This is a genomic window from Pseudonocardia sp. MH-G8 (assembly GCF_002262885.1).
Lineage (GTDB): Bacteria > Actinomycetota > Actinomycetes > Mycobacteriales > Pseudonocardiaceae > Pseudonocardia.
Genome location: NZ_NKYF01000009.1, coordinates 57150 through 168009 on the forward strand (window position 1 = coordinate 57150; position 110860 = coordinate 168009).

Sequence of the window (110860 nt, forward strand, 5' to 3'; positions counted from 1 at the left end):
CCGGGGTTGGAAGGGACGGTGCTGGTGTTCGAGGACCTGCTCGAGTTCGGGCTGGCCACGGTGGAGCTGCGCGGGGTGGACACACGGCTCGTCGCGCAGGTGGAGCCGGGCCACCCGCTCCGGGCGGGAGAGCGGGTCAGGATCGGCGCGCCACCGGAGCGCGTGCACGTGTTCGACCCGACGAGCGGGGAGCGGCTGCGATGAGCGAGTGGCAGCGAGCGAATCATCGACACAGCGCCCGCGAGGCCGTGCGATGAGTGCGATCGTGTGCGCGGGGGACGAGTTCATCTCGGCCGACCTGCTCGCCCGCGCCCTCGCGGAGGCCGGAGTCGATGCGGAGTTCCGCAGGATCGACTCGCGGTGGCCGACCGAGCCGTTCGCGGCGTTCGACGGGGTGCGCGAGGCGGCGGGCGACCCCGCACGACTCGCCGAGCTGGTGCGGGGTGCGGATGCGCTGGTCACCCACCTCGCCCCGCTGACCGCCGAGGTGCTGGCCGCCGGGCGCGGCAGCCTGCGGGTGGTGGGGGTGACCCGCGGCGGCCCGGTGAACGTGGACGTCGCCGCGGCGACCGCGGCGGGGGCGCTCGTCGTGCACCTGCCCGGGCGCAACCTGGGCGCGGTGGCCGAGTTCTGCATCGGCACGATGATCTGCGCGATGCGCGGGCTGCCGGCCGCGGCGAGCGAGCTCGCAGCCGGGCAGTGGGACGCCGCGGGCTTCCGCTACGAGCGCACCGGGCTGGAGCTGCGGGCCGCCACCGTCGGGCTCGTCGGGCTGGGCGCGGTGGGGCTGCGGGTGGCGGAGCTGCTGCGCGCCTTCGGCTCGACCGTGCTCGCGCACGACCCGTACGCGTCCGCGGAGGCCGCGCAGCGCGTGGGCGTCCGGCTGGTGGCGCTGCCCGAGCTGCTGAGCGGGTCCGACGTCGTCAGCGTGCACGCCCGGCTCACGCCGGAGACGAAGCAGATGATCGACGCGGGCGCCCTCGACGCGATGCGCCCCGGCGCGGTGCTCGTGAACACCGCCCGCGGGGAGCTGGTGGACACCCGCGCGGTCGACGCCGCGCTGGAGTCGGGGAAGCTGCGGGCGGCGGTGCTGGACGTGTTCGACCCCGAGCCCCCCGCCCCGGACGACCCCCTGCTGCGCCGCCCGAACGTCTTCGCCACCCCGCACCTGGCGGGCGCGTCCCGGCAGGTGGCGGAGGAGTCGGCGGCCCGGATCGCGGCGGAGGTGGCGACGGTGCTGTCCGGCGGCACGCCGGGGAACTGCGCGAACCCCGAGGTGACCGGGACCCGCACCGTGGAGCCTTGGTCCAGCTCCTGACAGCGTGGGGAGGCGGCGAGCGGCACGACCACCGCGCAGACCGGCAGCACACTCGCCGGTCACGTCCACCCCCCTGCTGTCGCGGGCGGGACGTCGCGGCGACATCGCGCCCGGCCCCTGGTGTCGGCCGTCCGGCCGACGGCGATGGCAGCGGGTCCGCGCAGCGCGACACCCGCACCCGCAGACCCCGACTCGCGGAGGCCGGGCGCCGGCCCCGTCCGCGAGTCGCGCACACAGGACCCGCGAGTCGCGCACGCAGACCCGCGAGTCGCGCACGCAGACCCGCGAGTCGCGTGCACAGACCCGCGAGTCGCGCTCTGGATGCGGGAGTGTCGCGGGCGGCGACGCCTTCGTCGCTGGTGCCCGCCCGCCCGCGTCGATCAGGCGGTGGTGATCAGTGTGAGTCGTACGCCAGGGCCTCGCGACCGCGCTCACGTACGCCTCGCAAGCGGGCTGGCTGTCATGATCGCCAGGAGTGGTGTGAGGGCGTCAGATCTGTCGCCTTCACACCACTTCTGCTGATCATGGTCGTCGCGTTCCGCTGAACGCGCCCGTCTCATGATCAGATAGACGGGAGAGGGCTTGAGGGAAGATCCAACCCCCCTCACGTCTATGTGGTCATGGAATCGCCTGTGGGCGGGCCGTCCCCGGCTCGCGACCACTGCCTCGCGCCCCGCCCTGGCCTTCGGCGAAGTCGGCCGGGTTCTCCTGACCCTGCCCGTCGGTGGGGTGGCCGGGTTGGCACAACTGCCGAATATCGGGGCCGGGTGGGCGGCCGTCCCCGGCGCGGGCCCAGGCCTGTTCCGGACGAGCCCGTCACCGCTGGGTGCGTGCGCACCTTGCGGTGGTCCTGATCCACCCCTCACCCGTGATCATCGGTCGGTCGGAGGCGTGCCCACCTCTCATGATCGGCGGGATCGGACATCAGCAGGGGGAGTGCCGAATCGGGCCTGCGGACGCGCGATGGTGATCGCTGCGAGACGTACCTGACGTCGCCGGGACAGCACCCACGTACTGCTCGGATCGATCACGCGGCTCTGATCGCGTCGACACGTGCGTCACTGTTGCAGCACGCGCGCTCAGGTACCGCTCGGATCGATCACCCGGCTCTGATCGCGTCGACACGTGCGTCACTGTTGCAACCCCCGCGCTCAGGTGCTGCTCGGATCGACCCCAAGGCGGAGGCCCGAGCATTGCGGAGCCGTACTTCTCGCACGAACAGCAGTGAGGCTCCGAGCCGGCGGCTAGGACAGGAGGGCGGTGAGCCACTCCTGCTCGCGCTCGGCGATGTACGCGGTGTCCCTGCGCCAGACCTCGCCGTGCCCCAGCGCCCACAGCCGTGCCCACGGCTGCGTGCCCGTCACGTGCCCGTCGGCCAGCAGGCCGTACATGGCGCGGGAGCGGCGGGCGAGCATCGGGGCCAGGCGGCGGCGCTGCGCCTCGTCGAGGTCGTAGGCGTCGGCGACGAGCCGCACGCGGGCAGCCGCATCGCGGCGCTGCCAGGCAGGGTCGGCCGAGAGCGGGACGAAGGCGCGCACCGCGTAGGCGAGGTCCCACAGCCGTGAGCCCGGGCCCGCGACGTCCCAGTCGATGAACGTCCAGGTGTCGCCGTCGGTGACGAGGTTCCAGGGCGCGAGGTCGTGGTGGGCGATGATCGCGTCACCGCCGTCGTCCTCGGGAGGGATCACCACCCGCCACGCCGCGTCGGGTGGCGGGGCGAACCCGGCGACGGCGTCGTGGAACCGGCGGATCGTGCGCGTGACCCGCGCCAACCGGTCTGCGGGGCCGACCTCGTCGAAGTGGTCGGGCCAGACCGTGCGGCCCGGCACGAACTCGAGCACCTCGCGGCCGCGCTCGTCGAGGCCGAGGGGGCGCGGTGCCCCGTCGAACCCGACGTCGTGCAGGTGGGTGAGCAGGGCGTGCACGGCGGGGGTCCAGGGGCCCGCCGGGCGTCGGACGGTGTCACCGACCCGGACGACGCCCTCGCTGACGTTGCCCCCGGCGAGCGGGATCTCCTGCGACACGCTGCCATCCTGCTCCCGACGGCCCCGCGACACCCGCGAGTTCCGCGATCACCGGCGCTGCGTCAGAGTTCCGCCAGCGGGACAGCCGGGTCGGCAAGCCGGGCGGGGTCCACGTCGGCCTGCGATCGGACGAGCCGCCCGATGTCCTCGGCGACGTCCCAGGTGTTGACGTTCATGCCCGCGAGGACGCGCCCGCCGGACAGCCAGAAGGCGATGAACTCGCGGGCCTCGACGTCACCGCGCACGACGACCTCGTCGGTGACGTCGGGATGCGCGTATCCGGTGTACTCCATGCCGAGGTCGTACTGGTCGGTGAAGAAGTAGGGCAGCCGGTCGTAGGTGGCGTCGCGCCCGAGCATGGTGCGGGCGGCCACGGCCGGCTGGTGCAGGGCGGTGGCCCAGTGCTCGATGCGCAGCTGGCGGCACAGCAGCGGGTGGTAGGCGTTGGCGACGTCGCCCGCGGCGAGGATGTCGGCGTCGGAGGTGCTCAGGTGCCGGTCGACGAGGACGCCGTTGTCGACGTTGAGCCCGCACGACTGCGCGAGCTCGACGTTCGGGGTGACGCCGACACCGACGACGACGACGTCGGCGTCCAGCCGGGTGCCGTCGGCGAGCAGCACGGCGGAGGCGCCGGCGGAGGCGCGGATCTCGCTGATGGTGGCACCGCATCGCAGGTCGACGCCGTGGGCGGTGTGCAGGTCGGCGAAGACCGCCGCCATCCGTGGGCCGAGGACCGGCAGCAGCGGGAGCCGGGCGTGCTCGAGCACGGTGACCTCGGCGCCCGCGGTGCGGGCGGCGGCGGCGGTCTCGAGCCCGATCCAGCCGGCCCCGATGACCACGACCCGCGCGCCGGGGCGGAACGCGGACCTGAGGCGGTCGCTGTCGTCGAGGCTGCGCAGGTAGTGCAGGCCGGCGAGGTCCGAGCCCGCGACCGCGAGCCTGCGCGGGGTCGCACCCGTGGTGAGGAGCAGCTTGTCGTAGCGCTCCCGGTGCCCGGTGCGGGTCAGGATCTCGTGGGCGCCACGGTCGATGCCGGTGACCGCGGTGTCGACCCGGAGGTCGACCTCGTGGTCGGCGTACCAGCCCTCGGGATGCACGAACACGGTCTCCCGCTCGGCGCTGCCCTGCAGGTACTCCTTGGACAGCGGTGGCCGCTCGTACGGGCGGTGCGGCTCGGCGCCGAACAGGACGACGCGCCCGTCGAAGCCCTCGGCGCGCAGCGCCTCGGCGGCCTTGGCGCCGGCCAGCCCCGCTCCGACGACGACGAAGGTGGGTGATCCGCTCATGTCCGCTCCTGTCCTCGTGCGCCGCGTCCTAGAGGTGTCGTCCTAGAGGTGTCGATGCGTGCGGCCGGACGCGTCGCCTGCCGTGGTGAGGGCGAGGAACTCCGCGCGCGAGCGGGGGTCCTCGCGCAGCGTCCCGAGCAGGGTCGAGGTGACCGTGCTGGCGCCGCCCGCGCGGACGCCGCGGACGGTCATGCACATGTGCTCGGCCTCGATGACCACCCCGACGCCGCGGGGCTGCAGGTGCGACTGCAGCCAGTCGGCGACCTGCTTGGTGAGCCGTTCCTGCACCTGGGGCCGGCGGGCGAACAGCTCGACCACCCGCGCGAGCTTGGACAGCCCGAGGATCCGTTCCCCCGGCAGGTAGCCGACGTGCGCCGTGCCCAGGAACGGGAGCATGTGGTGCTCGCAGACGGACTGGACGGGGATCCCGCGGGCGAGCACCAGCTCGTCGTAGTCCTCGTCGTTCGCGAACGTGGTGAGGTCGAACGAGCGCGGCGTGAGCATCTCGGCGTAGGCGCGCGCCATCCGTGCGGGGGTGTCGGCCGTCGCGTCGGAGTCGGTGGGGACCCCGAGCGCGGCCAGGAAGGCGGCCGCGGCACGCTGCGCCGCCCCGAGGTCGATCCCCTCGGACGGGCCCACCACGTGCAGCGGTGGGGTGTGCGTGCGCCCGACCGGGGCGAGCGAGGTCATGATGGCGCATCCTCCACGTTCTAAAGGATAATATGCTTGACGTTAGAACGCGGAGGATGCGTCGTCAACGGGCGGCGTCCCGGAGAAGGTGGTGGACCCGTTGGACGACTTCGTCGCGCAGGTCAGCGGCGTGGGCGCGCTGGTCGAGCCTGCCCGCCGCGCGCTGTACCTCCACGTGATCGCGCAGCCGGAGCCGGTGAGCCGCGACCAGGCCGCCGCAGGCGTCGGGGTGCCGCGGCACACGGCGAAGTTCCACCTGGACAAGCTGGTGGCCGACGGGTTGCTCGACGTCGAGTTCCGGCGGCTGTCCGGGCGGCGCGGCCCGGGCGCCGGACGGCCGACGAAGCTGTACCGGCGCTCGGACCGCCAGCTCGCGGTCTCGCTGCCGCCGCGGCACTACGACCTGGCCGGCCGGATCCTGGCCGGAGCGGTGGACGAGTCGGCCCGGGACGGGGTGCCGGTGCGGGAGGCGGTGCAGCGCGCCGCCGCTTCGGCGGGGCGCCGGCTCGCCGGCGAGGACGTGCGGAGCCACGATCCCTCGGCGTCATCCCTGGAAGAGGTCGTCGGGGTGCTCGCGAGCCACGGGTACGAACCTCGCGTCGAGGGCGACGCGGTCGTGCTCGCGAACTGCCCCTTCCACGCGCTGGCGCGCGAGCACACGGAGCTCGTCTGCGGGATGAACCTGCACCTCGTCGCCGCCTTGCTCGACGAGCTCGGGCGCGCGGCGTCGCTGGAAGCCGCACTGCGGCCGGCGGCAGGGCGGTGTTGCGTGGTGCTGACGGGAGCCGGCCCGAGGAAGCCCTCGCGGTGAGTTCAGGAAAGCCACATTCATGAACGTGGAGGGCATGAATGTGGCTTTCCTGAACCATCGTGGCGTGTGGCTTGCGAGCGACGGTCCTGGGGGGCAGCCGGAGCGCTAGCCCTGGATCACGGGATTGGTCAGGACCCCGACGCCGGGGATGCGGCACTCGGCCGTGTCACCGGGTCGGATGTGGGCCGCCCCCGGCGTCCCGGTGGAGAGGATGTCGCCGGGCTGCAGTGGCATCACCGCGCTGTGGAAGCTCACCAGGAACGCGGGGGAGTAGCGCATCCGCGCCACCGTGTTCGTCCGGTGCTCCTGACCGTTGAGCACGGTGCTGACCTCGAGCTCGGCGAGGTCGGGGAGCTCGGCGAGCGGCACGATCTCGGGGCCGAAGGAGAAGAAGCCGGGGAAGTTCTTCGAGCGGGTGAGGAAGCGCGGGTTGCGCTCCAGGATGTCCTCGGCGGTCTGGTCGAGCACGGCCACCACGCCGGCGACGTGGTCGAGCGCGTCGGCCTCGGACACGTTGCGGCAGTGCCGGCCGATGACCAGCGCGACCTCGGCCTCCGCGGTGGTGCGCGAGCTCTGCGGCGGCACCGGGATCGGCTCGCCGGGGCCGATCACCGTGTGGTCGCCCTTCACGAAGGAGGCGGGCTCGTCCGGGACCTGCTCGGACAGGTCCGCGGCGTGGTCGACGTAGTTCAGCCCGATGCCCCAGATCAGCCGGGGGTGGCGGTAGGGCGCCCCGAACTCGACGGACTCGCGATCGGCGAACACGCGGTCCGGGGCGTCGGCGGCGAGCTTCTCCAGCTCGGCCCACCGGCCGTCGACGAGGATCGACAGCGCGTCGCCGGAGAACCCGGGCACGAGATCGGCGACGCGGACGACCCCGCGCCGGGCGTCGACGAGTGCGGGCACCTCGGTGCCGAGGTGGCGGACGCTGGCCAGACGCATGGATGATCCTCCCGGGGAGCGTGCTCGGTGGACGAACGGACCGATCGTAGGAACCTATGGGACCAGGGTGCCGTTCGTACGGTTGCGGGCGGCGACCGCGCGGCGCAGGCGCGGCAGGACGAGGGGGACCAGCAGGAGCACTGCGATCACGACGAGCAGGACGAGGCTCGTGGTGCGCTGCAGGAAGATCGACGGGTCGCCGCCCGAGATGATCATCGTCTGGCGCAGCGTCTCCTCGGCCAGCGGCCCGAGCACCAGCGCGATCACCAGCGCCGCGGGGGACATGCCGAACCTCCGCATGAAGAACCCGAGCACGCCGCAGGCCAGCATGATCCCGACCTCGACGATGCTGCCGTTGACCGTGTAGGTGCCGGCGACGCAGAGCGCGATGATGATCGGCGCGAGCACCCGGAACGGCACGCGCGCGATCGAGGCGAAGACCGGGATGCAGAACAGGTTGACCAGCAGCAGCATCACGTTGCCCAGGTACATGCTCGCGATGAGACCCCAGGCGAACTCGGGGTTCTGCTCCATCAGCAGCGGCCCCGGCTGCAGGCCCCACATGAGGAACCCGCCCATCAGCACGGCGGTGGACGCCGAGCCGGGGATGCCGAGCGTCAGCAGCGGCACCATCGCGCCCGCCGACGCACCGTTGTTGGCGGCCTCGGGTCCGGCGAGCCCGGCCATCGCGCCCTTCCCGAAGCGCTCCGGTGTGCGCGAGAGCGACTTCTCGAGGTTGTAGGACATCAGCGACGCCACCGTGGCCCCGGCGCCGGGCGCGGTGCCGACGAGGAACCCGAGGAACGAGCCGCGCACGATCGGGCCGCGTGACTCGCGGTAGTCCTCCCGGTTCGGCCAGAACCCGCGGGCGCGCCTGCTGACGTGCACGTAGCCGAGGCGTTCCAGGTGCCCGCCGCGCCACAGCGTGTGCAGGATCTCGCCGATGCCGAACAGGCCGATGGCCACCGGGATGAAGTCGATGCCGTTGATCAGCTCCGTCGAGCCGAACGTGTAGCGCTGCTCGCCACCGCCGACGTCGACACCGACCGTGGCCAGGCCGAACCCGATCAACGCGGACAGCGCCCCGAGCAGCCGGTGGCGCCCGATGACCACGATCAGCGTGAGGAGCCCGGCGACCACCACCAGGAACAGCTCGGGCGGCCCGAAGCTCGCGGCGACGGCGGCGGTGGCCGGCGCGGCCACGCTGATCAGGACGGCGCCGATCGTGCCGGCGACGAACGAGGCGACGGCCGCCATCACCAGCGCGGGCCCCGCCCGGCCCTTGCGGGCCAGCGGATAGCCGTCGAAGGTGCTGGCCACGGTGGCCGACTCGCCCGGTGTGTTGATCAGGACGGAAGTGATCGTGCCGCCGTACATCGCGCCGTAGTAGACGGCGGCCAGCATGATGATCGCGCCGGTGGGCTCGAGGGCGAAGGTCAGCGGCAGCAGGATCGCGAGGCCGGCCGACGGGCCGAGCCCCGGCATGACGCCGACGACCATCCCGAGCAGCACGCCCGCGCCCAGCAGCAGCACGTTCTGCACGGTGAGCAGGGCCAGGATGCCCTGGCCGAGGTCCGCGAAGACGTCCACGGTCGCCTCCTCGTCAGGGCAGCGGCAGGACGCCCGCGGGCAGCCCGGCGCCGAGCGCGGTCTCGAACAGCAGGTACAGCCCCAGCGCCAGACCGACGCTGACGAGCGTGTTCAGCACCGGACGCGGCCGGTTGAGCAGCCACAGGCAGCCGAACAGGAACAGCGCGCAGGCGAGCACCGCGCCCAGGGCCACGAACGTCGCGGCGAAGGCGGCGCTCGCGCCCACGACGATCGCCATCGTGCGCGGGTGGCGTCCGAGGTCGGCCTCGCCCGCCTCCTCGCCGTCGGCGTCGAGGTCGTCCTCGGCGGCCTGCGGGGAGCGCAGGCTCTGCACCAGCGCGACGAGCGTGAGCACCACGCCGAGCACGCCGATCACCCGGGGGAAGAACCCGGGCCCGATCCGGCCCGCCGCCGTGCGCCACTCCATGCCCAACGCGAGCTGCAGGTAGGCCGCCACCAGCACGAGCAGCAGGCCGAAGAAGACGGTGCGCGAGTCGATGCGGCCTCGGACCGCCGGGCGGGCGCGTTCGGCCTCCGCTGCGGTCACAGCGCCCCCTGCTCGGTGAGGATGCGCCGGAACTCGCCCTGCGTCTGGTCCAGGTAGGCGGTGAAGTCCGGACCCCAGCGCACGTCGACCGACAGGTGGTTCTCCGCGACGTAGGCCTGCCATTCCGGGGTTTCCACGACCTGCTGCATCGTCGCGATCCACCACTGCTGGGCGTACTCGGGCGCGCCCGGCGGGAGGATCAGCCCGCGCGGCATCGAGGGGATCCCCGTGAAGCCGAGGCTCGCGTCCGTGGGAACGTCGGGCAGCTCGGGCAACGGTTGCTCGGCCGTGCTGAGCAGGGCCCGCAGCTGGCCGGCCTGCACCTGGCCGAGCACCGTGCCCGGGTTGGAGACGGCGGCGTCGAGCGCGCCGGACAGCAGCGCCGTCTGCATCTGCCCCTCGTCGTTGAAGGGCACGTACTCGATGGGGTAGCCGGCCTTCTCGGCGAGCATGGAGTGCACGATGAAGTCGACGTTGACGGTGCCGATGCCGCCGACCACGGCACCGCCCTTCGCCTTCGCGAACTCCACCCAGCCCGCCCAGTCGGTGACCGGGCTCGTGCCCGGGAGCAGGAACAGCGCGTCGTCGGTGGCGAAGAGCCCGACCGGCGTGAAGTCCTGCGGCTGCCAGCCGGTGTCGGCCTGCAGCGGGGTGGTGATGAACGAGCCCGACGTCGTGGAGATGGCGTAGCCGCTGCCCTCCTCGGCGAAGACGTGGCCCCACCCGGTGGAGCCGCTGCCGCCTTCCCGGTTCTCGACGACGATGTCGTGCGGGTAGAGCTGGTGGCCCTGCAGGATCTCGACGATCTTGCGAGCCATGATGTCGTTGCCGCCGCCCGGGCCGAAGGCGATGGTCCACTCCAGCTCCTGGGACGGGTACTGCTCCGGCGGCTCGTCGGTCGCGCCGCCCGAGCAGGCGGTGACCGCTGCGGCCACGACGGCCGCCGCCGCGAGGGCGCAGGCCCTCCTGAGGATCGCGCTGGACATACCGTGCCTCCCTTCCCCGGCGGCGTTGCCGGGTCCGTGCGGGGCAGTTCAGGACGTGCGGTTCAGGACGGGCGGATCATGACCAGGTGAATCGCGGCGGGCGCTTCTCGAGGAACGCGCGCACGCCCTCCGCGTAGTCGGGGGTGTCGAAGGAGGAGTTGCGGATGCGCCGCGTCTCGTCGTCGTCGGTGAGCTGGCCGGCCACGACGCGGCGGACCATCTCCTTGCCGCCCCGCACGCTGTACTGCGCGCGCGTGCCCACCAGCTCGGCGAACCCGTAGGTGTGCTCGGCGAGCTCGTCGGTGGGCAGCACCTCGTCGAACAGTCCGAGCGCGCACGCCCGTTCGGCCGGGATCTGCTGGCCGGAGACGAGGATCCAGGTGGCCCGCGACGGGCCGACGAGGTCGACGACGCGCCTGGTGGACTCCAGGCTGTAGACGAGCCCGAGCTTGGACGGGGTGATCGCGAAGCGCGCCCGCTCGTCGGCGAAGCGCAGGTCGCAGGCCAGGGCGAGGCCTGCGCCGCCGCCGATGCAGTAGCCGTGCACCATCGCGACCGTCGGCTTGGTCATTGCGGCGAGCGCGCGCTCGGCCGCGGCGACGTGCTCGTTGTAGCCGCGGGCGCGCTCGGCGTCGCCGCGTTCGCGCTCGAACTCGCTGATGTCGGCACCGGAGGCGAACGCCTTCTGCCCGGCCCCGCGCAGCACGACGACCTTCACGCCGGGGTCGGCGCCCAGCCCGCCGAGGACGTCGGGGAGCGACCGGTACATGTCGATGGTGATCGCGTTGTGGCTCTGCGGCCGGTTCAGCACGACGGTGGCCACCGCGCCGACGCGCTCCACCACGATCTGGTCGGACACCGCTTCAGCCCCTTTCGTGGTCGGGATGGGCGTCGTAGGCGACGCCGCCGGCGAACAGCTGCGCCAGCTCCGCGTCGTCGACGCCGGACTCGCGCAGCAGCTGCGCGGTGTGCTGGCCCAGCCACGGCGCGGGGGAGCGGACGCGCTGGTCGAGCCCGGAGAACTTCGTGGGTGGTGCGATCGTGCGCATGGCCCCGATCAGCGGGTGTTCCAGGTCGACGACCATCTCCCGCGCGAGGATGTGGTGGTCGGCGAGGGCCTCGTCGTAGGTGAGGACCGGGCCGCCGGGGACGCCGGCCCGGTCCAGCAGCTTGATCCACTCGTGGGTGCCGCGGGTGGTGGTGAGGCGTTCGATCTCCACCTCGAGCTCGTCGATGTGCTCCATCCGGTCCGGCAGCGTGGCGAAGCGGGGATCGGTGAGCCACTCCGGGCGGTCCAGCACGCCGGTGACGAACCGCGTCCAGAGCCGGTCGTTGTTGGCGCCGACCGTGACGTAGCCGTCGGCGGTGCGGTAGGCCTGGTAGGGCGTCGAGCGCCGGTGCCGCGTGCCGGTGGGCTGGGGCACCTCGCCCGCGCCGAAGTAGGCACCCGACTCCCAGACCGTCCAGGCGAGCCCGGCGTCGACGAGGGAGATGTCCATGTACTGGCCCTCGCCGGTGCGGGAGCGCTGGATCTGCGCGGCGAGGATCGAGTAGATCGCGGTGGCGCCGGCCGCGATGTCGTTGATGGCGATGCCGACCTTCGCCGGGCGCCCGCCCGGCTCTCCGGTCATCCGCATGAGGCCCACGGCGCCCTGGGCCATGATGTCGAACCCCGGGCGGTCCCGGTACGGGCCGGTCTGGCCGAAGCCGCTGATCGCGCAGTACAGGACATCGGGCCGCACGGCGCGCACGGCCTCGTAGTCGATGCCGAGCCGGGCCACGACTCCCGGCCGGAAGTTCTCGATCACGAGGTCGGCCTCGCGGGCGAGGTGCAGGAACAGCTCGCGGCCGCGGTCGGTCTTGAGGTCCAGCGAGATGCTGCGCTTGCTGCGGTTGGGCATCGCGAACGGGTAGCTCTCCCCGTTGACCTTCGGTGCGAGCCGGCGCGAGTCGTCGCCGGTGTGCGGCTGCTCGACCTTGATCACGTCGGCGCCCAGTTCGGCCAGCACCATCGTGGCGTAGGGCCCGGAGAGGAAGCGGGTGAGATCGAGGACGCGGAAGCCGTCGAGAGGGAGCATCGCCTACCTTCCCGTGATACGGGATAACATCCCGTTGACCGGGAAGATTAGGATCCGATGTGACGCAGGTCAAGGGAACGAGAGATGTCGATCACACACGAAACGGGCGCCCGCACCGGGGTGCAGGCGGTCGACCGCGCGGTGGCGATCCTGCGCTGCTTCGATGCGCGGCGCCCTGACCTGGGGATAAGTGAGATCGCGCGGATGACCGGGCTGTCCACCAGCACCACCCACCGGCTGCTGGTGGCGATGCAGACCAACCGGCTCGTGCGGCAGACCGCCGACCGGCGCTACGGGCTCGGGCCCTTGCTGGTCCAGCTCGCGCGCAGCGGTGCGGTGCCCACCACGCTGCGCGACGCCGCCCTGCCGCTGATGCACGCCCTGCGCGACGAGATCGACGAGACGGTGGCCGTGCACGAGCTGCTGCCCAGCGGCGAGCGCGTCGTCCTCGACCAGGTGGAGAGCCGGCAGGTCCTGCGCCGCACCTACACCGACATCGGCGTGCCCATCGAGCTCCCGCTCGGTGCGCCGGGCAAGGCGATCCTCGCCCTGCTCCCGGTGGAGCGGCAGGAGTGGTGGCTGAGCCGACCGGTCACTCCGGTGGCTCCCGGCACCGTCACCGACCCCGGCGAGCTGCGCGCGCAGCTCGCCGTCATCCGGGCGCGCGGGTTCAGCGAGTCGCGCGCCGAACGCGTCGTGGGCATCCGCGCCGCGGCCGCGCCGCTGTTCGACCACACCGGCCGCGTGGTCGGGGCGTTGGGCACCTCCGTACCCGACGTGCGGATGGACGACCGGCGCGCCGCCCAGCTCGGCGAGCGCCTCCGCGAGGTGGCGTGGGAGGTGTCGGAGACGCTGGGCGCCACCGCCGAGGCCGTCGCGCGGACGGTGGAGGCGGCCCGCCGGCCGGGCGAGGCCGTGTCCGGGCAGCCGCCCGCCTGACGGCCCCGAGGCTCCATCCGCCGTTCACGCACCGATTGCTGCGCTCCCACACCGACTGCAGTCGGTGTGGGAGCCCCACTTTCGGTGTGTCAGTCGCCGACGTCGATGTAACAGTGCTTATGTAAGCGCTGTTAGGATTTGGTGGTGAACCTCCCCGACCCCACCGAGGACAGCCGCTGGCGACCGGTCCGCCTGCTGCTGGACGCCATGGACGCCGACATCGCGCGGCTCTACGAGGAGCGCGGCGTCACCGGCGTCCGCCCGCGGTTCGTCGGGCCGCTGATCCGGCTCGGGCGGCGGGGTGGGATGACGATCCGCCGGCTCGCCGAGTCCCTCGGCGTGACGCATTCCGCGACCAGTCAGACCGTGGCGGCGTTGCAGCGTGCGGGCCTGGTCGCCACCACCCCCGGCGCCGACGCACGTACCCGCGAGGTGGTGCTCACGGCGCAGGCACGGGCCCTGCTGCCGTTCCTCGAGGCGGAGTGGCGCGCCACCGAGCAGGTGGTCGCCGAGCTGGACGCCGAGATCCCGTACCCGCTGAGCCAGGTGGTCCGTGATCTCGAGGCGGCGCTGCAGCGGCGCTCGTTCCACGACCGGGTCGCCGACCGCATCGCCTCTGCGTGACGGCGCTCGTCCGAGTCGCCCGTCGACGTTGACATGCAGCTGATTGGCTGCCTATGGTGAGTCATGCAGCCGGACGGCTGCATGAAGGGGTGAGGGCCGGCGGATGGACGAGGTCTTCAAGGCGTTGGCCGACCCGAGCCGGCGGCGGCTGCTCGACAGTCTGGAGGGCCGCAACGGGCAGCGGCTGCGCGAGCTGTGCGCGGGTCTGGACATGGCCCGGCAGTCGGTCAGCAAGCACCTCGCCGTGCTCGAGGAGGCGAACCTCGTGACCACGGTGCGCCGTGGCCGGGAGAAGTTGCACTACCTCAACGCCGCCCCGATCCACGCGATCGCCGACCGCTGGATCCACCGGTACGACCGTCGGCGCGTGGATGCGCTCGCCGACCTCAAGCAGGCATTGGAGTCCGCACCGATGAACGAGCCCGCCTTCGTCTACACGACCTTCATCAAGACCACCCCGGAGCGGCTCTGGCAGGCCCTCACCGACCCGGCGTTCACTCGCCGCTACTGGGGCGTGGCCTTCGAGACCGACTGGCGGCCCGGCTCACCCATGGTCTGGGAGGAGAACGGGCATCGCACCGCAGACCCCGAGCAGGTCGTGCTGGAGGCCGACCCGCACCGCAGGCTCGCCTACACCTGGCACACACCGACGCCCGAGTGGGCGGCTGCCGCGGGCCTCGACGACGGGCTGCGCGCCACGCTCGCGGCCGAGACCCGCTCGAAGGTGACCTTCGAGATCGAGCCCCTCGGCGAGACGGTGAAACTCACGGTCGTGCACGACGACTTCCCCGTCGGGAGCACGATGCGCGAGATGGTCGGCAACGGCTGGCCGCACCTGCTCTCCGACCTCAAGACGCTGCTGGAGACCGGCGAGACGCTGCCGGTGCCGGCCTAGACATCGGGGGTGGGACGGCCCGGTGGGCGCGGCGGTAGCTGCCCGGAGGCATCCCGCAGGCCTGGGTGAACGCGGCGTAGAACCCGCTGTGCGAGCCGAAGCCCGCCGCCTGTGCGATCTGGCGCGTCGTGGCCGTGCCGGTGAGCAGCAGGCGCTGCGCCTCCGCGATCCGCCTGCCGGTGAGGTAGGCGTGCACGGTGGTGCCGAGCACCTGGCGGAACAGGGTCATCGCGTAGTTGGGGTGCAGGTGCGCGGCCGCGGCGACGTCGCCGGCGCGGATCGGCTCGCCGTAGTGCGCGGTGATGAACCGGGCCATCGTCACGACGTGCCCCACGGCGTCGGGGACGTCCGGCTCGGCCTGCGCCGGGGGCAGTGCCACCCGCAGCAGCCTGCGGACCGCGGCCTGGATCTCCAGCAGTGCGATCGCGTGCAGGTCGGGCGCGGTCCCGGCGAGGTCGTCGGCCCAGCGGCTGAACGCCGCGGCGTCCGGGTGATCGGGCCGGCGCGTGATCAGCGGGTTGCCGCGCAGCAGCTCGGCGACGGCGTGCTCGGGCAGGCCCCAGGCCAGCACCTGGCCCAGTGGCACGTGCAGCCAGCGCACGCGGGCGTTCCAGTTGTGCGGGGTGTCGATCAACCGGTGCGGCACCGCGGCCCAGAACAGCGCGGCGTGACCGGGCTCGATCGTCACGAGGGAGCCGCCGAACAGGTAGGTCAGCGGCTCGTCCTCGACGATGTTGACCTCGAGGTCGTCGTGGCGGTGCGCGCTGGGCATCGCGTGCCCGCGACCCTGCCAGCAGGCCAGCTCCGAGGGCAGGCGCTGGATCTGGCCGGCAGCGGACACGACAGCGGACATCTGAGTTTCCTGGAACTTCCTCGTAGGTTCGCGTACCGATCCTGGGCGGCTCAGGTCCTAGCGTGCCTTGTGAGCGATCACATCCCCCTACGTCAGGAGGCGGGCACGCCATGCCCAAGATCACCATCGTCGGTGCAGGAGGGTACGTCTTCCCGTTCCGCCTCATCGGGGACCTGCTGAGCTTCCCCGCACTGCGCGACAGCGTGTTCACGCTCATGGACATCGATGCCGACCGGCTGGAGCGCACGGCGTCGGCGGCGCGGGCACTCGTCGCGCACCACGGCTTCCCGACCACGGTGGAGAGCACCACCGACCGCCGCGCGGCGCTCGACGGCGCCGACTACGTGATCATCACCTTCCAGGTGGGCGGCATCGACGCCTTCCGCGACGACGTCGAGATCCCGCGGCGCTACGGGCTGGACCAGACCGTCGGCGACACGCTCGGCCCGGGCGGCGTGTTCCGCTTCCTGCGTTCGGTGGTGGCGTACCGCGAGATCGCCGCCGACCTGGCCGAGCTCGCCCCCGGCGCACAGGTGATCAACTACGCGAACCCGATGGCGATGGCCACCTGGTACCTCAACGCGATCGGGGCGCGCACGGTCGGGCTGTGCCACAGCGTCCAGGGCACTTCCCGGATGCTCGCCCGCGAGCTGGACGTGCCCTACGAGGAGGTGCGCTTCCGCGCGGGCGGGGTCAACCACCAGTCGTGGTTCACCGAGTTCCGCCGCGGCGACGAGGACCTCTACCCGCGGCTGCGCGAGGTCATGGGGGCCAAGCACCTGCACGGCCCGGTGGGGGAGCTGGCCGCCGACCACGGCGACCACAGCGGCGCCGACCGCGGCGCGTCGGTGTACGAGGGCGGCAACGAACGCGTCCGCACCGCGATCATGGAGGCGTTCGGCTACTTCCACACCGAGTCCAGCCACCACGCCTCGGAGTACCTGCCCTACTTCCGCAAGTCGCCCGGCCTGGTGCACGAGTTCCTGCCGGAGCGCTGGGACTACTACGACATCTGCCGTGCCCACGACGAGCAGGGGCAGACCGACAAGCTCCTCGGCGAGCTGAAGGCCGAGCTCGCCCCGTCCGTCGAGTACGGCGCGGCGATCGTCAACAGCATGGAGACCGGTGCGAAGAGCGTCATCCACGGCAACGTGCCCAACACCGGGCTCGTCACCAACCTGCCCGAGGGGTCCTGCGTCGAGGTCGCCTGCCTGGTCGACGGCAACGGGGTGCAGCCCACCGTCTTCGGCGCGCTGCCCCCGCAGTGCGCGGCGGTGAACCGCACCGGTGTCAACGTCCAGGAGTTGGCGGTCACCGCGGCGCTGACCGGGCGGCGCGAGCACGTCTACCACGCCGTGATGGCCGATCCGCTGTCCGGCGCCCTGCTGACCCTCGACCAGATCCACGCGATGGTCGACGAGCTGTTCCTGGCCCACAAGGCGTACCTGCCCGCCGAGCTGCAGGGTTGAGCACCGCAGACCTCACCGTGCTGTCGATGAGCGGCCCGCTGCCCGTAGGACCGCAACTCCGCGAACGCGTTCGTTACGATCCGGACATGGCGGTGGGACGAGAGCCGATCAGTCGCCGGGAGCGCCCGGCGAAGCCCGCCCTCTCCCGGCGGTGGATCGTGGACACCGCCGTGCGGCTCATGCGCGCCGAGGGGCTGGAGAAGGTCACCATGCGCCGCCTGGCCAGGGAGCTGGACACCGGCGCGGCCTCGCTGTACGTCTACGTGGCCAACACCGCCGAACTGCACGGGGCCGTGCTGGACGCCCTGCTGGGCGAGGTCGACCTGGCCGGCGGCGGAGCCGGGGACGGCTGGCGGGAGCGGCTCCGTGCCGTGCTGGCTTCCTACACCGCCGTGCTGTTCGCGCACCCGCAGCTCGCCCGGTCGGCACTCGTGGCGCGCCCCAGCGGCGAGAACTACCTGCGGCTGGTGGAGCGTGTCCTGGACCTGCTGTCCCGCAGCGGAGCCTCCCGCGCGCAGGTCGCCTGGGGTGTGGACAAGCTGCTCCAGGAGGCCACGGCCACGGCCGCCGAGCAGTCCACGCAGGAGCACGACCCCATGGCCGAGGACGACTGGAACGCCACCACACGGGCCCTGCGGTCGGTGGCCGAGACCACCCACCCGGCGATCGCGGCGCACATGTCCGACCTGGTCGGCGGCTCGGCCGCCGACCGCATGGACTGGAGCTTCGACGTCCTGATCAACGGCATCACGCACACGCCGGTTCCCGGCGCGGAGCGCTGAACCCGCCTCACCCGCGACCTGAGGTCACCCTTCGCGGGGTGGGTGAGCGTCGCCACGCGAACTTGTTCGCAACGAACGTGTTCGTTACGTTGTGGGTCATGGGCACCCACCACCCGCTCGCGATCATCGGCGGAGGTCTCGGCGGGCTCACCGCCGCCCGGGTCCTGCACCTCAACGGCATCTCGGCCGCCATCTTCGAACTGGAGGCGTCCGCCGCGGCCCGTGGCCAGGGCGGCATGCTCGACATCCACGAGGAGAGCGGGCAGAAGGCGCTGCACGCCGCGGGCCTCCACGAGGGCTTCTTGAAGATCGTCCACGAAGGCGGCCAGGCGATGCGCGTGGTCGGCACGGACGGCACCGTCCACGTCTGCGAAGGCGACGACGGCACCGGCGGCCGCCCGGAGCTGGACCGCGGCGACCTGCGTGACCTGCTGGTGAACTCCCTGCCCGACGGCACGGTCCACTGGGGCCGGAAGGTCACCGGCGCGCGGGCGCTGGGCGGCGGACGCCACGAGGTGACGTTCGCCGACGGCTCCGCCATCACCACCGACCTGCTGATCGGCGCCGACGGAACCTGGTCCCGCGTGCGGCCGCTGCTCTCCGACGCCACGCCCGCCTACACCGGCATCTCCTTCGCCGAGACCGACCTGTACGAGGCCGCCGCACGCCACCCGCGCAGCGCCGCCGTCATCGGGGACGGGTTCTTCCTCGGCCTGGGCGGCAGGGCCGGACTCCTCGCGCACCGCGAGACCGACGGCAGCCTCCACGTCTACGCCGCGCGGGTGGCCGACGAGGGGTGGCTCGACACGATCGACTTCACCGACCGCGCCGCCGCCACGACCGCCGTCCTCGCCCATTTCGAGGGCTGGCACGAGGATCTGCGCGCCCTGGTCGCCGACGCGGACACCATCGCCCCGCGGCGCATCCACGCCCTGCCGATCGGACACCGCTGGGAGCGGATCGCGGGCGTGACGCTCCTCGGTGACGCCGCCCACGTGATGTCGCCCTTCGCCGGAGAGGGCGCCAACCTGGCGATGCTCGACGGCGCCGAGCTCGCCGCGGCGATCGCCGCACACCCCGGCGACACCGAGGCCGCGCTGACCGCGTACGAACAGGCGCTGTTCCCGCGCAGCGCGGCGTCCGCCACCGAATCCGCCGCCAGCCTGGACGCGATGTTCGGCGACCGGGGGCTGGAGCGGATGGTCGAGTTCTTCGCCCCCCGACCGGCAGTCGGGTGATCCCCGCGGGCGACACGCAGGACCTGCCACCGACGCCCGAGCCCATGGAGTTCGAGATGACGAAGATCGCGATAGTGCTCGGCAGCACCCGCACCGGGCGGGCCGGCGCCGGCGTCGCCCAGTGGGTCCTCCACCAGGCACGAGCGCGAGGCGATGCCGAGTACACGCTCATCGATCTCGTCGACGTGGACCTGCCGCAGATCGACGAGCCCGTCCCGCCGGCCGCGGGCCGATACGCCCACCCCTACACCCGGCAGTGGGCGCAGACCATCGCCGGCCACGACGGCTACGTGATCGTCACGCCCGAGTACAACCGGTCCTTCCCCGGTGTCCTGAAGAACGCACTGGACCGCGTCTACGCCGAATGGAACAACAAGGCGGCAGGCATCGTCTCCTACGGCGTCGACGGTGGTGTCCGCGCGGCCGAAGCACTGCGACCCGTCCTGGGTGCGCTCCAACTCGCCGATGTCAGCCACGAGGTCACGCTCGACCTGCGCACCGACTTCCGTGAATTCGGCGCCACCTTCACGCCGGCGGAGCACCAGACGGCCTCGCTGGCCACCATGCTCGACCAACTGGTGTCCTGGAGCACCGCCCTCGCCACCGTCCGCCATGGTCCCGTCCACGCGCCGGGCGGCGTGACGGTGCAGCGCTGATCGGTCCGATCCCGGGGTCTCGGCTAGGTTCGGCGCCATGCCGGCGGACGACGGCGCCTCCGCGGCGTCCCAGAAGCCCCTGCTCGTGCTGGGGAAGATCACCGAGATCCTCGACGCGTTCTCGCTCGCCCGCCCCTCGCTCACGCTCGGCGAGATCCAGCAGGCCACCGGCCTGCCGACGTCCACGGTGCAGCGGCTGGTGACGAACATGGTGGCGCAGGGGCTGCTGGACCGCACCGGCGACCAGATCCGGGTCGGTCTGCGCATGGCCTACTGGGCGGCCGCGGCGCGCAAGGGCGTGGACGTGCTCACGATCGTCAACCCGGTGCTGCGCGAGGTGCGCGACGCCACCGGGGAGACCGCGTGCTTCTTCCGGGAGGAGCAGGGCTACCGCGTCTGCGTGGCGATGGCGGGCACGCGTCATGCCCTGCGACGCGACATGTACGTGGGCAAGCTCCTGCCGCTGCACGCGGGCTCGGCCGGGCGGGTGCTGCTGGCCTGGGACGACGAGCTGGCCGAGCGCACCCTGTCGCGCCCGCTGGAACCGATCACCGGCACGACGGTCACCGACCCGGAGGTGCTGCGCGAGCTGGTCGCGCAGACCCGCAAGGACGGCTACGCGATCACCACGGCCGAGCGCGAGGACGGGTCGTCGGGGCTCGCGGCGCCCGTCTTCGACTCCGCCACCGAGCTCGTCGGCGCCCTCGCACTCAGCGGGCCCACGATCCGGATGCCCCGGGCGCGCTGCGAGGAGTGGGTCGACCTGCTCGTCGGGGCCGCCGAAGGGCTCACGCGGACGCTGGGTGGCCGCTTCCCGCTGTAGCGATCGTCCACGGGAACGCCGTGGCCTTCGACCGCGCGCCCTGGGCGGCCTTCGACCGGTTCGGCTCGCCCAGCTCGGCCAGCAGGTCCTCGCCCAGCGCGACGAGCCCGGCCAGCCGGTCCGGGGTGAGCCAGTCCGGCCGGGTGCCGAACAGGAGGTCCTCGGTGGCGGTGTTGCCGCTCGCCCCGGGGGCGAACGGGCAGCCGCCGAGCCCGCCGAGGCAGCCGTCGACGACGTCGGCGCCGGCGGCCGCCGCGGCGAGGCCGTTGGCGACGCCCTGCCCCCAGGTGTCGTGACCGTGGAAGACGATGCGCCGCGGTGGGGTCTCGGCGCGGACGCGCGCGACCAGGTCGGCCACCTCGCCGGGCGCGGCCTGACCGAGGGTGTCGCAGACGACGACGTCCTCGGCGCCCGCGGTGCGCGGGTCGTTCGCGATCGCGAGCACCCGCTCCGGCGCCACCGGCCCGTCGAACGGGCAGGTGAACGAGGTGGCGATGCACAGCTGGATCCGCCCGCCGGCCGCGCGGGCCAGCTCGACGGCAGCGGGCATCGCGTCGAGGCTCGCCTCCGTGCTGCGGCCGATGTTGGCGCGGTTGTGCGCGTCGGAGGCGGAGAAGCAGTACTGCACGTTGCGGGCACCCGCCGCGATCGCCTTCTCCACGTGCCGGGGCGTGGCCACCCAGACCCAGCAGCGCTCGAGCTCCTCGGGCGTCAGCGCGGCGATCACCTCCAGCGTGCCGGTCATCGGCGGCACAAGGTCGGGACGGGCCATCGAGCCGATCTCCAGGCTCGGGACACCGAGGCGCAGCAGCGCGCGGGCCAGGCGCACCTTCCGCACCGTCGGCAGGACCTTCCCGGTGAGCTGCAGCCCGTCCCGCAGCGTGACGTCACGCAGTTCCACCGTCATTCCCGCACCCCACTCGCCCTCGTGATCGCTTCCTCGTCCATCCCCAGCAGCTCCCCGAGCACCTCGGCCGTGTGCTCGCCGAGGTCGGGGCCGACGCTGCGCACCGGCAGCGACGCGTCGCCGATCACCGGGACGATCCCCGGGAAGCCGACCTCGCGCGGCTCGCCGTCCCCGGTGTCGACCGGCAGGTACTGGATCATGTTGCGGGCCCGGTACTGCTCGTCCACCACGATGTCGGCCGCCGTGTAGACGGGGCCCGCCGGCACACCGGCCGCGTCGAGGGCGGCGAGCACCTCCGCGCGGGGCAGCGACCCGGTCCAGGCGCCGATCGCGTCGTCGAGCCGGTCGCGCTGGGCCCAGCGTCCCGCGTTGGTGGCGAGATCGGGGTCCTCGGCGAGCCCGGGCCGCCCGATCACGGCGGTCAGGCGGCGGAAGATGGCGTCCGCGTTGCCGGCGATGATCACGCTCGTGCCGTCCGCGCACGGGTAGGCGTTGGAGGGCGCGATCCCCTCCATCCGTCCGCCGGAGCGCGTGCGGTTGACGCCGTGGGCGAGGTGGTCGGGGACCAGCGACTCCATCATCGACAGGATCGCCTCGTTCAGCGCGACGTCGACGACCCGCTCGCTGAGTGCCGGCGCACCCGTGGTGCCGCCGCGGCGGGCCTCGCGCTGGAAGAGCCCCATCACGGCACCGAAGCCCGCGTAGAGGCCCGCGATCGAGTCGCCGATCGACACCCCCACCCGCGACGGCGGCCGGTCGGGGTCGCCGACGAGCTCGCGCAGCCCACCGACGGCCTCCGCGACCGCGGCGAACCCCGGCCGCTGCGCCAGCGGGCCGGTCTGGCCGAACGCCGACACCCGCACGATGACCAGCTCCGGGTTGGCGGCGTCGAGCACCTCGGGGCCGAGGCCCCACTTCTCCAGCGTGCCCGGGCGGAAGTTCTCCAGCAGGACGTCGCAGTGGCGCACGAGGTCGAGCGCCGCGTCGCGGCCCTCGGGGGAGCGCAGGTCGAGGGTGATGGACTTCTTCCCGCGGTTGATCGTGCGGTAGAGCATCGAGGTCGACCCGCTGTAGAGCCGCCAGCCGCGCAGCTCGTCACCGGTGCCGGGGCGCTCGACCTTGATCACCTCGGCACCGAAGTCGGCGAGCAGCCGCCCGGCCGTCGGTGCGGCGATGTAGTTGCCGAGTTCGAGCACCCGCACTCCCCGCAGGGGCTGGATCGGGCCTTCGTCCACTTGCGTCCTTCCTGGGATCTCCGACGTCGACGGGCGCTGCGGCTACACGACTGCGGCTACACGACGAGGCTCAGCGGCAGGATGAGCAGGATCGCGACCACCGACGCCACCGAGCAGGTCTTGAGGGTGCCACGGGTCGTCTGGCCCATGAGTGACTGGAGCAGCCTGGTGCGGCCCCGTCGCGGTCTCGGTCTCGGTCACGGTGGCGGTCTCGGTGGCGGTGGCGGGCCCGGTCGCGCCGGCCGGGGAGGCGGCTTCCGGCCGCGGGCCGTCGTGGCCGGAGGCGTCGCCGTCGTCGTCCGGCCCGGCGGCGTCCGCGCTGCCCTCGTCCTTGGCGGGGTCCCACCAGCCCTTCCGGAACACGAAGGACATGATCGCCACGGCGATGATCACCGTCGGCACCACGAGGAGCAGGCCGAAGACCAGCATCCGGCCGAGCGGGACGCCGAGGAGCCCGGCCAGCGCGAGCGTGCCGACGCCGGGGACCATCAGCACGATCCCGCATTCGAGCCCGATGGCCAGCGCGGTGGCCATGCGCGCGGTGCCGAGGCGGCCGATCCGCGGTGCGAGGTTGCGGGCGAGCGGTGCGGAGATGACGAGCAGCACGTCGAGGTAGATCGACTGGAGCGCGGTCGCGATCGTGACGGACATGGCGTAGGGCATCCGCTTCGGCCCGAACACCCGCAGGAGCATCGCGACCAGGCGCTCGATGGCGCCGATCTCCTGCAGGATCGCGCCGGTCAGCACGCCGAAGGCGATCAGGAGCCCGACCTCGGCCATGATGTCGCCGAAGCCGCCGGTGAACGCCTCGACGGTGCCGTCGACGCCGAGCCCGGTGCTGAGCCCCAGGTAGGCCGACCCCAGCACGAGCGCGACGACGGGGTTGAGCTTGAAGCGGACGATCAACAGGACCACCGCCAGCACGGCGACCCCGGTATTGATCAGTATCGCGGTGTCGGACAACGGCGCGTTCTCCTCTACGGGTGCTCGGCGGTGAGCGGAGCGAGGTGTCGACGGCTGCCGGCCGATGACCGGTCGAGCCCAGGCGGCTCACCATACGAACACGCATCCATGATGTGGGCAATGTGACCTGTGGGACGACGCCGGCGATGGCGTCCGCGAGCGCCACACCGAGCAGGGCTACGCGATCACGTTCCTGGCGCGCGACCGAGGAACTCGACGAACGTGATCCGCCCGCGCTCGCGGTGGGCCGCGAGGTTCGCACCGGATCGGAACCCGCGAACCACGGCCCCGGGGACCCGCACCCGCAGTACGGGGCGCCGCCTACCGCGCACCGCCAGCCAGACACCTGCGAGCTCGCCCATCGACAGCACCTCCGGACCCCCGAGATCGGGCGCCCGTCCCGCGGGCTTCCCGGCAGCCAGCGTGGCGAGCCGCTCCGCGAGGTCCCGCACGTCCACGGGTTGGAAGCGGACGTCCGCAGGCACCGGGAGTACCGGGAGCCACGACGTGTAGCAGAAGATCGTGTCGAGCAGGTCGTGGAACTGCGTGGCGCGCTGGATCGTCCACGGCAGCCCGGAGGAGGTGACCAGGTCCTCGACGGCCACCTTCTGCCGGTAGTAGCCCAACGAGATCCGGTCCGCGCCCACGATCGAGACGACGATCAGATGGGGGTGGGAACCGGTCCGGCGCACCGCCCGCAGGAGGTTCGCCGTGGCAGCGACGTCGTGCCCCGGGCGGGTGGCGGCGTGCAGGACCACCGACGCGCCGCGCACCGCGTCGTCGAGGCCGGCACCGGTGTCGAGATCACCGACGGTCCGCCCGGGTCCCGCCCGCCTGCTGAGCACCCGCGGTTCGCGGCCGGCGTCGCGCAGCCGTGCCACCACGGCCCGGCCCAGGGTGCCGGTCCCGCCGGTCACCACGATCGTGCCGTCCGTCGTCACGGCGCCGCGCGCACCGAGGCGTCCCGGAAGCGCTGGAGGGTGGTGCGCATGCCCTGCCGGTTGCGTGCGGCCCGCTGCTCGGGCGGTGTGCCGGTGAAGGCCCGGCCCAGCACCTCGACGACGCGGCCGCGCCATCCGCCGCCGCGGTGGTCGGCCCAGTACTCGGTGAGCAGGGTCGCGCCGTCGGCGGTGGTGAGGCGGTAGCCCCAGCGCGCAACCGGGAGCCCGAACGTCGTGACGTCGAACGCGAACTCCCGGCCGGGTACCGCGACGACGATCCGGCAGGTGGTGAACCAGAGGAAGGGCCCGCTCCGGTTGACGCCGACGAAGCGCTGCCCGAACCGCCAGACGGCGACGACCTCCGGGCTCCACTCCCGCATCCGCCGCACGTCGGAGATCGCCGCGTAGACGTCCTGCGGCGGCAGCGGCACCAGCAGGGACTCCTCGATGCTCCCGGTCGGGCCGCTGATCGGCTCGGGCGTCACGGGCGCGGGCATCGTCTCCTCCTCAGCCCAGGTGGTGCAGCTGCGTGAGCGGCAGGGTCGCGGCGTGGTGCAGCGGGATCTCCCGCCCGTCCACGCGCACGGGAACCGGCTCGGGCGCCACCTCGACCTGCGGGGTGGCGGTGTTGTGCAGCATGTCCGCGCAGCCCAGGCCGCGACTGCCCGAGATGGGGGAGTAGGTGCGCCCCGCGGGCAGCGCCGCACGGGCCTCGGCGTCGTCGAGGCAGGCACCGGCGACGAACACGTGCGCGAGTCGTCCCGGCGCCGCCCCGTGGCCGCCGTAGAACGCGCGCATCCGGCGGGGCTGGGTGAGCCGGGTGGAGCCCGAACCCGAGCCGGCGGCGCCCCAGGCCACGAAGCCGGACTTGATCACCAGCTCCGGTTGGGCGCCGAACCAGGCCGGGTTCCACAGCACGATGTCGGCCAGGCGTCCTGGCAGCAGCGAGCCGACGTGCCCCGCGATCCCGTGCGCGACGGCCGGGTTGGCGGTGAGCTTGGCCAGGTAGCGCAGGACGCGGGCGTTGTTCGCGACGTCCGGGCCGACCTCGCCGGCCAGCGTGGCCTGCACGGACGCGAGCTGCCAGGTGCGCCGCGCGCTCTCGGCGATGCGGCCCATGCCCAGCGCGTCGGAGTTGACGATGCTGATCGCACCCAGGTCGTGCAGGTGGTTCTCCGCGGAGATCGCGTGCTCGCGGATGCGGCTCTGCGCGATCTGCGTGTCGCTGGGCAGCAGGGCGTGGCCGCGGTGCACGGTGAGCGTCATCGGGCCCAGCTCCGCCACGGTGGACGTCGTGAGCGGCAGCGTCGGCGTGGTCGAGCTGGTGAGCACGTTCTCCCGCGAGACGATCGAGAGCAGGTCGGGGTGCCCGCCGCCGCCCTCCACGTGGTAGGCGTGCACGGTGCGCCCGCCCACGGCGTCGAGGGTGTCGGCCAGGTAGCCGGACTCGTTGAGCGTGTCGGTGTGCAGGGCCACCGGCAGGTCCGCGGCCTCGGCGACGCCGAGGCAGGTGTCGATGGCGGCCGGCGTGGCGCCCCAGTCCTCGTGCACCTTGAACCCGCCGCACCCGGCGAGCACGGACTGCTCCAGCAGCGCCGGTGACGTGGACGAGCCGCGGGCCAGGAACGCCGCGTTGATCGGCACGTCCGCCCACCCGGCGATGAGGTTGTGCAGGTTGTACTCCGGGTTCGCGCCGACGTCCCACACGCCGCCGATGCCCATCCCGACGATCGTCGTGACGCCCGCCGACAGCGCCGCGGCGGCGAGGTCGGCGTTGGACAGGTGCACGTGCGAGTCGACGATGCCGGGCGTGGCGATCAGGCCCTCGCCGGTGATCATCGCGGTGTGCGCGTCGACCTCGAGCTGCACGCCGTCGAGCACGTCGGGGTTGCCCGCGCGCCCGACGCCGACGACCCGGCCGTCCTTGATGCCGATGTTGGTCTTGCGGATCCCGAGCACCGGGTCCAGCAGCACCACGCCGAGCACCACCATGTCCAGGGCGCTCGCGCGGTCGGCGGAGCTGGAGACGAGCGCGCCGTGCCGGGCCGTCTTGCCGCAGCCGCCGAGCAGCTCCTCCCCGGGCTCGGTGTCGTCGGCCTCCACCTCGACCCACAGGTCGGTGTCGGCGAGCCGGATCCGGTCGCCCGTGGTCGGGCCGTAGACGCGGGCGTAGGTCCCGCGGTCGACGATCGTCATGCCCCTCCTCCGATCCGCACGACCTCCACCTGGAGCTCGGCGTCCGGCTCGATGCGCAGCGCCGTGCCCGCCGGGACGTCGAGCCGGAACCGTCCGTCGCCGGAGAGCTGCACCTGCACGGCCGGGTTGAGCTGGTCGAGCGGCACGTGCGAGGACACCCAGACCGGCAGCTCGCCGGTGTTGCGCAGCAGCGCGGTGGCCCGTTCGCGGCCGGGCGCCAGCTCGATCCCGCCCTCGCCGGTGCGTACCGAGCCCGGCCCTTCCAGGGGAGGTTCCCCGAACGGCGCGTCGACGTGCACGAGCACGCTGCCGTGCGGGAACAGGGCCTCCACCTGCAGCGCGGGTACGGCGGCGGGTACGCCCTCGACGAGCTGCCCGGGGGAGACCACCTTCCGGGACCGGGTGACGACCTCCTCGTAGGGCACGCCGTCCCAGGCCAGCTCGCAGATCTCGTCGCAGACCAGGGCGACGGCGTCGGGTGCGCCCAGCCGGGCGCCGCGCGCGAGCCGCCTGCGGGCCAGGTCAGCGCCCGCGGCGAGCACGAGCCGCTCGTGTTCGCGGGGGGTCAGGTGCATGGCCGCCAGCATGCGGGTTGGGGGAGCACCGGGAAAGCGGGGGGCCGGGCGTGCCGTTCCTGCCCAATGGGTGGGGATGTCGCCGAAGTGGGCACTTCCCTCCCGCGGTGATCCATATCACGCTGTGGTGCATCCCGTCGATGCATGGAGGGCCCACGATGACCCAGACCGAGACGCCGGGCGCCGCCCCCTTCGTCGGCCGCAGCGTGCCCCGCCGCGAGGACGCCGCCCTGATCACCGGGAACGCCACGTGGACCGATGACATCGTGCTGCCGGGCACGCTGCACATGGCGGTGTTGCGCAGCCCGCTCGCGCATGCCCGGATCGTCGGGATCGACGCCGGGCCGGCCCGCGCGCTGCCCGGCGTGGTCGCGGTGTTCACCGGCGAGGACCTGGCCGAGGAGTTCGCGATCGGGCTGCCCTGCGGCTGGCCGGTCACCGAGGACATCAAGATCCCCGACCACCCGCCGCTGGCGCGCGGCGAGGTCAACCACGTCGGTGACGGCGTGGCGGTCGTGCTCGCCACCGACCCGCGCACGGCGCAGGAGGCGCTCGGGCTCGTCGAGGTCGACTACGCGCCGCTGCCCGCCGTCGTGGACATCGAGGCGGCCCTGGACCCCGGCTCCCCGCTCGTGCACGAGGAGCTGGGCACGAACCACTGCTACACGTGGCCGCTCGCGGTCGGCGACGTCGACGCCGCGTTCGCGCAGGCCGACGTCGTCGTCCGGGGCAGGTACCGGCAGCAGCGGGTGCTGCCCTCGGCGATGGAGCCGCGCGCGGTCGTGGTGAACCCGGAACCGGTGGGCGGCGCCTTCACCGTCTACACCTCCACCCAGGTACCGCACTTCGTGCGCGACCTGCTCGCGCTGATCTGCGGGGTCCCCGACACCCGGATCCGCGTCGTCGCCCCGGACGTCGGCGGCGGGTTCGGCTCCAAGCTCAACGTCTACGCCGAGGAGGCGCTCGCACTCGCGTTGGCGCGCCGGTTGCGCAAGCCGGTGAAGTGGACCGAGACGCGCTCGGAGAACCACGTCGCGACCACGCACGGCCGCGGCCAGATCCAGGAGATCGCGGTCGCCGCCACCCGCGAGGGCAAGATCCTCGGGATGCGGGTGGAGCTGCTCGCGGACATGGGCGCCTACCTGCAGCTGCTCACCCCCGGGATCGCCGTGTTCGGTGCGTTCACCTACTGCGGCCTGTACGACTTCGGCGCCTACTCCTTCACGTGCAAGGGCGTGTTCACCAACCTCACGCCCACCGACGCCTACCGGGGCGCCGGCCGTTCCGAGGCCGCGTACGCCCACGAGCGGATCATGGACGACCTGGCCCGGGAGCTGGGGATGGATCCGGCGCAGGTCCGGCTGCGCAACCTGATGCCGCCGTTCTCGCAGCCGCGCACCGCGCCGTCGGGGGTCATGTACGACTCCGGCAACTACGAGGCCTGCATGCGCAAGGCCCTCGACCTCGCCGGGTACGAGGAGCTGCGGGCCGAGCAGCGCTCGCGCCGCGAGGCGGGCGACCCGGTGGCCCTGGGCATCGGCATCGGCAACTTCACCGAGAGCGGCGGGCTGTCGCCGTCGAAGGTCGCCGCCGGGGTGCGGCTGCAGAGCGGTGGCTGGGAGGCCGCCACCGTCCGGATGACGACGAGCGGGAAGGTCGAGGTCGTCACCGGCACCTCCCCGCACGGGCAGGGCCACGAGACCGTGTGGGCGCAGATCGCGGCGGACGCGCTCGGGGTGCACCCCGACGACGTCGAGGTGCTGCACGGCGACACCGCCGTGGCACCGTTCGGCCGCGACACCTACGGCTCGCGGAGCCTGCCCGTCGGCGGGGTGGCGGTGCACGTGGCGGCCGGCCGGGTGGCGGCCAAGGCCGCCGCGATCGCCGCGCACCTGCTGGAGGCGGCCGAGGACGACCTCGAGTTCCGTGGCGGCCGGTTCTCGGTGGCCGGCACGTCCGGGCCCGGGATCACGATCCAGGAGGTGGCGGCGGCCGCGTCGCTGGCGAACGACCTGCCCGAGGGCATGGAACCCAACCTCACCGCGGACCACCACTTCGACCCGCCGAACTTCACCTGGCCCTTCGGCACGCACATCTGCGTGGCCGAGGTCGACACGCAGACCGGGCGGGTCGCCATCCGCCGCTACGTCGCGGTGGACGACTGCGGGCCGATCGTCAACCCGGCCATCGTCGAGGGGCAGCTGCACGGCGGCATCGCCCAGGGCGTGGCCCAGGCGCTGTACGAGGAGGCGGGCCACGACGCCGCGGGCAACCCGACCACGGCCACGCTCGCGGACTACCGCATCCCTGCCGCCACGGACCTGCCCCACGTCACCCTGGACCAGACGGTGACCCCGTCGCCGACCAACCCGATGGGGGTGAAGGGGATCGGCGAGTCCGGGGCGATCGGCTCCTCGCCCGCCGTGGTGAACGCGGTGATCGACGCCGTCGCCCACCTGGGTGTGACCCACCTCGACATGCCGGTGACCCCCGAGCAGGTCTGGCGCGCGATCCGCGACGCGGGTCACACTGCCGGCACGCCTCGACACTGACGGGAGGGCACGCGATGGTGGCGATCAACTGTGACATGGGCGAGGCATTCAGCATCTACCGCTGCGGTGACGACGAGGGCCTGATGCCCCTGATCACCCTCGCCAACGTGGCCTGCGGGTTCCACGCCTCCGACCCGCGGGTGATGCGGCGGACGGTCGCGCTCGCGAAGGAGCACGGCGTGCGGGTGGGCGCGCACCCGTCGCTGCCCGACCGCGAGGGCTTCGGGCGCCGCGAGATGGCGATGGAACGCGACGAGCTGACCGCGGCCGTGATCTACCAGATCGGCGCGCTCACCGGGTTCCTGCGCGAGCAGGGCATGGAACTGCACCACATCAAGCCGCACGGCGCGCTGTACGGGATGGCGTCGCGCGACGAACAGGTCGCCGCAGCGGTGGCGGATGCCGCCGCGACCTTCGGCGTGCCGCTGATGGGGATGGCGGGCACCGTGCACGAGCGCGTGTGGGGCGCGAGCCCGGGCGGGTTCCTGTCCGAGTACTACGCCGACCTCGACTACCGACCCGACGGCTCGCTGATCATCACCCGCGAGCACGCGGCGTTCGACCCCGCGTCGTCGGCGCGGAAGGCGGTGCGCGCCGTCACCGAGGGCATCGCCACCGCCGTCGACGGCACGGAGATCCCGGTTCGCGCCGACTGCGTCTGCGTGCACTCCGACACCCCGAACGCCGTCGACCTCGCCAAGGCCGTGCACGAAGCGCTGCGCCCCCACCTGAACTGATTGGAGTCCGAGTGAGCCGCCACGAGGTCGTCTCTCCCATCCCCGGCGTCTTCTACCGCAGTCCCGACCCCGACAGCGCCCCGTTCACCACCGAGGGCCAGACCGTGGGCGCCGACGACACCGTCTGCCTGGTCGAGGTCATGAAGTCCTTCCACCAGGTGGCCGCGGGCGCGGCGGGGCAGGTCGTGGAGTTCCTGGTCGAGAACGAGGATGTGGTCGACGCCGGGCAGGCTGTCGCCGTGATCGAGGCGGGGTGAAGCGGCTCCTCGTCGCCAACCGTGGGGAGATCGCGGTGCGGATCATCCGCGCCGCGCGCGATCTCGGGATCTCCACGGTGGCGGTGCACAGCACGGCCGACACCGACGCCCTGCACGTCCGGCTCGCCGACGCGGCGGTGGAGATCGGGCCGCCGCCCGCGGGGAAGAGCTACCTGGTGGCCGACACGATCGTGGGGGCGGCGCTGTCCGCGGGCGCCGACGCCGTCCACCCCGGCTACGGGTTCCTGTCCGAGCGGGCCGGGTTCGCCGCGTCGGTGGTCGACGCCGGGCTCACCTTCGTCGGCCCGGACGCAGCGGTGATCGACCGGATGGGCGACAAGGTGCGCGCCCGCCAGGTTGCCGCGGCCGCGGGCGTGCCCACGGTGCCCGGCACGCCGGGCGGTGTCGACGACGTGGCCGCGGCCGTCGCCGCCGCGGCGGAGATCGGCTACCCGATCATGCTCAAGGCGGCCGCGGGCGGTGGCGGGCGCGGGATCCGCGTCGTCGAGGACGAGGCCGGGCTGCGCACCGCGTTCCCGTCGGCGTCGAAGGAGGCGGCGAGCGCGTTCGGCGACGGGCGGATGTACCTGGAGCGGTTCGTCCGGCGGGCCCGCCACGTCGAGGTGCAGGTGCTGGGGGACGGCACGGACGTCGTGCACCTGTTCGAGCGGGAGTGCTCGCTGCAGCGGCGCCGGCAGAAGATGGTGGAGGAGGCGCTCGCGCCGGGGATCGATCCCGGCGTCCGGGAGGCGATGACGGCCGCGGCCGTGCGGTTGGCGCGTGAGGCCGGCTACCGCAGCGCCGGCACGGTGGAGTTCCTGGTCGACGACGAGACCCGCGAGTTCTTCTTCATCGAGATGAACACCCGCATCCAGGTCGAGCACCCGACCACCGAGCTGGTCACCGGGATCGACCTGGTCGCCGAGCAGCTGCGGATCGCGGCGGGGGAGCCGCTGCGCCACGCGCAGGCCGGCATCGACGCCCGCGGGTGCGCGATCGAGTTCCGGATCTGCGCCGAGGATCCGGCGCGCGGGTTCCTGCCCGCACCCGGCCGCGTCGGCCGGCTCGTGCTGCCCGCCGGACCGTGGGTGCGGGTCGACACCTGGCTGGAGCCCGAGGTGACGGTGCCGCCGTTCTACGACTCGCTGCTGGCGAAGGTCGTGGTCTGGGGCGAGGACCGGGAGACCGCGGTCCGCCGCTCGCGGCGCGCGCTCGCCGAGTTCGCCGTCGAGGGCGTGCCGACGACGGCGGGCCTGTTCACCGAGATCCTCGACCAGCGGTGGTTCGCGACCGGCGAGTTCCACACCGGGACGCTGGAGCAGTGGTGGTCCGAGCGCGAGGAGAGGACAGCATGACCACGACCGAGGCGGCGCCTGCCCGCTACAGCTGGGGCGGCGACGAGTTCGTGTTCGTCGAGCTGGCCGAGGCGATGAGCCTGCAGGCCAACTTCCGCGCGATGGCGATCACCGGACGCCTGCGCGACCAGCGGCCCGACGGCGTGCTGGAGATCTGCCCGGCCAACGCGTCCTACCAGGTGCGCTACGACCCGGACGTGCTGGATCCCCACGAGCTGCTGGCGCTGCTGCAGGACCTGGAGCAGCAGGTCGGCGACGCCCACGAGCTCGCAATGCCGACACGGGTGCTGGAGATCCCGGTGCTCTACCGCGACCCGTGGACCACCGAGACCCTGATGCGGTTCCGCGACCGCCACCAGGACCCCGAGGCCACCGACATCGAGTACGCGGCGCGGATCAACGGCTTCGCGGACGTCGAGGAGTTCATCGCCGCCCACTCCGGCTCGCCGTGGTTCACCTCGATGGTCGGGTTCGTGGCCGGGCTGCCGTTCAAGTACCAGATGGTGGCGCGGGAGCGGCAGATCGTGGTGCCCAAGTACCTGCGCCCGCGCACCGACACCCCCAAGCAGACCGTCGGCTACGGGGGCTGCTTCTCCTGCATCTACTCGGTCCGTGGCGCGGGCGGCTACCAGATGTTCGGCATCACGCCGGCCCCGATCTACGACCCGACGCAGTCGCTGCCCGACTTCACCGACTTCATGGTGCTGTTCCGCCCGGGCGACATCGTGAAGTTCACCCCGATCGACCGCGAGCGCTACGACGCCTACATCGCGGACGTGGAGGCCGGCGCGTTCCGGGTCACGGCCCGGGACGTCGAGTTCCGCCTGCAACCGTTCCTCGACGACCCGGACGGCTACAACGCGCGGCTCCTGGAGGTCCTGAAGTGATCGAGATCGTCAAGCCGGGACTGTCCACGACCATCCAGGACAGCGGCCGCACCGGCTACTACCACCTGGGCATCCCACCCTCGGGCGCCCTGGACCAGTACGCGCTGCGGGCGGCGAACCTGCTGGTCGGGAACCCGGCCGGGGCCGCGGCGCTCGAGTGCGTCTACATGGGTCCGGAGCTGGTGTTCGACGCCGCCGCGGTCGTCGCCGTCACCGGCGCGAGCATGGTCCCGAAGGTGAACGGGGCGGAACAGCCGTTGTGGGAGTCGTTCGCGGTGTCCGAGGGCGACGTGCTCACGTTCGGCTACCTCACCGCGGGAGCGCGCGCCTACGTGTCGGTCGCCGGCGGGATCGACGTCCCGCAGGTGCTGGGCAGCCGCTCGACCTACGCCCTCGGCGCGCTCGGCGCGTTCGGCGGCCGGCCGCTCGCGGCCGGTGACCGGGTGCCGGTCGGGCAGGCGGCCGGCGCGACGCCGGGCCGCAGCGTGCCCGAGGACCTGCGGCAGGTGCCGGGCAAGGACGTCGAGGTCCGGGTCGTCATGGGCCTCTACGACCACCGGCTGACGGCCGAGGGCCGCGCGATGTTCCTCGACACGACCTGGGCGCTCACCCCCGTCGCCGACCGCATCGGCTTCCGCTACTCGGGGCCCGAGCTGGAGACGGTGCCGCGCGAGGCGCCGTTCGGGGCCGGGCAGGACCCGTCGAACATCGTGGACGCGCCCTACCCGATCGGGTCGATCCAGGTGCCCGGCAGTATCGAGCCGATCATCCTGCACCGCGACGCGGTCTCCGGCGGCGGCTACATGATGATCGCCACGGTGCTGTCGGGGGACCTCGACATCGTCGCCCAGTCGGCGCCGAAGGCGCGCACCCGGTTCGTCGAGGTCGACCTGGACGGCGCGCTCGCCGTCCGCGCCGATCACCGCAAGCGGACCCGCCGGCTCGCCGAGGCACTGGCCTGACGGAAGCGTCCGTGCCAGGGTGGCCGGCATGGATCCCGAGAACCGCTCCGACGAGGACGACTCCGGACTCCTCGAACCGGAGGACAGCCTCGACGACCGCGGCGTGCGCGACGTCCTGGACGAGGGCTGGTCACCGCCGGAACGGCCCTGGGCGGTTGCGGGCTGGGGCACCACGGCCCGTGAGGAGGCCGGCGGCGAGGCGCTCGAGGCGCGCCTGGCGCGCGAGCTGCCCGACGGCGTGGTGTGGGACGGCGACGGGCTCGGCGACACCTCCGACACCGACGGCGAGCTGCGCGACGGCGAGGTCGGCGACGTCCGCGCCGGGCGGCTCGTCGCGGCCGACGACGCGTACGGCGACGAGACGTTCGCACTCGACGCCGGCATCGACGGGGGCGCCGCCTCCGCGGAGGAGGCCGCGGTACACCTGGTGAGCGAGCAGAGCGGTCCGGACGACGACTGAGCCCCGCCCGGAGGTTCAGGAAAGCCACATTGCTGCCCTGCAGGTTCATGAAAGTGGCTTTCCTGAACTCCTCGAGGAGGGGGGCGCGAACCCGCCCCGTCCGACGTACGGTCGGGGGCATGGACGCCGCCGACACTGCCGTCACCGACACCTCCTTCTGGCACCCCTTCGCCGCCATGGGGGCGGTGCGCCGCTCCGAGTTCGTGATCACCCGGGGCGAGGACGTCTGGCTCTGGGACGACGCCGGGCACCGCTACCTCGACGCGACCGCGAGCCTGTGGTGCGTCAACGCCGGGCACGGGCGGGCCGAGATCGCCGATGCCGTGGCCGCGCAGATGCGCGAGCTGGCCACCTACCAGACGTTCGCCGACGTCGCGAACCCGCCCGCGCTGGAGCTGACCCGTCGTCTGGCCGCGCTCGCGCCGGTGCCGGGGGCCAAGGTGTTCCTGGTCAGCGGGGGCGGCGAGGCGATCGACACCGCGGCCAAGATCGCCCGCGAGTACTTCGCCCGCACCGGGCAGCCCGAGCGCACGGTGCTGGTCAGCCGCCGGCACGCCTACCACGGCACCCACGGTTTCGGCACCGCGCTGGGCGGGATGCCGGCCAACCGGCTGGCCGCGCCGTTCGTCCCGGACGTCGTGCAGGTGGAGTGGGACGACCCCGCCGCGCTGGAGGCCGAGTTCGAGCGGATCGGCCCGGAGCGGGTGGCGGCGTTCTTCGCCGAGCCGGTGATCGGGGCCGGCGGGGTGCTGCCCCCGCCGCCGGGCTACCTCGAGCGCGTCCGCGAGATCTGCACCCGGCACGGGGTGCTGTTCGTGGCGGACAGCGTGATCTGCGGGTTCGGCCGCCTCGGCGACTGGTTCGGGCTGGACCGCTTCGGTGTCGAGCCCGACCTCATCACCTTCGCCAAGGGCGTCACCAGCGGGTACGTGCCGCTCGGTGGCGTGGTGGCGCACGAGCGGGTGGCGGCGCCGTTCTTCGCCGACGGGGCACCGCCGTTCCGCCACGGACCGACCTACGCCGGTCACCCCACCGCCTGCGCCGCGGCGCTGGCGAACCTCGACGTCATGGAGGGGGAGGGGCTGCTCAAGCGGGCCGACGTGCTCGAGGGCTCGCTGCACGCGGCGGTGCGCTCGCTCGCCGACCACCCGCTCGTCGCGCAGGCCCGCGGCGGCACGGGTGCGCTCGCCGCGATCGAGCTCGACCCGCAGCGCCTGGCCGCCGACCCCGCCCTGCCCGCCGCCGCGGCCCGTGCCGCGCGCGACCGCGGCGTGCTGGTGCGCCCGATGATCTCCTCGATCGCGGTGTCGCCGCCGCTCACCATGACCGACGAGCACGTCGAGCTGCTCGTCGACGCGCTGCGAGGCGGGCTGGACGCGGTCAGCTGACGGCGACCCGCCGGCCCACCAGGTCGGCCAGCAGCCCGCGGGTGCGTGCCTGCTCGTGCTCGTCGCCGACGGCGAGCACGAGCAGTTCGGTCACACCCGCGTCGGCGAACCGCCGGATCTCCGCCTCGAGGACGGCCTCGTCGCCCGCGACGAGGGTGTCCTGCGGTCCGGCCAGGCCCTGCAGGTCGAGCAGGCGCCGGTAGCTGTCCATCTCGCCGGCGGGGCCGAACGCGGCGCCGAGTTCCTCGCGCAGCGGCGCGGGACGGGACGTCACGGCCGCCATCATGGTGGCGAGGACCCGCGGCGCGGGCCGGCCCGCGGCCTCCGCGGCGCGCGTGAGGGCGGGCACGATCCGCTCGGCGACGAGCTCGGGGCCGGCCCAGGTCGTGACGGTGCCGTCGGTCAGCTCGCCGGCGATGCGGAGCATCATCGGGCCGAGGGCGGACAGCAGGATCGACGGGGGCGGCGCGTCCGGGACGTCGACCGTCCCGGCTGCGGCGAGGGTCTCGCCCCGGTACTGCACGGTCTCGCCGCGCAGCAGCGGTCCGAGGGCCTCCAGGTACTCGCGCACGTGCCGGGCCGGACGGTCGAAGGACATCCCGTACTGGCCCTCGATGATCTGCCGGTGGCTGGGCCCGAGTCCCAGCGTGAGCCGGCCGCCCGTGGCCGCCTGGGCGGTGAGCGCCTGGCCTGCCATGGCCAGCGGGTGCACCGGGTAGGTGCGCACGACCGCCGTGCCGATGTGGATGCGCGGCACCTCGCGGCCCGCCAGCGCCGCCAGCGTCAGCGCGTCCCAGGATGTCTGCTGTGTGAGGTACACACTGTCCAGGCCCGCGGCCTCGGCCGCCCTGACCTGCTCGAGCTGCGCGTCGAGGCCGAGGCCGGGCGCGAAGGCTGCCGTGCCGACCAGCATGATGAGCTCCGATCCGGAAGAGGAATCTCGGGTTCCGATTTCGCCCAGGCTATCATGAAGGTCAGGTTCCGGATGCTGGCGAGGAGGTGGGGATGCGAGCGGACGCACGACGCAACCGCGAGCGGATCGTCGCTGCCGCGCTGGAGCGGTTCGCCGCGTGCGGTCCCAACGCCTCGATGGAGGACATCGCCCGCACCGCAGGGCTCGGCGTCGGGACGCTCTACCGCCACTTCCCGGACCGGCGCGCCCTGGCGGGTGAGATCGCCGCGGACGCGGCCGCCGAGCTCGTGGAGTACGTCCGGGCAGCCGGCGGGGGTGGGGCGAGCGCCTGGGAGGTCCTGCGCGACATCACCGGGCACGCCGCGGGTCTCCCGCTCGCGCTCGCCAAGAAGATCACCGAGGAGCTGCCGTCCTCGGACCGGCTCGAGGCGCTCGCCGCGGAGAGCGACGCACTGCTCACGCAGCTCATCGGGCGAGGGCGCGCCGAGGGCAGCATCCGCGCCGACCTCGCGATCTCGGACATCCTCGCGCTGTTCAGCGTGGTGGCCTGCCGACCGGGAGCGACACCGGGCGACCCGGTGACAAGGGTGATGCTGGACGGGCTGCGCCCGCAGTGCGACGTCGCACACCGATAGCGGGGCCGGCACACCGACTGCAGTCGGTGTGCCGGCCCCGCAGCCGGTGTGCGAGGCGGTTGGCTCAGGCCTCGGGCACGAGCCAGGCCGTCGTGTCGGCGGGCAGCTGCCCGTCCGGCAGGGGGGCGCTCGACACGACCACGCGGCCGGCGGGCAGCGGCACCGGGTCGGTGCCGAAGTTGGTGATCGAGGTCCAGCCGCCGGGGCGGGTGAACGCGACGACGTCGGCAGGGGCGTCCTGCGCCCACTCGAGGCTCTCGGCCGTCTGCAGCCGCCGACGCTCGGCGAGCGCGCGAGTGTAGAAGGCGAGCGTCGACGTGTCGTCCGCGCGCTGGTGCTCCACCGACAGTTCGGCGAAGCGGGCCGGCTGGGGTAGGTGCGCGGAGCCGGGTCCGAAGCCCAGCGAGGGCCCGTTCGTGGTCCAGGGCAGCGGCACGCGGCAGCCGTCCCGGCCCTTCCGCGTGCCCCCCGACCGGACCCACGTCGGGTCCTGCAGGACCTCGGGCGGCAGGTCCGCGACCTCGGGCAGACCCAGCTCCTCGCCCTGGTAGACGTACGTGGAGCCGGGCAGCGCGAGCGCGAGCAGTGTGGCCGCCCGGGCGCGGCGCAGCCCGCGCTCCACGTCCGGCTTCGGGTCGGTGCCGTCGGTGCGCAGCCACGCCTTCAGATCCGTGCCGGCCGGCAGCGCGTACCGGGTGGCGTGGCGCACCACGTCGTGGTTGGAGAACACCCACGTGGACGACGCCCCGGAGGTGCGTGACAGCGCCAGGTTCTCCTCGATCACCTCGCGGAACTCCGCCGCGTCCCACGCGGCGAGCAGGAGGTCGAAGTTGAAGGCCTGCCCGAGCCCCTCGGGCGAGGCGTAGCGCGCGCGGCGAGGCGCCGAGTCGACCCACGCCTCGGCCACGGCGGTGCGCGGCGGGTCGTAGGAGTCGAAGACCTCGCGCCACTCCTTGTAGATCTCGTGGACCTCGTCGCGGTCCTGGAAGCGGTGCATGCCGTCGGGCAGGTTCTCGGCGTCCAGCTCCGCCTGGCTGGGCAGCGGGGGCGTGAGGTCCTTCGCCAGCCCGTGGGCGACGTCCACGCGGAAGCCGTCGACCCCGCGATCGGCCCAGAACCGCAGCGTCTTCAGGAAGTCGGCCCGGACCTCCGGGTTCTCCCAGTTCAGGTCGGGCTGCTCGGGCGCGAACATGTGCAGGTACCACTGCCCGTCGCCGACCGGCTCCCACGCCGGGCCGCCGAAGTTCGCGGTCCAGTCGCTCGGCGGCCGCTCGCCGTTCGGGCCCTCTCCGCGGCGGAACACGTAGCGGTCGCGCTCGGGCGAGCCGGGCGCCGCGGCCAGCGCCTCGGGGAACCAGGCGTGCCGGTCCGAGGTGTGGTTGGGGACGATGTCGACGACCAGCTTGATCCGGGCCGCCTTCAGCGCGGCCACCATCTCGTCGAACTCCGCGAGGGTGCCGATCTTCGGGTCGACGTCGCGGTAGTCATCGACGTCGTAGCCGCCGTCGGCGAGTGCGGACGGGTAGAAGGGGGAGAGCCACACCGCGTCGACGCCCAGCTCGCGCAGGTACTCCACGCGGCTGGTGATCCCGCGCAGGTCACCGATGCCGTCGCCGTTCGCGTCCGCGAAGCTGCGCGGGTAGATCTGGTAGACGACCGCCTGCCGCCACCACGACGCCTCGTCGAGCCGGGCGCCGGCGGAATCGGCGGCGTCCGTCGCGAGCAGTTCCGACATCGAGGACCTCTCCTTTATCCAGGCACTAAATCTATTGGCTGACTCTAAGCTAGGCGGATCCGTCCGAGGAGGTCAAGGAGTCGATGGACGCGATCCTGACGCCGCCGCCCCGCCCGTCGTCGCGCTGGGTGCGGGAGGCCAACGCCCGCGTGGTCCTCGAGCACGTGTGGGACGCCGACGCGGTCACCGGCTCGGACCTGATCGAGGCCTCCGGCCTCTCGCGAGCCACCGTGCACGACGTCTGCGAGGAGCTCATCGCGCGCGGCTGGGTGCGCGAGGTCGAGAACCAGCGTGAGTACGGCGGCTACCGCAAGGGCCGGCCTGCCCGGCGCTACGCCTTCGCGCCGCGCGCGGGCGTCGTGGTCGGCGTGGACGCGGGGGAGCACCGCGTGAGCGCCACGGTCACCGACCTGCGTGGCCACGTCTGCGGCCGGGCCACCCGTGGCACCGGCGGGGCGCGGCGCCCGTCGGGCGCGCGCCAGGAGAGCGTCTCGCGCACCGTCCTCGACGCGCTGGCGAGGGTCCCGGCGCCCACCCCGGGCGTCCTCGCGGTCGCGGTCGGTGTCCCCGCACCGGTCGCGGGCACGAGCCGCACGCCGTTCGGGGGCAACGAGTACTGGGACCGCATGAACCCCGCGCTCGCCGAGCACCTCGTCGGGCGCCACGGGTGGACGGTGCTCGTGGACAACGACGCCAACCTCGCCGCGCTCGCCGAGGGGTGGCGCGGGCACGGCAGGGGGGTCCGCAGCCACGTCACCCTGCTCGCGGGGGAGCGGCTGGGCGCCGGCATCGTCGACGACGGGAGGCTGCTGCGCGGGGCGCACGGCGGCGCAGGGGAGATGCGCTACCTCGGCCTCGTCGAGGGCGTCGGCTCGGCCGCCGGCATCGCGGCGCTCGTCCGGGAGGGGGCGCGGGCCGCGCTGGCCGAACCCGGCGGTGCCGGCTCGGTGCTGGGCGGCCTCGATCCGGCGGCCGTCGACGCCGAGGCGGTCTTCGCCGCCGCCCGGGACGGTGACCCCCTCGCCACCGCCGTCGTCCGGAACGTCGGGCAGCGGATGGCGCGCGTCGTCGCCACGCTCGCGAGCATCGTCGACACCGAGCAGGTCGTGATCGCCGGTGGGGTGGCGGACTCCTGCGCTGCGATCATCGACATCGTCACCCGCGAACTGCCCCTCTACTTCGACGACGCGCGGCCGCGGGTGCTCGCCTCCGGACTGGGTGGTGAGGTCGTCGCGCTGGGCGCGGTGAAGGCCGCGCTCGACCACGTACGGCAGCACGCCTTGGAGATCGCCTTACCAGGCGGCGGATGAGGGTGCAGGGCGCGTGACCCGGACGGGTGTATTCTCGGCTACCGAACGGGGCAGCGGGCGGCGTGTCCGACCCGACTGGGGTGACGGGGTGTCACCAGAGGGGTGCGGTACGCCCGACCTGCGGATACAGCACGTGGCGATCCTCACTCACGCGGGCGCCGTGACGTGTCTGACCGCTCCCTCGCCGTTGCCTGCTCGTTGTACGGGGCACGGCAGGCCGACGATTGTCGACGATGTCTCGGACGACGGGAGCGTGCGATGGCCGGTGAGGCGGAGGGGCGCTACGGCGCGGCCCGGCACGCCGTGGCCGACGGCCCTGAGGGTCGCGTGCCCGAGTGTGCGGAACGTCCCGCGACGGAAGACCGGTCCCTCGTGGACCGGCTGCTGGCAGCGGACGAGCAGGTCTTCGACTGGGGGTGGGGTGATCCGGCGGCGTCGCACGGCCCGCAGCCGGCGCACGACATCCCCGAGTTGTGGGGCCCGGACCGGCAGCACCGGTCCGACGAGGTGGAGAGCGTGGAACCGGACCCGGATGATGCCGTGAGCACCGTTCCCGGTGACACGCCCCCGCCCCGCTCGGGCGCCTCGATCTTCGACGATCTCGTCGCCGACGGATCCGAGGTCGAGGTCGGCCCCGCGCCGCAGGGCGCTGCGCCTCCCGATGACCATGAGCCCATCGGGTGGATCCCGGGAACGGTGACGTCCGACCTCGTGCAGGACGGTGCGGACGAGGAGCGTGACGAGGACGCGCCGGAGACGCACCTCGAGGACGGCGATCTCGAGGACGCCGATCTCGAGGACGGCGATCTCGAGGACGGCGATCCCGAGGACGCCGACCTGAAGGACGCCGACCTGAAGGACGAGGATCTCCAGGACATCGACCCACCGGACCTGGACCTGCGGGACGAGAACCTGTGGGGCAGCGGCCGCAACGGGCACGCCCCGGGGAGCCCGGACCACGGCGTGGACGAGCGGGATCCGCTCGGCATCGGGGCCGCGGCCGCCCAGCCACACGAGCCCGTGCCGTTCGACCGGCCCGGCGCTCCGCCGCTCTCCGTCCGCGACGCGCCGGACGGCGCGGCCGACGACCGGGCCGCTGACGAGCGCAACCCGTTCGACGGCGTGGCCCTCGACCGGCGCCCCGACGCCGCGATCCCCGCCTGGGGTGCCACCTTCGGGGCGGGCTCGGGTGGCCCAGGCCCGGGTGGTCCGGGCCCGAACAGCAACGGAGCCATCAGGGGTGGCCTGAACGGTGGCGGGCCGAGCCGCGGCCCCGAGGCCGGTGGCGGACCCGCCGACCTCGGCCCCGATCCGACTACCGTGCTCGGCATCGTGCCGAGGGACGGGACCCCCGACCGTGGCCTGCCGGAGGCACCGCTCGCGCCGACGTCCGGCCCCGCCGCGCGTCGCCTGGAGGAGTACGGCGCCCGCCGTCGCGCCACCGAGCAGGCTGCCGCGGCCGCCGAGGCCGCCGCGGCGGCTGCCGCGGAGCGCGCCTCCTCGGCCATCGCGGCCGCAGCGCGGGCGGCCGATGAGGCGGAAGCGGCCGCGGAGGCCGCGGCACGGGCAGCGGAGGAAGCGGAGGCCGCGGCCGCGGCGGAAGCACGGGCTGTCGCCGAGGCAGGCGCCGCACCGGTCCGGAACGAGGGCCCGGGCGGCCTCGCAGGCCCCGACCCGGCCGAGTCGCCGACACAGGCGGTTCCGCTGGTGGCACCCGTGCAGCCGCAGGGCGGGCGCGCGCCGATCCGCCCGGCGGGCCCGCCGCCCCGTGCGATGCGACCGGACGACGTCGGCCCGCCAGGGCCGCCGCGGCTCCGTGCCGCCCACCGCGCGGGTAGCCCACGCGACGACGCCGATGCCGAGGTCACCGAGGTGATGTCGGGTCTGCGTGGCCTGCGCGCACCGGGGCCCGCGCGCCCGCCGGAGCCGCCGTCGCCGGCGGAGGCCACCACGGTCGCGCCGCCGCTGCCCCCGGAAGTCGACGTTCGTGAGGATGACGCCGCCGCCGAACGGTCCTCCGGCCGCGCACCCGACGCGGGCGACGGCGACGAGGCCGAGACCCCCGAGCGCCGTGGCGGATGGCTCACCAGCCGACCCGTGCTCGCGGGGGGCGCGGTCGCCGTGGTGCTCGCCGTGGCCGCGGTCGTCACGACCTTGACGGTCACCGGTGCGGATCCGGCACCGGCTGCCGTGACGGCGGTGGCAGCGCCCCCTCCGGCCGAGTCTGCGCCCGCCGTGCCCGCGCCGGCGATCGACCCGGAGAGCACGCAGGCCGTCGCCTACCTCACGGCACTGCGCGATGCGGATGTCCCGACCAGCCGCAGCGGCCAGGCCGAGACGGAGGCGGCCGCGGCGATCTGCTCGCAGCTGGACCAGGGTGCCGACGAGACCCAGCTCGAGCGTTCGGTTCCGGCGGTGCTGCCGGAGGTGGACCGCAACCAGGCGGGCGACGTCGTCGAACTCGCCCAGGAGCACTACTGCTGAGCCCTACCGGGGCTGGTGCGTTCCCGATCGCACGGGCGGGACCTCAGGGCGGGCAGAGCGTGCCCGACTCGGGCACCACGCCGTCGACCAGCATCGCGTCCACCACCTGGCGGACGCAGGCGGTGCGCGGGTAGGCGCCCGTGCCGGCTCCCTGCCAGCCGAGGAAGCGGGCGGTGGCCAGCGAATCGGCCGTGCGCCGGGCGCCGTCGAGCGCTCCACGCGGGTCGGCGGCGGTGCCGATCACGAGGATCGGGGGCGCGCCCTCGGCATTCCCCGCAGCGGGCGCCTCGCGCCCCGTCGGCCAGGGCGCGCAGGCCAGCAGTCGCATGGCGAAGGTGCTGCCGAAGATCGGGTACGCGGTGTTCCACCGCTCGGCGATGTCGCCGATCTCGCCGGGGGCGAGCCGGCGCCGGGTGTCGTTGCAGCTGGTGGCGAGCATGTTGTCGAACAGCCCGCGCGGGCCGGTGAGCGGTTCCAGCGCGGTGAGCAGGGGGAGCGGGTCCCCGGCGCCAGCGGCGGCGAGTGCGGCCGCGAGACCGGGCCAGCGCCGCGGCTCGCCCAGGCCGGCGAGCAGCGCGGTGACCGTGGCGCCCGAGGTGAGCCGGCGACCGTCGGCGGCCAGGAGCGGTTGCCGCTCGAGCTGTTCGAGCAGCGCGGCGACGGTGGCCCGGGGATCGGCGCCCAGGGGGCAGCCCGGTGTGGCCGTGCACGCCACGCCGAACGCGCTGAGCGCGGCCTCGGCGGCGCCGGCCCGGGCGTCGGTGAGGTCCGGCTCGTCGAGCTGGGGGTGCGGGGGCCCGTCGAGCACCAGCCGCCCCACCGACCGCGGCGTGGTGCGGGCCCAGGTGGCCAGTGCCGCGGCCCCGTCGCCCACGCCGACGGCCGACATCCGCTCCACCCCGAGCGCCGCGCGGAGCAGCTCGACGTCCGCGGCGCTCGCGGCGCTGCGGTAGCTGCCGATCCCGCCGTCGAGGATGAGGTTGCACTCCTGGACGACCGCGCGGGACTGCTCCAGCAGCAGGGCGAGGCGGGTGTCGCTGACGGTGCTGAGGTTCGCGTCCACGAGCGCGGCGCGCGCCTCGTCGGGAGCGCAGTCGAGCATGTCCAGGCCGGAGCCGCGGCGGTCGAGCCCGACCAGCGTGTAGCTCTCGAGCAGCGCCGGGTCGACCCGCCCACCGAGGTCGGCGGCGTGGCGGGTGGACGGCTCGCGGGTGCTGTCGCCCAGCACGAGCAGCGGGGGCCGATCGGCGGGCGCTCCGGCCTTGCTGACTCGGACCACGCCCAGGGTGACGGCGCCGAGACCGGGTTGGTCGGGGTCGGCCGGCACGGTGAGCTCGCCGCAGTCCACCTGGAGGTTCCGGTCGGCGGGAACCGGTTCGACGAGGGTGACGAGGGTGTCCTCGGTGCACTCGAAGAACGGGATGCTCGCCTGCTGCGCCTCGGGGGCGGGCAGTGCCGGCGGTGGCGTCGGGCTCGGTGGGGTCGGCGGCGCCGCGGGCAGGTTCTCCCCGAGCACGGCCACCGGGGGCCGCTGCGAGGGGCCGACGGTGCAACCCGCGAGCAGTGCGGTCAGGCACAGGAACGCGGTGGCCCACGGCAGGGCACCCGTGACCGCATGACGCGGTGGTCGTGCCACGTGCCCTCCCGGTCGTGCTGGTCCGCCACCAGCCTGCCGCACCGCCGGTGTGGCGACCGTGAACGGCGGCGTCAGGCGACCCGCGGCGCGGCGGGGGCGGAGTCCAGCTCGAGCCGGACGGCGGCGGGCAGCACGGCGAGGCCGAGCGAGTGGCGCGCGGTGGCGAGGACGTCGCCGTCGAGGCGGGCCAGGACGTCGCGGACGTCGGCGTCGTCGGCCAGCCAGAGCGTGACGCGCAGCGCGGGCGCGGCCTCGGTGCCGACCAGCCGCGCGCGGGCCCTGCCGACGCCCGGCAGCGCCGCGGCCTGGGTGGCCACCGCGTCGGACGCCGCGGCCGCGCTGACGACGATCGAGGTGTCCTGGCCGCCCTCGAGGACGAGGTCGGGCCGCGGCTCGGGCCGTACGGAACGGGCCGTCCACGCCAGCCCGAGCACCACGAGCAACAACCCGCCGACGACGGCCGCCACGCGTGCCGCGAGCGGCTGGGCGCGCAGCGCCTCGACGATCATCGGATCCAGCAGCGGCCGGCCTGCGCGGTCGGCGCCGAAAACGCCGTAGGACAGCAGCGCGACCAGCGTGCCCGCGGCGAGCAGCAGCGCGCCGACGAGCACGGCGAGCGACCGGTCGCCCGCGGTCGAGCGCGCGATCGCGGCCTGCGCCCTCCTGCGCAGCGTCGCCGGGCGCAGGCCGGGGGCGGTGGGGGCCTCGTTCATCGCGGGCCCTCCCGGTCCTGCACCGACACGGAGACCCGGGGACGGCGGTGCAGGGGCAGGTCGTCGAGCAGCTCCTCCACCCGTGCGCGGACGGAGTCGTGCAGCTCGGGAGCGGCGTCGTTCCAGGCCTGCGCCGCCACCGTGACCTTGCGGGCGGATGCGGTGACCGACGCACCCGCGACGGCGTCGGTCGAGCGCACCCGGCGCCCGACGACGCGGGCGAGCACGCGCGGTGAGGTCGTGACGGTGATCTCCGGGGCCGGGCCGTCGACCGCGATGTCGGTGCGCCGTGCCAGCAGCCCCACGAGGACGAGCAGCAGCCCGAGCACCGCCGCCCCGATCGCCGCTCCCGGGACGGGGGCCTGTGCCCACGACGTCGCCGCGAGCGTGGTGTACCAGTCCGGCCACGGCACCACGAGGCCGCGAGCGACGCCGGGACGGATCCAGGCGGCGACGACCTCGAGCACCAGCAGCACGCCCGCCGCGGCGACGGCGAGGCTGAGCAGCGGGGCGAGCACCCGCAGCAGCACGCGCACGACTTCTCCTCTACTGCAACCGGGGGGCGGTGGGCCGGGCCGGCCGCAGCCCGGCGACCGTGACGGTCATGGCCCGGATGCGACGTCCGGCGATCCGGGTGAGCTCCTCGCCCACCTTCGTACGCACCGCGTCGACGACACCGCGTACGGAACCGGGGTACTGCAGGGTGAGCTCGAGCCGCACGTCGACCGCGGCCGGGTCTCCCGAGCCGGTGCTGATCCGCGCGCTCGCCCCGGCCTCGCCCATGTCGATGCCGGCGAGCCTGCGCTCGTGGCGCAGGGTGCCCGGCACCTGGTCGGCGGCGTGCTCGACGACCTTGCGCAGCACAGCCGGATGGATCTCCAGCCGGCCGCGCTCGGAGGGCGGCGCGAGCTCGCCGATCACCGGTCCCGACCCCGGCCCAGGACGGCGTTCAGGTCGAGCTGACCGTCGAGCACGCGGCCGACGATGAGGCCGATCGCCCCGAGGACCAGCACGATCAGGAAGGCCCCGAGACCGCCGAAGGCGCCGGCGAGCCCGAGGGCGAGACCCGCCAGCAGGCCGGTCTGGGTGGCGTTCATGTGCTTCTCCTCATGTCACTCACTCGACTCGCGCGTTCCGCCGTCGATGCCAGGTACGGATCAGGGCGACGCCGACCCGCACCGGGAAGGGCAGCGGCCGCACCACCTCGACGGGGGCGTCGAAGCGCGGGTCGTCCGGCGCCGGTGGTGCGCCGGTCTGCCCGAACCGGGCCAGCCCCGCGACGAAGACGTCGGGATCCCCGCCCCGGTCCGGGTGGTTCTCGCGGACGAACGCGCGGTAGGCGGCGCGTTCCTGCTCGTTCACGCCTCGTCCGGGATCGCGAGGTCGGAGACCGTGATGTCGACGGCGGCGCCGCCGCAGATCCGAGAGACGTCGCGGCGCAGCGCGCGCACCACTTCCGGGATGGGCTGGTCCGCGTGCAGCACGACCGCGACCTCCACGGGCTCGTCCCCCTCACCGATCCGGACACCGACCAGCCTGCGCCCCGGCAGGTACGTCGCCACCGCACCGAACGCCCCGCCGTCGAGGCGGGCCACCGCGGGGTGTGCGCGGACGGCGGCGGCGACCTGCTGCGCCAGTTCTTCCGTGGTCACTCGACCCGGGTCTGCTGCACGGGCGGCAGCACCTCCTCGTCGCTGCCCAGCGCCTCGGGCAGGTGGATGTCGTTGACCGCGATGTTGACCTCGATGACCTCGAGCCCGGTCATCCGCTCCACGGCGGTGATGACGTTGCGGCGTACGGCGCGGGCCAGCTCAACGATCGAGGCGCCGTACTCGACGACGATGTCGAGGTCGATCGCGGCCTGCTTCTCGCCGACCTCGACCTGCACGCCCGCGATGTTGGCGGCACCCGCGCCACCGCCGGGGATGCGCTCGCGGATCGCGCCGAAGGCGCGGGACACGCCGCCGCCCATGGAGTGCACACCCGAGATCTCACGCGCGGCGATGCCGGCGATCTTCTGGACCACCGAGGCGGCGATCGTGGTCTTGCCCTGGGAGGTGTCGTCGGCGAGGCGGGCCGGCGACGACACCGTGGTGGTGGGCGTCTTCGTCGTGGTGGTCGCGGTGCTCTCGCTCATGCAACTGATCCTTCTCGGTCGGTTGTCGGGAGTGTTCGCCAGTGGGACGCGGATACCCGGGGCGCCCTCCCGGGAAGTCACCCGATCGGACCAGCTCGACGGTACCGGAGCAGGAGGACGTCGTCCTCGTGCAGCACGTCGGCGAGTTGGAGGCGGTGCAGGTGCGCGCCCTGGGGGCCGACCGCGATCCGGCCGGCCGGGCCGCCGGCGAGCAGGGGCGCCAGGGTGAGGCAGAGCTCGTCGACGGCGTCGGCGGCCACGAGCTCACCGAACAGCGTCGGGCCGCCTTCGCACAGCACCCGGTGCAGCCCGCGCCGCGCCAGCTCAGCGAGCAGCAGGTCAGGGGTGAGCCGTTCCAGCGCGACGACGTCGGCACCGGCGGCGGCAAGCCGATCCCGGCGCTGCGGCGGCGCCGAGGTGAGGGTGAGGACGATCGGGGGGACGCGGCCGTCGGTGAACAGCCTGCCGGCAGGGTCGAGGTCCGCCGAGCGGGTCACGACGGCCACGGGCGGCGGCCGGTCGGTGCCCCGGGTGGGCCGGCGTGCGCCCCCGTAGTCCTCGGCGCGCACCGTGCCGGCGCCGACGAGCACCACATCGGCGAGCTCGCGCAGCAGCAGGAACACCCGCCTGTCGGGGGGCGAGCCCAGCCCCGCGGAGCGGCCCTCGACCGACACGGCTCCGTCGGTGCTGGTCACGAAGTTGACGCGGACGAACGGGGCGGCGAGATCGTCGGGGTAGGCGTAGCGGGCCGCGAGCCGCGCGTCGTCCAGGTCGTCACCCGAGGCGGGGAGCAGGGGTCGCACGAACCCATCCCAACACAGTGAGTCCTGGCCCACTGAGGACTGCACTGTCGAGTGAAGGGCAGCCTCACTTATGGTGTGGGCGTGCTGACAACGGTGGCCGCCCCCGCGCCCTCGGTCGGTGGGCTGCGTCGCCGGCGGTTGGCCGGTCTCGCGTTCCTGGCCGTGGTCCTGGTCGCCTGCGCCCTGGCGAGCATCGCCGTGGGGGCCAAGGCGATCCCGCTCGACGGCGTCTGGCATGCGCTGTTCTCGCCCACGGGCACCGAGAACGACATCGTCGTGCGCTCGCTGCGCGCGCCCCGCACCCTGCTCGGGGTCCTCGCAGGCGGCGCGCTCGGCCTGGCCGGCGCGTTGATCCAGGGCCACACCCGCAATCCGCTCGCCGACCCCGGGCTGCTCGGCATCAACAGCGGGGCCGCGTTCTTCGTCGTCATCGGGATCTACGCGTTCGGTGTCACGAGCCTCTACGGCTACGTCTGGTTCGCCTTCGTGGGCGCGCTGGTGGCGAGCATCGCGGTGTTCCTCCTGGGCTCCGTGGGCCGCGGCGGGTCCACCCCGGTGACGCTGGCGCTGGCCGGCGCCGCGGTGGCGGCGCTGCTCAGCGCGCTCACCTCGGCGGTCATCCTGATCGACGTCCAGACCCTCGACGCCTACCGCTTCTGGGCCGTCGGTTCCCTCGCCGGGCGCGATGCGGAGATCGCGGGGCAGGTGCAGTGGTTCCTGCTCGTCGGCGCCCTCATCGGGCTGGCGAGCGCCCCGGCGCTGAACGCGCTCTCGCTCGGGGACGACGTCGCCCGCTCGCTCGGGCACTCGGTGCGGCGTACGCGGATGCTCGGGATCGTCGCGATCACCCTGCTGGCCGGTTCCGCCACGGCGGCGTGCGGGCCGATCGCGTTCGTCGGCCTCGTCGTGCCCCACATCGTCCGGTCGTTCACGGGCCCGGACTACCGGTGGTTGCTGCCCGCGTCGGCGCTGGCCGGCGGCGCGCTGCTGCTGCTGGCCGACGTCATCGGCCGCGTGGTCGTGCGGCCGGGCGAGCTGCAGGTCGGCATCGTGCTGGCGCTGATCGGCGGGCCGTTCTTCATCTGGTTGGTCCGGCGCCGGAAGATGGTGGCGATCTGATGGCGGTCCTCGATCGCAGCCCGGCCCGGGTGGCCGGACGGCCCGCCATCCGGGCGCGGCGCGCCTCCGTGGTGTGGCGGCCGCGCTACGTGCTCGTGCTCGCCCTCGGCGTCGTCGCGCTCGTGCTCGGCATGGCTGTCAACATCGGCCGCGGCGAGTACCCGATCAGCATCCCGGAGGTGCTCGCCGTGCTGTTCGGCGGCGGCGACTCCGGTCAGCAGTTCATCATCCTGGAGCTGCGGCTGCCCCGGTCGCTCACCGGCGCGCTGGTCGGCGGCGCGCTTGCCGTGGCGGGCGCGATCACCCAGTCGATCGCGCGCAACCCGCTGGCCAGCCCCGACATGATCGGGCTCACCGCCGGTGCCAGTGCCGCGGCGGTGTTCGTCATCGTGATCGGCGGCGGGTTCGGCGTGCTGGGCGGCTTCCTCGCCGCGGCGGGCCTCCCGGTGGCGGCGCTGATGGGCGGCCTGATCACCGCATCGCTCATCTACGGGCTGGCGTGGCGCCGGGGAGTGCACGGGTTCCGCCTGGTGCTGGTCGGGATCGGGCTGCAGGCGATGCTGCTGGCCATCGTGCATTGGCTGCTCGTCGTGGCCGAGGTGTTCGAGGCCGCGCGCGCCTACGTCTGGCTCAACGGCAGCCTCAACGCCCGCGGCTGGGAGCACGTCGTGCCCGTCGCGATCGCGCTGGCCGTCCTGCTGCCCGCGGCCTTCCTGCTCGCCCACGTGCTCGGCGCGCTGCAGTACGGCGACGACACCGCGCGCGGGCTCGGCGTCCCCGTCAACCGCGCCCGCAGCCTGCTGCTGCTCGTCGCCGTCGGGCTGGCCTCGGTGGCCACCGCCTCGGCGGGGCCGATCGCGTTCGTCGCGCTGGTGTCGCCCCAGATCGCGCAGCGCCTCGTCGGGGGCGCGCGCCCACCCATCGCGATGTCGCTCGTCGTCGGGGCGGCTCTCACCGTGATCGCCGACGTCGTCGCGCGCACCGCGTTCGGGGGCACCGAACTGCCGGTCGGCATCGTCACCGCGGTCCTCGGCGCGCCCTACCTGCTCTACCTGCTCGCCCGATACAGCCGGGAGGCCCGCGCATGACCCCCCTCACGAAGGCCGGCGTCCCCGCCGTCGAACTGGCCACCCCGACCGTCCGCCTGCGGGCCGAGGACATCCGCCTGGCGTACGGGGAGCGCACCGTCGTCGACGGGCTGGACCTCGACGTCGTCGCCGGCACGATCACCGCTGTGATCGGTCCCAACGGGTGTGGCAAGTCCACCCTGCTGCGGGCCCTGGGCAGGCTGCTCAAGCCCAAGAACGGGCACGTGCTGCTCGACGGTGAGCGCATCGACCGGATGGCCACGCGCGAGGTGGCCAAGGTGCTCGGCCTGCTGCCGCAGGCACCCACCGCGCCCGAGGGGCTCACGGTGGCCGACCTCGTCGCGCGCGGTCGGCACCCGCACCAGGCCTGGTACCGGCAGTGGTCGGCCGACGACGAGGAGGCCGTGGCCCAGGCCCTGGAGTGGACCGGCATCGCCGACCTCTCCGAGCGCCCGGTCGACGAGCTGTCCGGCGGCCAGCGCCAGCGCGCGTGGATCTCGATGGCGCTGGCCCAGGGCACCGACCTGCTGCTGCTCGACGAGCCCACCACGTTCCTCGACCTCGCCCACCAGGTCGACGTGCTCGAACTGGTGCGGCGGCTGCACCAGGAGGCGGGCCGCACCGTCGTCATGGTCCTGCACGACCTGAACCTCGCCGCCCGCTACGCCGACCGGCTCGTCGCCATGCGCGACGGGCGGATCGTCGCGGCGGGGAAGCCGGCCGACGTCATCACCGAGGCGCTCCTCGCCGAGGTGTTCGGGCTCTCCGCGCGGGTGATCCAGGACCCGGTGGCCGGCACGCCCCTCGTCGTGCCCATCGGCGGTCACGCTGCGTCGTCCTGAGCTCCCCGGGTGTCACGTGCCACGATGTGGCCTGCGACGACCGGGAACGAGCGAGAGGAGGCCGGGTGGAACAGCCTGTGTTCGACCATGAGGGCCCCTGGACCGAGGCGGCCTACCTCGCGCTGAACCACGACGGGCGCGTCGAGGTCATCGACGGCACGCTCCTCGTAGGTCCCGGGGCGGGCCCGCAGCGGACGCGCATGATCGAACGCGTGCGCGAGGCGGTCGCGGCCGCCCTGCCCGCCGGGCTGCGCGTGCGCGGACCGGTGGCGCTGCGGCTGGGCCCCGACTGCGTGCTGATGCCCGACCTCGTGGTCACGGCGGCGGCCCCGGCCGCCCCAGCCGCAGACGCGGCGGACGAGGACACCGAAGCCTCGCCCGAGGACGAGGACGCCGCCGCGGTGCTCGAGGCGGCCGCCGCGCTCATGGTGATCGAGGTGGTCGGTTGCGACCACGGCGCCACGGACCGGATGTTCAAACCGCAGCTCTACGCGCGCAGCCGCATCCCGTACTCGCTGCTCATCGACCACGACGGCCCGTTCGCGGTAGCCGACATGATCATCGGTGGTCGGTACCACGAGTACGCCCGCGGCAGCGAGCGGCTGCAGCTCGAGGAGCCCTTCGTGCTCGACCTCGACCTCACGACCACCGCCGGCGAGGCCGCGCCGGCCGAGGAGCGTGCCGAGACGCCGGCCGAAGCGGGCGCATAGCGGCGGGTCATGATCGCGGTTATCGGTTGCCCATGGTTGTGGCGACGACCATGGGCACCCGAAACTTCGGATCTTGCTTGCGGTGATCGGGTACTGCCCGCCCGTCGGGGGAGGTGGGCACGCCGACCTGATCCGGGAGCGGATCGACGGGCGGGTCGCCAGTAGGCTCCCGGCATGGGGAAGACCGTGCGTGAGACGTTCCGGGTGCCTGCCGACCTGCGCACCGCGGCCGACCTCGCCACCACCGACCCGCGCGCACGGCCGATCGGGCCGCGCGACAAGTCCGCGGCCGGCGCGGAGATGGTCGACCTCGCCGACCGCCTCGACCACCTGCAGGAGGCCCTCTACGCCGAGGCCACCGGCGGGGGCACCCGTGCGGTGCTGCTCGTGCTGCAGGGCATGGACACCTCGGGCAAGGGCGGCGTGATCCGGCACGTGGGCGGGCTGGTCAACCCGCAGGGGCTGCAGATCGCCACGTTCAAGAAGCCCACCGAGGAGGAGCTCGCGCAGCACTTCCTGTGGCGGGTGCGAGCCCAGGTGCCGGTCGCCGGCCGCATCGGCATCTTCGACCGCTCGCACTACGAGGACGTCCTCATCGCCCGCGTCGACGAGCTCGTGCCCGAGGACGTCTGGCGGCACCGCTACACCGAGATCACCGACTTCGAGGCCGAGCTCGTCGCGCAGGGCGTCACGGTCGTGAAGTGCATGCTGCACATCTCGGCGAAGGAGCAGGCCGAGCGCCTCGTGGCGCGCCTCGACGATCCCGCGAAGCGCTGGAAGTACAACACCGGTGACCTCGACGCCCGCGTGAAGTGGCCCGCCTACCAGGAGGCCTACGCCGAGGCGCTGCACCGCACCGACAGCGACACGACCCCGTGGTACGTCATCCCGTCCGACCGCAAGTGGTACCGCAACTGGGCGATCGCGGCGTTGCTGGCCGAGACCCTCGCCGATCTCGACCCGCAGTTCCCGCAGCCGGACATCGACGTCGACGCCGAGCGCGCCCGCCTGGCCGCGAGCGTGGTGGGCTGATCCGCCCGCCCCGGCCGCTCACGTGTCGAGCAGCTCCTGCACGAACACGTCCTCGACGGCGAGCCGGCGGGACGAGATCCCCTGCTCGTGCTGGTAGCGCAGGAACGTCTCGACAGCCGCACGGTTCCCCTCGATCCCGTATGGCCACCAGTCCTCGCCCATCAGGGCGAGGTCGTCCTCCACCAGCGCACTCATCCACGGCATCATCGTGTGCACCTGGTAGAGCCGCCGGCCCATTCCGAGGTAGTGGTCGCGCGCCACGTCCTTCGCGTCGAGGAACCCCTGGTAGGCCGCCTTCGCGAGGTCCGGGTGCTCGGCGAGGACCTCGGCGCGCACGACGACGGTGTGCATCATCGGGAACAGTCCCGTACGCCGGTACCAGTCGCGCTCGACCGCCGCGTGGTCGGGGAACAGGCGCCGCACGTGGGGTGAGCCCTCCTGGACGCAGCGCGGGACGTTCGCGCTGAACAGCGCATCGATCTCGCCCCGCTCGAGCATGTCGGAGAGTGCGTGCTGCGGCTCCGGGGTCACCTCGACACCCGGAGGCCGACGCTGCGGCACGAAGTCGAACGGCGCCATCGGGGCGTCGAGTCCACCGATGACCCATCGGCACCTCTCGGGTCGGAACCCGAACTCGTCGGACAGGATGCCCTTGGCCCACACGCCCGAGTCCTGCGAGTACATGCCGAACTCGCCGATCGTGCGCCCGTGCAGGTCCCCGGGCGTCTCGATTCCGCTGTGTGCGTTGACGTAGACGCAGGAATGGCGGAAGACGCGGTTGGGAAACGCGGGGACGGCGACGAACGGTGGGTCGGGCTCGTCGAGGGTGCGCAGGTAGAAGCCCATACCGAGCTCGGACACGTCGAACTCGCGGTCGCGCATCATGCGGGCGAACAGGTCGGGGACGACGGGGCCGGTGCGCATCTCGACGTCGTAGCCGGGAACCGTCACGGCGCCGTCGAACAGGGCCGCGGTCGTGTCGTAGCGCATGGCGCCGACGGTCAGGGTGGTCGTCATGGCTCCACCGTCCGCGCCGCTGACCGATAAGTCCAAGAGCACATTGCTCCCGGACTCATCGCAATGCACGATGAATGGCCATGGAGCTGCGGCAACTCGTCTACTTCGAAGCCGTGGCCCGTTGCGGCGGCTTCACCCGCGCCGCCGCGGACCTGCACATCGCCCAGCCGGCGGTCTCCGCGCAGGTCAGGCGGCTCGAACGCGAGCTCGGCGCCGCCCTACTGGCACGCACCACGCGTCGGGTGACGCTCACCGACGCCGGTGCGCTGTTCCTCACGCGCACCCGTCGGGTGCTGGCCGAGATCGACGCCGCACGGCGCGACGTCGCCGACGTCGCCGCCGTACTGCGCGGCCGTGTGGTCGTGGGCGCCACAGGGGTGTTCGGCACCTTCGATCTCCCGGCAGCGCTCGCCGGCTTCGCCCGGCGCTACCCCGGCGTAGCGCTGTCGCTGCACTCGGGGCTGCTCACCGACCTGGTCGCCGAGCTCGGGTCGGGCGCCACCGACCTCGTCATCGGCCCGCTCGAGGTGAGCCTTCCGTCCGCCTGCTCGGCGCACCCGCTGGTCTCCGACCGGCTGGTCCTGCTCGCAGCACCGGGCCGGCTGTCCGCCACCTCGCCCGTCGACCTCGCCGGTCTGGCCGACCAGCCGTTCGTGTCGTTGCCCGAAGGTGCCGGTCTGCGCGAGGCGTTGGAGGCGGCGGTGCCCGGTGTCCGCGTCCCGTTCGAGGTCTCCACCGCCGTCCACGTCCGGGCGCTGGTGGCGGCCGGGCTCGGCCTCGCGCTGATGCCTGCGTCGTCGGCCGAGGTGCCGGGGCCGGAGGTGGAGGTCCATGACGTCCGGCCCACCGTCGCGCACCCACCGTTCGGGCTCGTGTGGCGCGAGCCCCTGAGCCCGGCGGCACGGGCGCTGCAGCGCTACGTCGTCGACGACGGGTGAACTCGGCCGGGTGCCCTCTCCCTCACTTCAGCAGCTCGCGGCCGATGATCTCCTTCATGATCTCGTTGGTGCCCCCGAAGATCGACTGCACCCGTGAGTCGACGAAGGCCTTGGCGATGGGGTACTCGAGCATGTAGCCGTAGCCGCCGTGCAGCTGCACGCAGCGGTCCACCACGCGCTTGAGCACGTCGCTGGCCCACCACTTGGCCTTCGCCGCGTCGGCGGGGGAGAGCCGCCCTGCAACGTGCTCGGCGATGCAGCGGTCGACGAAGGCGCGGGTGACGGCGACCTCGGTGTCGATCTCCGCGAGCTCGAAGCGGCTGTTCTGGAAGCTGGCCACCGGGCGGCCGAAGGCGGTGCGCTCCTTCGTGTAGTCCACCGTCAGCTCGAGGGCCCGGGCCGCGCCGGCCGCGCTGCCGACGGCGATCGACAGCCGCTCCTGCGCGAGGTTCTGCATGAGGGCGATCAGGCCGCCGCCGACCTCGCCGAGCACGTTCGCGGCCGGCACGCGGACGCCGCTGAACGACAGCTCCGCGGTGTCCTGCGCCTTGAGCCCGACCTTCTCCAGGCGCCGCCCGCGCTCGAAGCCGGGCATGTCGCGCTCGACGACGAGCAGGGTGAAGCCGCGGCTGCCCGCGTCGGGGTCGGTGCGGGCGACCACGATCACCAGGTCGGCCATGATCCCGTTGGTGATGAAGGTCTTCGACCCGTCGAGGATCCAGTCCTCGCCGTCGCGGCGGGCGGAGGTGGCGATGCCCTGCAGGTCCGAGCCGGTGCCGGGTTCGGTCATCGCGATCGCCGTGATGATCTCCCCGGAGCAGAAGCCGGGCAGCCAGCGCCGCTTCTGCTCGTCGGTGCCCAGCCGCAGCAGGTAGGGCGCCACCACGTCGTTCTGCAGCGGGAAGCCGACGCCACTCGCCCCGGCGCGCGTCAGCTCCTCGGTGAGCACGGCGTTGTAGCGGAAATCGGCGACCCCGCCGCCGCCGTGCTCTTCGGGCACGTCGGTGCCCAGCAAGCCGGCCTTGCCGGCCGAGAGCCAGACGTCGCGGCTGACCTGGCCGTCGCGCTCCCACTGGTCGTGGAAGGGCGTGACCTCCTTGGCGATGAACGTGCGGGCCAGGTCGCGGAACGCGTCGTGCTCGGCGTCGAAGATGTCGCGCTGCATGCCGGGGATCCTGGCATACCCGCGGGTAACTTCCCTAGCGTTAGGCTCTCGCCACGTGGACCTGCCCGCGGCCGCGGCGAACCTCGTCGGCATGGCGTGCGGTGGCGTCGCCGACCTGCGCCGGATGCCGCGCGAGCTGGTGGACGACGGCCCCCGCGGAGCCCTCTACCGGTACCTGCCCGTGCCCGGTGTCGCGCCCGCGGGCGGCGAGCCGGTGCTGCTCGTACCCCCGCTGGGCGCCCCCGACTTCGCCTACGACCTGCGCCGCGGCTGCTCGCTCGTGGAGCACCTGCTGGCCGCGGGCCGGCCCGTCTACCTCGTGGACCACGGGCCGAAGTCCTTCGCCGACCGCGGCCTGGGCATGGAGCACTGGGTCGATCACGTCGTGCCCTGGGCGGCCCGGCTCACCGCCGAGGACGCCGGACCGGACGTCCACCTCGTCGGCTGGTCCATCGGGGGGATCTTCACGGGGCTGGCCGTTGCCGCCGGGGTGCAGGCGGGGAACCCCCTGCCGGTGCGCACCCTCACGATGATCGGCAGCCCTGTCGACGTGTCCGCCGTGCCGTTCGTGGCGCCGCTGCGGCCGCTGGCCATGGTGGCCGGGGGTCGCGGGCTGTCCGCGGTCTACCGCGCGATCGGCAGCTTCCCGGCGCCGCTGGTGAGCGCCGCGTTCCACCTCACCGCCGTCGACAAGCTGGTCACCAAGCCGCTCACGGTGCTGTCCCGCCTCGACGACCGCGACGTGCTGGCGCAGATCGAGGCCGTGGACCACCTGATGAGCAGCATGCACGGCTACCCGGGGCGGCTGTTCGGGCAGATCTACCACCTCATGCTGCGCCGCAACGACCTCGCCGACGGCGAGCTGTCGCTGTCCGGGCGCGCGATCCGGCTGGCGGCCGTCGACGTCCCGGTGCTCGTCGTGGCCGGCCGCAACGACGTGATCGCGCCGCTGCCGGCCGTGCAGAAGGTGGTGGGGCTGCTCACCGGGGCGCCGGAGGTGCGGTTCAGCACCGCGCCCGGCGGGCACCTGGGTGTGCTCACCGGGCGCGACGCGCGGACGACGACGTGGTCGGCGCTGGACGCCTTCCTCACCGACCACGGCTGAGGTCCGGGCGCGTCAGCGCAGGCGGCTGCGGAGGAACTCCAGCGTGCGGGTCCAGGCCAGCTGTGCCTGCTCGGGGCCGTAGGTGCCCATCAGGTTCTCGTCGTTGAAGAAGGCGTGCCCCGCCGGGTAGATGTGGAACTCCGGCGTGACGCCCGACTCGGACTCGATGCGCTGCGCGAGGGCGCGTACCGCATCGGGGGCGGCCATCTCGTCCTGCTCGCCGAAGTGGCCCAGCAGCGGCGCGGTGAGCCGTGCGAAGCTCGGGAACTCCTCCTTCAGCACGCCGTAGAAGGGCACGGCCGCGCCGATCTTGTCGCCCTGCTGCGCGGCGAGCACCAGCACGAAGCCGCCGCCCATGCAGAAGCCCACGGCGCCGACGGTCGACGAGGTGACGGCCTCGTGGCCGAGCAGGTGGTCGACCGCGCCGCCGAGGTCGCGCGCGGCACCGTCCACGGGCAGCTCCTGCATGAGCGTGCCCGCCTCGTCGGAGTCGTGGGTGGTGCTGCCGCCGTAGAGGTCGGGCGCGAGGGCCACGAAACCCTCGGCGGCGAGCCGGTTGGTCACGTCGGCGATGTGGCTCGTCAGCCCCCACCACTCCTGGATCACGACGACGCCCGGCCCGCTGCCGGAGGCGGGGACGGCGAGGTAACCGTGGGCGGTGCGCCCGCCGGAGGGGAACGTGACGTTCTGCAGTGCGTTCTCGGTCACGGCCGACATCACACCACGAGGACAGGGGCCCCGCCGGATCCCCCACATCGGCATGATCCGGACGGTGTGACGAACAGTGGAGGTGAGAACGTGTGCGCTCCCGACGAGGCGGGACTAGCGTCGCGGACATGACCTTGACGGGGCGGGACGGGGTGGCCCGGCACAACGCGGCGGTCGCCGACCTCGTCGGCCGGTACCGGGCGCTGCCCCCGGGCACGCGGGTCCGGCTGGCCAAGAAGACCTCGAACCTGTTCCGCTTCGGCGACGCCGAGCCCACCGGCCGGCTGGACGCATCGGCGTTGAGCAGCGTGATCTCGGTCGACGACACGGCGCGTACCGCCGATGTCCAGGGCATGACGACCTACGAGGACCTGGTCGAGGCCACGCTGCCGCACCGGCTCATGCCGCTGGTGGTGCCCCAGCTGAAGACGATCACCCTCGGCGGTGCGGTCACCGGTCTGGGCATCGAGTCCACCTCGTTCCGGCACGGGCTGCCCCACGAGTCGGTGCTCGAGATGGACGTCCTGACCCCGGAGGGCGAGCTCGTCACGGCCACCCCGGACGGTGAGCACGCCGACCTCTTCGCCGGCTTCCCCAACTCCTACGGCACCCTCGGCTACGCCCTGCGGCTCAAGATCGAGCTGATGCCGGTGGCGCCCTACGTCCACCTCGAGCACCGGCGGGTGGCCACCGCGGACCTCGCGAGCGTGATCACGGAGGTCTGCGGGCCGGACGGGCCGGACTTCGTCGACGGCACCGTGTTCGCCCCGGGGGAGCAGTACCTGACGCTCGGCCGCTTCAGCGAGGACCCGGGGCCCGGGGTGAGCGACTACACGGGGCAGCAGATCTTCTACCGGTCTGTCCGCGAACGGACCTCCGACGTGCTCACCGTGCACGACTACATCTGGCGCTGGGACACCGACTGGTTCTGGTGCTCGCGGGCGCTCGGCGCGCAGCACCCGGTGGTGCGCCGGTTCTGGCCGCACCGCTACCGCCGCTCGGACGTCTACCGCCGCATCGTCGCCCTCGACCGCCGGTACGGGTTCTCCCGGTTCGCGCACCGGGTCACCCGCACCCCCCAGGAGGAGCCGGTGATCCAGGACGTGGAGATCCCGGTGGAGCGGCTCGGCGAGTTCCTCGACGCGTTCCACCGCGACATCGGCATCACCCCCGTCTGGCTGTGCCCGCTGCGGCTGCGCGGGGAGCGCAGCTGGCCGCTGTACCCGATGCAGCCCGGTGAGCTGTACGTCAACCTCGGCTTCTGGTCGGCGGTACCGGAAACACCGGGGCAGCCGGACGCGCACAACCGGCGGATCGAGGACCTGGTGGCCGACCTCGGCGGCCACAAGTCGCTGTACTCGACGGTGCACTACGACCAGGCTCAGTTCTGGAAGCACTACAACGGGCCGGCCTACCGGGCACTCAAGGAACGCTACGACCCGCACGGCAGGCAGCCCGACCTCTATTCCAAGGTCACCGGGTCAGGAGGGGCATGATGCAGGTCGCGGAGATCATCTCCGACGTTCTCGGCGAGGACGTTCCGGTACGCGTGGTGGCGTACGACGGGAGCAAGGCGGGGCCGGACCGCTCGGACGTCGCGCTGCGGATCCTCACCCCGCGGGCGATGGCGCGGCTCGTCACCGCGCCCGGCACGCTGGGGCTGGCGCGGGCGTACGTCTCCGGCGAGATCGAGGTCGACGGGGACCTGTACGAGGTCCTCGACGCGATGGCCGACGTCGCGTTGCACGACCTGAGCGGCTCGGAGCGGTTGCGACTGGCCCGCACGCTGCTGCCGGTGTGGCTGCGGCACCGGCAGCCGCCGCCCGACCTCGAGTACCGCCCGCCGGGCCGGCTGCACTCGAAGTTCCGCGACAGCAAGGCCATCTCGCACCACTACGACGTCTCCAACCGCTTCTACGAGTGGGTGCTGGGCCCGTCGATGGCCTACACGTGCGCCGTGTTCCCGCGGGCCGACGCCACACTCGAGGAGGCGCAGGCCGCGAAGCACGAGCTGGTGGCGCAGAAGCTCGCCCTCGAGCCGGGGATGCGCCTGCTGGACGTCGGCTGCGGCTGGGGCGGGATGGTCATGCACGCCGCTGCCGAGCACGGCGTCAAGGCGCTGGGCGTGACGCTCTCGCGCAACCAGGCCGACTGGGCGCAGGCCGAGATCGAGCGCCGCGGCCTCGCCGGTCGCGCCGAGGTGCGCCACCTCGACTACCGCGACGCCCCGGAGTCGGAGTTCGACGCGATCAGCTCGATCGGGCTCACCGAGCACATCGGCAAGGCCAACCTGCCGAGCTACTTCTCCTCCCTGTACGAGCGCCTGCGCCCCGGGGGCCGGCTGCTCAACCACTGCATCACGCAGCCGCACACGATGACGCGCAAGCTCGACGCGTTCATCGCCCGCTACATCTTCCCGGACGGGCAGCTGGAACCGGTCGGACACCTCGTGTCGGTCATGAACGACTCCGGGTTCGAGATCCGCCACGAGGAGAACCTGCGCGAGCACTACGCGATGACGCTGGCCGGGTGGGGCCGGAACCTGGAAGAGCACTGGGACGAGGCCGTCGCAGAGGTCGGCCTCGGGCGCGCCCGGGTGTGGCGGCTCTACATGGCCGCCTGCCGCCTCGGCTTCGAGCGCGACAACATCCAGCTGCACCAGGTGCTCGGCGTGCGGCTCGGCGACCGCGGCAGCTCCGGGTTCCCGCTGCGCGGCTGGTAGCGGCTCCGCCACCCGTGAGTGGATACGAGTGCCCCGGTACTCGTTCCCACTCACGGCCCGTGAGCGGGAAGAATGGCGGCGTGGTCGACCGACTCTCGCCGCTCGACGCGTCGTTCCTGTTCGCCGAGCACCGTACGGCGGCGATGCACGTCGGCGCGGTCATGACGTTCGCCCCGCCGGCGGACGGCCCGTTCGACCCGGATGCCTTCACCGCGCTCATCGGCCACCGGCTCGCGCTCGTGCCGCGCTACCGGCAGAAGGTGCGGGAGGTGCCCGGCGGGCTCGGGCTGCCCGTGTGGGTGGACGACCCGGAGTTCGACCTGGCCTTCCACGTGCGCCGCTCCGCGCTGCCCGCACCGGGCACCGAGGAGGTGCTGCTCGACCTCGTCGGGCGGCTGTTGGCCCGCCAGCTGGACCGCTCCCGGCCGTTGTGGGAGGTCTACCTGATCGAGGGGATGACCGACGGCCGGTTCGCGGTGGTCACCAAGAGCCACCACGCGATGGTCGACGGCCTCGCGTCGATGGACATCGGGGCGGTCCTGCTCGACCGCACCCCGCAGCCGCGCGAGACACCCGCCGACGAGTGGCAGCCCGCCCCGGAGCCGTCGGCGGTGGAGCTCGCGGCCTCCGCGGCGGCCCACGCGCTGCGCCGTCCCCGTGACGTGCTGGACGCGGCCGGGCGCGCGCTCAGCGACGTCCGCGAGGCCGTCTCCGTGGTCGGGAGGACGGTGGACGGCGTGCTCGCGGCGGGCCGCAGCGCCGCGGCGACCCGGCCGGTCCAGCCGCTCAACGCCGCCACCGGCCAGCAGCGCCGTTACGGGATGACCCGCACCGCGCTCGCCGACCACCGGGCCGTCCGCAAGGCGCACGGCGGCACCGTCAACGACGTGATCCTCGCCGTGGTGGCGGGCGCCCTGCGCCGGTGGCTGATCAGCCGCGGTGAGCCGCTCACCGTCGACACCGCCGTCCGCGCGATGGTGCCGGTGAGCGTGCGGGCCCGGGCCCGTGGCGGCACCGACGTGCCTGCCGGCAACAGCATCTCGGCCTACCTGGTGGACCTGCCCGTCACCGAGGAGGACCCGCTGGCCCGGCTGGCGGTCCTGCGGGACGCGATGGAGGTGCACAAGCGCGGCGGGCACGCGGTGGCCGCCTCCACCCTCATGCGCCTGGTCGGCCTGGCGCCGCCGATCGTGCACAGCCTCGGCGCGCGGCTGGCCAGCCAGTACTCCAGCAACTTCTACAACGTGCTGGTCACCAACGTGCCCGGGCCGCCACGGCCGCTCTACGCCATGGGCGCGCGGATGCTCGACATGTTCCCGGTGGTCCCGCTGGCCGGCGGGCAGGCCGTCGCCGTCGGGATCACCTCCTACGACGGTGGCGTGCACTACGGCCTCACCGCCGACCGCGACGCCCTTCCCGACGTCGACGTCCTCGCCGCCGTCCTCGCCGACGCCCTGGCCGAGCTGGTCGCCCTGTCCTGACCGCCTGCCCGACTCGCGCGGACGGGTCCCCGACTCGCGGGGGTGTGGCCCCGACTCGCGGGGGTGAGACCCCGACACGCGGGAGCGGGCACGCCACCCGCGAGTCGGGCTCCTGTGCGCGCGAGTCGGGGTCTGGCGCGTCCGAGTCGTGCCAGGCCGCGCGGGTACGTGGTGTACTCGCGGCCGTGATCGAGGGTCGGCTTGCCGCGCACCTGCACGCCTGGCTCGGCCGGTGGCCGGGCGATCGGCCAGGGCTGACCGTCGTCGGCTCGGCGGCCCGCGACGAGCCCGGCTGGGACGGCGGCCTGCACCGCGTCCTCGGGGTCACCACGCCGGCGCACGGCGTGCTCTCGGTGCCGCCGTCGTCGGCCGCCGTCGTCACGGCCTGGCTCGACCAGGGTCGCGACCCGGTGGGGATCCCCGCGGCGACGGGCCTGCCGGGCCGCTGGTTCGACGGGGTGTTCCGGTGGTGCGTCGCGCCCGCCCCGCTGCCGGACGCGGGGGAGTGGCTCCCGGCAGGCGACCCGACGGTGCCCGAGTGGCTGCGCCCCTTCGGCGGCGACGTCCTGGTCGCGGTGGACCCCGTCGGCGGCGAGCACCTCGCCGGGGTCGGTGTGAAGGAGCACGACGCGCACGGCCGCGAGCTCGCGGTCGTGACCGCGCCGGCGGCGCGTGGACGCGGACTGGCCCGCCGGCTCGTGGCGCAGGCGGCCCGCCGCGTCCTGGACGAAGGCGCCGTCCCCACCTACGTGCACGCCCGCGGCAACACCGCGTCGGCGTCGGTGGCGGCCGCCGCCGGTTTCCCCGACGTCGGCTGGTCACTCCTTGGTGTCGAAACGGAGTAACCCCATCGGCCATTCAGAGTAGAGACACGGCATCCTGCCTGCATGGACATCGAGGTACGGCCCCTCGACGCGGTGGGCGTCGCGGCGGCGGACGAAGTCTTCCGCGACGCGTTCGCCACCGTCCTCGGCGGCGACGTACACCGCGACACCGCACTCGTCCGCACGCGGTTCCGGGCGACGCACACGGCTGCGCTCGCCGCCTTCGTCGACGGCGAGCTGGCCGGCTCCACCCTGCTCGCCCGGTGGGGGAGCGTCGCGTACCTCGGGCCGCTGTCGGTGACACCGAAGCTGTGGGGCCACGGCATCGGCGGGCGGCTCGTGGCGGCGGCCGTCGACGTCCTCGACGGATGGGACGCACGCCACCAGGGGCTCTTCACGTTCGCCCAGAGCCCCCACCACCACCGGTTCTACGAGCGGTTCGGGTTCTGGCCGCGGTTCCTGACCGCGATCATGTCCCGCCCGGTCACGGGCGGCGAGCCGGTGCTCGGCTGGCGGCTCTCGGCGGCAGCGCCGCCCGCCCGGGCCGCGCTGGTGGACGGCTGCGCGGCCGTGACCGACGCGATCCACCCCGGGCTGGACGTCCGCGGCGAGATCAACGCGGTGCTCGACCAGGGACTCGGCGACGTCGTGCTGATCGGCGAGCCGGAGACCCCGCGCGGGTTCGCCGTCTGCCACACCGGTGCCGGCACCGAGGCGGGCAGCGGCATCGTCTACGTCAAGTTCGCCGCGGTGCGCCCCGGCCCGGGTGCCGGGCCCGCGTTCGCCGCACTGGTGGCGGCCTGCCAGGGTCTCGCCGCGGAGGTCGGGGCCGCCCGGCTCACGCTCGGCGTCAACACCGCACGCCACGACGCCTACCGCCAGCTGCTCGCCGAGGGCTTCCGCACCGACATCCCCGGCGTCACCATGCACCGCCCCAACGAGCCGGGCTACGACCGCGAGGACGTCCGCCTGCTGGACGACTGGCGCTGAGCCCGCCCGACGGATCCGCGACACCGAGAGCGCGACTCGCGGGTGCCACACCCCGACTCGCGGGGCGTGGGCGCACTCTCCCTGCCCGCGAGTCGGGGTCTGGGTGCGCCCGAGTCGCGCACCTAGCGCAGGGCGGCCCGGGCCGCGGCGCGCGCCTGCGCCGCGTAGCCGCCGCCGAACAGCACGACGTGCACGAGCAGCGGGAACAACTGGTGCAGTGGCACCCGCTCGAGCAGGCCGGGGGCCAGGGGCGCTGCCTCGTCGTACGCGGCGACCACGGTGTCCAGGTGCGGGCAGCCGAACAGGGCGAGCATCGCGAGGTCGGTCTCGCGGTGCCCGCCGTGGGCGGCCGGGTCGATGAGCACGGCCCCGGTGGGCGACCACAGGACGTTGCCCGACCACAGGTCGCCGTGCAGGCGCGCGGGCGGCTCCGCGGGGCCGGCGAGCGCGGGCAGCCGGTCCGCGACCGCCTCGATGTCCCGCGCGGCGTCGGCGTCCAGATCTCCGGCGTCACGGGCGAGCCGCAGGTAGGGCAGGAGGCGGTCGGCGGCGTACCACTCCGGCCAGCTCGGGGCGGGAGCGTTGCGCATCGGGGCGGTACCGATGCGGGCGTCGGTGGGCCCGCCCGGCGGCGGGGCGCCGAACGCGGGGGCGCCCGCGGCGTGCATCCGGGCGAGCGCCCGGCCCAGCTCCTCGGCCGCCGCCGCGTCGGGCCCGGCGCTCGCGACGAGCTCGGTGACCAGCCTCCCGCCCGACACCTCGAGCACCGCGGGTACGGGCGGGCCCCCGGCCGCACCCAGCCAGCGCAGCCCCGCAGCCTCCGCCCTCACCGCGTCCGGCTCACCGTCCTTGACGACGACGACGCGCCCGTCGGCGAGCGTGACGCGGGCGGCGCCACCCCCGAGCGGAACCCGCTCGCGGACGTTCACACCCAGGACGGTCAGCATCGCCCGGTCCCTCAGCGGTTCTCGCGGACCCACTCCAGCATCCCCGGCATCGCCGCGCGGATCATCGCCAGGACGGCGCTGAAACCGTCGTCGTCGCCGTAGTACGGGTCGGGCACCTCCGCGCCCTCGGGCGCGTCCGGGTCGAACGAGCGCAGCAGCCGCACCCGGTCGGGCTCGGGCACCATCGACCGCAGCGCGCGCCGGTGCGACTTGTCCAGCGCGACGATCAGGTCGGCACCGAGCTGCTCCGCGTCGACCTGCCGGGCGACGTGGTCCACGGCGTAGCCGCCGCCCTGCAGCACGGCCATCGCGCGCTCGTCGGCCGGTGAGCCGATGTGCCAGCCCCCGGTGCCCGCGCTGGAGACCTGCACGGCGTCGGCGAGCCCGGCTCGTTCCAGCTCCTGGACGAACACCTTCTCCGCGATCGGCGAGCGGCAGATGTTGCCGGTGCAGACGAAGACCACAGACAGACTCTTTGACTCGGGGTGCACCTGGTCAGTCTCCGCGTACGTTGGGGTCGGGTCACTCCGGGTCGCGTTGCCGCTGGTCACGCAGCTCCCTGCGCAGCCGCTCGACGTCCCAGCGGGCATGACCGCCCGGGGTCACAAGATCCGGGATCACAGTCCCCGCCTGCGCCCACAACTGCAGCGTGCGCGTCGACACGCCCAACTCCCGGGCGGCGACGGCGGTACTGACCAGCTTCGGTGGCACTCGGGCACGTTATGCCGCGGATCAGCGGAGATCACGGCGCTATGCGGCGTCTCACGCGTACTGATGCGCTCCGACGTTGTCCTTCGCGATATTGCGCGTTTCGACGTACTCTCTGTGTAGCTGTCGTCACAGACGCAGCGAGCCCTCGGCGGTGCGGGAACACCACCGAGGGCTCTTGATCCGCAGAGAGGCCCTGCGAACCCGTGAACACTTTCTCATCCGACACGCGCGCCCACGCGCCCGTCGGTGGTGCGTCGTTGACCGCGAGCGAGCGCGAGTACCAGCGGCTCGCCGCCGCAGTGGCCGATTGGCCGGTCCTGATCCGCCGCATCCTCGATCAACACGACGCGACCGGGACGTGCCGGGCGTGCACCACTCCCGGCGGACGGATGGTGATCAAGGCGCCGTGTGCGCCGCGTTTCCTCGCGATGCAGGCACAGGTGATCAACTACGAGCGCGCCGAGTTGATCGGCAATCACCAGTGATCCGCCGCCGTCTGCTGCGGCTTGTGCTCGTTCCGGTGGGGTTGGTGCGGGTGCGCGTGTGCGAGATGTGCGGGGCGCTGGTCGTCGCCGATGCCCGCGAGCAGCATGAGCGCGTTCATCTGCGCGATGGGCGACACCAGGAGCGCTGAGAGCCGCCTACCGCGACCGACCGCAGAGGTCGGGGCACAGTGTTGGCCCCGGGCTCTGCTGCGGCAGGGAGCGGTTCAGCGTGAACCGCTCGTCCAGAAGTCGGGCGCATCATCACGGTGACCTCGGTACCGTGCCGTCCTCATGGTGGATCACGCCTTCCCGGCGCCGCACCTCGTTCAGCACGTTGACGAGGAAGCATTACTCGCCATCGCCGGCGCGATCTCGCCGGGCACCCTTCAGCGGGAGACATGGAATCCGAGCGGGATCTACGTCTGGATCGACGGCCATCCGACCGGGGTTGAGTCTCGACGCGCCGCTGCATCCCAGCACCAACTCATGCTCTGTGTCCTTCGAGCGTTCGCGGCAGACGCCGGCCAACTCGCCGACGAACTTCTGACAGGGCTCGGACCGGGCACCTCGCGAAACCGGGCCGGAGATCAATGGGCCGAGATGGCGTCGGTCGACGGCCGTGGCCACGATCGTGCCGAGCTGGGGGTGTTCGCTCGGCGAGCACGGAACGGGATCACAGCGAGCGCGCATCTGGAGAGTGCGCTCATCCTCAACGGCCGCCCGAACCGGAGCAGCGCCGACTACTTCATGACCCACGAGTACGCCACGTTCGAGTTCGCCAGCGCCGCTGAGATCCACGACTTTGCGCTCATCCCCGGCGGGGGCACGAAGATCCGAGGCGGCGGTGCGCTCGCGCGAATACAGACCGAGTTGGGGTTTCCGGCGACGGGCCAACAGACCTTCAAGAACTCGGCGAACAGCTGGCCCGCGCTGCAAGGTGGGCGGCACGCCGAGGAGCGCCACCCGGCGGCGATGGACCTCGACCAGCAACGCAAGTTTGCCGCCGACCTGCTGAGGCGATGGGTCGACAAGTACCCGTAAGCCACTCAGCCTGTGCGTCGGAGCCGGTAGACGTGCTCGCCGTTGCCCTCGTCCAGGTCGGTGAGCACGTACTCCGAACGGGGCGACCGCGTGATCACAGGTGGGCCTTCCTCGATCCGCATCGGCGGCAGAACCGACCGAGGGCGGGCAGGCTTCAGCCTCGGATCCCGCTCGGTCATGATCTGCAGCACGATCCTCGCGGCCGCCACGTCCCCGCGGCCGCCGTAGGCTCCCCCGCATGGATCACGCGTCCGCCGACCTGCTGCGCCACCACGGCGACGTCGACGCGAGCCCGGGGCTGCTCGACTTCGCGGTCAACGTGCAGGGCAGCAGCCCGCCGCCGTGGTTGCGCGACCGGCTGGTCGTCGCGCTCGACGGGATCGCCCGCTACCCGGCCGCCGCCCACGACGCGCAGGCGCGAGAGGCAGTTGCCGCACGGCACAGCCGCCGCGCCGACGAGGTGCTCGTGCTGGCCGGGAGCGCCGAGGGGTTCGCCCTGCTCCCGGCGTTGCGCCCGCGGCTGGCCGCCGTCGTGCACCCGGGGTTCACCGAGCCCGAGGCCGCGCTGCGGGCGGCCGGGGTGCCGGTCGTGCGCGTGCACACCCGGGAGGCCGACGGTCACCGGCTGGTGCCGGGGGAGGTGCCGGCGGAGGCGGACCTCGTGGTCATCGGCAACCCGACCAACCCGACGGGCGTACAGCACCCGGCCGCGGACGTGCGGGCGCTCGCCGCCCCGGGCCGCGTGCTGCTGGTCGACGAGGCGTTCGCCGACGCGGTGCCGGGCGAGCCGGAGACGCTCGCGGGAGCGGCCGACGTGCCGGGGCTGCTGGTGTTCCGCAGCCTCACCAAGACCTGGGCGCTGGCCGGGCTCCGTGCCGGCTACGCGCTCGGCGAGCCCGCCCTGCTGGCCCGGTTGGCCGCGCCGCGCCCGCCCTGGCCGGTGTCGACGCTCGCGCTGGAGGCCGTGATCGCCTGCTCCGCGCCGTCCGCCGTGGCGCAGGCCCAGGACGCCGCGGAGCGGCTCGCGGCGGCGCGGGCAGCGCAGGCGGAGCGCCTCGGTGCGCTCCCGGGCGTCACGGTGCTGCCGGGACAGGCTCCCTACCTGCTGCTCCGCCTGCCGCAGGGGCGCGGGGCGCGGGTCCGGGAAGCGCTGCGCGACGCGGGGATCGCGGTGCGTCGCGGCGACACGTTCCCCGGCCTGGGCCCCGACCACGTCCGCGTCGCGGTGCGCCCCGCGGACCAGGTCGCCCGGCTCGTCGAGGCGCTGGCCGACGCCCTCGCGTGGACAGCAGCCGCATGACGAACGGCACTCTCGTCGGCTAGGTAGCAACGAGAGTGCCGTTCGTCGGCTGGGAACCTGCCCCGAGCCCACCGATCATCGGACCGTTCCCCCGAGGAGGAGTCATGAGCGCGACCGTGGGCGAGGTCATCGCAGCCCTGGAGGCCGCCTACCCGCCGGCGCTGGCCGCCGACTGGGACGCCGTCGGGCTGGTCTGCGGCGACCCCGGTGAGCCGGTGTCGTCGGTGCTGGTGGCGGTGGATCCCGTCCCGGAGACCGTCGACGAGGCGTTGGACGCCCACCAGTTGCTGGTCACCCACCACCCGCTGCTCCTGCGCGGCGTGCACGGGGTCGGTGCCGACACGCCGAAGGGTGCGCTGCTGCACCGCCTCATCCGCGGCGGCACGGCGTTGTTCACCGCGCACACCAACGCCGACTCGGCCGACCCCGGTGTCTCCGACGCGCTGGCCGCCGCGATCGGGCTGGACGTCTCCGGACCGTTGGTCACGGCACCTGCGGAGCCGCTGGACAAGATCATCACCTTCGTCCCGACCGGCCCGGTGCTCACGGCGGTCCATGACGCGCTCTCGGCGGCCGGCGCCGGCCGGCTGGGCGACTACAGCCACTGCTCGTTCGCCACGGCGGGCACGGGCCAGTTCATGCCGCTCGAGGGCGCGCACCCGACGATCGGCGCGGTCGGCAGGCTCGAGCGGGTGGCCGAGACGCGGCTGGAGATGGTGCTGCCCCGTGGGCGCAGGCGGGCGGTCGTCGCCGCGCTGCGCGCCGCGCACCCCTACGAGGAGCCGGCGTTCGACCTGTTCGAGCTCGCCGACCTGCCCTCGACGCGCGGGCTCGGCCGGATCGGCACCCTCCCCGTCCCGCAACCGCTCTCCGCGTTCACCGCGCGGGTCCGAGCCGCGCTGCCGGCCACGGCCTGGGGCGTGCGGGCCGCGGGTGACCCCGACCGGCCGGTCCGCACCGTCGCGGTCTGCGGCGGGGCGGGCGATTCCGCGCTGGGCGCCGCGACCGCCGCGGGCGTCGACGCCTACGTCACCGCCGACCTGCGCCACCACCCGGCCGCGGAGCACCTGCTCGCCGGCACGGTCGGCGAGCCGACGCCCGCGCTCGTCGACGTGGCGCACTGGGCATCGGAGTGGCCGTGGTGCGCGCAGGCGGCCGGTGTCGTGAGGGCGGCGCTGGGCGACCGGGTCGCCGTCGCGGTGTCCGCGCGGCGCACCGATCCCTGGACCGTGGGCGGCCCCGCGGACTGAAGGGCTCGGCCCGCCCCGACTCTTGCGATGAGTCCGCTCGATCCCTAGTGTATGCGTATGCATTTGACCGACCGGGACAAGCGCAGGGTGCACGGCGGGATCGGTGTCGTGAAGGAGCCGGCCGGCCCGGACTGCCCCGCTGAACGCGATCCCGCCGTCGTCGAGACGGTGTCGGCGATGCTGTCGCGCATCGAGCGCGAAGGAATGCCCGCCGTGCTGCACTACGCCGCCGAGCTCGACGGCTTCACCGGCCACGACCTGCTGGTGCCGCCCGCGGAGCTGGACCGGGCGGGGGACCAGGTGCCGGACGCGGTGCGCGCGGCGCTGGACACCGGCGCGGACCGCACCCGGCGGTTCGCCGCGATGCAGCGCGAACGGCTGCAGGACTTCGAGGACGAGGTCGTGCCCGGGGTCGTCTGCGGCCAGCGGTTCGTGCCGGTGCAGAACGTCGGCGCCTACCTGCCCGCCGGGCGGTTCCCGCTGCTCGCCAGCGCCTTCATGACGGTCGGCGTGGCGCGCGTCGCCGGCGTGCCGAACATCGTGGCCTGCACCCCGCCGTCGCACCGCGGCCGCCCGCACCCCGCCGTGCTGTACGCGGCGCAGGTGAGCGGCGCCGAGGCCGTCTACGCCGTCGGAGGCGTGCAGGCGCTGGCGGCGATGGCGTTCGGGCTGTTGGACGGCGAGCCGGCCGACATGCTGGTCGGCGCCGGCAACGCCTACGTCGCGGAGGCCAAGCGGCAGCTCTACGGGCGGGTCGGGATCGACGTGCTCGCCGGCCCGTCGGAGGTCGCGGTGCTGGCCGACGACACGGCGGACGCCGCGGTCGTGGCAGCGGACCTGCTGGCCCAGGCCGAGCACGGCCCGACCTCGCCCGCGTGCCTGATCACGACCTCGCAGCGCCTCGCCCACGAGGTGCCCCGGGAGGTCGAGAAGCAGCTCGCGGGGCTGGCCACCCGCGAGATCGCCGGCGCCGCGTGGCGCGACCACGGCTCGGTCTACCTGGCGCCCGACCGCGAGACGGCGGCCGCGGCGATGGACCTGCTCGCGCCTGAGCACCTCGAGGTGCTCGCCGAGGACCTGGACTGGTGGCTCGGCGCGCTGCACAACTACGGCTCGTTGTTCCTGGGCACCTGGTCCACGGTGGTCTACGCGGACAAGGGGATGTCGGGCACCAACCACGTCCTGCCCACCGCGCGCGGCGCCACGCACACCGGCGGGCTGTCGGTGGCGGGCTTCCTCAAGCAGCTCACCTACCAGCGCGCCACCCGGGAGGCCACCCGCACGCAGGCTGAGCCCACGGTGGCCGTCTCCGACTTCGAGGCGCTCGTCGGCCACCGCGACAGCGCGCAGATCCGCCTCGACATGATCGGTGCGGATGATCCGGAATCAATGCATGCGTATGAACGCCCGACGTCCCCCAGTACGCGGTAGGAGCCGATGATGTCCCGATCCGCCACCGCGCTGCGCACCGTCGCCGTCGCCCTGGCCGCCGCCCTCGCGGTGTCGGCCTGCGGCGCCGGCTCACGAGTGCCTGCGCAGTCCGCCGCCCAGGTCGCGTGCGACCTACCGGCGCCGCCCGAGCCCGTCACGGTCAACGTGCTCGCCTACAACTCCTCGGCGGTGGACCCCTTCACCAACACGATGGTGAAGAGCTGCACGAAGGACGGCATCGCGCTCAACCACGAGCCGATCGACTTCGCCGGGCAGGTGCAGAAGACCACCGCGACGCTGGCGGGCGGCTCCGGCACCTACGACATCCTCGAGACCTACAGCTTCGCGCTGCCGCAGTACGCGGCGCAGCAGAAGCTGCAGCCCCTCGACGACCTCGTGGCGCAGTTCGACCAGGAGTACGGGCTCAGCGAGATCAACGCCGACATGCGCCAGGCCCTGTCCTACGACGGCAAGCTCTACGGCCTGCCGATGCAGGCCCAGATGTACGTGCTGGCCTACCGCAAGGACGTGTTCGACGCCCTCGGGTTGGCACCGCCCACGACGTTCGCCGAGCTGCGCGACGTCTCCGCCGCGATCCGGCAGGCGGGGGAGATCGAGCGCCCGCTCGCGATGCCGCTGCTCGCGAGCTCCGACATCGCCACCGCTTACGACGCGGCGCTCGGCTCGCTCGGGGTGGACTACGTCGACGCCGCGACGATGCGGCCCAACTTCGACCGGCCGGAGGCCGCGCAGGCGTTCGAGGAGCTCCGCGCGCTGCTGCCGTTCATGGACCCGCAGGTCACCACGTTCGACCAGCCGAGGGTGCAGCAGCAGATGTACAACGGCTCGGCGGCGATGGCGATCATGTTCTCCGGCCGGATGAACGACCTCACCCAGCCGTCGAACAGCCAGTTCGCCGACCGGTTCGCGTTCGCGCCGCCGCCGTCGGTCGCCGGCGGCGACACGCTCTACAACGTGCTCTCGGTGGACGGCTGGTCGATCCCGGCGAACGCGGAGAACGACCCCGCGCTGCTGTTCGAGATGATCGCCTCCTCGGTGAGCGCGGACGCGTCGCGCGCGGCGGTGCCCGCCGCCTACCCGGCCCGCGACGGCATCGTCACCGCCGACAGCAGCCCGTACGCGGAGGCGGCGCAGGAGTCGATCGGCAAGGCGCCGCCCGCGGAGCCCTACCCGTGGACCGCGCGGATCAGCAACGACACGCGCGCCGTGGTCGCCGACGTGATCACCGGCGGCATCCCGGTGGCCGAGGGCACCGCGCGGATGCAGGAGATCGCGACGCAGATCCTGGCCGAGTACCAGCCCTGACCCGGAATAGAGGTGATGTCGTGCGGCGGCGGGAGTTCCTGGCGCTCGTGACCCCGAGCGTGCTCGTCATGGGCGGACTACTGGTCCTGCCGCTCTACCGGACGATCGAGTGGAGCCTCGAGCGCGTCAACTACGGCGAGGCCGGCACGTTCGTCGGCCTGGCCAACTACCGCGAGGCGCTGTCCGACGCGCGGCTGGGGCAGGCCGTGCTGTTCACCGTGGGGCTCACGCTCGCGGTCACCGTGACGCTCCTGGTCGGCGGCTACCTGCTCGCGGTGCTGGTGAACCGCCTGCACCGCAGCAAGCCCTGGGTGCTCGGCATCCTGCTGGTCTCCTACGTGGTGCCGAACGTCGTGGGCGCCACGATGTTCTCCTGGCTGTTCGACGCGAACTTCGGCGGCCTGGTCAACCACCTGGTCACGATCGTCACGGGGCAGGAGGTGCTCTGGTTCACCGACCCGTGGCCGAACCGGCTCATGGTCGCGCTCGACACGGTCTGGTTCATGCTGCCGTTCGCGATGCTGGTGATCATCGCGGGTCTGCAGGGCGTGCCCGGCGAGCTGATCGAGGCCGCGCGCATCGACGGTGCCTCCACCGCGAGGACGCACTGGAACGTGATCATCCCGAGCATCCGCGGCGTGCTGGGTTTCGTCGCGATCATCTCCATCATGGACATCCTGAGGACGTTCGACCAGCTCATCCCGCTCTCGCCGCAGGCCGTCCAGCTCGGCAACGAGTCGATCATGCTCTACATCTACAACATCGCGTTCCAGGACGGTGGCCAGCAGCTCGGGCTCGGCAGCGCGGTCAACGTGCTGCTGATCCTGCTGATCGTGCTCATGCTCTTCCCCTTCATCCGGGGCATCGCGAAGGAGGCCAGGCAGGCATGACCGTCGTGGAGAAGGCCCCCGTGCCTGCACCGGCGATCGCGCCGGCACCGCCGCATCCGAAGCGGCGTCGCAAGGGCTCGACCTACCTGGTCGGGGGAATCCTCGTCCTCGTCTGCTGGGCGATGCTCAGCCCGGTGCTGTGGACCGCGATGGCGGTCACGAAACCCACCGACGTGGCGTTCCTCGACCCGCCGGTGTTCGCCTACGAGCCCACGCTCACCGCGTTCGTCGACCTGTGGCAGACCACGCTCTTCTACCAGTACCTGATCAACACGTTGATCGTGGCGCTGATCAGCACGGTCGCCGCGCTGGTGATCGGCCTACCCGCGGCGTACGCGCTCTCCCGGTTCCCCGGGTGGGTCAGCGCGGTCCTGCTGATCGTCGCGCTGATCTTCCGGGCGCTGCCGCGGTTCGCCGTGGTGCTGCCGATGTACGACATCTCCCGCTCGCTGGGGATCTACGACACGACGTTCGCCGTCGCGGCCGCGCTCGTGGCGATCAACCAGCCGTTCAGCATCTGGCTGCTGCGCAACTTCTTCGCCGAGATCCCCAAGGAGCTCGACGAGGCCGCGATGCTGGACGGCTGCAGCCGGTTCGCGACACTGCGCCGTGTGATGATCCCGTTGATGGGCCCGGGCATCCTGACGGCCGGCATCTTCGTCTTCCTGTTCGCGTTCCAGGAGTACCTGACCGCGAACATCCTCACCGACGTCACCGCCCGCACCGTGCCCGTGTTCATCGCCACCCAGCTCGGCCAGACGCTGCCGATGCTGCAGCAGGCCGGGGCCGCGGCGATGCTGCTGACTCTGCCGGTGGTGGCCTTCGCGTTCATCGCGCAGCGCTATCTCGTGGCCGGCCTCAACTCGGGTTCGGTCAAGGGATGACGCTCGTCGTCCTGCCCGGGATGGGCTGCTCGCCCCGGCTGTGGTCCACCGCCTTGCCCGACGCGCCGGTCGTGCACGGCACGCTCGACCGCCCGAGCATCGACGGCTGCGTCGACGCCCTGCTCGACGTGCTGCCGCCCCGGTTCGCACTCGCCGGGCTCTCGCTCGGCGGGATCGTGGCGATGGCGCTGGTCCGGACGGCGCCGGAGCGCGTCACGCGCCTGGCGCTGCTCGCGACGAACGCCCGCGGCCCGACCTCGGCCCAGTACGAGGGGTGGGCGGCCGCCCGGGCCGCCTTCGCCACCGACGGCACCGCCCGCGACGTGCAGCGCGACCTGCTCCCGGTGCTGCTGCACGACCACGCCCACGACGAGACCGCGCTCGCGATGGCCGAGGACCTCGGCGCGGCGGACTTCGACCGGCAGCTCGAGGCCCAGGCCACCCGCATCGACGAGCGCCCGGCGCTGGCCCGCGTGGCCGTGCCGACGCTGGTGCTGGCCGGCGGCGCGGACCGGCTCTGCCCGGTGGACCGGCACGAGGAGATCGCCGCCCTGGTCCCCGGAGCGCGTCTGGAGGTCCTGGAGGACGTAGGCCACCTGGTGACGCTGGAGGCCCCGGAGCGGGTACGCGCTCACCTGACGGCGTGGCTCGGGTCCGGATGACGGCCGGGGCGGCTCCGCGGGCGCGACGGGCCGGCGGGCGGTCGGGGCGCCGGCGGGCCGCGTCGTGATCGCCGATCGGGTGCGTTCGCGGCCACATGTGGCCGTCAGCGCGCCGATGCGATGATCACGACGTCGCGGCCGAGCCGGCCCAGCAGCAGGGAGCTGATCGTGCTCGCCGCGATCACGGCCGGTCGATCAGGCCTGCAGCGTGCGCAGGGCCGCCATCAGGACGTGCGTGACGTTGTGCACCACCAGCTGCGCGCCGTCGGCGAAGCTCGCCGCGGCGGTCTCGGCGCTCGTGGCCAGGTCGGCGCGGATCGTGCCGGCCGTCGCCGGGTCGCGCCGGACGGCGGCGAGGAGCTGCTCGACACCCGGGTCGCCGGGCGCGAGGCAGGCGCCGAGGTCGGCGACGCCGACCATGTAGCCGTCGATGCCGTCGACGGCCACGATCTCGCCGGCGGCGCGGATCGCGGCAGGGGACTCGAGCATCGCGATCACGAGGGTGGACGCCGCCGCCGCGGCCCGGTGCTCGGCGGCCGGCACCGTGCCGAAGCGGCCCGCGCGGGGGTAGGTGGCGAAGCCGCGGGCGCCGCGCGGCGGGTAGTGGAGCGCCCGCACGAGCTCCGTGGCGTCGGCCGCCGACTCGACGTGCGGCGCGACGATCCCCTGCGCGCCCTGGTCGAGCGCGCGCTGGGCGAGATTGTGCTCGCCCTCGCCCTCGCCGATCCGGACGAGGACGGGCAGCCCGTGCGCGTCGGCGAGCGCGATGTGGTGGCGCAGCGCGGTGACGTCGGCCGGGCCGTGCTCGCAGTCCACGAGCACGAAATCGAGCCCGGCCACCGCAAGCATCTCGACCAGTTCCTCGGACGGCATCCGCACCAGCCCGCCTGCGGCGCGCTCGCCGTCGCGCAGCCGGGAGCGCAGCGGCGCCGCCGGGCCGCCCGTGATCGTCTCGTGCGTCATTCCGTCCCTCCAGCTAGCATACGTATGCGCGGCAGTGAACCGGGCCGGCGGCTGCCCTGTCAAGCCGTCAGGAGGTCGGCTGCAGGCGCGGCTATGCTCGCGCCGGGGCCGGGGGGAGGAACTCAAAGATGATCACGAGTCGGGACGTCGCGCGCCTCGCCGGCGTCTCCCAGCCCACCGTCTCCCGGGCCCTGCGCGACGATCCCAAGGTGTCCGAGGCCACGAAGCAGCGGGTGCGCGAGGCCGCGGTCGCGCTCGGCTACGCCCCCAACGCGATCGGGCGGGCGCTCTCGGTGGGGCGCTCCACGCGCGTGGGGCTCGTGGTCACCGACCTGGAGAACCAGTTCTACGCCCACGTCATCGCGCCGATGCACCACGAGCTCGAACGGCTGGGCTACGAGCTGGTGCTGATCACCGAGTCGTCGGAGTCCGCCCCGGTGGCCGAGCACGTGATGGCGCACGGGCTGTGCGGGGTGGTGCTGGCCACCAGCACGGTCGAGTCGATCGTGCCGGTGCGGTTGCACGACCGCGGCATCCCGTTCGTCTACTTCAACCGCACGTCGCAGGGCGTGCAGGCGGACGCGGTGACCGTCGACCCGGAGAAGGGCGTCCGTGAGCTGCTGGCGGACGTCATCGGCAAGGGGCACACGCGGATCGGCGCGATCTTCGGGCCGCGCAACACCAGCACCGGCGAGCAGCGTGAGAACACCGTGCGCACCGTGCTCGACGAGCACGGGCTCGCCCTCGCGCACCGCGACGTCCTGCACGGCCCGTTCGACTTCCGCACCGGCCACGACGGGCTGCGGACGCTGCTCGAACGCGGCGACCCGCCCACGGCCGTGCTCTGCGGCAACGACGTGGTGGCGCTCGGCGCGCTCAACGCCGCCGCGGAGATCGGCGTCCGGGTGCCGGGGGACGTCTCGATCGCTGGGTTCGACGACCTGCCGACCTCCCGCTGGGCGCTGGTGCGGCTCAGCACGGTGGCCTACGACCTGGACGAGATGTCGCGGGAGGCCGCGCGGCTGATCGTCGCGCGGGTGGAACGTCCTGACGCCCCGGTGGCGCACTCGGTCTACCCCACGCACTACGTCGCCCGCGCGACGACGGCGGCCCCGGGCGTCTGATCTCCCGAGCGTGCCCCCTCGAGGTCTTGTGCCTCGGCTGTGCATACGCATACAGTCGAGGTGGCCCGACGAGGAGAGGACAGCGATATGCCGCTCGACCCGGTTGCGTACCGGCCCTACGAGGACCCGGACGACTTCATCCGGGAGGTGACCGACCGGATCTGGGTGCAGCGCGACATCTCCTACATCGTCGACAACTATGAGCCGGATTCGATCGTCCACGGCGGGCTCGGCACGGTGGTGGGACGCGACGGTGTGATCGAGGGCAGCCTCATGCGCATCGCCGAGACGCCCCAGCACGTCGGGCAGGCCGAGGACGTCATCTGGGAGGCGCGCGGAGACGACGCGTTCCTCAGCTCGCACCTCGTCTTCTCCGCCGACGAGCTGCTCGTCGACGGGCGCCCGACCCGGGTGCGCAAGCGGACCGTCGCCAACTGCCTCTACCGCCGCGGCCGGATGGTCGAGGAATGGGTGGTGCGCGACGAGCTCGCCTCCGTGAAGCAGATGGGCCTCGATCCCGCCGAGGTCGCCCGCGGCCAGCGCTTCCGCGGCTACGAGGGTTCGATGACGAAGCCGGCGCCCTCGGACGTGCTGAGCGTCGGCGACAGCGGCCCGCGCCCGGACGACTTCCGGGGCGAGTGCGAGATGGTGCTCGAGTTCCTCGACGAGGTGTGGAACCAGCGGCGGCTGCACAAGGTGCCGCAGTACATGGAGCGGGACCTGTTCCTGCACACGATCGGCGACACCACGGTCGTGCGCCCCGACGGCTACCAGCGCGACCTGCTCTCGCTCGTCGCGCCGTTCCCGGACGCGCGGTTCGCCGTCCGCGACGTGCAGACCAACCACGCCGAGCGCTACGCGGGCCTGCGCATCGCGGTGATGTGGACGATGCACGGCACATACCACGGCACGGCCGACTTCGGTCCGCTCACGGGCGCGCCTGTCGACCTGCTCGGCGTCTCGCAGTTCCTCGTCCAGAACGGTCGGATCGTGCGCGAGATGCGCGTCTTCGACGAGATCGCGCTCCGCGCGCAGATCAACGCGACCCGCGGCGACGGTGAGTTCACCGAGACCAACATCTACTGACAGACGTCGAAGGAAGATCATGAACGACACCGTGGTCACACCCGGCGAGGTCGCCCGCCGGACGATCCGCCGCACCGACTGGGTGCCCTGCAAGGCCGCGTTCATCGACTGCCGCACGCCCGGCTCGGACCGCAAGGACAACTACTCCTTCATCGGCGCCGGCGTGTCGCAGAACGCCGACCAGCACGTCAACCTGCAGGAGCCGCACGGTTTCAACCTGGGCGCGGCCGGCATGCCCAACGGCACGATCAACAGCCTGCACCTGCACTTCACCGCCGAGGTGTTCATCAACTTCGACGGCGACTACCAGCTGCGGTGGGGAGCGGACGGTCGCCAGGGCGAGTTCCGCAGCGTCGACGGCGACGTCGTCTCGGTGCCGTCGTGGATCTTCCGCGGCTTCACCAACGTCGGCGCCGACGAGGGCGTCCTGCTCACCGTCCTCGGCCGCGACGACAACGGCGGCATCATCTGGGGTCCGGACGTCCTGCGCGACGCGGCGGGCCACGGCCTCTACCTCACCGCGGACAACCAGCTGATCGACACCGTGCAGGGCCAGCAGGTGCCGCCCGGCACGGCGCTGATCGAGCCGATGCCGCAGGAGGAGATCGACCGGCTCGACGTGTTCACGGAGGCGCAGTTCCGTGGCCGCGTCACCACCGCCGCGGACCGGGAGTGGGTCGCCGAGCCGTTCCTGTGCTCGAGACTGGCGGGCGGTGGTGCGCAGCTGTCGCTCGTCATCGGCTACGGCATGAGCGAGGACCGCCGCGCCGTGCCGCGCCTGCACGAGCCGCACGGGTTCTCCCTGGCCTGGCTGCGCGCCGGCGCGGGGGAGGGGGTGCTGACCCACCGCCACGCCGCAACGCAGGTGGTCACCGCCCGCACCGGTCGCTGGGCGGTGCGGCTCAACACCGGGTCCGACGAGCAGGTCGTCGAGCTGGGACGCCTCGACACGCTCTCGGTGCCGCCCGGGGCGTGGCGCGGGTTCACACAGCTCGACGAGGGCGAGGGCGAGCTGCTCGTCGTCACCGGCGGCGACGGCCGCACCGAGCTCGACTGGCTGCCGGAGGTGGTGGAGGCAGCGAGGCGCAACGGCCGGATGCGCGACGCGAACGGCTACGTCTCGCCGGCAGCGGTCCTGACAGGAGCGACGGAGGACGACTGACCAGCGGCTTCGCTGAACGAGCGGCACCTTCGTACCGCTCTATCGTGCGAAGGTGCCGTTCGTTCGACGGGTGAGTGGGAGGTGCGCACATGGGCGTCGTCGTTGCCGCTTGCCAGATCCCCGTTCATCTCGGCTCCGGCGACTCGGCTCCGCTCGTCGCCGCCGTGCGGGAGGCCGCCGGGCGCGGCGCGCGACTCGTCGTGCTGCCGGAACTCGCCGTGTGCGGCTACGTCTTCCGTGACGCCGCCGAGGCGCGCGCCGCCGCGCAGGACCTGGACGGGCCCACGGTCTCGCTGCTGCGCGAGCTGTCCCGGGAGCTGGGCCTCGTGCTCGTCTGCGGGTTCGCCGAGCTCGCGCCGGACGGGCCCGTCCACAACTCCGCGGTCCTGGTCGAGGACGGGCAGGTGCGCGCCTGCTACCGCAAGGCGCACCTGTGGGACCGGGAGACCCAGCTGTTCCGCGCGGGGGACGAGCCACCGCCCGTCGTGCGGACCGCGCTCGGCCGGGTCGCGGTCATGATCTGCTACGACCTGGAGTTCCCGGAGTGGGTCCGGCTGGCCGCGGAGGCCGGGGCCGAGATCGTCGCCGTGCCGGTGAACTGGCCGCTGCTGCCCCGGCCGGCGGGGGAGCACGCGCTGGAGGTCGTCAAGGCCCGGGCGGCGGCGGGCACCTACCGCGTGCACGTCGTCGTGGCCGACCGCTGCGGCCGCGAGCGCGGCGTCGACTGGGTGGGCGGCAGCCTGGTGTGCGCGAGCACCGGTTACCTGCTCGCCGGCCCCGCCACAGCACCGGACGCGGTGGCGACCCGCGCGGTGCTCACCGCGCAGCTCGACCCGGCTGTAGCCCGCGACAAGTCCCTGGGCCCCTTCAACGACGCGCGAGGCGACCGCCGACCGGACCGCTACGCCGACGCGGGCGCCCTCCGAGGTTCAGGAAAGCCACATTCAGGTCCTGCAGGTTCATGAAAGTGGCTTTCCTGAACCTGCGCACGGTGGACGCCGGGGTTCAGTGACCTCCCAGGTGCTCGCGCACCGGGGCGGCGATGCGGGCCAGTGCGGCGCCCAGCTGACGTTGCTGGGCTGTGCTGAGCGGCTCGAAGACCAGTCGCCTGACCTGGTCGACGTGATCGGGGGCGCTGTCCACCACCTTCTGCCGCCCGGCATCGGTCAGCGTCGCGAGGGTGTAGCGGCCGTTGTCCGGGTCGGGGTAGCGCGTGACCCACTCCTGCTGCTCGAACCGGACCATCAGCTTGGACAGCCGTGGTTGCGTGCTGTTGCACTGCGTTGCCAGGTCGCTGAGCCGCATCGTGAGTGACCCGGTCATCGACAGCCGGGCCAGCACGCTGTACTCGAAGTTCGAGATGCCGGCGTCCCGCTGCAGCTGACGATCCAGCAGTGTGGGCAGGCCGATGACCACGGTGAGCAGGTCCTGCCACACCGCCTGCTGTTCGTCGTCGAGCCAACGGGGTGAAGTGGCCATGGCGCGCAGCGTACTTGCCTGAGCAACCGTGGGTCGCCGGTGTTCTGCGCGAGGCGACGGCCGGAAGGGCTCACGCGTCCGGCCGTTTGACTTGCCTGGGCAAGTCTGTGAGAGTGAGCTTCACTTGCCCAGGCAAGTGAAGCGGCGCCACGACAGACCTCGAGGAGAACGACATGAAGGCGATCCGGTACCACGAGTTCGGCAGCACCGAGGTCCTGCGCCAGGAGGAGGTGGAGCGTCCGGTGCCCGGCCCCGGCCAGGTGCTGGTGAAGGTGACCGCCACGTCGTTCAACCCCGTCGACGACCACTTCCGGCTGGGTGTGCTCGCGGAGATGATCCCGACACCGCTGCCGATCACCCCGGGTCTCGACGTGGCCGGCACGGTCGTCGAACTCGGGGACGGGGTCGGCGGGCCGCAGGTGGGCGACCAGGTCATCGCCCTGTTCCCCCTGAACTCGCACGGCGGAGCCGCCGAGTACGCGCTGGTGGCGGCCGACCAGGTGACCGCCGCCCCCCGTTCCGTCGAGCTGGCCGACGCGGCGTCCCTGCCGCTGGCCGGGCTGGCTGCCATGCAGGCCACCGTCGAACTCGCCGAGGTCAGGGCCGGCCAGACCGTCCTGGTCAACGGGGCGGGCGGGGCGGTGGGCAGCATCGTGGTCCAGCTCGCCGTCGACGCCGGTGCGAAGGTGACCGCGGTCGACGCGCCGCAGCACGCCGAGCGCCTGCGCAGCTACGGCGCGGAGGTCGTCGGCCGGCTGGACCTCGACGCGGGCCCCGCGGCCGTCTCCGGTCCCTTCGACGTGGTGGTGAACCACGTGCGCTCCGCTCCCGAGGACCTGGCGAGGCTGACCCGGTACGTGGCCGACGGCGGGATCGTCGTCAGTTCCGCCGGGCCGGTGCCGGCCGACGAGGAACGTGCGGTGCGCACGGCGGGCGTGTGGGTCGGTCCCGACGCCTCCCGTCTGGCCGACCTGGTCTCGCGGGTGGACGACGGCCGGCTCGCGCTCCACGTCGTCGCCCGCCGCCCGCTGGCGGAACTGCCGGCGGTGCACGGCGACTCCGGCAACGGACGGCTGCTCGGCAAGACCGTCATCCTCGTCGCCTGAGGAGTCGGCACCCCTCGCCGAGGTTCAGGAAAGCCACATTCAGGTCCTGCAGGTTCAGCAAAGTGGCTTTCCTGAATCCATGCCCGGCTCCAGGCGGCGCCTGCCGGAGCCGGTGTGGCGCGAGGCGGTAGCGTCGGAGTCCCCCATCCCCCGGAAGGACCTGCTTCGTGAAAGCCGACCCCGCCGTCCAGCGCCGGCTGCTCGACCTGGCCGAGGTCGACGCCGAGCTGTCGCGGCTCGCGCACCGCCGCCGCACCCTGCCCGAGCACGCCGAGCTGACCGCCGCCGAGGCCGCCGTGCGCACCGGGAAGGACAAGCTGGTGGAGGTCGAGACGGCCGCGGGCGACCTGGACCGTGACATCCGCCGCATCGAGCGCGACGTCGAGGGCGTGCGGGCCCGCACGGCCAAGGACAACCAGATGCTCGAGGGGGCCGGGATCGGTGCGAAGCAGGCCAGCGACCTGCAGCACGAGCTGGAGACCCTCGCGCGCCGGCAGGGCGTGCTGGAGGACGAGCAGCTGGAGGTCATGGAGCAGCGGGAGGCGGTCGGCGTCGACCTCGAGCACTCCCGCGGCGTGCTCGCCGCCGCCGAGCAGGAACTCACTGCCGTCACCGAGCGCCGCGACACCGCCCTCGCCGACATCGACGCGTCCGAGGGCGGGCGCCGTCGCGCCCGCGAAGAGGTCGTGGCCACCCTGCCCGCCGACCTCCTCGCCGCGTACGAGCGGCGCCGCGAGCAGCGTGGCACCGGGGCGGCGGCGCTCGTGGCACGCCGCTGCCAGGCGTGCCGCCTCGAGCTGGACCGCACCGCGATCGCCGAGCTGAAGGCCGCGCCGGCCGACGAGCTGGTGCACTGCGAGGAATGCGGCGTCATCCTGGTGCGCACGGAGGGATCCGGCCTGTGAACGCCGCCGGGAAGAGGGTCGTCGTCGAGGCCGACGGCGGCTCCCGCGGCAACCCCGGACCGGCCGGGTACGGCGCGGTCGTGCTCGATCCCGACACCGAGGAGGTGCTCGTCGAGCGGGCCGAGGCGCTGGGCGTCGTCACGAACAACGTGGCCGAGTACCAGGGCCTGCTCGCCGGGCTGCGCGCGGCGATCGAGCTCGGTGCCACCGAGGTGGACGTGCGGATGGACTCGAAGCTGGTCGTCGAGCAGATGTCCGGGCGCTGGCAGGTCAAGCACCCGGCGATGAAACCGCTCGCACTCGAGGCGGGCCGGCTGATCCGCGAGATCGGCACCGTGCGCTTCGAGTGGATCCCCCGACTGCGCAACTCGCGCGCCGACGCCCTCGCCAACCAGGCGATGGACGCCCAAGCAGCACTGTGACGATCAAGGCAGCGACCCCGCCTGCGTCGGCGAGCTGGACCGGGCAGGTCGGCACCCCCACCCGCCTCCTGCTCCTGCGTCACGGGCAGACCGAGTTCTCGGTGCAGCGCCGCTACTCCGGGCGCGGCGACCCCGAGCTGACACCGCTCGGGCACGCGCAGGCGGCGGGCGCGGCTGCCCGGCTCGCCGGCGTACCGGGCATCACCACCGTGCTCACCTCGCCCCTGCTGCGTGCGCGGCAGACGGCCGCCGCGGTCGCGGAGGCGACGGGCGCGCCGCTGCTCGTGCGGGAGCGGCTCGTCGAGACCGACTTCGGTGAGTGGGAGGGGCTGACGTTCCCCGAGGCCCGAGCCCGCGACCCGCAACTGCACGGGGAATGGCTGGGCTCCGAGGAGGTCGCCCCGCCGGGTGGCGAGAGCTTCGCGGCCGTCGGCAGGCGCGTCGAGGCCGAGCGCGCCGACCTCGTGCAGGAGCACCCGGGCGCCACCCTGGTGCTGGTCAGCCACGTGACCCCGATCAAGATGCTGCTCCGTGACGCGCTGCAGGGCGGGCCCGGCGTGCTGTACCGGTTGCACCTGGACCTGGCGGCGCTGTCGATCGTCGACTTCTACCCCGACGGCGGCGCGAGCGTCCGGCTCGTCAACGACACGAGCCACCACCCCGCGTAGTGCGTGCGTTCCCCACCTCATGATCGGCAAGTCGGCGCGTTCGCGGGTCGAATCCGCCCGTTGACGCGCCGAAGTACCGATCATGGCCGCTCAAACGCCGTACCGCCGTGCGTCACGGGTGACCGGGTGGCCGAGGCCGAAGACCCGCTCCGCAACGGGCAGCAGCTCCCGGAACAGGGCCGCGGCCTCGTCGGGTCGGTCCATGTCGAGCAGCAGCTGCCCGAGGTTCGCCGTGGTGAACAGCGTGCCCTGGTGGTCGGGCCCGAGGAGGGCGCGGTGCTCGGCCAGTACCTCCCGGTAGAGGACCTCGGCCTCGTCGAGGCGACCGCGGTCGCGGACCAGCTTTGCGAGGTTGCTCCGGGCCACCAGGACGCCGGCGCTCCCCGGCCCCGACAGCCGCTCCTGGTCGGCGACGACGTCCCGCTGGTACCGCTCGGCGTCGGGGTCGTCGAGGTCCATCGCGACCTGCGCGAGCAGGGTGCGGACGTTCGTCGTGTGCACGTGATCGCGGCCGAGGACGCGTTCGGCGTCGGCGAGGGTCGCCTCGTAGACGGGGAGGGCCTCGTTCGGGTGGCCCGCGAGGCGCCACAGGTCGGCGAGCATGCCGCGTTCGTCCAGGACCTCGGCGGAGTCGCTGCCGAGCTCCCGCTCGACGTGGGCGAGCACGCCCTCCTGGTGCCGGGCCGCCTCCCGGTGCCGGTTCTGCTCGTCGAGGAACCGGACCAGGGCTCGGCGGAGCGCGACGACGTGCTGCGCCGGCGGGTCGGCAGCGCGCTCGTAGGCGTGGAGGGTGGCGTGGAAGAGCCCGTCCGCCTCGGCGTGCAGGCCCAGGTGGGCGAGGGCGCGGGCGAGGTGACCCTGCACGTCGAGGGTCGTCGGGTGCTCGCGGCCGAACACCTGCTCGCAGGGACCGAGCAGCGGCCGGAGCACCGCCTCGGCCTCGGCAGGCCGCCCGGCCGCCAGTTCGAGGACGCCGACGGTGTGCCCGGCGCGGAGCGTGTCGGGATGCCGGGGCCCGTGGACGCGGGTGCGGTCGGCGAGGGTGGCGCGCCAGTGCGCGACCATCTCGTCGACCTCGCCGCCGTCCGGCGTGATCGTGAAGGTCGTCCGGGTGACCTGGCCCTCCGGCGGATCACCACCCGCCGGGGGCGTGGCGCGTCGCTTCCACCAGCGTTGCTTCGGCAACCGTGCCCCCCGGAGGTGATCCCCTCGCCACGCTAGCGGTGCGCACGCGCGGTGACCAGTGGTGATCGGAGCGCTGCTCGCTGTGCCTCAGGTGCCCGCGAGCAGCAGGTACACCCCGACGGTCAGGCCGAGCAGGACCACGGCCCAGCGCAGCACGGACTCGGGGGAGCGGCGGGCCACCTTCGCGCCGACGTAGCCGCCGATGAGGGTGGTGGGCGCCAGCACGGCCACCGCCAACCAGTCGACGGGCGCGCCGATCGCGAAGTAGACCACCGTCACCGACGCCACCACGAGCGACAGCAGCCCCTTGAGGGCGTTGAGACGCACGAGGCGGTCGTGGGCGAACAGCGACAGCGTGGCGATGAGGATGACCCCGAGCGCCCCTCCGAAGTACCCGCCGTACACCGAGGCGAGGAACACGCTCGGCAGCAGGGTCACCAGCCGGTCCGGCGCTCCCGGGGTCGGCGCGGTCCACCGCCGGACCAGGGGCTGCAGGGCGAACAACGCGCTCGCGAGCAGGACGAGCACGGGTACGACCGCGTCGAACACGGCCGTGGGCAGCACCAGCAGCAGCGTGCAGCCGATCGCCGACCCGACCGCCGCCACGACCGACGTGAGGATCATGCGCCGGCGCTGCCCGCGCAGGTCCTGCCGTGCACCCGCGACGATGCCGAGGTAGCCGGGCCACTGCGCGATGGAGTTGGTGACGTTGGCGCTGAGCGGGGGCAGGCCGACCGCGAGCAGGGACGGGAACACCAGCAGCGAGCCACCGCCGGCAGCCGCGTTCACCGCACCCGCCACCAGGCCCGCGACGAGCAGGAACGCCAGCGAGCCCGGCGACGCATCGATCACGGGGTTCCACGGTAGTTGGGCCGAACGCCGCATCCGCCGGCACGCGGCGCGCGTCACGCGTGGGGAGCGCGACACCCGTCGGGGGCGCAGGATGGAGCGGTGACCGACGACGGTGAGGGTGGCGACCCGGTGTGCTGGCTCGGCGCACTGTGCCCCGAGTGCGGGGCGATGCCCAGCGAGGGAACGGACCGGTGCTGGCGCTGCGGCGCGCAGCGCTGCGACGAACGGCCGAGCGGGGATGCAACCTGAGAGGCGTCCGCAACGTCCTCAGGTGTGTGGCACAGCCCACGCTTCCGAGGAGGTCGCCGTGTCCCGAACGATCCGTCGTCTGTTGACCACGATGCTCGCGTGCACCGCTGTCACCCTTCCCGTCGCCGCGGTGTCTCCCGCGACCTCGGTCCCGGCGGCGGCCACCCAGTGCGACACCACCTCGTGGGGGAGCACCGTCGAGCGCGTCGACGAGATGGGACGCGCCCCGCTCACCACCGTCCGGACCGGGCGGCACGACTGCTTCGACCGCGTCGTGTACTCCCTCGCCGGGCCCGCGGCCGGGTACTACGTGGAGTACGTCGACCAGGTCACCCAGGACGGCTCCGGCACCGTGATCCCGGTGCCCGGCGACGCCCGGCTGCTGGTGCGGCTGCACCACCCGGCCCACGACGACGCCGGCGCGCCGACCCTCGTCCCGCCCGCGACCGCGGGCCAACCGGTAGCCGACGTCACCGGCTACCCGACGCTGCGCTCGGTCGTCTTCGCCGGCAGCTTCGAGGGCGACACGGTCCTGGGGGTCGGGGTGCGGGCGCGCCTGCCCTTCCGCGTCCTCGTCCTGGACGGACCCGACGGCGGCGGTCGTCTGGTCGTCGACGTGGCGCACAGCTGGTCGTGATCCCCTACGCGTAGACTGCCTGGGCGGACGAGCTGGCCGGGCGACCGCGTCGACGATCTTCGGATCGCCGCCGAGGAAAGTCCGGACTCCGCAGGGCAGGGTGGTTGTCAACGGCAACCCGGGGCGACCCGCGGGAAAGTGCCACAGAGAACAAACCGCCCCGTACACATGTGCGGGGTAAGGGTGAAACGGTGGTGTAAGAGACCACCAGCACCCCGGGTGACCGGGGTGGCTCGGTAAACCCCACCCGGAGCAAGGTCAAGAGGTTCCCGTCCGCGGGAGCTGCGCAGGCGTTCGAGGGCGGCCCGTCCGAGTCTGCGGGTAGACCGCTCGAGCCTGCCGGTGACGGCAGGCCTAGATGGATGGTCGCCGAACGGTGCGCCGCGAGGCGCCCGGGAACAGGATCCGGCTTACAGGCCAGCTCGTCCGCCCCAGGCTGCCGGAAGCGGTCGAGACCGGCGCACTCCGCACACCCAGCATCCACTTCGCACAAGCCGGGGCTTGTGCGAAGTGACCACAGGATGTGCGAAGTCGCGGTGATCTCAGTATGTGGGCTCCCTGTCCCGGGTTCGGTCGGCCCGGGCTGCGTTCGTCAAGCTGCGCCGGCTGGCTGCCGCTCGCAGCATCGCGCGGCCGGCAGCGCGGACCCGTTCCGCAGCAACCGCCTCACGACGTAGCCGGCGTCGCGCCCGACCCCGCGCAGGGTCGCGGAGGCGAGGCTGCGCTGCCATTCCAGGCCGACGTAACCGAGGCCGGGGTGCGAGGTCGACAGGCCGCGGACCTGGAGCGGCAGGCCGTGTTCGTCGAGGGCGCCGAGGTCGGTGAGGTAGGGCAGGTCCGGGCGGTAGCCGGTGGCGAGCAGGACGGTGTCGACCTGCTCGGCGCGCCCGTCGGGCCAGGTGAGGCTGGTGCCGTCGATGTCGGTGAACAGCGGCATGCGCGCGGGTCGGCCGTTGTCGATCGCGGCACGGTAGGTGCCGTCGTCGACGACCGGCACGGTCGGCGTGGCGCGCAGGTAGGGGCCGATGGGCAGGTGGTCGACGCCGAGCGTGGTGGACCACCAGTGCATGTCGCGGCCGAGGATGACCTGCGGCGCGTACGTCACGGGGGCGCGGGTGGCGAGGGTGACCCGGGCGTGGCGGGCGAGTTCGACGCCGATCTGGGCGGCGGAGTTCCCGGCGCCGACGATCACCACGTGCCGGCCGGCGAACTGCTCCGGGGCGCGGTAGTCGCTGACGTGCACGACCTGGCCGGTGAAGGCGTCGAGGCCGGGCAGGGTGGGCCGGTGCGGATTGCCGAAACCGCCGGTCGCGGCGATGACCAGCGGTGTGGCCAGGATCTGGTCGCCGGTGTCGACCAGGTAGCCGCCGTCGCCGGTGCGGATGGTGTGGACCCGCTGGCCGGTGCGGATGTCGGCGTCGAGGTGGGTGGCGTAGCGGCGCAGGTGGTCGACGACCTCGTCGCGGTGGGGGTAGCGGTCGGGATCCCCGGGGAACGGCAGGCCGGGCAGGGAGCTGTATCGGGCGGGGGAGAACAGGGTGAGGCTGTCGTAGTAGTGCGGCCAGGACCCGACGGGTTCGGGCCCGGCTTCGAGCACGACCGGTGCGAGCCCGGCGCGGCGCAGCGCGTGCGCGGCGGCGAGCCCCGACTGGCCGGCGCCGACGACGATCGCGTCGCACGAGCTGGTCGGGTGGTTCGGGTGGGCGGGGCTGGACATGGGCACCTCGAGAGGACGGTCCTCGCTGGGGAGGAACGCGGGCAGGGGTGGGCGACCGCCGGCGGTGGGGGCTACCGGCGGTGGGGTGTGCGGGAGTCAGTCGGGGTCGGCGGCGGTGCGGCGCTCGAGGAAGACGGTGTCGCGCCAGACGCCGTGGTGGCGGCCGATGCGTTCGCGCAGGCCGAGGGTGCGGTAGCCCGCGGACTGGTGCAGCGCGATCGAGGCCCGGTTCTCAGGGAAGATCGCCGTCTGCAGGGTCCACAGGCCGGCGGCGTCGGCGGCGGTGACCTGTTTGTGGATCAGTGCCTTGCCGATCCCGCGGCCGCGCACGCCCTCGGCGACGTAGATCGACGATTCGGCGACCCCGGCGTAGACCGGGCGGGTGGACACGGGAGCCAGCGCGGCCCAGCCGACGACCTGACCGTCGAGCTCGGCGACCCAGCGGTGCTCCGGCAACCACTTGCGGTCGAGCTCGCGCCGCTCGGGGACCTCGGTCTCGAAGGTGGCGTTGCCGGTGGCGATGCCCTCGGCGTAGATCCGCCGGACCGCCGCCCAGTCGCCGCCTTCCAGCGGGCGCACGGTGACGTCGACGGGCAGGTCGGTGGGGCAGCACGGGCGTGGGCCGAGCATTCCCATCACGGCGTCGGCGGCGTGCGGGAGCCCGGTGCAGCAGGCCGGGTTGACCGACACCAGCGTGGCGGTCTTCTCCTTGCGCATCGTCACGAACCCGACGTCGGCGAGCTTGCGCAGGTGGTGGCTGCAGGTGGACTGGGAGATGCCGAGCTGTTCGGTCAGCTCCCCGACCGTGACCTCACGCCCCGCCACCGCGACCGCGTGCAGCAGGCGAACCCGCGTCGGCTCGGCCAGGCAGGCGAACCACTCCGCGTAGGTCGCCGCGTCGGCGGGGGCGAGCTGGGGCGTCGGGACGGACACGTCGGTCAGCGCCAGTGCATCCGACAGCGATGGCCCGGAGGTGGCCGCGGTGGTGCTCATGGCGACCAGTATCGACCTGGATCGATGGTTGCGTCAATCGAGCACCGTCGATACAGTTCGGCCCAATACATCGGCAGGCATCGATGGAGTGGTGGAGGAACCGGGATGAGCGACGACGAGCAGCGGACCGGACTGCCGGTGGTGGTGGTCGGAGCGGGACCGGTCGGCCTGGCCGCGGCGGCGCACCTGCTCGACCGCGGACTGGAGCCGCTGGTCCTGGAGGCCGGCGAGCAGGCCGGGGCTCACGTCCGGGAGTGGCACAACGTGCGGCTGTTCTCCCGCTGGGGCGAGGTGATCGACCCGGTGGGGGAGAAGCTGCTCGCACCGACCGGGTGGACGCCTCCGGACCCGGACACCTACGCCACCGGGCAGGAGTGGGCGCAGCGCTACCTGCAGCCGCTGGCCGAGGTCCTCGGGGCGCGGGTGCGGTTCGGTGCCCGGGTGATCGGGGTGGCGCGGCGCGGGCGGGATCGGGTGGTCGACGCCGGCCGCGAGACGGAGCCGTTGACCGTCCACGTGCAGACCGTCGACGGCGAGGAGCGGATCCTCGCGCGCGCGGTGGTCGACGCGTCCGGGACGTGGGCGTCGCCCAACCCGCTGGGCGGTGACGGGCTCCCGGCGATCGGGGAACGGGCAGCGGCCGGCCGGATCGCCTACCAGGTGCCGGACCTGACCGACCCGGACGTGCGGGCCCGCTACGCCGGCCGGCGGATCGCGGTGGCCGGTAGCGGGCACTCGGCCCTGACGGCGCTGGTCGCGTTCGCCGAGCTCGCCGGCACCGAGCCGGGCACCCACGTGGACTGGCTGCTGCGGCGCGGGCAGGTCGGGGACACCTTCGGCGGCGGGGATGGCGACCAGCTGCCCGCCCGCGGCGCCCTCGGCACGCGCGCCGCCGCCGCCGTCGAGGCCGGCCACATCACGACGGTGACCGGGTTCCGCACTGCGGCGGTCGAGCAGACCGGCGACGGCGTGGTGCTGGAATCGCTCGACGGGCGTCGGCTCCCGCCGGTCGACGAGGTCGTGGTGCTCACCGGGTTCCGCCCGGACCTGTCGTGGTTGTCAGAGGTCCGGCTGGACCTGGACCCGACCTTGCAGGCCGCCCGCGCACTGGCCCCGCTGATCGACCCGAACGTGCATTCGTGCGGCACCGTCTACCCGCACGGCGCCACGGAGCTCGCGCAGCCCGAGCCGGGCGTGTTCCTGGTCGGCATGAAGTCCTACGGGCGTGCCCCGACGTTCCTGGCGATGACGGGCTACGAGCAGGTCCGCTCCGTTGCCGCCGCGCTCGCCGGCGACCACGAGGCCGCCGGGCGGGTCGAACTGGTGCTGCCCGACACCGGGGTCTGCGGGGGCGCCGGGCTGTTCGACGACCCCGACCCCACGGCGAGCGGGGGCGGATGCTGCGGGCCGGCCGAACCCGTAGCGGTGACGGTCGGCGCGGTGGGCCTCGACCGTTGATCTGCTGTCGGTGTCGGTGCACCGGCCCCGGGTATCCGGGGTCGGTGCTGCCGTTGATGCCGCACCGCGCACACGCGAGGACGTGCCGCCCGTGAGGGCGCCGTCGGAGACCGGCTCGCTCGGCACCGGTGCGTTGCGCCGCGTGCTGGTGGTGCTGTGCGTGACCGAGATCGTCAGCTGGGGGGTGCTGTACTACGCCTTCCCCGTCCTGGCCCCGTCCATCGCGGCGGACACCGGCTGGTCGGTCTCCACCGTCACCGCCGGGTTCTCCGCCGGGCTGGTGGTCTCGGCGCTGGTCGGGATTCCGGCCGGCCGCGTGCTGGACCGGATCGGTCCGCGACCGGTCATGACCGTCGGCTCGGTCCTGGCCGTGCCCGCAGTCGTCGGGATCGCGCTGGCGCCCTCGCTCCCGCTGTTCTTCGCCGCCTGGATGCTGGCCGGGGTGGCGATGGCGGGCACGCTCTACCCGCCCGCGTTCGCCGCGCTGACCCGCTGGTGGGGCCCGCGCCGGGTGCGGGCGCTCACCGCGCTCACCCTGCTGGCCGGGCTGGCCAGCACGATCTTCGCCCCGCTCACCGCCGCCCTGCTGGGTTCGGTGGGCTGGCGGCACACCTACCTCGTCCTCGCCGCCGTTCTCGCCGCGATCACCATCCCCGCGCACCTGATCGGCCTGCGCGGCCGCTGGCCCGCGCCCGACGACGAGCACGCCGGTCAGCCCGCTGCGGCGCACGCGCCCCGAGACATCGTGCGAAGCCGCGCGTTCCTGCTCCTCGTCCCGGCCATCGCGCTCGGCACGTTCGCCGCGTTCGCGGTCGTGGTCAACCAGGTGCCGTTGCTGATCGAGCGCGGCATGTCCACCTCGGACGCCGCGTGGGCGCTCGGGTTGGGCGGGCTCGGCCAGGTCCTCGGCCGGCTCGGCTACGGCCGGCTCACCACCGCGCTGTCGGTGCGAATGCGTGCGGTGGTGATCCTCGGCCTGGCGGCGGCCGCGACCCTGCTGCTCGGGCTGCTCCCCGGACCCGAGATCCTGCTCATCGCCGCGGCGATGCTCGCGGGCGCCGCCCGCGGGGTGTTCACGCTGCTGCAGGCCACCGCGATCAGCGACCGATGGGGCGCGGCCCACTACGGGCGCCTCAACGGGCTGCTCTCCGCCCCGGCGATGATCGCCACTGCCCTCGCACCCTGGGCCGGCGCCGCGCTCGCCGTCGCCCTCGGCGGCTACCCCGTCGTGTTCGTCCTGCTGGCCGCCATCGCGGCCCTGGCGGCGCTCCTCGCGATCGGCACCGTTCCCCGACGCCCCGCACCCTCGACGCCGACCGCGCCCGGCCAGGACCAGGGGGATCAACACTGATCCCGACCAGGAGGTACGACCATGTCGCAGGACACCACCGCATCCGCCGACCGGCCGGACGCCGCACCCGGCCAATCCATTCGCGACGCGGTTCGCGAGCATTACGCCGCAGCTGCGCGGCACTCGGCCGCCGGCGACGCCGACAAGGCCCGGCAGGCCGAGGCCGCCGGCTGCTGCACCGACAGCTGCGCAACCACGGTCGACGCCGCGGTGTTCGGGGGCGACCTCTACGGCGACGAGGCGTCCGGTGCCACCGCCGAGGCGGTCTCGGCGTCCCTGGGTTGCGGCGTGCCGACCGCGGTCGCCGAGCTGCACCCCGGCGAAACGGTGCTCGACCTCGGTTCCGGCGCCGGAACCGACGTCCTCATCTCCGCGCGCCGGGTCGGCCCGCACGGACGGGTGATCGGGCTGGACATGACTCCGGAGATGCTCGACCTCGCCCGCCGCAACGCCGCGCAGGCGGGTGTCGACAACGTCGAGTTCGTCCAGGGCTACCTGGAACAGATCCCGCTGCCCGGCGCCATCGTCGATGTGGTCATCTCCAACTGTGTGATCAACCTGGCCGCCGACAAGACCGTCGTTCTCGCCGAAGCCGCCCGCGTGCTCCGGCCGGGTGGGCGGTTGGCCGTCTCCGACGTCATCGCCGACCCGGACATCGACCGGTCCACCCGCGACGATGCCGACCAGTGGACGGGCTGCGTCGCCGGCGCTCTGACGCGCGAGGACTACGCGCGCACCTTGGGTGAGGCCGGGTTCGTCGACGTCGACATCGTCGAGACCCATCGCGTCCACCCGCACGCCGTCTCCGCGATCGTGCGCGCCCGCATCCCGGATCGTGCATCGTGATGACGCCGCCACGGCCATGAGGAGTTCTCGGCCGACTTGCGCTCCTGGTTCGACATCCATGAATATAGACGGGTGTCGAACCTGCTGCCGCTGCTGATCTCCTCCGCGGCGACCCGCGCTGCGCTCAACGCCGACGAGGCCACCGAGCTCGCGGCCGCGTTCAAGGCACTCGGTGACCCCGTCCGGTTGCGGCTGCTGTCGTTGATCGCCGCGCACGAGGGGGGAGAAGCCTGCGTCTGCGACATCTCCGGCGCCTTCGACCTGACCGGCCCCACGATCTCGCACCACCTCAAGGTCCTGCGCCAGGCCGGGCTGGTCACCAGCGAGCGCCGCGCCACCTGGGTCTACTACCGGGTTCGGCCCGAGACCGTCGCCCTGCTCGCCGACGTCCTCGTTCCCGGCGGCACGTTGCCCCCGAGCGACTGCTCCTCCGACGAAAGTGAACTCCCCGCATGAGCGCCACCCCCGACATCCACGCAGGCCCCGACGGGCCGGTCGTCCAGAAGCTTTCCACCCTCGACCGGTTCCTGGCCGTGTGGATCCTCGCCGCCATGGCGGTCGGCCTCGGCGCCGGCCGGCTGATCCCCGGCCTCGGCGCGGCGCTGGACGCGATCTCCATCGACGGCGTCTCGCTGCCGATCGCCCTCGGGCTGCTGATCATGATGTATCCGGTGCTGGCGAAGGTGCGCTACGACCGGCTCGGCACCGTGACCGGCGACCGCAGGCTGCTGATCAGCTCGCTGGTGCTCAACTGGGTCCTCGGTCCGGCGCTGATGTTCGCCCTCGCCTGGCTGATGCTGCCCGACCTGCCCGAGTACCGCACCGGGCTGATCATCGTCGGGCTCGCCCGCTGCATCGCCATGGTCATCATCTGGAACGACCTCGCCTGCGGCGACCGCGAGGCCGCCGCCGTCCTCGTCGCGATCAACTCGATCTTCCAGGTCATCGCCTTCGCGGGCCTCGGCTGGTTCTACCTCTCGGTGCTGCCCGGCTGGCTCGGCCTGCCCCAGGCGGACCTGGACATCTCGGCCTGGCAGATCGCCAAGTCCGTGCTGATCTTCCTCGGGATCCCGCTGGTCGCCGGCTACCTCACCCGCCGGTTCGGGGAGAAGGCCAAGGGGCGCACCTGGTACGAGGAGAAGCTCATCCCGCGCATCGGGCCGTTCGCGCTCTACGGGCTGCTGTTCACCATCGTGATCCTCTTCGCCCTGCAGGGCGACGCCATCACCTCCCAGCCGCTCGACGTCGCCCGCATCGCCCTGCCGCTGCTGGCCTACTTCGCGATCATGTGGCTGGGCTCGCTCGCGCTGGGCAAGGCCGTCGGCCTGGGCTACGACCGCTCCGCCACACTGGCGTTCACCGCCGCGGGCAACAACTTCGAGCTCGCCATCGCCGTCGCGATCGCGACCTTCGGGGTCACCTCCGGCCAGGCCCTCGCCGGCGTGGTCGGGCCGCTGATCGAGGTTCCCGTGCTCATCGCCCTGGTCTACGTCTCGCTCGCCCTGCGCAAGCGCTGGTGGGGCGCCCGGACGAGCGCGCAGCGGTGAGCCAACGCCAGGGCGGCCGCCCACCGCCGCGGTCGGATGTCGCCGTCCTGGAGCGGATGGCGACCGACCTCGCGGCCGAGTTCCCGGGGTTCTTCTCCGAGCAGACCGTCTACCGCTACGTCTTCGAGTCCTACACCGCGCTGCGCCGCACGGCGAAGGTCACCACGTACCTGGTGACGCTCACCCGCAAGTTCGCCACCGACCGGCTCACCGCGCTCGCCCAGTCCGAAGGAGCCATCATGTCCGACGTCCCCGAAGTCCTGTTCGTCTGCGTCCACAACGCAGGCCGCTCCCAGATGGCCGCCGCCCTGCTCGACCACCACGCCCAGGGCCGCGTGCACGTGCGCTCCGCCGGATCCGCACCCGCCGACTCCATCAACCCCGCCGTCCGCGAGGTGATGGCCGAGATCGGCCTCGACCTGTCGAAGGAGTTCCCCAAGCCGCTCACCGACGACGTCGTCCGGGCTGCGGACGTCGTCATCAGCATGGGCTGCGGGGACGCGTGCCCCGTCTATCCCGGCAAACGCTACCTCGACTGGGACCTCACCGATCCGGCCGGCAAGAGTGCCGAGGAGATCCGGCCCATCCGCGACGACATCGATGCCCGGGTCAGGGCACTCCTCGTCGAACTCGGCGCCTCGGCCTCAGTGCGGTGAACGCGGGCCGCGCGGCACCCGATGCAAGATCTTTCCGAGCACTCCCGACGTGAGAGCTCACTTCGTATGCACGGCCTGGACTACGTCGCGGGCATGGGCGGGCGGACGACGAGATCGAAGATCGGCGCCGTCGTCGGCGCACTGATGATCGCCCGGATCACGTCGGCGACGTCAGCGGTCTGCAGGTACCGGTGTGGTTCGTAGGGACCTGTCTCGGCGGCGCGCACGGCGCGCTGCAAATCGGTGTCCGTGCGCCCGAGCTGGATCGACGTCACACGCAGACCGTGCTGCTGTTCCTCGCTGCGCAACACGTCACCGAACGCGTGGAGTGCGGACTTCGACGCCGCATACGCGCCCTGTCCGGTGGACGTGCTCGCGTTCACCGTCGAGTTGATGAGCACCACGTGACCGTGGGCGACCCGCAATGCCGGAAGGAGGAGCCGGGTCAGTTCCACCACGGCGAACAGGTTGACCTCGAACATCTCCCGCCATGCGTTCGTCGCCGTGTCGGCCACCGGTCCCGCGGACCAGACGGCCGCGTTGTGCACGAGGACGTCCAGGCGGTGGATGTCGCGTGTCGCGGCGCGCAGGGCTTGATGGTCGGTCAGATCCACCGGCCAGGCGCGGCCGCCGCAGCCGGCGACCGTCCTCGACAAGGCGTCGCGGTCGCGTCCACCGAGCAGGACGTCGTGGTCGGTGGACAGTTCGGTGGCGATCGCCTGTCCGATGCCTCGAGAGGCGCCGGTGACCATCGCCAATGGACGGGTTTCGACTTCGTTCACAGACATGCTGGACTCCTCGTGCGGCGGATCCGCAGAACGGGAACGCCGAGGGAACTGCCGGCCGCTACCGCCCGGATGCGCGTGCGCTGCGCGAGCGGGTGCGGAAGCCGCGACAGGTGTGGGGTGGGCAGGAGTGGTGCCCGCGGAACTCGCGACACGGCGACCTGGGAGGCCGCGCTCGCAGCTACCCGTGTGCTGGCACCGCGAGCATCGGGGGGCCGCGCCGGGCCGCTCGGATCGCCCATCCGCACGATCGCAGCGCCACGCCTCGCGGCCGGGTCCGGACCGCGATGCGGACGGATGCCCGATCTGCGGGAGGGGAGGCGGGAGCCAGTCGGAGCGGACGGCGGAGCGCACCGATGAGCAGCCGCAGGAACTGCGCGGAGAACGTGACCGCGATGACGACGAGCGATGGCACGATCACCTGCATCGCCGTGGTCGGGCCGTCGCTGGCGATCACGTGGAGGAGCCCGGCGGGGTGATGGCCTCCACCGTCGACGCCTCCGATCTTCGACGTCGCGTGCAGCGCCGGCTGCGCGACCATGGCGCCGCTCACGGCCGAGAACACGCCCTCGTACCGGTCGGCGAGAGCCAACCGCAGGACGGCCACGACGACAGCGACCAGCCCGACCGCTGCGGTGTGCGAGGGGTGCTCGTCGGCGAGCACGTCCATGGCCACGGCCGCGACGACCGTGGCGGTCGCCGCGACGGCCGACAACGGAAGTCCGACAGCCCGAGGCGCACTACCTGACACGGGCCTCCTTCCGCCGCTCGAGGGGACCGCATACCCCGTGAGCCTCAGATGGTGTGCCTTCGGCCCTGTGGGTGGGCTGAGAGCATCGCGGGAGGTCGGACCCGCGCGATCACCGCGACGGCGCTCAGGGGTGCTCGGGCACCCCGGTCAGATGGTGGTCGGCCGCCTCGATCGCCTCTCCGAGCAGACGCCGCACGTGTCCGCCCCGGGCCCGGTAGACCACGCGCCGCCCGTCACGCCGGGTGGCGACCAGTCCCGCCAGGCGGAGCTTGGCCAGGTGCTGCGACACCGCGGGCCGGGCGACCTCGACCCGCCGGGCGAGCGTGCTGACATCGCTCTCGCCCCCGCACAGCAACCACAGCACACGCAGCCGCGTCGGGTCGGCCAGCAACCGGAACGCCTGCGCGGCCACCGCGACGTGGTCCTCGCTCGGCAGTTCCTGCCAGTGGTGCGCACTTGCACTGTCGTCGCGTGCGTACATGAGCACGTATAGTGCCAGGTGTGGGAATCCGCGAGGAAGCGAGCCACGGTCATGGCCACGGTCACGGGCGGTCCCGCTGGGGCCGGATCCGTGACGTGCTGCGGCCGCACAGCCACGACGCCGCCGACTCGGTGGACTCCGCGCTGGCCGCCAGCGCGGAGGGCATCCGGACGCTGAAGATCAGCCTTGTCGTGCTCGCGGTGACCGCACTCGCTCAACTGGGCGTGGTGGTCCTGTCCGGATCGGCGGCGCTGCTCGCCGACACGATCCACAACTTCTCCGACGCGCTCACCGCGGTGCCGCTGTGGATCGCGTTCGTCCTCGGACGCCGGGCGGCCACCCGCCGCTACACCTACGGCTACGGACGCGCCGAGGACCTGGCCGGCGTGTTCATCGTGGCGATGATCGCCCTGTCCGCGGTCGTGGCCGGCTACGAGTCGATCCGCCGCCTCCTCGACCCGCAACCGATCACCAGTCCCGGCGTGGTGCTCGCCGCCGGACTGATCGGGTTCGCCGGCAACGAGCTCGTCGCGGTCCACCGGATCCGGGTGGGCCGCCGGATCGGATCGGCCGCGCTCGTCGCCGACGGCCTGCACGCGCGCACCGACGGGTTCACCTCCCTCGCCGTGGTCGCCGCCGCGATCGGCGTCATGGCCGGGTTCCCGCTGGCCGACCCGATCATCGGTCTGCTGATCACCGTGGCGATCCTCGTCGTGCTCCGCGGGGCGGCCACCGACATCTACCGACGGCTCATGGACGCCGTCGACCCGGACCTCGTCGACACCGCCGAGGCGAGCATCCGCGCCGTCCCCGGCGTGCTCGCCGTCGAGGCACTGCGGCTGCGCTGGACCGGCCACCGGGTGCGCGCCGAGCTCGCCATCGCCGTCGACCCCGCACTCGATGTCGTCACCGCCCACGACATCGCCACGGCCACCCAGCACAGGCTGCTCCACGACGTGCCGAAACTCGTCGCGGCCACGGTGCACGTCAGTCCGCACGCGCGCAGCGGCCTCGACCACCACGCCGTCCTCGCGCACCACCCCACGGCGCTCGATCCGGGTGCGGTCGTCCCGGCGTACCGAGCTGCGCCCGCCCGGCCGTCCGTATCCTGGCCCGGTAGCGGGGGAGGTGTCGGTGGCGGTTCCGGGTGAGCTGGAGAGCCGCGTGATGTCCACGTGGACCACGCGGCACTGGGCGGTAGCAGCGCTGTCCACGCTCGCGACGGCCGTCCTCATCGCGGTCCCGACCGCGGTGCTGCCGAGCCCGTGGTTCTGGCGGGAGATCTCGACCCCCGGCGGGGCCTACCCGGTGCTCGGCCTGGTGTCGATCCTGTCCGGCCTGGTCGCGGCCACCTACGTCCGTGCGCCGCAGGGGCCGGGCGGACGGCGGGCGTCGGCCGGGGCGATGCTCGGCTTCTTCGCCGTCGGCTGCCCGGTCTGCAACAAGCTCGTGCTGCTCGTGCTCGGCTACACCGGCGCGATGACCTGGTTCGAGCCCGTCCAGCCGTTCCTGGCGGTGCTCGCCGTGATCGGCCTCGCCGCCGCCCTGCGGGCCCGGTTGCGCAGCGCGCTCGCCTGCCCGCGGGCCGGCTGACGGGCCGCGGAAGACCGGTCCTACCGGCCGTCCTGCTCCTGGTAGACGTCGGGGATCCCGTCGGCGTCGGTGTCGCGTTCCTCCTCGGCGCAGATGCGGCGGTAGTGCCGGTTGCGCGTGCGCAGCACGATCGTCGCCAGCAGCGCGGCGAGCAGGGAGCCGGCCAGGACACCGATCTTGACGTGCTCGTCGCGCTCACTGCCGGCGCCGAAGGCGAGCTCTCCGATCAGCAGGGACACCGTGAACCCGATCCCGGCGAGCAGCGCCAGCCCGAAGACGTCCCACCAGCTCAACCCGTCGGCCAGGCGGGCACGGGTGAACCGCTGCACGAGCCAGGTCGCGCCGAACACGCCGACGGCCTTGCCGGCGACGAGGCCGGCGATGATGCCGAGCGCCACCGAGTCCGAGAGCGTGGCGCCCAGCCCGCCTGCTCCGGCGAGGGACACGCCGGCGGCGAAGAAGGCGAACACCGGTACGGCGACGCCGGCCGACAGCGGACGGAAGATGTGTTCGAAGTGCTCGGCCAGGCCCGGTCCGGGGCCGGGCTTGCGGCGGATGACCGGCACGGCGAACCCGAGCAGCACGCCGGCGACGGTGGCGTGCACGCCGGACTCGTGCACCAGCACCCAGGCGGCGACGGCCAGCGGGAGCAGGAGCCACCAGGACCGGACGCGCCGCTGCACCAGCAGCGCGAACAGCGCCAGCGGGACCAGCGCGAGCAGCAGCGGCACCGGTTCGAGCGAGTCGGTGTAGAACAGCGCGATGATCGCGATGGCCAGGAGGTCGTCGACGACGGCCAGGGTCAGCAGGAACGTGCGCAGCGCCGCCGGCAGGTGCGTGTTGATGATCGCGAGCACGGCGAGGGCGAACGCGATGTCGGTGGCGGTCGGGATCGCCCACCCCGACAGCGCACCGCCGGCCGCTCCCGCGTTGAAGGCTGTGTAGATGACCGCGGGAACCACCATCCCGCCGACGGCGGCCGCGACCGGCAGCGCCGCCTTCGCCGGGTCGCGCAGGTCCCCGGCGACGAACTCGCGCTTCAGCTCGAGGCCCGCCACGAAGAAGAAGATCGCCAGCAGGCCGTCGGCGGCCCACTGGGCGAGGGTGAGGTCCAGGTGCAGTGCCGCCGGCCCGAGGCGCAGTTCGCTCAGCGCCCGGTAGCTGTCGCCCCACGGGGAGTTGGCGAGCGCGAGCGCGAGCGCGGCAGCGATCACCAGCAGGATCCCGCCGACCGTCTCGGCGCGCAGGATGTCGCTGATGCGGCGCATCTCGGGCCAGCTGCGGCGGCCCAGCAGCGAGCGGATGCGGGGTGGGCTCACGGGGGTACCTCCGGGAAGGGTCGGCTGTAGACCGCCGACCAGACTTCCCGGCACACCGACCACAATGGTAGTCGGCTGTCACGGTCGTGCCCGATCGGGCTGACGTGAGCTACCCGGGGACGTCGTCGACGACGACGGTTCCGGCGGCGCCGTCGACGGTGATCAGCTGTCCCGTCCTGATCAGCCGCGTCGCATCGCGCACGCAGATGACGGCCGGGATCCCGTACTCCCGGGCGACGGTCGGTCCGTGGGCCATCGGTGAGCCGGTCTCGGTCACCAGCCCACCCGCGGTCAGGAACAACGGCGTCCAGCCGGGATCGGTGGTGGGCGCCACCAGCACCTCGCCCGGCTCCACGTGCGCGTCGGACGGATCGAGGACCACCCGAGCCCGTCCGGTCACCCGGCCCGGTGCTGCCGGCATGCCGGCCAAAGCCCCGTCGCCGACGGGGGCGCGGGGCGCCAGCGCCTCCGGGTCGGTGCCGTCGGAGAGCAGGAGGCCGGGGACGCTGCGGCGCCGCATCTCCCGCTCGTACTCCGCCCGACGCTCGAGGATCACCGGGCGCAGGTCGGCGCCCTCGGCGGCCGCGAGAGCCTCGCGGAGGTCGAGGAACATGATGTCCTCGGCCCGCTCCAGGCGGCCGTGCCCGTGCAGCTCGGCGCCCGCCGCGAGGAGTTGCTCGCGCATCTCGGCGAACGCGTGCAGCCAGGCGAACTTGGGCAGCTCCCGCAGCCCTGCCAGGGATCGCGACCTGCGCAGGAGGAGGCCGGCGACCCGGGCCCGGAGCGGCCGGGTGCGCCGCGCGCTGCGCACGAGCTCGTCGATCTTCGCCTCCGCTTCCGCCGCCGCGCGTGCGAACCGCCGGTCGGGAGCCTGCTCCGGGTCCGTGACGCGCAGGTAGCCGGCGACGGCGGCGAACACCGGCGTCGGGTCCTCGGCCCAGCGCGGCACGCCCACATCGACCTCGGCCGCGCCCCGGTGCCCGTACCGGCGCAGGAACCCGCCGAGCCCGATCTCGGGCAACTCCCCGGCGAGGTAGCGCCCGGCGAGCTCGCGCGCCGGGGTGTGCAACAGCAGATCGCGGTGTGCTGCCGCGGCCGATGCCAACCGCGCCAGAGCCAGGTCCATCTCGGTGGTGACGTTGTGCGGCATCCCGCGCAGCGTCTCGTCGACCTCGCCCGGGGTGGCAACGCCCGCGAGCAGAGCGGCCCCGGCCGCCTTCGCGAACATGGCGGCGTAGAGCGGTGGCAGCATCGTCCGCATACCGAGCGCGAGGAAGGGGCGCTGGGCCGCCATCGCGCGGTGCAGCCGATCCGCGGTGGTGATCGGGTCCTGGTGCGACCGGGACTGCTGCTGCACCTGCGCGGCGGCGCGGAACGCCCGCTCACGGGCGCGCGCCGGCGCCACCAGGGCGCCGACCAGTCCGGCGACCATCTCGGGTGCCAACCGGGCCGCCGCGGGGAGCACGGTGCGCAGCCGGTAGGGCCGGCCCGGCACGGGCGCGAAGCGGGGATCTTCCAACACCCGCTCCATCGCCGAGGACACCCGGGGCCCGTAGACCTCCATGGCCGCCGGCAGCTTCGCCCGGACGGCTCGGTACCGGACGATCCCGGTGAGGTCGAGGTACATGCGCCCGGCCACGTCGACGAGGCCGGGGTGGCCGCGGAACGGGTCGGCACGGACGCCGACGTTCTCCAGGTAGTCCGCCATGGCGACCCGCATCGCGGACATCCCCATCGGCGTGAAGGGCCGCAACATGCCCTGCATGTGGCCGCCCTCGAAGTAGACGCGCGGCCCGGGACGATCCGATCGCGGTAGCGGGAACAGCGTGGTGATCGGGCGCGACTGGAGCAGCCAGAGCGTGCCGTCCCGGTCGAACGCCCACTCGACGTCCTGGGGGGCGCCGGTGCGCTGCTGGAGCCGCTGCCCGGTCTCCTGCAGCTGGTCGAGCTGGGCGGCGCTCAGGCACCCGCCGGCGCTCGGGGCCGACGGCCGCCCGTCCAGGACGTAGTGATCGGCCGTCCCGCTGCCCTCGACGACGACGTCACCGAGCCCGGCAACAGCGTCGACGACCATCTCGGTCCGGCAGCCGGTGATCGGGTTGGCCGTGAACAGCACCCCTGCCGCAGCCGGGTCCACCATCGTCTGGACGACCACGCCCATCAGGGCCGGCAGCTCCGCGACGCCCGCGGCCTCGCGGTAGGCGACCGCGCGCGGACTCGAGAGCGAGTCCCAGCACCGCCGCACCGCATCGATCAGCTCGTCACCACCGCGCACGTTCAGGAAGGTCTCGTGCTGGCCCGCGAAGCTGGCGAAGGGCAGGTCCTCGGTCGTGGCGCTGGACCGAACCGCGACGCCTCCCGCGCCGAGCCGCTCGTAGGCCTGCACGATCTCGCGGCGCAGGTCCTCCCCGAACCGGTCGCCGGCATGGGCGGCGGTCGTGATGCAGAAGCCGGCGGGCACGCGCTCCCCGGCCCTGACCAGCGCGCCGAGGCTCGCGCCCTTACCGCCGACCAGTGCGTCCGAGTTGGCGTCGAGCGCGTCGAGCCCGATCACGAATTCGCGGCTCATGACGCCGACTCGCACGGTACGAGAGGGGTGGTCGCGAAGACCGCTCGCCGGATGCGTGAGATCGACATCGGCGGTGTGGTGGCATCCATGGGTGCGCGCTCCATTCGGGGCAGTCCGACAGAACGCCGACCAGACTTCCCGGCACACCGAGGCTGACCGTACGCCCGCCGGCCTGCGTGTCAACCGGGAGATGCACGGGGCTCGGAACCCGAACGACTCAACCCCACGAGCTGAGCACTCACTGCTGGGCGGGGAAGTGCAGCGTCGCGAACTTCGGGAAGTCGGTGATCGATTTGCCGATCAGGCGGTCCGGGGCGTAGTCGGCCAGCAGCGGCGCCAGGGTGATGCCGCTGTGGGTGGCGATCAGGTAGAGGCGGGTCCCGGGGGAGGCGAACCCGACATCCGACCCACGCCGCGCCGCCACATGCGACGGGCGTTGATCGTTGCGAGATTCACCTGTCCGCCCCGGGAAGGGCGATCGCGTCGATCTCAAATGGATCGATCGTTGCGAGGTCGAGCTGATCGCCCTTCCCGGGGCGATCCGGTGGATCTCGGAAAGATCTTGGGGGTCGTGGTGGCCTGGGTCTCCTAGCCGAGGGCGCGTTCCAGCTCCGGTACGAGCCGGTCGAGGGCGTGCTCGATGCCCGGGACCACGTCGGCGTCGAGCGAAGACACGAGCTCGTAGCTGAGGTCGGCCTGGCCCGCATCGCCGCTCGTCGTCAGCTGCGCCAGTTCCGGCGACGGCACCAGCCTGAGCTCGGCGACCATCCGGATCGCCACGTCCGGGCTCGGGGGCGCGGTGTGATAGGTGTCCTCGATGCGCCGTCGGACCCCTGTGCTCGTGCTCGCCGGTTTCCTCGGCTCGGGGAAGACGACGTTGCTCAACCACCTGCTCACCCACAGCCTCGACCTGCGGATCGGCGTCATCGTCAACGACTTCGGCAGCATCCCCGTCGATGCGATGCTGGTCGGGGGCAGCGCCGCGGGGGTTGTCCCGGTCGGCAACGGCTGCCTGTGCTGCGTCGCCGATGCGGCCGGCGTCGGGCCGATGCTCGACCAGCTCACGGGGCCCGGTTCGGACATCGACGTGATCGTGATCGAAGCCAGCGGGATCGCGGAACCGGGTGCGCTGGTCCGGCTCGTCCTCGGCTCGGGGAACCCGCACACGTCCTTCGGCGGCCTGATCGAGGTCGTCGACACCGCGGAGTTCGAGGCCGTGCGGAGCAGGCACCCCGAGCTGGACCGGCACGTGCGTCTCGCGGATCTGGTGGTCCTCAACAAGACCGACCGGGTGGACGCCGACCAGATGTCGCGCGTTCGCGAGCTGTGCCGGTCCCTCAACGACCGGGCGCCGGTGCTCGCCACCCGACACGGTGTCGTGGACACCCGGATGCTGTTCGACATCGAGGTCGTGGCCGGGCGGCAGCTGATGCTCGGGCAGGCCGGGTGCGACGACGATCCACACCACCGTGGTCACCTCCACGCGGCCTACGACGCCGTCCCGTTCGTGACGGACCGGCCGATCGACCCGCGCCGTTTCGTCGACTTCCTGGAGAGCCGGCCCGCCGCGGCCTACCGGCTCAAGGGCGTCGTGCACTTCGGTGTCCGCGGCCACCGGCAGCGGTACCTGCTCCACGCCGTCGGCCAGCACCTGCGTTTCGAGCGGACCGCCTGGGAGCCGGGACAGCAGCGGCGCACGAGTCTGGTGGTGATCGGGTGCGGGATGGACCGGGAGACGGTCGCCGCCGGGCTACGCGCGTGCGAGCGCGCCGAACCCGCCGATCCGGACGCGATGTTCGCGGTCCACCGGCACGCGGTGTCCACCGACGACCTGGACGGTCACCGCTCGACGGAGGACGAGTGGTGACCGCAGCACGGTGAACGCGTCACGCGGTCGCCGGACCCGGCCGGGCGGCCTCCGCCCGTCGGCCGAGCCCGTCCAGCACGGCGATCCGGGTCTCGGGCACCCGCACATCCAGCGTGAGGCCGTCAGCGGCGGCAGCGAGCCGGAAGTCGAAGAACGAGCAGCACGACGACTCCCGCGCCGTCAGCTCCCGCGCCTTCGTCTCCAGCCCGTCCCCGGCCGCGAGATGCAGTCGTAGCCAGGTCGGCGCCGGCCGTTCCACACCGCGCAACGCGGTTGCGAACAGCGCGTCGAACTCGGCCTCCCGCAGCGGCTGCTCCGGTGTGGGCAACGTGCACGCGTCGACAGGCGCCCATGCCTGATCGAGCGTCGCGTCGCTGGACCCACCTCGCTCGGTCGCACCAGTCCTGCTCACGGCACTCGCCTCCTGCCGACCCGTCCGTCGGGCCGGCCTCCCAGGGTAGGTCCGCACCCGGATGCAAGCGTGGGTACGTCGCGCCGGCCATCCATCGATACCGTGCCGGGATGCAGCAGGGGGCCACAGACCGCCACTTCCCACGGGTGGTCACGTTCGACCTGTTCAGCGCGCTGACCGACTCCCGCCGCGGTGGCGCTGCCGCGTTCACCGAGATCGCCGCGGGTCGTGGCTGGTCGGTGCCGGGGGAGGAGCTCTACGACGTCTGGGACCGGAACAACAAGGAGCAGCAGCGCCGTGCCGCTGCGGGTGCTCGCACGTCGTTCCGGGAGCTGTCACTGCACGCCCTGCGCCTCGCGTACGACGAGCTCGGCCTGCACGGACAACCGGAAGGCGATCTCGATCTCCTGTGGCGCAGCGCGGCGCGGTGGCCGCTGTGGCCCGATGTCGAGAAGGGCGTCACAGCGGTCGCGGCGCACGCCTCGGTCGGGATCCTGTCCAACGTGGACGACGAGCTGGTGGTCACCACCCGCGCCCACCGGTTGGTCGATCCGCGGTGGGTGCTGACCTCGCAACGGCTCGGGGCCTTCAAGCCTGCGCCGGAGATCTACCTGCGGGCGCTGCGGGCCGCGCCGGGGCTGGTGCACGTGGCCGCATCGGCGCGGGACGTCCGGGGGGCGTTGGAGGCCGGGATCCCGACGATCCGGCTCGCCCGCGCGGGGCACCGGGTCGACCCCGAGGGCCCGGCCCCGACCGTCGAGGTGACCGATGCGCGCGATCTACCCGCCGCCCTCGCCCAGCTCGATCAGGACAGCACGCGGATCTGGAACGGGTAGTCGTAGGTCCGGTCGTCGGCGGCGCGGACCGCGCCCTTGATGTGGCACCACGCGGAGACCAGGAACAGCACGATGAGCAGCGGGATGCCGATGACCGCGCCGATGATCGTGGCGACCAGCAACCAGCTGAGCAGGTAGAGCACCCAGAAGGACAGGTTGAAGTTGAACGCGCCTGCGGCGGCCCTGCGCGCGTACGGGTCGTCCTTCTTCACGAGCCAGACGAGCAGCGGGCCGAGCAGGCTCAGCGTTCCGGCGCTCAGCAATGCCGCGATCGGCGCCGACAGGTGGGCGAGGATCGCCGCGATGCGGCTGCTTCCCGACGGTGTCGATGCGGGTCCGGACTGACGCGGCTGCGACATCGGGTGCTCCTCCACGGTGGTCTCCCAAGGAACAACGATCGAGCAGGACCGGTGGTGCCCACCCGTACGGGTCGCACACACCTTCGCTGCGTCGCACACACGTCCGGGCCTGTGTGCGAGGTCGCGGAGGTCTGTGCCGGGGCGCGCGCAGGCCCCGGCAGATCGCGTCGTGCCGTCAGCGTGTTCGGCGTGCCGCGCGGAGCCGGTCCAGGTCGTCGTCGGCGAGCGCGGTCCAGAACCGCAACGCGGCGTGCTCCATCTCGAGGCCGAGCTCGAGGGTGATCATCCGGGGTTGGGCGTTCGCGTCGTCGCCGAACCGCTCGACCATCTCCTCGTAGGCCGCGATCCGGGCCTCGTGCTGCTTGATCTGGTCGCGGGCGAGTGCCGGGACGTCGTTCTCCGGGTCTCCCGCTTCGTTGAAGAACAGCTTGAGCTCGGCGATGTCGCGCATCTCGAAGTGCTCGTCGGTGGGGGAGGCGAGCCAGTTCTGCAGGGCGGCGCGCCCGGTGTCGGTGAGCGAGTAGGTCTTGCGCCGCCGCCCGCGGTCCTCGACGGCGAGCTCCAGCAGTCCCAGGGCCGCCAGGCGGTCCGGCTCCGAGTAGAGCTGGGCGTGCGGGAAGTGCCAGAAGTAGCCGACCGAGTGTCCCACCGCGCGCTTCAGGTCGTACGGCGTGGACGGGCCGCGCAGGGCGATCATCCCGAGCACGACGTAGGACGTCGCGGACAGGCGGACATCGCTCACAGCAGCTCTCCCTCACCGGTGGACGCCGATCGTAGCGGCTGCACCGTCCGAGTCGTACGGTCCGCCCTTGCCTGTCATCCGTCCGGACAGTACGGTCTGAAACGGAGCGTCAAGGAGGCCGAATGGACCTGAGCACGGCGATGCGGTGGACGGCGGAACGGTTCCCGCAGCGGGCCGCGGTGCGCGGGAGCGGGCGTCACCTGGGCTACCGGGAGTGGGACGCGCGGACCAACCAGCTGGCACGCGCGCTCGCAGGCGCGGGCGTGCGCCCGGGGGACCGGATCGCGCTCGCCCTGACCGGCGGCGAACCGCTCGCGAGCCTGCACCTCGCCGCGCAGAAGCTGGGCGCGGTGTCGGTGCCGCTGTCCACCCGGTTCTCGTCCGACGAGCTGCGCTACTGCGTCGAGGACTCCGCGGCGCGGCTGCTGGTCACCGACCCGGCGAACGCCGAGCGCGCGGCCGGCACCCCGGTCGCGGCGCGGGACGTCGCCGAGCTGGACGCCGCGGCGGAGCGCGAGCCCGACCACGCGCTCGACACGCACCCGTCGGAGTCCGACGTCAGCGTGATGCTCTACACCTCGGGCACGACCGGACGTCCCAAGGGCGTGCCGCGCACCCACCGCGCCGAGCACTCCGCGGCCGTCGCGCACGCCGTGCAGACCCAGCAGCGCGACGGCGAGGTGGTGCTCGGTGTGATGCCGATGTTCCACACCATGGGCCTGCGCACGCTCCTGACCAGCATCGTCGCCGGCGGCACCTGGGTCGGGCAGCCCGCGTTCGACGCGGAGGAGTCGATCGAGCTCATCACGTCGGAGAACGTGTCCTCGCTCTACCTGGTGCCCACGATCTACTGGTCGCTGCTGCGCACGGGGCGGCTGTCCGACGCCCGCGCGCTGGACCGGCTGGCCTACGCCGGGGCGGCGATGACACCCGCGCTGGCCGAGCAGCTCGTGGCCGAGGTGGGCCCGCGCGCGTTCGTGAACCACTTCGGCAGCACCGAGATCTACACGTTCACCATCGGTCCGGACGTCGCCGCGAAGCCCGGCTCCGCGGGCCGGGCCGGGATCTTCTCCCGGGTGCGGCTGGTGGCGCCCGAGGTCGGCGCCGCGCCCGACGCGCTCGTCGCGCCGGGGGAGCAGGGGCAGGTGATCGTGTCGATGGAGAGCCCGGAGGCGTTCGCCGGCTACTGGCAGCGCCCCGACGCCGACGCCAAGTCGATCCGGGACGGCTGGTACTACACCGGTGACCTCGCCGTCGCCGACTCCGACGGCGACCTGTGGGTGTCCGGCCGCGTCGACGACATGATCAATTCGGGTGGGGAGAACCTCTACCCCGACGAGATCGAGGCCGCGCTGGTCCGCTGCCCGGCCGTCGACGACGTGTGCGTCGTGGGTCTGTCCGACGACCGCTGGGGGCAGGCGGTCACCGCGTTCGTCGTGCCGGCCGGCGGCGTCGCGCCGACCGACGCCGCCGCGCAGGCGATGGCCTACGCCCGCGAGGTGCTGCCCTCGCTCAAGCGGCCAAAGCGCGTGATCGCGGTGTCGTCGATCCCCCGGTCGGGCGTGGGCAAGACGCTGCGGCGGACGCTCGTGGCCGGCGAGTTCGACGCGCTGGCCGACACCCTGGGGGAGCACTCGCATGGCTGAGCGCTGGACACCTGCCCGCACCGAGGACGCCGCGCTCGTCAGCGGGCAGGGACGGTTCCTCGACGACATGGACCCGCTGCCCGGCACGCTCGTCGCGGCCGTCGTCCGGTCCACGCAGCCGCACGCACGGCTGCGCTCGGTCGACCTGTCGCGCGCCCGCGCGCACCCCGGCGTCGCGGCGGTGATCGGCCCGGACGAGGTGCTCGCCGCGCTGCGCCCGTTCCCGCTGTCCACCGGCGCGGTGATGCCCTACTACCCGACGGGCACGGACAAGGTGCGGTTCGTCGGCGAGCCGATCGCCGTGGTGGTGGCCACCGACCGCTACACCGCGGAGGACGCCGCCGAGCTCGTGACGGTCGACTACGAGCCGCTGCACACCGTCGTGCACCCGCGGGCGGCGCTCGAGCCGGACTCGCCGTTGCTGCACGAGGACGCGGGATCCAACGTCGCCACCGACCGGACGTTCTCCTTCGGCCCCGTCGAAGAGGCGTTCGCGAACGCCGCGCACGTGGTCGAGGGCGAGTACGACTTCCCGCGCTACTCGTCGGTGCCGATGGAGTGCTACTCCGTCATCGCGCACTGGGAGGACACCGGCGGCGTCGAGGCCTGGGCCAACTTCCACGGCCCGTTCACGATGGTCCCGGTCATGGCGGGGGCGCTGGGCCTGCCCACGTCGCGGATCCGGCTGCACGTGCCCGCCGACATCGGCGGCAGCTTCGGCATCAAGGCCGGCATCTACCCCTACGTCGTGCTGATGGCATTGGCGTCCAAGCACGCCGGCACCCCGGTGCGCTGGACCGAGGACCGCGTCGAGCACCTGCTCGCCAGCTCGGCGGGCGCCGACCGCGTGATGCGCTTCGCCGCGGCCGTCGACGCGGACGGCACGGTCACCGCCCTGAAGACCGACCTCGTCGACAACGTCGGCGCCTACCTGCGCCCGCCCGAGCCCTCCACGCTCTACCGCTGCTACGGCAACATCACCGGGCCGTACGCCATCGACGCGGTGGAGATCCGGGCGCGCGCGGTCGTCACCAACCAGATGCCGGTGGGGCTCAACCGCGGCTTCGGCGGCCAGCAGCTGTACTTCGGGCTGGAACGCCTGATGGACGCGGTGGCCGACGCCACCGGCCGCGACGTGCTCGAGGTGCGCAGGCGCAACCTCGTCGGCTCGTTCCCCCACGAGACGCCCACCGGCGGCGTGTACGACTCCGGCGACTACGCCGCCGCCGTGGACCTGGCCGTGAAGAACGCCGACATGGACGAGTTGCGGGCCCGCCAGGACGAGGTGCGCGCGGAGGGCGGCTACTACGGCGTGGGTGTCGGCCTGGTGGTCGACCCGTCGGGCACCAACATCGGCTACGTCGGGCTGGCCACCCCGTCCGAGCAGCGCAAGCCGGGCCGGGACAAGTCCGGCTCCACCGAGCACGTACGCGTCTCGGTGGACATGCAGGGCCTGGTCACGGTGCTGCTGGGCAGCGTGCCGCAGGGGCAGGGGCACGCCACGGTGGCCCGGTCGGTGGCCGCGGCCCGGCTCGGGTTGCCGGAGGAGCAGGTGCGAGTGGTCGTCGACATGGACACCGCCACCACGCCGTGGACGGTCACCTCCGGCAGCTACTCGTCGCGTTTCGCGCCGCTCGTGACGAGCGCCGTCGTGGAGGCCGCCGACCGGATCGCGGCCACCGTGCGCGCCGCCGCCTCGGCGATGCTCGAGCTGCCCGCGGACGAGCTGGAGCTCGCCGACGGCCTGGTCCGCCACCGCGGCGACCCGGACCGCGCAGTGCGGTTCCGCCACGCCGCAGGCCTCGTGCACTGGGACCCCGGCGCCCTGCCCGCGGGCACCCCGGCCAGGCTCTACGAGGAGGCGGCGTTCACCCCGGCCGAGGTCAAGGCGGCCACGCGCGACGACCGCATCAACTCATCGCTCTGCTACGGCTTCGTCGCCGAGATCGTCGCCGTGCGGATCGACCCGGACACGCTCGAGATCACGATCGACCGGGTCTCGTCGGTGCACGACGCCGGCACCGTGCTCAACCAGCAGCTGCTCGACGGCCAGGTGCACGGCGCGCTCACCCACGCCCTCGGCGGGGCGATGTA

The 110860-nt window shown here is 73.2% G+C and carries 112 protein-coding genes, 1 other RNA gene and 1 pseudogene (2 of these 114 only partly in view); 64 read left to right on the top strand and 50 right to left on the bottom strand.

What is annotated here, in order from left to right; translation table 11 throughout:
• Both CFP66_RS21280 and CFP66_RS21285 read left to right on the top strand, forming a co-directional pair.
• Nucleotides 1–204 carry the final stretch of an ABC transporter ATP-binding protein gene (locus CFP66_RS21280; protein ID WP_094926893.1) on the top strand. Its footprint begins 885 nt before the window's first position, so the window shows 204 of its 1089 coding nt (coding positions 886–1089); its start codon lies off the left edge, out of view; it ends in the stop codon at nucleotides 202–204.
• Nucleotides 205–253: 49 nt separating this feature from the next.
• The gene (locus CFP66_RS21285) at nucleotides 254–1318 is read left to right on the top strand and encodes an NAD(P)-dependent oxidoreductase (protein ID WP_094926894.1); all 1065 of its coding nucleotides are present in this window, start codon (nucleotides 254–256) and stop codon (nucleotides 1316–1318) included.
• Between the two features lie 1244 nt (nucleotides 1319–2562).
• On the opposite strand, the gene CFP66_RS21290 is transcribed toward CFP66_RS21285, so the two are convergent.
• From CFP66_RS21290 to folE, 3 genes are all read right to left on the bottom strand, one after another.
• Nucleotides 2563–3342 carry a phosphotransferase gene (locus tag CFP66_RS21290; protein WP_198961580.1) on the bottom strand — a complete coding sequence of 260 codons (780 nt, stop codon included), beginning with the start codon at nucleotides 3340–3342 and terminating at the stop codon, nucleotides 2563–2565.
• A 62-nt stretch (nucleotides 3343–3404) separates the two neighbouring features.
• Nucleotides 3405–4628 carry an NAD(P)/FAD-dependent oxidoreductase gene (locus tag CFP66_RS21295; protein WP_094926895.1) on the bottom strand — a complete coding sequence of 408 codons (1224 nt, stop codon included), beginning with the start codon at nucleotides 4626–4628 and terminating at the stop codon, nucleotides 3405–3407.
• A 42-nt stretch (nucleotides 4629–4670) separates the two neighbouring features.
• Entirely contained in the window at nucleotides 4671–5318 is a 648-nt protein-coding gene (gene folE, locus CFP66_RS21300; protein ID WP_094926896.1) for a GTP cyclohydrolase I FolE, read from the bottom strand.
• Between the two features lie 91 nt (nucleotides 5319–5409).
• Here folE and CFP66_RS21305 point away from each other — a divergent pair, with 91 nt between their 5' ends.
• Entirely contained in the window at nucleotides 5410–6129 is a 720-nt protein-coding gene (locus CFP66_RS21305) for a metalloregulator ArsR/SmtB family transcription factor (protein WP_233159597.1), read from the top strand.
• Between the two features lie 105 nt (nucleotides 6130–6234).
• Here the strand turns inward: CFP66_RS21305 and CFP66_RS21310 are convergent, their stop codons facing one another.
• From CFP66_RS21310 to CFP66_RS21335, 6 genes are all read right to left on the bottom strand, one after another.
• A complete protein-coding gene (locus CFP66_RS21310) occupies nucleotides 6235–7071 on the bottom strand; it encodes a fumarylacetoacetate hydrolase family protein (protein WP_094926897.1) in 837 nt (278 codons plus the stop codon).
• A 54-nt stretch (nucleotides 7072–7125) separates the two neighbouring features.
• Nucleotides 7126–8661 (bottom strand): tripartite tricarboxylate transporter permease, encoded by a 1536-nt coding sequence (locus tag CFP66_RS21315; RefSeq protein ID WP_094926898.1) that lies wholly within the window; start codon nucleotides 8659–8661, stop codon nucleotides 7126–7128.
• A 13-nt stretch (nucleotides 8662–8674) separates the two neighbouring features.
• Nucleotides 8675–9208, bottom strand: coding sequence for a tripartite tricarboxylate transporter TctB family protein (locus CFP66_RS21320; RefSeq protein WP_158228164.1), 534 nt, complete (start codon nucleotides 9206–9208; stop codon nucleotides 8675–8677).
• A complete protein-coding gene (locus CFP66_RS21325; protein WP_094926900.1) occupies nucleotides 9205–10194 on the bottom strand; it encodes a tripartite tricarboxylate transporter substrate binding protein in 990 nt (329 codons plus the stop codon). The genes CFP66_RS21320 and CFP66_RS21325 overlap by 4 nt, the downstream gene beginning before the upstream one ends.
• Before the next feature lie 76 nt (nucleotides 10195–10270).
• A complete protein-coding gene (locus CFP66_RS21330) occupies nucleotides 10271–11053 on the bottom strand; it encodes an enoyl-CoA hydratase-related protein (protein ID WP_094926901.1) in 783 nt (260 codons plus the stop codon).
• Nucleotides 11054–11057: 4 nt separating this feature from the next.
• Nucleotides 11058–12272: a CaiB/BaiF CoA-transferase family protein gene (locus CFP66_RS21335; protein WP_094926902.1), complete on the bottom strand. Its 1215-nt coding sequence runs from the start codon at nucleotides 12270–12272 to the stop codon at nucleotides 11058–11060.
• A gap of 84 nt (nucleotides 12273–12356) precedes the next feature.
• On the opposite strand from CFP66_RS21335, the gene CFP66_RS21340 reads away from it, so the two are divergent.
• The 3 genes from CFP66_RS21340 (at nucleotide 12357) to CFP66_RS21350 (ending at nucleotide 14730) form a co-directional block, all read left to right on the top strand.
• Nucleotides 12357–13211, top strand: coding sequence for an IclR family transcriptional regulator (locus tag CFP66_RS21340; RefSeq protein ID WP_094926903.1), 855 nt, complete (start codon nucleotides 12357–12359; stop codon nucleotides 13209–13211).
• A 144-nt stretch (nucleotides 13212–13355) separates the two neighbouring features.
• Nucleotides 13356–13835, top strand: coding sequence for a MarR family winged helix-turn-helix transcriptional regulator (locus CFP66_RS21345; protein ID WP_233159598.1), 480 nt, complete (start codon nucleotides 13356–13358; stop codon nucleotides 13833–13835).
• Between the two features lie 103 nt (nucleotides 13836–13938).
• Nucleotides 13939–14730: a metalloregulator ArsR/SmtB family transcription factor gene (locus CFP66_RS21350; RefSeq protein ID WP_094926904.1), complete on the top strand. Its 792-nt coding sequence runs from the start codon at nucleotides 13939–13941 to the stop codon at nucleotides 14728–14730.
• Here the strand turns inward: CFP66_RS21350 and CFP66_RS21355 are convergent.
• Complete coding sequence (locus CFP66_RS21355; RefSeq protein WP_094926905.1) at nucleotides 14684–15583, bottom strand: helix-turn-helix domain-containing protein; 900 nt, start codon at nucleotides 15581–15583, stop codon at nucleotides 14684–14686. The genes CFP66_RS21350 and CFP66_RS21355 overlap by 47 nt on opposite strands.
• A gap of 110 nt (nucleotides 15584–15693) precedes the next feature.
• Between CFP66_RS21355 and CFP66_RS21360 the strand changes: the two genes are divergently transcribed.
• From CFP66_RS21360 to CFP66_RS21380, 5 genes are all read left to right on the top strand, one after another.
• A complete protein-coding gene (locus CFP66_RS21360) occupies nucleotides 15694–17052 on the top strand; it encodes an alpha-glucosidase/alpha-galactosidase (RefSeq protein WP_094926906.1) in 1359 nt (452 codons plus the stop codon).
• 86 nt (nucleotides 17053–17138) lie between these two features.
• Complete coding sequence (locus tag CFP66_RS21365; protein WP_094926907.1) at nucleotides 17139–17834, top strand: TetR/AcrR family transcriptional regulator; 696 nt, start codon at nucleotides 17139–17141, stop codon at nucleotides 17832–17834.
• 98 nt (nucleotides 17835–17932) lie between these two features.
• Nucleotides 17933–19072, top strand: coding sequence for an NAD(P)/FAD-dependent oxidoreductase (locus CFP66_RS21370; protein ID WP_094926908.1), 1140 nt, complete (start codon nucleotides 17933–17935; stop codon nucleotides 19070–19072).
• A gap of 56 nt (nucleotides 19073–19128) precedes the next feature.
• The gene (locus tag CFP66_RS21375; protein WP_094927104.1) at nucleotides 19129–19728 is read left to right on the top strand and encodes an NADPH-dependent FMN reductase; all 600 of its coding nucleotides are present in this window, start codon (nucleotides 19129–19131) and stop codon (nucleotides 19726–19728) included.
• Nucleotides 19729–19765: 37 nt separating this feature from the next.
• Nucleotides 19766–20551, top strand: a complete 786-nt coding sequence (locus CFP66_RS21380; protein WP_094926909.1) for an IclR family transcriptional regulator — start codon at nucleotides 19766–19768, stop codon at nucleotides 20549–20551.
• On the opposite strand, the gene CFP66_RS21385 is transcribed toward CFP66_RS21380, so the two are convergent.
• The 7 genes from CFP66_RS21385 to CFP66_RS21415 form a co-directional block, all read right to left on the bottom strand.
• A complete protein-coding gene (locus CFP66_RS21385) occupies nucleotides 20517–21458 on the bottom strand; it encodes a hydroxymethylglutaryl-CoA lyase (protein WP_094926910.1) in 942 nt (313 codons plus the stop codon). The two genes, CFP66_RS21380 and CFP66_RS21385, sit on opposite strands and share 35 nt — an antisense overlap.
• A complete protein-coding gene (locus CFP66_RS21390; RefSeq protein ID WP_198961581.1) occupies nucleotides 21455–22693 on the bottom strand; it encodes a CaiB/BaiF CoA-transferase family protein in 1239 nt (412 codons plus the stop codon). Before CFP66_RS21390 ends, CFP66_RS21385 begins: the two co-directional genes overlap by 4 nt.
• A gap of 42 nt (nucleotides 22694–22735) precedes the next feature.
• Nucleotides 22736–23656, bottom strand: a complete 921-nt coding sequence (locus tag CFP66_RS21395; RefSeq protein ID WP_233159600.1) for a GntP family permease — start codon at nucleotides 23654–23656, stop codon at nucleotides 22736–22738.
• A gap of 185 nt (nucleotides 23657–23841) precedes the next feature.
• A complete protein-coding gene (locus CFP66_RS21400) occupies nucleotides 23842–24597 on the bottom strand; it encodes an SDR family oxidoreductase (protein WP_094926912.1) in 756 nt (251 codons plus the stop codon).
• Nucleotides 24594–25094 carry an SRPBCC family protein gene (locus tag CFP66_RS49285; protein ID WP_094926913.1) on the bottom strand — a complete coding sequence of 167 codons (501 nt, stop codon included), beginning with the start codon at nucleotides 25092–25094 and terminating at the stop codon, nucleotides 24594–24596. The genes CFP66_RS21400 and CFP66_RS49285 overlap by 4 nt, the downstream gene beginning before the upstream one ends.
• A gap of 10 nt (nucleotides 25095–25104) precedes the next feature.
• Complete coding sequence (locus tag CFP66_RS21410) at nucleotides 25105–26793, bottom strand: urease subunit alpha (RefSeq protein ID WP_094926914.1); 1689 nt, start codon at nucleotides 26791–26793, stop codon at nucleotides 25105–25107.
• Nucleotides 26790–27368, bottom strand: coding sequence for an urease subunit gamma (locus tag CFP66_RS21415; RefSeq protein ID WP_094927105.1), 579 nt, complete (start codon nucleotides 27366–27368; stop codon nucleotides 26790–26792). The genes CFP66_RS21410 and CFP66_RS21415 overlap by 4 nt, the downstream gene beginning before the upstream one ends.
• Before the next feature lie 158 nt (nucleotides 27369–27526).
• Between CFP66_RS21415 and CFP66_RS21420 the strand changes: the two genes are divergently transcribed.
• From CFP66_RS21420 to CFP66_RS21455, 8 genes are all read left to right on the top strand, one after another.
• Nucleotides 27527–29920, top strand: a complete 2394-nt coding sequence (locus CFP66_RS21420) for a xanthine dehydrogenase family protein molybdopterin-binding subunit (RefSeq protein ID WP_094926915.1) — start codon at nucleotides 27527–27529, stop codon at nucleotides 29918–29920.
• A gap of 14 nt (nucleotides 29921–29934) precedes the next feature.
• Entirely contained in the window at nucleotides 29935–30657 is a 723-nt protein-coding gene (gene pxpA, locus CFP66_RS21425) for a 5-oxoprolinase subunit PxpA (protein ID WP_094926916.1), read from the top strand.
• 11 nt (nucleotides 30658–30668) lie between these two features.
• Entirely contained in the window at nucleotides 30669–30914 is a 246-nt protein-coding gene (locus CFP66_RS21430; protein ID WP_094926917.1) for an acetyl-CoA carboxylase, read from the top strand.
• Nucleotides 30911–32269 carry an acetyl/propionyl/methylcrotonyl-CoA carboxylase subunit alpha gene (locus CFP66_RS21435; protein WP_094926918.1) on the top strand — a complete coding sequence of 453 codons (1359 nt, stop codon included), beginning with the start codon at nucleotides 30911–30913 and terminating at the stop codon, nucleotides 32267–32269. The genes CFP66_RS21430 and CFP66_RS21435 overlap by 4 nt, the downstream gene beginning before the upstream one ends.
• On the top strand, nucleotides 32266–33156 hold the full coding sequence (locus CFP66_RS21440; RefSeq protein WP_094926919.1) for an allophanate hydrolase subunit 1: 891 nt from the start codon (nucleotides 32266–32268) through the stop codon (nucleotides 33154–33156). The genes CFP66_RS21435 and CFP66_RS21440 overlap by 4 nt, the downstream gene beginning before the upstream one ends.
• Nucleotides 33153–34118, top strand: a complete 966-nt coding sequence (locus tag CFP66_RS21445; RefSeq protein ID WP_094926920.1) for a biotin-dependent carboxyltransferase family protein — start codon at nucleotides 33153–33155, stop codon at nucleotides 34116–34118. Before CFP66_RS21440 ends, CFP66_RS21445 begins: the two co-directional genes overlap by 4 nt.
• Nucleotides 34119–34146: 28 nt before the next feature.
• Nucleotides 34147–34578, top strand: coding sequence for a DUF5709 domain-containing protein (locus tag CFP66_RS21450; RefSeq protein WP_094927106.1), 432 nt, complete (start codon nucleotides 34147–34149; stop codon nucleotides 34576–34578).
• Nucleotides 34579–34697: 119 nt separating this feature from the next.
• The gene (locus CFP66_RS21455) at nucleotides 34698–35966 is read left to right on the top strand and encodes an aspartate aminotransferase family protein (protein WP_094926921.1); all 1269 of its coding nucleotides are present in this window, start codon (nucleotides 34698–34700) and stop codon (nucleotides 35964–35966) included.
• Here CFP66_RS21455 and CFP66_RS21460 read toward each other — a convergent pair.
• Nucleotides 35959–36879 (bottom strand): TIGR03564 family F420-dependent LLM class oxidoreductase, encoded by a 921-nt coding sequence (locus CFP66_RS21460; protein WP_094926922.1) that lies wholly within the window; start codon nucleotides 36877–36879, stop codon nucleotides 35959–35961. The genes CFP66_RS21455 and CFP66_RS21460 overlap by 8 nt on opposite strands.
• A 92-nt stretch (nucleotides 36880–36971) precedes the next feature.
• On the opposite strand from CFP66_RS21460, the gene CFP66_RS21465 reads away from it, so the two are divergent.
• On the top strand, nucleotides 36972–37514 hold the full coding sequence (locus CFP66_RS21465; protein ID WP_094926923.1) for a TetR/AcrR family transcriptional regulator: 543 nt from the start codon (nucleotides 36972–36974) through the stop codon (nucleotides 37512–37514).
• Nucleotides 37515–37578: 64 nt separating this feature from the next.
• Here CFP66_RS21465 and CFP66_RS21470 read toward each other — a convergent pair whose 3' ends face one another.
• A complete protein-coding gene (locus tag CFP66_RS21470; RefSeq protein ID WP_094926924.1) occupies nucleotides 37579–39249 on the bottom strand; it encodes an alpha-amylase family glycosyl hydrolase in 1671 nt (556 codons plus the stop codon).
• An 83-nt stretch (nucleotides 39250–39332) separates the two neighbouring features.
• Between CFP66_RS21470 and CFP66_RS21475 the strand changes: the two genes are divergently transcribed.
• Both CFP66_RS21475 and CFP66_RS21480 read left to right on the top strand, forming a co-directional pair.
• On the top strand, nucleotides 39333–40559 hold the full coding sequence (locus CFP66_RS21475) for an ROK family transcriptional regulator (protein ID WP_094926925.1): 1227 nt from the start codon (nucleotides 39333–39335) through the stop codon (nucleotides 40557–40559).
• A 258-nt stretch (nucleotides 40560–40817) separates the two neighbouring features.
• Nucleotides 40818–43043 (top strand): DUF732 domain-containing protein, encoded by a 2226-nt coding sequence (locus tag CFP66_RS21480; RefSeq protein ID WP_094926926.1) that lies wholly within the window; start codon nucleotides 40818–40820, stop codon nucleotides 43041–43043.
• Between the two features lie 43 nt (nucleotides 43044–43086).
• On the opposite strand, the gene CFP66_RS21485 is transcribed toward CFP66_RS21480, so the two are convergent.
• The 9 genes from CFP66_RS21485 to CFP66_RS21520 all read right to left on the bottom strand — a co-directional run bounded on the left by CFP66_RS21485 (nucleotide 43087) and on the right by CFP66_RS21520 (nucleotide 48332).
• Nucleotides 43087–44679: an alpha/beta hydrolase gene (locus tag CFP66_RS21485; protein WP_158228165.1), complete on the bottom strand. Its 1593-nt coding sequence runs from the start codon at nucleotides 44677–44679 to the stop codon at nucleotides 43087–43089.
• A gap of 71 nt (nucleotides 44680–44750) precedes the next feature.
• Nucleotides 44751–45392, bottom strand: a complete 642-nt coding sequence (locus CFP66_RS47970; protein ID WP_158228166.1) for an alkaline shock response membrane anchor protein AmaP — start codon at nucleotides 45390–45392, stop codon at nucleotides 44751–44753.
• Nucleotides 45389–45928, bottom strand: a complete 540-nt coding sequence (locus CFP66_RS21490) for a DUF6286 domain-containing protein (protein WP_094926928.1) — start codon at nucleotides 45926–45928, stop codon at nucleotides 45389–45391. The genes CFP66_RS47970 and CFP66_RS21490 overlap by 4 nt, the downstream gene beginning before the upstream one ends.
• A gap of 10 nt (nucleotides 45929–45938) precedes the next feature.
• Nucleotides 45939–46313 (bottom strand): Asp23/Gls24 family envelope stress response protein, encoded by a 375-nt coding sequence (locus tag CFP66_RS21495; protein ID WP_094926929.1) that lies wholly within the window; start codon nucleotides 46311–46313, stop codon nucleotides 45939–45941.
• The gene (locus tag CFP66_RS21500) at nucleotides 46310–46489 is read right to left on the bottom strand and encodes a hypothetical protein (RefSeq protein ID WP_094926930.1); all 180 of its coding nucleotides are present in this window, start codon (nucleotides 46487–46489) and stop codon (nucleotides 46310–46312) included. Before CFP66_RS21500 ends, CFP66_RS21495 begins: the two co-directional genes overlap by 4 nt.
• Before the next feature lie 19 nt (nucleotides 46490–46508).
• Nucleotides 46509–46754 carry a hypothetical protein gene (locus CFP66_RS21505; RefSeq protein WP_094926931.1) on the bottom strand — a complete coding sequence of 82 codons (246 nt, stop codon included), beginning with the start codon at nucleotides 46752–46754 and terminating at the stop codon, nucleotides 46509–46511.
• Nucleotides 46751–47044 carry a hypothetical protein gene (locus CFP66_RS21510; protein WP_094926932.1) on the bottom strand — a complete coding sequence of 98 codons (294 nt, stop codon included), beginning with the start codon at nucleotides 47042–47044 and terminating at the stop codon, nucleotides 46751–46753. The genes CFP66_RS21505 and CFP66_RS21510 overlap by 4 nt, the downstream gene beginning before the upstream one ends.
• Nucleotides 47041–47529, bottom strand: coding sequence for an Asp23/Gls24 family envelope stress response protein (locus CFP66_RS21515; protein WP_094926933.1), 489 nt, complete (start codon nucleotides 47527–47529; stop codon nucleotides 47041–47043). The genes CFP66_RS21510 and CFP66_RS21515 overlap by 4 nt, the downstream gene beginning before the upstream one ends.
• A gap of 77 nt (nucleotides 47530–47606) precedes the next feature.
• Complete coding sequence (locus CFP66_RS21520) at nucleotides 47607–48332, bottom strand: pyrimidine reductase family protein (RefSeq protein ID WP_094926934.1); 726 nt, start codon at nucleotides 48330–48332, stop codon at nucleotides 47607–47609.
• Between the two features lie 84 nt (nucleotides 48333–48416).
• On the opposite strand from CFP66_RS21520, the gene CFP66_RS21525 reads away from it, so the two are divergent.
• The 5 genes from CFP66_RS21525 (at nucleotide 48417) to CFP66_RS21545 (ending at nucleotide 53123) form a co-directional block, all read left to right on the top strand.
• The gene (locus CFP66_RS21525) at nucleotides 48417–49451 is read left to right on the top strand and encodes a FecCD family ABC transporter permease (protein WP_369805129.1); all 1035 of its coding nucleotides are present in this window, start codon (nucleotides 48417–48419) and stop codon (nucleotides 49449–49451) included.
• Nucleotides 49451–50539 (top strand): iron chelate uptake ABC transporter family permease subunit, encoded by a 1089-nt coding sequence (locus CFP66_RS21530; RefSeq protein WP_094926935.1) that lies wholly within the window; start codon nucleotides 49451–49453, stop codon nucleotides 50537–50539. The genes CFP66_RS21525 and CFP66_RS21530 overlap by 1 nt, the downstream gene beginning before the upstream one ends.
• On the top strand, nucleotides 50536–51381 hold the full coding sequence (locus CFP66_RS21535) for an ABC transporter ATP-binding protein (RefSeq protein WP_094926936.1): 846 nt from the start codon (nucleotides 50536–50538) through the stop codon (nucleotides 51379–51381). Before CFP66_RS21530 ends, CFP66_RS21535 begins: the two co-directional genes overlap by 4 nt.
• Nucleotides 51382–51446: 65 nt before the next feature.
• Nucleotides 51447–52091, top strand: coding sequence for a Uma2 family endonuclease (locus CFP66_RS47975; protein ID WP_158228167.1), 645 nt, complete (start codon nucleotides 51447–51449; stop codon nucleotides 52089–52091).
• A 174-nt stretch (nucleotides 52092–52265) separates the two neighbouring features.
• Nucleotides 52266–53123 (top strand): PPK2 family polyphosphate kinase, encoded by an 858-nt coding sequence (locus CFP66_RS21545; protein WP_094926937.1) that lies wholly within the window; start codon nucleotides 52266–52268, stop codon nucleotides 53121–53123.
• An 18-nt stretch (nucleotides 53124–53141) separates the two neighbouring features.
• On the opposite strand, the gene CFP66_RS21550 is transcribed toward CFP66_RS21545, so the two are convergent.
• Nucleotides 53142–54140: a 4,5-dihydroxyphthalate decarboxylase gene (locus tag CFP66_RS21550; RefSeq protein WP_094926938.1), complete on the bottom strand. Its 999-nt coding sequence runs from the start codon at nucleotides 54138–54140 to the stop codon at nucleotides 53142–53144.
• A gap of 80 nt (nucleotides 54141–54220) precedes the next feature.
• Between CFP66_RS21550 and CFP66_RS21555 the strand changes: the two genes are divergently transcribed.
• On the top strand, nucleotides 54221–55078 hold the full coding sequence (locus tag CFP66_RS21555) for a LysR family transcriptional regulator (RefSeq protein WP_094926939.1): 858 nt from the start codon (nucleotides 54221–54223) through the stop codon (nucleotides 55076–55078).
• A gap of 22 nt (nucleotides 55079–55100) precedes the next feature.
• Here the strand turns inward: CFP66_RS21555 and CFP66_RS21560 are convergent, their stop codons facing one another.
• Nucleotides 55101–56243, bottom strand: coding sequence for an acyl-CoA dehydrogenase family protein (locus CFP66_RS21560; RefSeq protein ID WP_094926940.1), 1143 nt, complete (start codon nucleotides 56241–56243; stop codon nucleotides 55101–55103).
• A 91-nt stretch (nucleotides 56244–56334) separates the two neighbouring features.
• Between CFP66_RS21560 and CFP66_RS21565 the strand changes: the two genes are divergently transcribed.
• Nucleotides 56335–57348 carry an alpha/beta hydrolase gene (locus CFP66_RS21565; protein ID WP_094927109.1) on the top strand — a complete coding sequence of 338 codons (1014 nt, stop codon included), beginning with the start codon at nucleotides 56335–56337 and terminating at the stop codon, nucleotides 57346–57348.
• A 12-nt stretch (nucleotides 57349–57360) separates the two neighbouring features.
• Here the strand turns inward: CFP66_RS21565 and CFP66_RS21570 are convergent, their stop codons facing one another.
• Complete coding sequence (locus tag CFP66_RS21570; RefSeq protein ID WP_233159602.1) at nucleotides 57361–58056, bottom strand: dienelactone hydrolase family protein; 696 nt, start codon at nucleotides 58054–58056, stop codon at nucleotides 57361–57363.
• Between the two features lie 128 nt (nucleotides 58057–58184).
• Between CFP66_RS21570 and CFP66_RS21575 the strand changes: the two genes are divergently transcribed.
• From CFP66_RS21575 to CFP66_RS21595, 5 genes are all read left to right on the top strand, one after another.
• Entirely contained in the window at nucleotides 58185–59552 is a 1368-nt protein-coding gene (locus tag CFP66_RS21575) for an FAD-binding oxidoreductase (RefSeq protein ID WP_198961583.1), read from the top strand.
• On the top strand, nucleotides 59552–60778 hold the full coding sequence (locus tag CFP66_RS21580) for a cyclopropane-fatty-acyl-phospholipid synthase family protein (RefSeq protein WP_094926942.1): 1227 nt from the start codon (nucleotides 59552–59554) through the stop codon (nucleotides 60776–60778). Before CFP66_RS21575 ends, CFP66_RS21580 begins: the two co-directional genes overlap by 1 nt.
• Before the next feature lie 59 nt (nucleotides 60779–60837).
• The gene (locus CFP66_RS21585) at nucleotides 60838–62259 is read left to right on the top strand and encodes a wax ester/triacylglycerol synthase family O-acyltransferase (protein WP_369805123.1); all 1422 of its coding nucleotides are present in this window, start codon (nucleotides 60838–60840) and stop codon (nucleotides 62257–62259) included.
• 185 nt (nucleotides 62260–62444) lie between these two features.
• On the top strand, nucleotides 62445–63104 hold the full coding sequence (locus CFP66_RS21590) for a GNAT family N-acetyltransferase (protein ID WP_094926944.1): 660 nt from the start codon (nucleotides 62445–62447) through the stop codon (nucleotides 63102–63104).
• Nucleotides 63105–63146: 42 nt separating this feature from the next.
• Nucleotides 63147–64073 carry a GNAT family N-acetyltransferase gene (locus CFP66_RS21595; RefSeq protein ID WP_094926945.1) on the top strand — a complete coding sequence of 309 codons (927 nt, stop codon included), beginning with the start codon at nucleotides 63147–63149 and terminating at the stop codon, nucleotides 64071–64073.
• A gap of 122 nt (nucleotides 64074–64195) precedes the next feature.
• Here the strand turns inward: CFP66_RS21595 and CFP66_RS21600 are convergent, their stop codons facing one another.
• The 3 genes from CFP66_RS21600 to CFP66_RS21610 are packed head-to-tail and all read right to left on the bottom strand — an operon-like array spanning nucleotide 64196 to nucleotide 65731.
• Nucleotides 64196–65020 (bottom strand): fructosamine kinase family protein, encoded by an 825-nt coding sequence (locus CFP66_RS21600; RefSeq protein ID WP_094926946.1) that lies wholly within the window; start codon nucleotides 65018–65020, stop codon nucleotides 64196–64198.
• A gap of 11 nt (nucleotides 65021–65031) precedes the next feature.
• Nucleotides 65032–65484 carry a low molecular weight protein-tyrosine-phosphatase gene (locus CFP66_RS21605; RefSeq protein WP_304528772.1) on the bottom strand — a complete coding sequence of 151 codons (453 nt, stop codon included), beginning with the start codon at nucleotides 65482–65484 and terminating at the stop codon, nucleotides 65032–65034.
• Nucleotides 65485–65542: 58 nt separating this feature from the next.
• On the bottom strand, nucleotides 65543–65731 hold the full coding sequence (locus tag CFP66_RS21610; RefSeq protein WP_094926948.1) for a MerR family transcriptional regulator: 189 nt from the start codon (nucleotides 65729–65731) through the stop codon (nucleotides 65543–65545).
• A 257-nt stretch (nucleotides 65732–65988) separates the two neighbouring features.
• Between CFP66_RS21610 and CFP66_RS21615 the strand changes: the two genes are divergently transcribed.
• The 9 genes from CFP66_RS21615 to CFP66_RS21660 all read left to right on the top strand — a co-directional run bounded on the left by CFP66_RS21615 (nucleotide 65989) and on the right by CFP66_RS21660 (nucleotide 75000).
• Nucleotides 65989–66216, top strand: coding sequence for a hypothetical protein (locus tag CFP66_RS21615; RefSeq protein ID WP_143517332.1), 228 nt, complete (start codon nucleotides 65989–65991; stop codon nucleotides 66214–66216).
• Nucleotides 66217–66507: 291 nt separating this feature from the next.
• On the top strand, nucleotides 66508–67257 hold the full coding sequence (locus CFP66_RS21620; RefSeq protein ID WP_094926950.1) for a hypothetical protein: 750 nt from the start codon (nucleotides 66508–66510) through the stop codon (nucleotides 67255–67257).
• 238 nt (nucleotides 67258–67495) lie between these two features.
• On the top strand, nucleotides 67496–68557 hold the full coding sequence (cobC, locus tag CFP66_RS21630) for an Rv2231c family pyridoxal phosphate-dependent protein CobC (protein ID WP_094926952.1): 1062 nt from the start codon (nucleotides 67496–67498) through the stop codon (nucleotides 68555–68557).
• 104 nt (nucleotides 68558–68661) lie between these two features.
• Nucleotides 68662–69807 carry a YqfO family protein gene (locus CFP66_RS21635; protein WP_094926953.1) on the top strand — a complete coding sequence of 382 codons (1146 nt, stop codon included), beginning with the start codon at nucleotides 68662–68664 and terminating at the stop codon, nucleotides 69805–69807.
• A gap of 57 nt (nucleotides 69808–69864) precedes the next feature.
• Entirely contained in the window at nucleotides 69865–71238 is a 1374-nt protein-coding gene (gene hisD / locus CFP66_RS21640; RefSeq protein WP_094926954.1) for a histidinol dehydrogenase, read from the top strand.
• Between the two features lie 6 nt (nucleotides 71239–71244).
• Nucleotides 71245–72564 (top strand): ABC transporter substrate-binding protein, encoded by a 1320-nt coding sequence (locus CFP66_RS21645; protein ID WP_094926955.1) that lies wholly within the window; start codon nucleotides 71245–71247, stop codon nucleotides 72562–72564.
• A 20-nt stretch (nucleotides 72565–72584) separates the two neighbouring features.
• Nucleotides 72585–73454 carry a carbohydrate ABC transporter permease gene (locus CFP66_RS21650; RefSeq protein ID WP_094926956.1) on the top strand — a complete coding sequence of 290 codons (870 nt, stop codon included), beginning with the start codon at nucleotides 72585–72587 and terminating at the stop codon, nucleotides 73452–73454.
• Complete coding sequence (locus tag CFP66_RS21655) at nucleotides 73451–74338, top strand: carbohydrate ABC transporter permease (protein ID WP_094926957.1); 888 nt, start codon at nucleotides 73451–73453, stop codon at nucleotides 74336–74338. The genes CFP66_RS21650 and CFP66_RS21655 overlap by 4 nt, the downstream gene beginning before the upstream one ends.
• Nucleotides 74335–75000 carry an alpha/beta fold hydrolase gene (locus tag CFP66_RS21660; protein WP_094926958.1) on the top strand — a complete coding sequence of 222 codons (666 nt, stop codon included), beginning with the start codon at nucleotides 74335–74337 and terminating at the stop codon, nucleotides 74998–75000. Before CFP66_RS21655 ends, CFP66_RS21660 begins: the two co-directional genes overlap by 4 nt.
• Before the next feature lie 195 nt (nucleotides 75001–75195).
• On the opposite strand, the gene CFP66_RS21665 is transcribed toward CFP66_RS21660, so the two are convergent.
• Nucleotides 75196–75963 (bottom strand): HpcH/HpaI aldolase/citrate lyase family protein, encoded by a 768-nt coding sequence (locus CFP66_RS21665; RefSeq protein WP_094926959.1) that lies wholly within the window; start codon nucleotides 75961–75963, stop codon nucleotides 75196–75198.
• Nucleotides 75964–76091: 128 nt separating this feature from the next.
• Here CFP66_RS21665 and CFP66_RS21670 point away from each other — a divergent pair, with 128 nt between their 5' ends.
• The 4 genes from CFP66_RS21670 (at nucleotide 76092) to CFP66_RS21685 (ending at nucleotide 80300) form a co-directional block, all read left to right on the top strand.
• Nucleotides 76092–77087: a LacI family DNA-binding transcriptional regulator gene (locus CFP66_RS21670; RefSeq protein WP_094926960.1), complete on the top strand. Its 996-nt coding sequence runs from the start codon at nucleotides 76092–76094 to the stop codon at nucleotides 77085–77087.
• A gap of 87 nt (nucleotides 77088–77174) precedes the next feature.
• Nucleotides 77175–78173: an ester cyclase gene (locus CFP66_RS21675; protein WP_094926961.1), complete on the top strand. Its 999-nt coding sequence runs from the start codon at nucleotides 77175–77177 to the stop codon at nucleotides 78171–78173.
• A gap of 19 nt (nucleotides 78174–78192) precedes the next feature.
• Nucleotides 78193–79335: a hypothetical protein gene (locus CFP66_RS21680; RefSeq protein ID WP_094926962.1), complete on the top strand. Its 1143-nt coding sequence runs from the start codon at nucleotides 78193–78195 to the stop codon at nucleotides 79333–79335.
• Between the two features lie 89 nt (nucleotides 79336–79424).
• Complete coding sequence (locus CFP66_RS21685) at nucleotides 79425–80300, top strand: nitrilase-related carbon-nitrogen hydrolase (RefSeq protein ID WP_094926963.1); 876 nt, start codon at nucleotides 79425–79427, stop codon at nucleotides 80298–80300.
• A 40-nt stretch (nucleotides 80301–80340) separates the two neighbouring features.
• Here the strand turns inward: CFP66_RS21685 and CFP66_RS21690 are convergent, their stop codons facing one another.
• Entirely contained in the window at nucleotides 80341–80814 is a 474-nt protein-coding gene (locus tag CFP66_RS21690; RefSeq protein ID WP_094926964.1) for a MarR family winged helix-turn-helix transcriptional regulator, read from the bottom strand.
• Between the two features lie 173 nt (nucleotides 80815–80987).
• On the opposite strand from CFP66_RS21690, the gene CFP66_RS21695 reads away from it, so the two are divergent.
• The 3 genes and pseudogenes from CFP66_RS21695 to CFP66_RS21705 all read left to right on the top strand — a co-directional run bounded on the left by CFP66_RS21695 (nucleotide 80988) and on the right by CFP66_RS21705 (nucleotide 83915).
• Nucleotides 80988–81920 carry an NADP-dependent oxidoreductase gene (locus CFP66_RS21695; RefSeq protein WP_094926965.1) on the top strand — a complete coding sequence of 311 codons (933 nt, stop codon included), beginning with the start codon at nucleotides 80988–80990 and terminating at the stop codon, nucleotides 81918–81920.
• A 167-nt stretch (nucleotides 81921–82087) separates the two neighbouring features.
• Nucleotides 82088–82825, top strand: a complete 738-nt coding sequence (locus CFP66_RS21700; protein ID WP_094926966.1) for a zinc ribbon domain-containing protein — start codon at nucleotides 82088–82090, stop codon at nucleotides 82823–82825.
• A pseudogene (locus CFP66_RS21705) lies at nucleotides 82783–83915 on the top strand (bifunctional RNase H/acid phosphatase). Before CFP66_RS21700 ends, CFP66_RS21705 begins: the two are co-directional and overlap by 43 nt.
• Before the next feature lie 90 nt (nucleotides 83916–84005).
• On the opposite strand, the gene CFP66_RS21710 reads toward CFP66_RS21705, so the two are convergent.
• Entirely contained in the window at nucleotides 84006–85100 is a 1095-nt protein-coding gene (locus tag CFP66_RS21710) for a tetratricopeptide repeat protein (RefSeq protein ID WP_094926967.1), read from the bottom strand.
• Between the two features lie 87 nt (nucleotides 85101–85187).
• Complete coding sequence (locus CFP66_RS21715) at nucleotides 85188–85952, bottom strand: sulfite exporter TauE/SafE family protein (protein ID WP_233159603.1); 765 nt, start codon at nucleotides 85950–85952, stop codon at nucleotides 85188–85190.
• A gap of 307 nt (nucleotides 85953–86259) precedes the next feature.
• Between CFP66_RS21715 and CFP66_RS21720 the strand changes: the two genes are divergently transcribed.
• Together CFP66_RS21720 and rnpB are read left to right on the top strand one after the other, a co-directional pair.
• The gene (locus CFP66_RS21720) at nucleotides 86260–86838 is read left to right on the top strand and encodes a hypothetical protein (protein WP_233159604.1); all 579 of its coding nucleotides are present in this window, start codon (nucleotides 86260–86262) and stop codon (nucleotides 86836–86838) included.
• Between the two features lie 28 nt (nucleotides 86839–86866).
• Nucleotides 86867–87267: RNase P RNA component class A (gene rnpB / locus CFP66_RS21725), an RNA gene on the top strand.
• A 163-nt stretch (nucleotides 87268–87430) separates the two neighbouring features.
• Here rnpB and CFP66_RS21730 read toward each other — a convergent pair.
• Both CFP66_RS21730 and CFP66_RS21735 read right to left on the bottom strand, forming a co-directional pair.
• Complete coding sequence (locus CFP66_RS21730) at nucleotides 87431–88555, bottom strand: NAD(P)/FAD-dependent oxidoreductase (RefSeq protein WP_094926968.1); 1125 nt, start codon at nucleotides 88553–88555, stop codon at nucleotides 87431–87433.
• 96 nt (nucleotides 88556–88651) lie between these two features.
• Nucleotides 88652–89548 carry a metalloregulator ArsR/SmtB family transcription factor gene (locus CFP66_RS21735; RefSeq protein ID WP_094926969.1) on the bottom strand — a complete coding sequence of 299 codons (897 nt, stop codon included), beginning with the start codon at nucleotides 89546–89548 and terminating at the stop codon, nucleotides 88652–88654.
• 105 nt (nucleotides 89549–89653) lie between these two features.
• Between CFP66_RS21735 and CFP66_RS21740 the strand changes: the two genes are divergently transcribed.
• The 6 genes from CFP66_RS21740 to CFP66_RS49290 all read left to right on the top strand — a co-directional run bounded on the left by CFP66_RS21740 (nucleotide 89654) and on the right by CFP66_RS49290 (nucleotide 95406).
• Nucleotides 89654–91006: an NAD(P)-binding domain-containing protein gene (locus CFP66_RS21740; RefSeq protein ID WP_094926970.1), complete on the top strand. Its 1353-nt coding sequence runs from the start codon at nucleotides 89654–89656 to the stop codon at nucleotides 91004–91006.
• A 91-nt stretch (nucleotides 91007–91097) separates the two neighbouring features.
• On the top strand, nucleotides 91098–92357 hold the full coding sequence (locus CFP66_RS21745) for an MFS transporter (protein WP_094926971.1): 1260 nt from the start codon (nucleotides 91098–91100) through the stop codon (nucleotides 92355–92357).
• Between the two features lie 21 nt (nucleotides 92358–92378).
• A complete protein-coding gene (gene arsM / locus CFP66_RS21750; RefSeq protein ID WP_094926972.1) occupies nucleotides 92379–93203 on the top strand; it encodes an arsenite methyltransferase in 825 nt (274 codons plus the stop codon).
• An 81-nt stretch (nucleotides 93204–93284) separates the two neighbouring features.
• On the top strand, nucleotides 93285–93659 hold the full coding sequence (locus CFP66_RS21755) for a helix-turn-helix transcriptional regulator (RefSeq protein ID WP_233159624.1): 375 nt from the start codon (nucleotides 93285–93287) through the stop codon (nucleotides 93657–93659).
• Nucleotides 93656–94750: an ACR3 family arsenite efflux transporter gene (gene arsB, locus CFP66_RS21760; protein WP_094926974.1), complete on the top strand. Its 1095-nt coding sequence runs from the start codon at nucleotides 93656–93658 to the stop codon at nucleotides 94748–94750. The genes CFP66_RS21755 and arsB overlap by 4 nt, the downstream gene beginning before the upstream one ends.
• Entirely contained in the window at nucleotides 94747–95406 is a 660-nt protein-coding gene (locus CFP66_RS49290; RefSeq protein ID WP_233159605.1) for an arsenate reductase ArsC, read from the top strand. The genes arsB and CFP66_RS49290 overlap by 4 nt, the downstream gene beginning before the upstream one ends.
• A gap of 80 nt (nucleotides 95407–95486) precedes the next feature.
• Here CFP66_RS49290 and CFP66_RS21770 read toward each other — a convergent pair whose 3' ends face one another.
• From CFP66_RS21770 to CFP66_RS21780, 3 genes are all read right to left on the bottom strand, one after another.
• Nucleotides 95487–96194, bottom strand: a complete 708-nt coding sequence (locus CFP66_RS21770; RefSeq protein WP_094926975.1) for an SDR family oxidoreductase — start codon at nucleotides 96192–96194, stop codon at nucleotides 95487–95489.
• Between the two features lie 178 nt (nucleotides 96195–96372).
• On the bottom strand, nucleotides 96373–96906 hold the full coding sequence (locus tag CFP66_RS21775) for a hypothetical protein (RefSeq protein ID WP_094926976.1): 534 nt from the start codon (nucleotides 96904–96906) through the stop codon (nucleotides 96373–96375).
• A 160-nt stretch (nucleotides 96907–97066) separates the two neighbouring features.
• Entirely contained in the window at nucleotides 97067–97423 is a 357-nt protein-coding gene (locus CFP66_RS21780; RefSeq protein WP_094926977.1) for a metalloregulator ArsR/SmtB family transcription factor, read from the bottom strand.
• A 20-nt stretch (nucleotides 97424–97443) separates the two neighbouring features.
• Here CFP66_RS21780 and CFP66_RS21785 point away from each other — a divergent pair, with 20 nt between their 5' ends.
• Nucleotides 97444–98574, top strand: a complete 1131-nt coding sequence (locus CFP66_RS21785; protein ID WP_369805124.1) for a cation diffusion facilitator family transporter — start codon at nucleotides 97444–97446, stop codon at nucleotides 98572–98574.
• The gene (locus CFP66_RS21790) at nucleotides 98558–99016 is read left to right on the top strand and encodes a hypothetical protein (RefSeq protein ID WP_198961584.1); all 459 of its coding nucleotides are present in this window, start codon (nucleotides 98558–98560) and stop codon (nucleotides 99014–99016) included. The genes CFP66_RS21785 and CFP66_RS21790 overlap by 17 nt, the downstream gene beginning before the upstream one ends.
• Nucleotides 99017–99036: 20 nt before the next feature.
• Here the strand turns inward: CFP66_RS21790 and nhaA are convergent, their stop codons facing one another.
• The 4 genes from nhaA to CFP66_RS21810 all read right to left on the bottom strand — a co-directional run bounded on the left by nhaA (nucleotide 99037) and on the right by CFP66_RS21810 (nucleotide 103672).
• Complete coding sequence (nhaA, locus tag CFP66_RS21795; RefSeq protein WP_198961603.1) at nucleotides 99037–100284, bottom strand: Na+/H+ antiporter NhaA; 1248 nt, start codon at nucleotides 100282–100284, stop codon at nucleotides 99037–99039.
• 160 nt (nucleotides 100285–100444) lie between these two features.
• Complete coding sequence (locus CFP66_RS21800; RefSeq protein ID WP_094926978.1) at nucleotides 100445–102904, bottom strand: PEP/pyruvate-binding domain-containing protein; 2460 nt, start codon at nucleotides 102902–102904, stop codon at nucleotides 100445–100447.
• A gap of 238 nt (nucleotides 102905–103142) precedes the next feature.
• A complete protein-coding gene (locus tag CFP66_RS21805; RefSeq protein WP_094926979.1) occupies nucleotides 103143–103328 on the bottom strand; it encodes a hypothetical protein in 186 nt (61 codons plus the stop codon).
• 164 nt (nucleotides 103329–103492) lie between these two features.
• Nucleotides 103493–103672: a hypothetical protein gene (locus tag CFP66_RS21810; RefSeq protein ID WP_158228168.1), complete on the bottom strand. Its 180-nt coding sequence runs from the start codon at nucleotides 103670–103672 to the stop codon at nucleotides 103493–103495.
• A 49-nt stretch (nucleotides 103673–103721) separates the two neighbouring features.
• Here CFP66_RS21810 and CFP66_RS21815 point away from each other — a divergent pair, with 49 nt between their 5' ends.
• Nucleotides 103722–104771 (top strand): GTP-binding protein, encoded by a 1050-nt coding sequence (locus CFP66_RS21815; RefSeq protein WP_094927117.1) that lies wholly within the window; start codon nucleotides 103722–103724, stop codon nucleotides 104769–104771.
• Between the two features lie 19 nt (nucleotides 104772–104790).
• Here the strand turns inward: CFP66_RS21815 and CFP66_RS21820 are convergent, their stop codons facing one another.
• Nucleotides 104791–105183: a hypothetical protein gene (locus CFP66_RS21820; protein WP_198961585.1), complete on the bottom strand. Its 393-nt coding sequence runs from the start codon at nucleotides 105181–105183 to the stop codon at nucleotides 104791–104793.
• A 110-nt stretch (nucleotides 105184–105293) separates the two neighbouring features.
• Here CFP66_RS21820 and CFP66_RS21825 point away from each other — a divergent pair, with 110 nt between their 5' ends.
• Nucleotides 105294–106019 carry an HAD family hydrolase gene (locus tag CFP66_RS21825; RefSeq protein WP_094926982.1) on the top strand — a complete coding sequence of 242 codons (726 nt, stop codon included), beginning with the start codon at nucleotides 105294–105296 and terminating at the stop codon, nucleotides 106017–106019.
• Here the strand turns inward: CFP66_RS21825 and CFP66_RS21830 are convergent.
• Nucleotides 105989–106378: a DUF4870 domain-containing protein gene (locus CFP66_RS21830; protein ID WP_094926983.1), complete on the bottom strand. Its 390-nt coding sequence runs from the start codon at nucleotides 106376–106378 to the stop codon at nucleotides 105989–105991. The genes CFP66_RS21825 and CFP66_RS21830 overlap by 31 nt on opposite strands.
• Nucleotides 106379–106553: 175 nt before the next feature.
• A complete protein-coding gene (locus tag CFP66_RS21835; RefSeq protein ID WP_233159606.1) occupies nucleotides 106554–107120 on the bottom strand; it encodes a PadR family transcriptional regulator in 567 nt (188 codons plus the stop codon).
• A 122-nt stretch (nucleotides 107121–107242) separates the two neighbouring features.
• On the opposite strand from CFP66_RS21835, the gene CFP66_RS21840 reads away from it, so the two are divergent.
• Both CFP66_RS21840 and CFP66_RS21845 read left to right on the top strand, forming a co-directional pair.
• Nucleotides 107243–108766 (top strand): class I adenylate-forming enzyme family protein, encoded by a 1524-nt coding sequence (locus CFP66_RS21840; protein ID WP_094926984.1) that lies wholly within the window; start codon nucleotides 107243–107245, stop codon nucleotides 108764–108766.
• Nucleotides 108759–110860, top strand: the 5' portion of a protein-coding gene (locus tag CFP66_RS21845; protein WP_094926985.1) for a xanthine dehydrogenase family protein molybdopterin-binding subunit. Its footprint extends 292 nt past the window's final position; 2102 of the gene's 2394 nt are visible here — the first part of the coding sequence; it begins with the start codon at nucleotides 108759–108761; its stop codon lies beyond the right edge, outside the window. Before CFP66_RS21840 ends, CFP66_RS21845 begins: the two co-directional genes overlap by 8 nt.

What these genes read in the sequence shown, in the direction of transcription:
- CFP66_RS21285 (WP_094926894.1), top strand. Translation starts at nt 254, where the DNA reads ATGAGTGCGATCGTGTGCGCGGGGGACGAGTTCATCTCGGCCGACCTG.
- CFP66_RS21295 (WP_094926895.1), bottom strand. Translation starts at nt 4,628, where the DNA reads ATGAGCGGATCACCCACCTTCGTCGTCGTCGGAGCGGGGCTGGCCGGC.
- folE (WP_094926896.1), bottom strand. Translation starts at nt 5,318, where the DNA reads ATGACCTCGCTCGCCCCGGTCGGGCGCACGCACACCCCACCGCTGCAC.
- CFP66_RS21310 (WP_094926897.1), bottom strand. Translation starts at nt 7,071, where the DNA reads ATGCGTCTGGCCAGCGTCCGCCACCTCGGCACCGAGGTGCCCGCACTC.
- CFP66_RS21325 (WP_094926900.1), bottom strand. Translation starts at nt 10,194, where the DNA reads ATGTCCAGCGCGATCCTCAGGAGGGCCTGCGCCCTCGCGGCGGCGGCC.
- CFP66_RS21335 (WP_094926902.1), bottom strand. Translation starts at nt 12,272, where the DNA reads ATGCTCCCTCTCGACGGCTTCCGCGTCCTCGATCTCACCCGCTTCCTC.
- CFP66_RS21340 (WP_094926903.1), top strand. Translation starts at nt 12,357, where the DNA reads ATGTCGATCACACACGAAACGGGCGCCCGCACCGGGGTGCAGGCGGTC.
- CFP66_RS21350 (WP_094926904.1), top strand. Translation starts at nt 13,939, where the DNA reads ATGGACGAGGTCTTCAAGGCGTTGGCCGACCCGAGCCGGCGGCGGCTG.
- CFP66_RS21355 (WP_094926905.1), bottom strand. Translation starts at nt 15,583, where the DNA reads ATGTCCGCTGTCGTGTCCGCTGCCGGCCAGATCCAGCGCCTGCCCTCG.
- CFP66_RS21360 (WP_094926906.1), top strand. Translation starts at nt 15,694, where the DNA reads ATGCCCAAGATCACCATCGTCGGTGCAGGAGGGTACGTCTTCCCGTTC.
- CFP66_RS21365 (WP_094926907.1), top strand. Translation starts at nt 17,139, where the DNA reads ATGGCGGTGGGACGAGAGCCGATCAGTCGCCGGGAGCGCCCGGCGAAG.
- CFP66_RS21370 (WP_094926908.1), top strand. Translation starts at nt 17,933, where the DNA reads ATGGGCACCCACCACCCGCTCGCGATCATCGGCGGAGGTCTCGGCGGG.
- CFP66_RS21375 (WP_094927104.1), top strand. Translation starts at nt 19,129, where the DNA reads ATGACGAAGATCGCGATAGTGCTCGGCAGCACCCGCACCGGGCGGGCC.
- CFP66_RS21380 (WP_094926909.1), top strand. Translation starts at nt 19,766, where the DNA reads ATGCCGGCGGACGACGGCGCCTCCGCGGCGTCCCAGAAGCCCCTGCTC.
- CFP66_RS21385 (WP_094926910.1), bottom strand. Translation starts at nt 21,458, where the DNA reads ATGACGGTGGAACTGCGTGACGTCACGCTGCGGGACGGGCTGCAGCTC.
- CFP66_RS49285 (WP_094926913.1), bottom strand. Translation starts at nt 25,094, where the DNA reads ATGCCCGCGCCCGTGACGCCCGAGCCGATCAGCGGCCCGACCGGGAGC.
- CFP66_RS21410 (WP_094926914.1), bottom strand. Translation starts at nt 26,793, where the DNA reads ATGACGATCGTCGACCGCGGGACCTACGCCCGCGTCTACGGCCCGACC.
- CFP66_RS21415 (WP_094927105.1), bottom strand. Translation starts at nt 27,368, where the DNA reads ATGCACCTGACCCCCCGCGAACACGAGCGGCTCGTGCTCGCCGCGGGC.
- CFP66_RS21420 (WP_094926915.1), top strand. Translation starts at nt 27,527, where the DNA reads ATGACCCAGACCGAGACGCCGGGCGCCGCCCCCTTCGTCGGCCGCAGC.
- pxpA (WP_094926916.1), top strand. Translation starts at nt 29,935, where the DNA reads ATGGTGGCGATCAACTGTGACATGGGCGAGGCATTCAGCATCTACCGC.
- CFP66_RS21440 (WP_094926919.1), top strand. Translation starts at nt 32,266, where the DNA reads ATGACCACGACCGAGGCGGCGCCTGCCCGCTACAGCTGGGGCGGCGAC.
- CFP66_RS21450 (WP_094927106.1), top strand. Translation starts at nt 34,147, where the DNA reads ATGGATCCCGAGAACCGCTCCGACGAGGACGACTCCGGACTCCTCGAA.
- CFP66_RS21455 (WP_094926921.1), top strand. Translation starts at nt 34,698, where the DNA reads ATGGACGCCGCCGACACTGCCGTCACCGACACCTCCTTCTGGCACCCC.
- CFP66_RS21460 (WP_094926922.1), bottom strand. Translation starts at nt 36,879, where the DNA reads ATGCTGGTCGGCACGGCAGCCTTCGCGCCCGGCCTCGGCCTCGACGCG.
- CFP66_RS21465 (WP_094926923.1), top strand. Translation starts at nt 36,972, where the DNA reads ATGCGAGCGGACGCACGACGCAACCGCGAGCGGATCGTCGCTGCCGCG.
- CFP66_RS21470 (WP_094926924.1), bottom strand. Translation starts at nt 39,249, where the DNA reads ATGTCGGAACTGCTCGCGACGGACGCCGCCGATTCCGCCGGCGCCCGG.
- CFP66_RS21475 (WP_094926925.1), top strand. Translation starts at nt 39,333, where the DNA reads ATGGACGCGATCCTGACGCCGCCGCCCCGCCCGTCGTCGCGCTGGGTG.
- CFP66_RS21480 (WP_094926926.1), top strand. Translation starts at nt 40,818, where the DNA reads ATGGCCGGTGAGGCGGAGGGGCGCTACGGCGCGGCCCGGCACGCCGTG.
- CFP66_RS47970 (WP_158228166.1), bottom strand. Translation starts at nt 45,392, where the DNA reads ATGAACGAGGCCCCCACCGCCCCCGGCCTGCGCCCGGCGACGCTGCGC.
- CFP66_RS21500 (WP_094926930.1), bottom strand. Translation starts at nt 46,489, where the DNA reads ATGAACGCCACCCAGACCGGCCTGCTGGCGGGTCTCGCCCTCGGGCTC.
- CFP66_RS21515 (WP_094926933.1), bottom strand. Translation starts at nt 47,529, where the DNA reads ATGAGCGAGAGCACCGCGACCACCACGACGAAGACGCCCACCACCACG.
- CFP66_RS21530 (WP_094926935.1), top strand. Translation starts at nt 49,451, where the DNA reads ATGGCGGTCCTCGATCGCAGCCCGGCCCGGGTGGCCGGACGGCCCGCC.
- CFP66_RS21535 (WP_094926936.1), top strand. Translation starts at nt 50,536, where the DNA reads ATGACCCCCCTCACGAAGGCCGGCGTCCCCGCCGTCGAACTGGCCACC.
- CFP66_RS21545 (WP_094926937.1), top strand. Translation starts at nt 52,266, where the DNA reads ATGGGGAAGACCGTGCGTGAGACGTTCCGGGTGCCTGCCGACCTGCGC.
- CFP66_RS21550 (WP_094926938.1), bottom strand. Translation starts at nt 54,140, where the DNA reads ATGACGACCACCCTGACCGTCGGCGCCATGCGCTACGACACGACCGCG.
- CFP66_RS21555 (WP_094926939.1), top strand. Translation starts at nt 54,221, where the DNA reads ATGGAGCTGCGGCAACTCGTCTACTTCGAAGCCGTGGCCCGTTGCGGC.
- CFP66_RS21560 (WP_094926940.1), bottom strand. Translation starts at nt 56,243, where the DNA reads ATGCAGCGCGACATCTTCGACGCCGAGCACGACGCGTTCCGCGACCTG.
- CFP66_RS21565 (WP_094927109.1), top strand. Translation starts at nt 56,335, where the DNA reads ATGGCGTGCGGTGGCGTCGCCGACCTGCGCCGGATGCCGCGCGAGCTG.
- CFP66_RS21575 (WP_198961583.1), top strand. Translation starts at nt 58,185, where the DNA reads ATGACCTTGACGGGGCGGGACGGGGTGGCCCGGCACAACGCGGCGGTC.
- CFP66_RS21580 (WP_094926942.1), top strand. Translation starts at nt 59,552, where the DNA reads ATGCAGGTCGCGGAGATCATCTCCGACGTTCTCGGCGAGGACGTTCCG.
- CFP66_RS21595 (WP_094926945.1), top strand. Translation starts at nt 63,147, where the DNA reads ATGGACATCGAGGTACGGCCCCTCGACGCGGTGGGCGTCGCGGCGGCG.
- CFP66_RS21600 (WP_094926946.1), bottom strand. Translation starts at nt 65,020, where the DNA reads ATGCTGACCGTCCTGGGTGTGAACGTCCGCGAGCGGGTTCCGCTCGGG.
- CFP66_RS21620 (WP_094926950.1), top strand. Translation starts at nt 66,508, where the DNA reads ATGGTGGATCACGCCTTCCCGGCGCCGCACCTCGTTCAGCACGTTGAC.
- cobC (WP_094926952.1), top strand. Translation starts at nt 67,496, where the DNA reads ATGGATCACGCGTCCGCCGACCTGCTGCGCCACCACGGCGACGTCGAC.
- CFP66_RS21635 (WP_094926953.1), top strand. Translation starts at nt 68,662, where the DNA reads ATGAGCGCGACCGTGGGCGAGGTCATCGCAGCCCTGGAGGCCGCCTAC.
- hisD (WP_094926954.1), top strand. Translation starts at nt 69,865, where the DNA reads ATGCATTTGACCGACCGGGACAAGCGCAGGGTGCACGGCGGGATCGGT.
- CFP66_RS21645 (WP_094926955.1), top strand. Translation starts at nt 71,245, where the DNA reads ATGATGTCCCGATCCGCCACCGCGCTGCGCACCGTCGCCGTCGCCCTG.
- CFP66_RS21655 (WP_094926957.1), top strand. Translation starts at nt 73,451, where the DNA reads ATGACCGTCGTGGAGAAGGCCCCCGTGCCTGCACCGGCGATCGCGCCG.
- CFP66_RS21660 (WP_094926958.1), top strand. Translation starts at nt 74,335, where the DNA reads ATGACGCTCGTCGTCCTGCCCGGGATGGGCTGCTCGCCCCGGCTGTGG.
- CFP66_RS21665 (WP_094926959.1), bottom strand. Translation starts at nt 75,963, where the DNA reads ATGACGCACGAGACGATCACGGGCGGCCCGGCGGCGCCGCTGCGCTCC.
- CFP66_RS21670 (WP_094926960.1), top strand. Translation starts at nt 76,092, where the DNA reads ATGATCACGAGTCGGGACGTCGCGCGCCTCGCCGGCGTCTCCCAGCCC.
- CFP66_RS21675 (WP_094926961.1), top strand. Translation starts at nt 77,175, where the DNA reads ATGCCGCTCGACCCGGTTGCGTACCGGCCCTACGAGGACCCGGACGAC.
- CFP66_RS21680 (WP_094926962.1), top strand. Translation starts at nt 78,193, where the DNA reads ATGAACGACACCGTGGTCACACCCGGCGAGGTCGCCCGCCGGACGATC.
- CFP66_RS21685 (WP_094926963.1), top strand. Translation starts at nt 79,425, where the DNA reads ATGGGCGTCGTCGTTGCCGCTTGCCAGATCCCCGTTCATCTCGGCTCC.
- CFP66_RS21690 (WP_094926964.1), bottom strand. Translation starts at nt 80,814, where the DNA reads ATGGCCACTTCACCCCGTTGGCTCGACGACGAACAGCAGGCGGTGTGG.
- CFP66_RS21695 (WP_094926965.1), top strand. Translation starts at nt 80,988, where the DNA reads ATGAAGGCGATCCGGTACCACGAGTTCGGCAGCACCGAGGTCCTGCGC.
- CFP66_RS21730 (WP_094926968.1), bottom strand. Translation starts at nt 88,555, where the DNA reads ATGTCCAGCCCCGCCCACCCGAACCACCCGACCAGCTCGTGCGACGCG.
- CFP66_RS21735 (WP_094926969.1), bottom strand. Translation starts at nt 89,548, where the DNA reads ATGAGCACCACCGCGGCCACCTCCGGGCCATCGCTGTCGGATGCACTG.
- CFP66_RS21740 (WP_094926970.1), top strand. Translation starts at nt 89,654, where the DNA reads ATGAGCGACGACGAGCAGCGGACCGGACTGCCGGTGGTGGTGGTCGGA.
- arsM (WP_094926972.1), top strand. Translation starts at nt 92,379, where the DNA reads ATGTCGCAGGACACCACCGCATCCGCCGACCGGCCGGACGCCGCACCC.
- arsB (WP_094926974.1), top strand. Translation starts at nt 93,656, where the DNA reads ATGAGCGCCACCCCCGACATCCACGCAGGCCCCGACGGGCCGGTCGTC.
- CFP66_RS21770 (WP_094926975.1), bottom strand. Translation starts at nt 96,194, where the DNA reads ATGTCTGTGAACGAAGTCGAAACCCGTCCATTGGCGATGGTCACCGGC.
- CFP66_RS21780 (WP_094926977.1), bottom strand. Translation starts at nt 97,423, where the DNA reads ATGTACGCACGCGACGACAGTGCAAGTGCGCACCACTGGCAGGAACTG.
- nhaA (WP_198961603.1), bottom strand. Translation starts at nt 100,284, where the DNA reads ATGCGCCGCATCAGCGACATCCTGCGCGCCGAGACGGTCGGCGGGATC.
- CFP66_RS21800 (WP_094926978.1), bottom strand. Translation starts at nt 102,904, where the DNA reads ATGAGCCGCGAATTCGTGATCGGGCTCGACGCGCTCGACGCCAACTCG.
- CFP66_RS21810 (WP_158228168.1), bottom strand. Translation starts at nt 103,672, where the DNA reads ATGGTCGCCGAGCTCAGGCTGGTGCCGTCGCCGGAACTGGCGCAGCTG.
- CFP66_RS21815 (WP_094927117.1), top strand. Translation starts at nt 103,722, where the DNA reads ATGCGCCGTCGGACCCCTGTGCTCGTGCTCGCCGGTTTCCTCGGCTCG.
- CFP66_RS21825 (WP_094926982.1), top strand. Translation starts at nt 105,294, where the DNA reads ATGCAGCAGGGGGCCACAGACCGCCACTTCCCACGGGTGGTCACGTTC.
- CFP66_RS21830 (WP_094926983.1), bottom strand. Translation starts at nt 106,378, where the DNA reads ATGTCGCAGCCGCGTCAGTCCGGACCCGCATCGACACCGTCGGGAAGC.
- CFP66_RS21840 (WP_094926984.1), top strand. Translation starts at nt 107,243, where the DNA reads ATGGACCTGAGCACGGCGATGCGGTGGACGGCGGAACGGTTCCCGCAG.